Genomic DNA, 115,096 nt, shown 5'->3' with positions numbered 1-115,096 from the left:
GGCTCGCCGGGGTGACCTTCGGGCTGGCGCTGCTCGTCCTCGCCGAAGCCTTCGTCCTGCCCGAGCCGCGCGCCCCCGCCTACGGGGAACTGGCCGCTCGGGCCGCCGTGACCGCGGCCCGCTGCGCGGTCGAGCTGGGCCGCGAGCCGTACGGGCTGTCCCCCGCTGCGGCGCGGGCCGCCCTGGCCGCCGGGGAGTCCCTGCGGCCCTTCCGGGTCACGGAGGCCGAGCGTCCCGCGGGGCCGGGGCTGCGGGACCGCGCCCTCAGCCACGCTGGGCTGGCCGCCCGTACGCTGCTGAGTCGGCTGGTGAACCTCCCCGCGCCGCCGCCGGGCGAGCGGCCGCCGGACCTGGAACCCGAGCTGCTGCCCGCGCTGGCCCGGTCCGCGACCGGGACCGCGGCGCTGTTGCGCGACACCGCCGCCGCGATCGACCCGGCCCGCACGGCCGACTCCCGCGACCCGCTGCGGCGCGTACGGGCGCGGGCGACGGCCCGGAGCGCGGACGAGCGGCCCACGACCGCGGCCCGGGGCCTGCGCCGGGCCGCGGCGCTGGAGGCGGCCGACGCCGCGCTGGCCTTCTCCACGGCGGCCGAGCTGGCCGTTCGGGGCCGCCGGGCCGACCCGCCGGCCGAGACCGATCCCGGCCGTTTCTGGTACGCCGGGCAGCGCGCCCCCCGTCTGTGGTGGCACCGGCTGGCAGCGCACGCCGGGCCCCGGTCCGTCTACTTCCAGAACGCCGTCCGGATCAGCCTCGCCCTGGCGGCGGCCCGTACGGTCGCGGGCGTGGAGTCGCTGCCCCACGGCTTCTGGGCGATGCTCGCCGTGCTCAGCCTGACCCGGACCACGGCCGCGCAGACCCGGGCGACCGTACGGCTGGCCCTCACCGGCACGCTGGTCGGCGCCCTGGTGACCGCGGCGCTCCTGGCCCTGGTCGGCGGGCGGACCACCGTCTACGCCGTGGCCCTGCCCTTCGTCATGCTCGTCGCCTTCACGGTGGGGCCGGTGCGGGGCGTGGGCTGGTCCCAGGGCATGTTCACCCTCGTCGTGTCCTTCGTCTTCGCGCAGCTGGCTCCCGTGACCTGGCGGCTGGCCGAGGTCAGGATCATGGACGTGGTCATCGGCAGTCTGATCGGCACCGTCTTCGGACTGCTGGCCTGGCCGCGGGGCGCGCAGGAGGAACTCCACCGGGCGGTCGCCCTGATGCTGGCGCGGGCGGCCGATACGGTCGAGGCCGCCACCGCGGGGGTGGCCGCGGGCGGACCGGGGACCGTCCCCGACGACCATCCGCTCCAACTCGCCGTGTCGCTGGCCGAGTCGGCGTTCGCGCAGCACCAGAGCGAGCCCCGCCCCGCCGCCGGTACCGCCCCGGACTGGCAGGCCACGATCCTGACCGGCCATCACGTGCTCTGGGGATCACGGCGGTTGCTCGGCCGGGGCGGCCGGCCCCTGGACGGGGTCGAAGGCGGCTGGCTGTGCGAGCGCGCGGGCGCGGTGGCCTCCCTGTTGCGCGGGGCGCCGGACGCGACGCCCCCGGATGCGGTGCGTGCGGGGCCGACGCCCACGGACCTCGCGCCGCCCCGGTTCTTCGCCGCCCTCGCCTGGCTGGACTCGCTCACCAGGGACGTGGAGCGCTGGAGCGCCCCCGGCGCGCCGCGCTGACGGCCCCGCCCGGCCCGCTCGCGGCGCGGGTCCCGAGCAGCGGATCCCTACCAGGTGAGGGGCAGTTCGAGGGGGTGGCGCCACAGCGATCCGGTGTTCCAGCGCACCTCCTCGGCCGGCGTCGCGAGCCGGAGGCCGGGGAAGCGGTGCAGCAGCGCCGCGACGGAGACCTGGAGGACCATGCGGGCCAGGTGCGATCCCAGGCAGTGGTGACTGCCGTAACCGAAGGCCATGTGCGGGGCGGATTCGGTCCGTTCGAAGTCGATGCCGTCCGGCCGGTCGTACACCGAGCCGTCCCGGTTCGCCGTCAGATAGGAGACCTGGACGGTGTCGCCGGCCCGGATGAGCACCCCGCCGAGCTCGACGTCCTCCAGCGCGACCCGGGGGGTCCCCACCCCCTGCCGGAAGGGGATGAAGCGGAGCAGCTCCTCCAGCGCCTGCGGCAGCAGTCCGGGACGGGCCCGTAACTCGTCGAGCCGGTCGGGGTGGGTGAGCAGGGTGTAGACGATGTTGCTGATGGCGTGCGCCGTGGTGTCGTGCCCGGTGACCACCAACAGCATGGTCAGGACGGCGAGTTCGTCCTCCGTCAGGGTCTCGTCCCCGATCCGCGCGGTGGCGAGCGCGCTGATCAGATCGCTGCCGGGGCGCCGCCGGCGGGCGAGCGAGAGCGCACCGAAGTACGCGCGCAGTCGCGCCTCGGCCCCGACCGCCGCGGCCCGCCCGTCGGGGTGCATCGACGTCATGGCGGTGGCCCACGCGCGCAGCCGGGGCCGGTCCTCCTCGGGCACTTCCATCAACTGATAGATCGTCAGCAGGGGGATCTGGTGGGCGAGGTGGGACACGAGGTCCGCGCGCCCGCGTTCGGCCACGGCGTCCGCCATGGCGTCCAGCAGGCCGTCGACCGTCGTACGGACCCACGGCCGCACGGCCTCCACCGCGGGGATGGTGAAGGCGCCGATGACGAGGCGGCGGACCCGGTTCAGCACCGGCGGGTCCATGAGGTTGATCGACCCGTCCGCGACGACGGGCACCGGGGTGGTGCGCGGGAAGTCCTGTCCGACGAGTGCGGCCCGACTGAAGCGGCGGTCGGAGGTGACGGTGCGCACGTCGGCGTACCGGGTCACCAACCAGCAGTCGCCCTGCCCGTACGGCATGGCGATGCGTGTGATCGGCGCTTGCGTCCGCAGCCGTGCCATGGCGGGATCCGGCTCCAGCGCCACGTCGTGGCGGAAGGGGCAACTGCGTACGGTCTCGGGGCCGGTGGGGTCGGCGTCCGTGTCGGCGTGGGGGCGGGCGTGCGTCATCCGGGCACTCCTTGTCGGTGCGGCGGGTGCGGGCGGCGGCCCGGGGGCGGGGCCGGCGGTGCGGTGATGCGCGCGGTCACTCGCAGGGGTGACGGGCCGGGTGGCACGATGTCACTCCCCAGCCGCCCGGGGGCTCCGCGCCGCGGCGCGGAGCCCCCGGGCGCCACCAAGACCGTTTGTTCACAAGGTCGTTCGGGCGCCGCCGACCGGCAGGGCAGCACAGCGATGTGGAAGATCATGTGCCCGTTATAGCGTCACACGCGCCCCACTGGTACGACCCGTTCACACGGCACGAGCACCGGCACCGGCACGGTGGCGTACGTACGGCGGGTAGCGGAGTTCAGGACGCGGCGGCCCGTCCGGTGGGCCCGTGGACCGGTGGGCCGGTGGACCGCCGCGCCCCGCCGGGTCACTTCTGCGCCAGGACCCCCGCGGCGGTGTGCTCGGTGCCCGGAGCCGCCTTGATGGTCTGGCTGTACGGGTTGTCCTTCGAGGCGGGCCGGATCTTCTGCGCGGGGACGTGGTCGGTTCCCGGAGCGGCGTGGACCGTCCGCTGGTGCTGGGAGTCCTTGCCCGGGGCGCCGCCGTGGCCGTCCGCGGCGTGCGCGGCTCCACCGAAGGCGACGGTACCGAGCAGGACCGCGGCGGAGGTGGCGACGATGCGCTTGCTGATCTTCATGTGGGGCTCCTCGGAGTGGCTGTCCGTCGGGCTGTCCGACTGACACCACCGAACCTAGGAGAAAGGGACATTTCGTCGCTCTAACGGCTTCCGGGTCCCCCGGCCCCGCGGTCTTACGCCCCGCCGACCCGGCCCTCGGCCCGGCCCCTGCGGAGGGGGTGACTTGTCCGATTGAAGGGTCGCGGTGTCCGCGTGTCTGGTAGTTATCGACGCTCCGGATCGATGCTCCGGGGCGCAGCCGTGACGGCCCCGGCGGCGTAGTGATGAGCACGGGGGTGGGTACGGTGCGACGCGAACCGTTCGAGGACCTGGTGGTGGTGGTCCCGGGCATTCTGGGCAGCCGCCTGGCGGTGGACGGCCGGGAGGTGTGGGGCGCCTCGGCCGGCGCCCTCTGGCAGGGCATCAGGACCTTCGCCGGCTCCGTGAAGGACCTTCGCCTTCCGAAGGACCTCGGTGACGGGCATCCCGGGGACGGCGTCGTGCCGGTCGGGCTCGTGCCGTCCCTGCACGCGCTGCCCGGAGTGTGGCCGCTGGTCGACGGGTACAGCGGCCTGCTCGGCTGGCTGGAACGCACGTTCACGCTGCGCCGTGCGCTGCCGGGCGAGCGGGCGGACACGCCGGTGAACCTGGTCGGGTTCGCCTACGACTGGCGGCTGTCGTGCCGCTACAACGCCCGGTTGCTGGCCGCCCGGGTGGACGAGGCACTGGGGCGGTGGCGGGCGTCCGCGCCGCACCGCGCGGACGCCCGGGTGCGGCTGGTGTGCCACTCCATGGGCGGGCTCGTGGCCCGGTACTACGTGGAGTGCGCGGGCGGCGCCGAGGTCACCCGGCAGCTGATCACGCTGGGGACCCCGCACCGGGGGTCGATCGGGGCACTGGAGTCGCTGGTCAACGGGCACCGGATCGGCGGTGAACGGCTGGGGGTGGACCTGAGCGGTTTCGGGCGCAGCCTCCCGTCCACCCACCAGCTCACTCCCGACTACGCCTGCCTGGAGGGCCCGGACGGGCTGCGGTACCCGAAGGAGATCGCCGGCGGCCTGCGCGGCGTGGATCCGCTGCTCCTCGAAGACGCCGGGCGGTTCCACGCGGAGATCCGTGCGGCGGCCCTCTTACGCGTCCGGCGGGGTGGATCGGATCGGCTGTGCCTGCCGGTGGTCGGCGTACGGCAGCCCACCCCGACGACGGCCGCCGTCGAAGGCGAACGCCTGCGGCTGATCGAGACCATCGAGGGCCACGACGAGGGCGGGGACGGGCGGGTGCCGCGGTTCGCCGCCTACCCCGCCGAACTGCCCCTGGACGACCCGACCGTGCGGGCCTCCTTCGCCACGCACGGCGCGATCAAGGGCCACCCCGGCGTCCTGGAGGACCTGTTCGACTGGCTCGCCCCGGCGCCCCGCGTCTACCGCGGCGCGCAGGCCGGCTATCCACTGAGCGTGCGGGCCCCGGACTACCTGGCGACGGGCGAGCCGCTGCCGGTGGAGGTCAGGGTCGCCACCGAGCGCGCCGGGGCGGACGAGCTCTCCGTCCGGGCCACCGTGACCGGTGAGGGCGTCTGCGAGGAGCGCACGCTGCGCAACCTCGGCGGGGGCCGCTACGCGGGAGCGTTCCCCTGCCTCGGGCCGGGAGCGTACCGGGTCACCGTCCACGCCTCGCGCGACCACGAGGACACCGCGGTGACCGCACTGACCCTCATCGGAGGCGACGCATGACCCACAACAGCGAGGACCCCGACGCAACCGGCACGGCATCCGTCCCGGGCACCTTCCTGGCGACCGTGTACGACCGCTACGAGGATCCGGCCTTCCGTCCGCTGCCCGGCGCCGTCGAGCAGGTGGACGAACTCGCTGCTGCCCTCGCGCCGTTCGGCTATCGACCGACCGTCCTGACGAACCTCGGACAGGGCGGCCTCGTCGACGCTCTGAACGAGTGGCGCAAGCGCTGGCACGCCGACGGGAACCACGGCCCGGCCGTCGTCGCCTGGTCCGGACACGCGGAGATCGACGACAAGAGGAACTTGCAACTCATCACCCGGGCAACCGCGAAGGAGGAGCTCGGGACCCCCGACCTGTTCTATAACCCCGAACGCCTCGCAGGCCAGGTCCTGTCCAGCAGCGCGGACCAGATCCTGATCCTGCTCGACACCTGCCACTCCGGCGCCGGCGCCCTCGGCGCCGTCGACCACGCACTGACCGCCTGGAGCAACCGCACCCTGCCCGAACCCCGAACCTCCTGGCTCGGCGTGCTCGCCGCCTGCCAGGCCCACGAAAAGGCTGCGGGGAGCCGTGGCCTGCTCCTGGAGACCGTGCTGCGACTGCTGCGGGACGGCCCGAGCCGAACCGAGCCCGTGGCCCACACCCGCGCACGGGGGCACGAGAAGCCGGGCCGGTACCGGCACGAGTGGAGCGTGCGCAACGAAGGCATCACCGGGGACACCCTGGCCCAGGCCGCCATGGAGGACTGTCGCGACAGCGGGCAGGTCCCCGTCTGGGCGTCCACCGGCCGGCCCAAACCGATCTTCCGCAACCCGCTGTGGCGCCCGCGGGCCGGTGAAGCGCTGGTGGAACACCTGGTGCTCGCCGCCCGGGGAATCGACCCCACCGAGGAGGGCTGGTTCTTCACCGGGCGGCGCCGCGCCCTGGAGGAGATCACCGCCTGGCTCGCCGAGGGCGCGGCGGGGATGTTGCTGCTGACCGGCAGCGCCGGGGCCGGAAAGTCGGCGGTCGCGGGCCGCATCGCGGCGCTGGCCCACCCGGAGGAACGCGCCGCGATCATGGAGCACGCTCCCCTGACGAAGGACGACCCGGACCCGGGGCAGGACAGCGTGGACGCCGCCCTGCACCTGCGGGGCATGGGCGTACAGGACGTGGCCGCGGCGCTCGCCGACAAACTGGGCCTGCCCGAGCCGAAGACGCCCGCCGGCCTGATCGCCGACCTGGAAGGGCTCGAAGCCACCGGCGCGCGGCGCCACGTACTGGTACTGGACGGCTTGGACGAGGCCACGCCCGGCCAAGCAGGGCCGATCGCCGATCAACTACTGGTCCCCCTGAGCCGGTTGTGCACCGTACTGCTGGCCTCGCGGGACCGGCCGTTCCGGCCCCATCTCGAACCCGGCGAGACCCTGGATGCAGCGCTGACCCGCACGGTGGGCGCTGCCGTGAAAGTCCTCGACCTCGACCAACAACCCGACACCGCCGCCGACATCGCCGACTACGTCCGCAAGCGCCTGACGGTCGACGGGCTGCCCGGTGAGATGGCGGAAGAGGTGGCCCCGGTCCTGGCCGAACGGGCCACCGGCAGCCGAGGAGGCTTCCTGTTCGCCCGGATCGTCGCGTCCGCACTCGCACGCGACCTGGCCGCCTCCCCCGACCGGCCGTGGCGCGAGCAGATCCCGGCCACCATCTCCGAGGCCCTGACCCGCGACCTGGCCACCGGCACCGCCTTGCACCGCGACGGCCGCGACCTGCCGCACGCCGCGGACGACCTCCTCTCCGCGCTCGCCTGGGCCGCGGGCAACGGCATGCCCGCCCACGGCGTCTGGCAGACCGCCGCCCGGGCCGTCAGCCGGCACGGCACGGTGTACGGGCCCGCGGACATCGACTGGCTCCTGGCCCACTACGGCCGGTACATCGTCGAGGACAGCGACGGCCACCAGGCCGTCTACCGGCTGTACCACCGCGAACTCATCACCCACCTGCGGAAAGCACCCGCGACTCCCGCCGGTGACGGCCATCCGCCCGCCCTGGCCATCGTCCGCTCGTTCGTGGACCTGACACTGGAACAGACTGCCGAGGGCACCATGCCGGACCGGGCGAACCCCTACCTGCAGCGGCACCTGCCCGACCACGCCCTCGCCGCCGGCGGCCCCGGGGTCACGGCGCTGCGGCAACTTACCGAGGCGAACCCCGACGCTTACCTCTCCGACCTGGCCGGTTCGCTCAACAACCTCGCCAACCATCTCGGAGCGATCGGACGGCGCGCAGAAGCACTCGCCCCCGCCGAAGAAGCCGCCACCCTCTACCGCACCCTCGCCCACGACAACCCCAACGCCCACCTCCCCAACCTGGCAATGTCGCTCAACAACCTCGCCAACCATCTCGGAGCGATCGGACGGCGCGCAGAAGCACTCGCCCCCGCTGAGGAAGCCGCCACCCTCTACCGCACCCTCGCCCACGACAACCCCAACGCCTACCTCCCGACCCTGGCCGGTTCGCTCAACAACCTCGCCGTCCATCTTGGGGCGCTCGGACGGCGCACGGAGGCACTCGTCCAAGTCGAGGAAGCCGCCACCGTCTGCCGCGCACTCGCCCACGACAACCCCGACGCCTACCTCCCCAACCTGGCAACGTCGCTCAACAACCTCGCCGTCCAGCTCGGGGAGATCGGACGGCGCGCGGAGGCACTCGCCCCGGCCGAAGAAGCCGCCACCCTCTACCGTGCACTCGCCCACGACAACCCCGACGCCCACCTCCCCAACCTGGCAACGTCGCTCAACAACCTCGCCATCCAGCTCGGGGAGATCGGACGGCGCGCGGAGGCACTCGCCCCGGCCGAAGAAGCCGTCCAACTCCGCCGCACCCTCGCCCACGAAAACCCCGACGCCCACCTCCCCAACCTGGCAACGTCGCTCAACAACCTCGCCAACCGACTCGCGGAGATCGGACGGCGCGCGGAAGCACTCGCCCCCGCCGAAGAAGCCGCCACCCTCTACCGCACCCTCGCCCACGACAACCCCGACGCCCACCTCCCCGACCTGGCGATGTCGCTGACCAACCTCGCCAACCGACTCGCGGAGATCGGACGGCACGCGGAGGCACTCGCCCCCGCCGAAGAAGCCGTCCAACTCCGTCGCACCCTTGCCAACGACAACCCCGGCGCCTACCTCCCCAACCTGGCCGGTTCGCTCAACAACCTCGCCGCCTTGTTCGGAGAGATCGGACGGCGCGCGGAAGCACTCGCCCTGGCCGAAGAAGCCGCCACTCTCCACCGCACCCTCGCCCACCACAACCCCGACGCCCACCTCCCCAACCTGGCTCTGTCTTTGAACAACCTCGCCGTCGAGCTAGGGGGGGTTGGGCGGCGCGGGGAGGCGCTCGCCCAAGTCGAGGAAGCCGCCTCCATCTACCGCAGCCTCGCCCGAGCCAATCCCGACGCCTACCTCCCCAACCTGGCTGGTTCGCTCAACAACCTCGCCGCCTTGCTCGGAGAGATCGGACGGCACGAGGAGGCATTTACCCCCGCCGAAGAAGCCGTCCAACTCCGCCGCACCCTCGCCCGAGCCAACCCCGCCGCCTACCTCCCCGACCTGGCCGGTTCGCTCAACAACCTCGCCAACCATCTCGGAGCGATCGGACAGCACGAGGAGGCACTTACCCCCGCCGAAGAAGCCGCCACCCTCTACCGCACCCTCGCCCGCAACAACCCCGACGCCCACCTCCCCGACCTGGCGATGTCGCTGAACAACCTCGCCAACCGACTCGCGGGGATCGGACGGCACGAGGAGGCACTCGCCCCCGCCGAAGAAGCCGTCCAACTCCGCCGCACCCTCGCCCGAGCCAACCCCGGCGCCCACCTCCCCGACCTGGCAGTGTCGCTGAACAACCTCGCCAACCATCTCGGAGCGATCGGACAGCACGAGGAGGCACTTACCCCCGCCGAAGAAGCCGCCACCCTCTACCGCACCCTCGCCCACGAAAACCCCGACGCCCACCTCCCCAACCTGGCAACGTCGCTGAACAACCTCGCCAACCGACTCGCGGAGATCGGCCGCCGTGGCGACGCACTCAGGCTCTTCGAGGAAGTCATCGACTCGTGGCACGGACAGTCAACGGCCGTCGCGCAGCTCTCCTACTCGCGAGCCGTGTTCGTTCTGGAACATGGCGAGACGACCGAAGCGGTCGAGGGCTTGTGTGCACTGCTGACCTCGCCCGCCGGGCTTGATGGGCCGACCGCCTTCCAGGTCCGCCAGGTCCTGCGACGTATCGTCAAGAACAACCCCGCACAGCGCGAGGTAGTGATGCACTTCTGCGGGGAAGGCAACCGGGCTGTTGATCCATCGGCATGGCTGGACGTCAGCGAAACGGCCCTCAAGCTGACAGCGGACTGGATCAACACCGACACCTGGGCTGCCTCCCGCGCCTTCTTGGAAGGGCACACCGCTCTGCTCGATGCCGCATCCGGCGTGGCCTTGCGGGAATGGGCGCGACTGCACGATGCCGCGGCTGGGCATGTCGAACTGCTGGACCAAGTGGTGGCCGGCGTGCCGGGGGACGTGGTGTACCGGCCACTGCTGCTGACAGAAACCCTGATTGCGTGGATCCGGGCAAGCTCCGGGGACGGAGGCTGGGCGGGTTCGGCCGCGTTCCTGGCCGAGCACGTCGAGGACCTCCTCGCTCCCGACGCGGACGGGGCCCTGGCCGGTATGGACGAGGGGCCCCAGGGTGAGAGCCAAGTGATCGCCGTGCACCGCGCGGTCCTGGCGATGGCCGCCGCGGACGGCATCGAGGCCGCCTACGGCCTGTTGGAGGACCGGCAGGTACTGCACGCCCGTGTCCAGCAGGCCTTGGAGGCCGCGGACGGGCAGACGCTCGCGTGGCTCGCGGTGGTCGAGGGGAGCGTCTTCGACGCCTCCTGGACCGCAACGGTGCACTGGCTGGCCGCCCGCGCCCTGGACGACGCCCCGAACGGGGCGGTGGTGCGTGCGGCCCGGCAGGCCGCCGTACCCGACCCGGGAGACGTCCTGGCCGCCGCGGCGCACGAGGCCGCGCCCACCGCCGAGGAGCGGAACAGGGCCGTGGCCGAACTCGCATCCCTGCTGTCCGCCCGGCCCTCCCGGGCCGCCGCGCTCAGCGCGGTCCTGCAGGCGGTCCTGGCCGTCACCGCCCCGGAGCTCGAAGGGTGAGCGGCCCGCCGCCGGCATGCGTACTGATGCTGTCCGCGGTCGCCACCCGACTCGGCGGCCCCGACACCGGTGCGGAGCAGCGCGAGGTCACTCAGGTCGTCCGCTCGGCCCGCTACCGCGACGGGCTGACGGTGCACACCGCCCAGGCGGTGCGCGGCGAGGACATCCTGGAGCATCTGCTGGAGCGGGCACCGACGGTGGTCCACTTCTCCGGCCACGCGACCGACGGAGGGCTGCGGGTCCTGACCGAGGACGGCGGCGACGCCCCACTGGTCACCGCGGGGCTCGGCGACCTGCTGGCGGCGGCCGGCAAGGGCGTGCGGCTCGTGCTGCTCAATGCCTGTGCCACCGACGGTGCGGCCGAGGAGTTGGCGCAGACCGCAGGGTGTGCGATCGGCTATCCCGGGCGGGTGGAGGACGTGATGGCCAAGACCTTCGCCCGCGAGTTCTACCGGTGCGTCGGTGCGGGTCTGGCGGTGGGACCCGCCCATGGCGCAGCGGTGGCGGTGACCCGGATGTACGGGGCGGAGCCGGAGGAACTCGCGGTCCTGCACCACAGGCCGGGGGTCGACCCCGAGACCTGGCACCTGTTGCACACCGCCCACCTGGTCCCGCTGCCCGGCGCGGGGCACGTGCCGGATCCGACCGCCTTCCTCGCCCAGCGCGCCGGAGCGAAGCCCTACATCGCCTTGGTGACCGGCACGACGAACTCCGAGGCCGCCCTGCGCTCCACCCTCGCCTCCACCGGCGACCTGGAAGTCCAGTGGATACGGATCGACGACGACACGAGCACGGACCGGTCGTCCTGACGGGACGCCTCACCGCACCTCATCCGTGGAACCGCTCCCCAACCGGCCGCGGCGTGCGGCAGGATGAGGCCGCCGGTAGGCCAGGACGGGAGGGGGCCCGGGGTGTGGGAGAAAGTCGTAGGGGACGGCCGCTGGGCGCTGGAGCTGGTCTGCGCTTGCTATCTGGGGATCGTGTACATCACCAGTAGGGGGCTGATCGCGGCCCCCCGCTACCGGCTGCTCCAAGGACGCATCCGGGACTGCCGGGCCCGGGCGTCGGTACTGGCCGCCGTGGGCGCCGGCGACCCCGTCGCGACGGCGGCGCTGGCTGCCGTGACCGGGCGGCTGGACGACCTGGAGAAGAGCGGCCTGGTGGTGTGGCGGCTGCTGCCCACCTCATGGGTGATCGCGATCCCGCTGTCCAAACTCGCCGCTGCCTGGCGGATGCTGCACAGCGCCGAGCGGCAGCTCCTGCGCCTGGAGACGCCCGAGGAGATCGCCGCGCACGTCCGGTCGGTACGCCTTCGGCTCGCGGACTCCCCGCTTCCCGGTGACGCGGAACTCGCCGCCGAGCTGGCCGCGCAGCCCGCCACCGGGCCCGGGGCCGGCGCCCTCCTGTTCGCCACCGTCGAGCACCTCCACGACCGGGAGGACACCGAAGCCGAACGCGAGTACGAGCAGCAGCGCATCGCCCTGTGGCTCGCCACGACCGGGCTCGGCGCGGTCCTGCTGATCGGCGCCGTCATGGACCACCGGCTGACGATGGTCTTCGGCGCACTGGGGGGCTTCCTGTCCCCGCTCGTCGGGGTCATGCGCGCCCAGCGCCCCTCTTCCTGGGGGGTGCTGGTGCTGGCCCCGGTCGGCGGCGCCCTCGCTTCGGTCGGCGGCCTGCTCCTGGTCCGGATGCTCGCCGACCCGGAGCTCAACCTCCTCGGCCACGTGTTCCTCGACAACTCGTGGAACGCGCCCGCGGCGCCGATCGCCCTGGCCATCTCCCTGCTGTTCGGGTTCTCCGGCACCCTGTTCTCCCGGCTCGCCCTGACCGCCACCGGACAGCTCGTGGCCGCCCCGGGCGCCGGTGCACCGAGCGGCGGCAGCGGACGCCCCGTGTAGGTGGCGGCGCCATGTCCTGGACAATGGCACCGACGACCGTCCTACGGAACGAAGGATCCATGACCCTCCAAGAAGGCCAGCGGGTGAAGCTCGTGGCGGACACCAGACTCACCGACTGGGTCGCGGTGACGGGCGAGTCCCCGGACTCCCCCGGGACCGTCATCGGATCCCTGTCGCTGGCGGCGGGCGTCGAGGGGACCGTCGAGCAGGTGGTCGTCCACGACCGGCAGGGGCCGGAGGCGGCCGAGTACCTGCGGCTCTCGTCGCTCCTGGAGGACTTCGGTCCGCAGATGCCCCCGGCGAGCCGGCAGCAGTTGGTGGAGAAGGTCGCTGCCCTGGAGCCCCATTGGGTCGCCTACCAGGAGCAGCGGCTGCGCGCGACGGTCCGTGTCCGCCTCGACAACGGCTTCGTCCTCGACGACTCGCCCGAGGACGCCTTCACCCCCGCGTGAGCCCCCGCCCGAGCCCCTCGGCCGACGGCCGCCGCAGGTAGAAGTGGGCGAGGAGCGCGAGCCACGCGGTGGCGAAGAGCCAGCCGCCGAGCACGTCGGTGAACCAGTGGACGCCGAGGTACACGCGGCTGAGGCCGACCCCCGCGCCCCACAGGCCGATGAGCACCACGGCGGTGCGGGGCACCCGGGAGCCGCGCAGGAACAGCGCGGCGACCAGCAGCCCGGCGGTCATCGCGGCCGTGCTGGTGTGGCCGGAGGGGAAGGACCAGCCCGAGGCGTGCGCGGCCCAGTCACCGACCGCGGGGCGCGGGCGGGCGACCAGCGTCATGACCGCGTAGCGCACCACCTGTCCCGCACCGAGGCACAGCAGCAGCGCCGCGGCCGTCCGGGCCCCGCGCCGGGTGGTGCGCCCCGCGTACCACCCGGCCACGAGCAGCAGGACGTACGGGACGAAGCCGGTGCCGGTGTCGGTGAGCGCGCGCGACAGCGTCGCCGCGGGGGCGGGCCGGTGCGTCACGGACCAGCGGTGCAGTCCGGCGTCGGCGGGCAGCAGGTGGTCCGGGGCGCGCACGACCCACAGCGCCAGCAGCGCGAGGAGCGACGCGGCGGCCAGGGCCAGCCACCCCGCGCGGCGGGCGGCGCCGGTACGGGTCATGCGGCGGCCAGCAGTGGACGCAGCGGGCCCCGCTTCAGCCGCTCGGCCAGCGCGCCCTGGTGGCGCCGGACCGTTCTGGCCGCCGCGGCGGCGACCGCGGCGCCGACGAGGCAGCCGGCCAGCACGTCGTGCGGGTAGTGCACGCCCACCCACACCCGGGATGCGGCGATCAGCGCCGCAGCGACCAGGGCCACGGCGCCGAGCCGACGCGAGACGAAGAGCAGGGCGACGGCGGCCGCCGCCGCGAGGGCGGCGTGGTTGCTGGGGAAGGACCAGTCGCCGGGGGCGGGGCACGCCTCCAACGTCACGGTGCGCAGGGTCCGGCAGGGCCGGTCCTCGCGCACGGCGAGTTTCAGCAGGGAGTCGACGCCGAAGGCCAGGAGGGTGATCGGCGCGGCCGCGAGGGCGGTGACCGCCGCGGGGGCGCCCGCGCGCCGGGCCCGCCACCAGCCGACGGCCATCAGCACCGCGAACAGCGCCAGCCCGTAGGCCGACCAGGCCGAGACGAGGGTGTCGAGCCAGCCGGGGGCCCGGTGGGCGAACCCGGTCACATCGACGTACGCGGGGCCGTCGACGCCCGAACCGTCGTACGCCAGGGCGTGCGCGGGGACGTACGAGGGCAGCTGGACAAGGGCGGGGAGGTGCGCGGTGGTCATCCAGTGGATCCGTTCCGGTGCTTGACGGCCCGCCGGGAGCGGAGCAGTTCGATCGCCAGGGGAAGCAGGGACAGGGCGACGATGACGGCGACGATCGGCAGCAGGTACCGGTCGACGTCGGGAACCGAGGAGCCGAGCCCGTAGCCGGCGAGCACCAGGCCCAGCGTCCACACCAGCCCGCCGGCGACCTGCCAGAGGGTGAAGGCGCGGGCGGGGACCTTCAGGGCTCCGGCGAGCGGGTTCAGGACGGTGCGCACCACCGGTACGAAGCGGGCCAGCACGATCGCCCTGGCGTGGCCGTACCGCTCCAGCAACCGCTCGGCCCGTTCGGCCCCCTCGTGCAGCCGCGGGGACCGGCTGCGGGCGAGGAGGGTCGCGCCCGCCCGGCGCCCGATCAGGTAGCCGCACTGGGCCCCGGCCAGCGCGCCGGCCACGGCGGCGACCAGGACCAGCGGGAGCGAGAGCGTCGTGACCGCTTCGGCCGGACCCGCGCACAGCAGGCCGGCGGTGAAGAGCAGGGAGTCCCCGGGCAGGAAGAAGCCGATCAGCAGCCCGGTCTCGGCGAACATCACGACCCCGATGCCCACCACGCCGAAGGCGGCCAGGAGCGCGTGCGCGTCGAGCAGGTTGACCGCGAGGTCGGTCGCGGCGGTGACGGAATCGGCCATGGGCGGGCCTCTCGGGAAGTCGGGCGGCGGTCAGGGGTCGGCGACCCGTGGCGGTGGTGGTGCGGCCCCCATTCGAAGAGCCGATCGACTACAACCACGTAGACGGTCTACTGCACTGTAGACGATGGTCGGGCCGAGGACCGTGCAACGGCGCGCGGGGCCGGCCGCGCGGCGCGGCCGCCCACAGCCGCACAATGGGCACTAGCGCCGCGTCAGGCGACGTTCGCCCGTCGCGGCACTGGATAGCCGGCAGGAGGCACGCGGAACGTGAACGACCCCGCACTGGAGGGACCGGCCCGGCCCGAGGGCTGGGCGGAGCGCGTGGTGGCCCGGCTGACCGCCGTGGACGCGCTGGAACAGGACCTGATCGACGCGGTCCACGGGCAGCCGGACCTGACCGCGGAGACCGGTGCGCGCCGCGCCCGGGCCCTGCACGCGGCCGCCATGGGTCTGGGCCCCGCGGGGTGCGCGGCCGCCGCGGGCGTTTCGGAGGCGCTGCTGACCCGCTGGCGGCGGGACCCCGCCTTCGACGCGGCCCTGGTGGCGGCAACCGCCCTGGCCGCCTCCCTTCCGGTGGCACCGCACGGACGGCTCAACGGCTTCGCCCTCGGCATCCTGCTGCGGTCCCTGGCCCGGGACGCGCACCTCGGCACCGCCGCCCGCGCCGCGGGCCTCACCCGGGACCAGCTCACCCGGATCCGGCGGAGCAACGCCGCCGTCAACGACCTCGTCGAGGCCGCGCTCCGCGGGGCGCGGGTCCGCCACACCGAGAAGCGGGGCCGCAAGCGCCCGTACGGCTACCGCCTGGTCCACCGCGCCGGGACCACACCGCCCGAAGGACCGGGCACCGGCACCGGCACCGGCACCGGTCAAGGCTGAGCGCCGGACGGGGCCCGAGGACCGGGAACCGCCCCCGAGTGCCCGTGCGCACGGGCGCTAGTGTGCCTCCGTGAGCCATTACGTCGTCGTAGGATTCGGGCCCGCCGGGGCCGCCACCGCCCGCCTGCTGGCCGAGCGCGGGCACTCGGTGCGCGTCGTCACCCGCTCGGGCCGCAGCCCCGAACCCGACATCGAGCACGTCGCGTTGGACGCGGCGGACGGGGAGCGGCTGAGCGCGGCGGCGCGGGGCGCGGCCGCGGTCTTCAGTTGCGCCGCGCCGCCCTATCACCGCTGGACGAGTGCGTGGCCCCCGCTGGCCGCGGCCCTCTGCGCGACCGCCGAGGCGACCGGGGCGGTCCTGGTCATGCTGGGCAACCTCTACGGCTACGGGCCGGTCGACGGTCCCCTCACCGAGGAGCTGCCGCTCGCGGCGACCGGCCCCAAGGGGCGCGTGCGCGTGGCCGTTTGGGAACGGGCACTGGCGCTCCACGAGCAGGGTCGGATCAGGGCGGTCGAGGTCCGGGCCTCGGACTTCTTCGGCCCCGGCGTGACCGACGGCGGGCACCTGGCCGCCCGGGTCGTGCCGCGCGTGCTGCGCGGCAAGCCGGTCTCCGCCCTCGGGGACCCGGACGCCCCGCACAGCTGGAGCTACCTCCCGGACGTGGCCGGGGCCCTGGTCGAGGTCGCGGGCGACGAGCGGGCTTGGGGACGCGCCTGGCACGTCCCCACGGAACCGCCGCGGTCCACCCGCGAGATGGTCGACCTCCTCGCCGCCCGGGCGGCGACGGGGCCGGTCGCCGTGCGCCCGCTCCCGTCCGCCGTGCTCGGTGTCGCCTCGCTCTTCTCGCCGCTGATCCGCGAACTGAAGGAGGTCCGCTACCAGTTCGACCGGCCGTTCGTCATCGACGCGCGGGCCTACGAAGCGCGTTTCGCGCAGCGCGCCACCCCCCTCGACGAGCAGATCGGGGCGACGCTGGACTGGTGGCGCGCACGCCTGGCGGCGTGAGCGTCCACCCGTCCACCCGTCCACCCGTCCACCCGTCCACCCGTCCGCACGTCCGCACGTCCGCACGTCCGCAGGCGTGAGCGCCCACCCGTCCGAGCGCTCAGGAACGGGCGCTCAGGGGCGGATCCCGTCGCAGCCGATCCTCAGGTGCCGGGGGCCGCGCAGCACCGCGTTCTGCCGGTACGGCGGCGGGTCCTCCAGGAGCCTGGGGTTCTCCAACCGCCGGGCCAGTTCGCTCAGCGCGAGCTGCGCCTCCAGGCGCGCCAGCGGGGCGCCGAAGCAGCTGTGGATGCCGCTGCCGAGGCCCAGGTGCTGGATGTCCTTGCGGTACGGGTCGAACCGGTCGGGATGCTCGAAGCGGGCCGGGTCCCGGTTGCCGGAGGCCAGGATCAGCCACATCGAGGAGCCCTTGGGGATGGTGACCCCGCGGACCTCGATGTCGACGAGGGGCGTGCGCTGGGGCAGCAGTTGCACGGGCGGTTCGAACCGCAGCAGTTCCTCGACGAGCGGCACCGCCAGCCCCGGCTCCTTGCGGAGCTGCGCCAGGACGTCCGGATTGCGCAGCAGCGTCAGCATCCCGTTGGTGATCAGGTTGACCGTGGTCTCGTGCCCGGCGATGAGCAGCAGCGCGGCCGTGCTGAGCAGCTCCATGGTGGACAGCGTCTCGTCCGGGCCGTGTCCGACGGCCAGTTGGGAGAGCATGTCGTCGCCCGGGTTCTTGCGCCGTTCCTCGATCAACCCGGCCAGGTACATGCCGAGTTCCATCCGGGAGTCGTGGGTGCTGCGTTGGCGCTCCACCGGGTCGGAGTCCGGGTCGGGGTCCAGGCTCGCCGCCAGGGTGTCGGCCCATACGTGGAAGCGCGCCTCGTCCTCGCGGGGTACGCCCAGCAGTTGGCAGATCATCGTGACGGGGAACGGGTAGGCGAACTGGTCGACCAGGTCGATCTCCCCGGGGTCGCCGAGGTTGTCGATGAGCCCGGTGACGATCCCCCGCAGCCCGTCGCGCATCCCGTCGACGCGGTGCGGGGAGTGCGGCGGCCCGAAGGGCCTGTTGGTCATCCGGCGCAGCCGGTCGTGTTCCGGCGGGTCCAGTTTCAGGAAGCTCGGTGGCAGCGCGGTCTCCTCCTCTCCCCCGCCCTCGGCCAGCGGGTCGCCGGCCATGGCGGTCAGGTTGCGGGAGTCGGAGCTGAGCCGCGGGTCGTGCAGCAGGCTGTGGATGTCGTGGTAGGTGCTGATGACGTACGGTCCGGTCCCGTCGTGGAAGACGGGTGTCTTGCGCAGTTCCTCGTACAGCGGGTACGGGTCGGCGCGGTTGGCGTAGTCCAGGATCTGGCTCAGGATGCCGTCGTTCATGGCGGGTCCTCCGTGGGCGTGCGGGTCAGTGCCCGGCGGGGGTGAAGGTGATCCGGCGGTCGGCCGGTGAGTACCCGCTGAGGGTGATGGTCGGGCCGTGCGTGGGCACGGAGGGGTCGGGGAAGTCCGCGGGGATCGGCTTCTGGCCCTCCGGGCGGCGGTCCACGGTGGTGAACGGGAGCGGGAAGGGGGCGGTCGCCTCGATCTGCTGCTCGTAGAACTGCAGCCAGCGCGAGTTGTCGAAGGTGACCGCTCCGATCACCCGGCCCTGGTAGCCGTAGACGCCGGTGAAGCGGCGCTCGGCGCGCGAGCCCTGGGCGATCATGATCTCGGTGCCCATGGAGGGCACCCCGACGGACTTGATGTTCACCCCGAACTGGGAGGACCAGAAGGCGGGCACCCACAGGTGCGGTCGGCGCTCGGTGCTCTCGCTCATCATGTTGTGGGCGGCGGTCTCGGCCTGGGCCACGGCGTTGCCCCAGTGCTCCAGGGACAGGAACTGGTAGCCGAAGAGCGCGTGCGGGGAACGGGCCACGTCGCCCGCCACGTAGATGTCGTCGGTGACGATGCCCCGGATGTCGAAGGCCCGGCAGCCGGCGTCGCAGGCGATGCCGCGCGGGCCCGCCCCGAGCCCCGAGCCGGTCAGCCACTCGGTGTTGCGCTGGGCGCCGAGCGAGACGACCACGACGTCGCACTCCAGGGTGGTGCCGTCGGAGAAGTGCGCCGCCCGGACCCGGCCGGTCGAGTCCCCTTCCAGGCCCGTGACCATGACGCCGGTGCGCAGGTCCACGCCGTTCTCGCGCTGCATCTCGGCGGCGACGGCGCCGATCACGCCGCCCAGGGCGCCGACCAGGGGGCCGTCCCCGCGTTCGGCGACGGTCACCGCCAGGCCGCGTTCGCGGCAGGCGGAGGCGATCTCGGAGCCGGTGAACCCTGCGCCGATGACCAGGACCCGGCTCGGTCCGGCGGCGAGCGCCCGGGCCAGGGCCGCTCCGTCACCGCGGGTGCGCAGGGTGAAGACGTTGCCCAGTTCGCGCTCGGCCTCGTTCGGCCAGGGCCGGGCGCGCACTCCGGTGGCGATCAGCAGGCGGTCGTAGGGCACCTCGTCGCCGTCCGCCAGTTTGACCGTACGGGCCGCCATGTCGAGGCCGTCGGCCGGAACGCCCAGCCGCCACTCGGCGTCCAGGGCGCGGCGTCGGGGCAGCAGGGTGCGGTCCGCGTCGGCCCGGCCCAGCAACACCGACTTGGACAGGGGCGGGCGGTCGTACGGCTCGTGGGGCTCGTCGCCGATCAGGGTCAGCGAACCGGCGAAGCCCTTCTCCCGCATGGTTTCGGCGGCCCGCAGGCCGGCCAGCGAGGCACCGACGATGACGATCCGGCCGGACCGCTTGAGCTGTTCGAGGGCGGTGTCAGCCATCGGTGGCCTCCCCGGATCCGGTGGCCGCGCCGGCGCCGGTCGCGGCCAGGTCGAGTTCGTCCACGAGGATCGCCTGCACGGGGCACGCGGCGGCGGCCTGGAGCACGCGCTCGCGCTGGGCCGCCTGGGCCTGTGGGTCGTAGAGCAGCCCTTCGTCCCCGTGCATCGCGAAGACGTCGGGGGCGAGGAAGGCGCACTGCGCGTATCCCTGGCACCGGTTGAGATCGACGACGAGCCTCAGCAAGGTGTGGTCCTTTCGGTGACCCCCGCGGCTTCCCCGGACCAGCCTGCGGGTCGTGGCCGGGCGGGGCCCGTCCAATGCCTCCGTCGGAGTGAATCGCCGCAGGTGACGGCGGCCGGGGGCGGGTCAGGCCACGGGGCCGGGCGCGGGGCCGGCTGCCCGCGGGCCCGCCAGGCCCGACTTCAGGACGTACAGGCTGATCATCAGGGCCCAGGCCGGGAACACCAGCTCGGACCACGGCACCGAGGAACCGACCACCAGCAGCACCAGACCGGCGAGGGTCCCGAGGAGGACCAGCGGCCGCGGGAAGACCCCGAGCCTGCGTCCGATGGTCGAGGTCGCGAGGACGAAGACGGCGGCCATCCGCATCGCGTAGGTGGTGAGCAGGGTGTAGGAGAAGTGGCGGCCGAACTCCTGGGGCTGGTCGGCGTCGAGCACCGTGCCGGCGCCCGCGGCGGCGCCGAAGAGGCAGGCGACGAAGACCAGGCCGCTGCCGAGGAAGACCGTGGAGACGAAGCGGTCCTCGGCGTCACCGCCGTGCGCCCGTAGCGCCCCCATGAACCAGAGGAAGGCGATGCCCGCGAAGGGTACGAGTTCCACGGCGGCCGTCACCGCGTCCCGCTGGCCGGAGGTGATGGCGACGTGGGCCGCCCCGCCGCCTTCGGGCAGGGCGATCCGGGCCAGCACGATGGCTCCCGCGAGCAGGATCGCGAAGAGCACCCCCGCCAGTCCGGCCATGCGCGGGGTGCTCAGGCTCTGCCCCGAGGGCGTCGCCGGTCGTCCTGTCGGTCGTCCTTGTCTCATGCCTCCAGCAAGCCGGGGGCCGTGCGGGGCCGCCAGCGGGGCCGGCCCACCCGGGTGACGCGGCGTCACGCCGTCAGGGCGGGCCGGCGCGGCCCGCCGTCAGGTGCCGACGTAGGCCGCGAGGTGCTCGCCGGTGAGGGTGCTCCGGGCCGCGACGAGGTCGGCGGGGGTGCCCTCGAAGACGATCCGGCCGCCGTCGTGGCCGGCGCCCGGACCGAGGTCGATGATCCAGTCGGCGTGCGCCATGACGGCCTGGTGGTGCTCGACGACGATGACCGACTTGCCGGAGTCCACGAGCCGGTCCAGCAGGCCGAGCAGCTGCTCGACGTCGGCGAGGTGGAGGCCCGCGGTCGGCTCGTCGAGGACGTAGACCCCGCCCCTCTCCGCCATGTGCGTCGCCAGCTTGAGCCGCTGGCGCTCACCGCCGGACAGCGTGGTCAGCGGCTGACCGAGGCTGAGGTAACCGAGCCCGACGTCGGCGAGCCGGACCAGGACGGCGTGCGCGGCCGGCGTGCGCGCCTCGCCGTCGCCGAAGAACTCCCGCGCCTCGGTCACCGACATCGCGAGCACCTCGCTGATGTCGCGGCCCCCGAGGTGGTAGTCGAGGACGGACGCGTCGAACCGCTTGCCCTCGCACTCCTCGCAGACACTGGCGACCCCGGCCATCATCGCCAGGTCGGTGTAGATCACTCCGGCGCCGTTGCAGGCCGGGCACGCGCCTTCGGAGTTGGCGCTGAAGAGCGCCGGTTTGACCCCGTTGGCCTTGGCGAAGGCCTTGCGGATCGGATCGAGCAGGCCCGTGTACGTCGCCGGGTTGCTGCGCCGCGAGCCGCGGATCGCGCCCTGGTCGACGTGGACCACCGCGGCGCCGCGCGGGATCGAACCGTGGACGAGGGAGCTCTTGCCGGAACCCGCCACGCCGGTGACGACGGTCAGCACGCCGAGCGGGACGTCGACGTCGACGCCCTTGAGGTTGTGCGTGCGCGCGCCGCGGATCTCCAGGGTCCCGGTGCGCTCGCGCACCTCGGCCTTGACCGCGGCCCGGTCGTCGAAGTGGCGGCCGGTGACGGTACCGCCCGCCCGCAGACCCTCGACGGTGCCCTCGAAGCAGACGGTGCCCCCGCCCGCACCGGCGCCGGGGCCGAGGTCGACGACGTGGTCGGCGATCGCGATGGTCTCCGGCTTGTGCTCCACGACGAGCACGGTGTTGCCCTTGTCCCGCAGCCGCAGGAGCAGGTCGTTCATCCGCTGGATGTCGTGGGGGTGCAGGCCCGTGGTGGGCTCGTCGAAGACGTAGGTGACGTCGGTGAGGGGGGACCCGAGGTGGCGGACCATCTTGACGCGCTGCGCCTCGCCCCCCGAGAGCGTGCCCGACGGCCGGTCGAGGGAGAGGTAGCCCAACCCGATCTCCGTGAAGGAGTCCAGGGTCTGGCGCAGCGTGGCGAGCAGGGGTGCCACCGAGGGTTCGTCGAGGCCGTGCACCCATGCGGCGAGGTCGCTGATCTGCAGGGCGCAGGCGTCGGCGATGCTGATCTTCTCGATCTTCGACGAGCGGGCCTCGGCGCTGAGCCGGGTGCCGTCGCACTCGGGACAGGTGGTGAAGGTGACCGCGCGGTCCACGAACTCGCGGATGTGCGGCTGCATCGCCTCGCGGTCCTTGGACAGCATCGACTTCTGGATCTTGGGGATCAGCCCCTCGTAGGTGAGGTTGACGCCCTCGACCTTCACCTTGGTGGGCTCCCGGTAGAGGAAGTCCTGCATCTCCTTCTTCGTGAACTTCGCGATCGGCTTGTGGGGGTCGAGGAGGCCCGACTCGGCGTAGACGCGCACGGTCCAGAAGCTGTCCGACTTCCAGCCGGGGATGGTGAACGCCCCCTCGGCGAGCGACTTCGAGTCGTCGTAGAGCTGGGTCAGGTCGATGTCGGAGACCGCGCCCCGGCCCTCGCAGCGGACGCACATGCCGCCCGTGCGGTGGAAGGTGGCCTTCACCGTCTTCTTCGCGCCGCGCTCGACGGTGATGGCGCCGCTGGCCCGGACGGAGGGGACATTGAAGGCGTACGCGCCGGGCGGGCCGATGTGCGGCGTACCGAGGCGGCTGAAGAGGATGCGCAGCATGGCGTTCGCGTCGGTGGCGGTGCCGACCGTGGAGCGGGGGTCGGCCCCCATCCGCTGTTGGTCGACGATGATCGCGGTCGTCAGCCCGTGCAGGACGTCGACCTCCGGGCGGGCCGTCGTGGGCATGAAGCCCTGGACGAAGGCGCTGTAGGTCTCGTTGATCAGCCGCTGCGACTCCGCGGCGATCGTGCCGAAGACGAGCGAGCTCTTGCCCGAGCCGGAGACCCCCGTGAAGACCGTCAGACGGCGCTTGGGGATCTCGACGCTGATGTCCTTGAGGTTGTTCACGCGCGCGCCGTGCACGCGGATCAGGTCGTGGCTGTCGGCGCCGTGCGGCGCAGGCGACTGCGCGTCCGTCCTCGTGCGCTTGCTCATCGTCTCTCCATGTCTGCTGCTCTGCTGCGTCGGCGCGGTCGCGGCGCCGGTCCGCTCCCCTGCTCCACCCGATTCCCCCTGTCTACCCGATCGGCCGTGCGCCCGCCCCGGTCGGCGGGCACCGGCCGGGTCGGGGGCGCCCGTTCGCGGGTCGGGGGTCAGCGCCCCCGCGCCTGGCTGAAGCGCAGCATGTTGCCGGCCGGGTCGCGGAAGGCGCAGTCGCGGACGCCGTACGGCTGGTCGATCGGCTCCTGCACCACCTCGCCGCCCGCTGCGCGGATCCGCTCGAAGACGGCGTCGCAGTCGTCGGTGCGGAAGACGACCCCGCGCAGCAGGCCCTTGGCCAGCAGGTCGGCCACCGCCTCGCGGTCGGCGGCCGAGGCGTTCGGGTGCGCGAGCGGCGGTTCGAGGACGATGTCCACGTCGGGCTGCGACGGCGCGCCGACCGTCACCCACCGCATCCCGTGCGCCCCGACGTCGCCCCGCACCTCCAGGCCGAGGACGTCCCGGTAGAAGGGGATCGCCGCGTCGTGGTCGTCGACGGCGATGAAGCACTGCGAAAGGTTGATGTCCATGGCCTCCACGCTAGGTTCCGGGGGTCCGGTCCGGCTTCTCCGTTCCTGACCGATCGGGGCCCCGGGCGGCGAACAGGGCGTGGAGCAGGACGGCCGCGAGGGTGCCCGCGACCACGCCGGAGCCGAGGACGGTACGGACCCAGCCCGGGAAGGCTCCGTAGAGGTTCGGGGCGAGCACCGGGAGGAGGCCCACGGCGAGGGCGAGGGCGGCGACCATCGACCGGCTCCCCTCGGCCAGGTCGGCGCGCGCGAGCATCTGGACGCCCATGACGGCGATCACCGCGTAGACGACGAGGGCGGATCCGCCCACCACCGCCGGCGGCAGGCCCGCGACCGCGCGGGAGAGCGGGGAGAGCAGGCCCAGGGCGACGAGGAGGCCGCCGGCGGCGGCGGTGACGTACCGACTGCGGACGCCGGTCAGCCGGCCGATGCCGATGTTCTCCGAGCTGGTCACCATCAGGGACGTACCGAGCACGCCGGCGAAGAGCGAGGTCAGCGCGTCGGCGCGGGCGATCTTCGGGACGTCGCGGCCCGGGTCGGCCGCGCGGCCGACCGTCTCGCTGTTGAGGACGCTCTGGCCGGTGATCTCGGCCAGGGTGGTGAGGCTGAAGAGGAGCAGGGGCAGGGCCGCGAGGAGGTCGAACCGCGGCGTCCCGTAGGGGAAGGGGTGGGGCAGGGCGAAACCGCTGCCCGCGGCCGGGGCGAAGGTCCCGAGCCCCGTCGCCACCGCGATCAGGGTCCCGGCGGCCATGCCGATGAGGACCGCGCTCTGGCGCCAGACGCCGCGCAGGAGGAGGTACGCGGCCAGGGTCACCGCCACCGTGACGCCGGCCAGGACCACGGCCCGGGGCGGCGGGTTCCCGGTCGGCCCGGCGATGAGCTGGGCGGCGACGCGGATCATGGCGATCCCGATCAGCAGCACGGTGACCCCCATGACCAGGGGCGGGAAGAGCCGCACGATGCGGGCGTACAGCGGGACCACCGCCAAGAGCAGCGCGGCGGCCAGGAGCACCGAGCCGGAGGCGACGGCCGGGCCGTGGTCCTTGGCGGTCTGGATGAACAGCGCGGTGGCGGCGCCACCGGGGAGCATGACGAACGGCAGCCGCGCCCCGAACGTCCAGATGCCGAGGGACTGGAGCAGCGATCCGGCTCCGGACAACACGAGCACCGCGCTGAGCAGTGCGGCGCTCTGCGCACCGGTCAGCCGCAGGGCGCCCGCGGTGAGGAAGACGGTGGAGACGGGCGCGGCGGCCATGGCGAGGACGTGCTGGACGGCGAGCGGGGCGAGGCGCCGCAGGGGGATCCGCTCGTCGACGGGGTCGGGCGTCGTCGCGGAGCTCGGTGGGGTCGGCGGGGCCGCCGGGGGCGCGGCGGGGGACGCGGCGGGCGGGGGCGTCGTACTCATGATCCGGACTCCAGCCAGGGCAGTTCGTCGGCCGCGTAGCGGTAGGCGCGGAAGACCGCGTTCGGCTCGGCGGGGAAGAGGGTGCGGACCTCGGACTCCTCGTATCCGCCGAACTGCGGGACGATGAACTCCCAGACCAGCACGCCCTCGGCGGTGACCTCGAAGAGGCGCCCGGCCGGGGAGTCGGTGACCAGCGTGTTGCCGTTCGGGAGGCGTTGCGCGGCGCCCATGAAGGGGGCGAAGAAGGACTCCTTGGCGGGGTCGTGGTACTCCCACACCACCTTCCCGGAGCCGCGGTCGATCTCGATCACCCGTGAGTAGGGGACGTCGTGCCCTGGGCGGAACACCCCGTTGTCGAAGACCAGCAGGTTGCCGTCGGCCAGTTCGGTGGGGTGGTGCTGCTGGGAGACGGTGCCCGGCTCGGTGCGCCACAGGACCTCGCCGGTCTCCCGGCTGATGATCACGACGGCGGACGCGCTGCGGAGGCTGGCGAGGATGTTGCCGTCCGCGAGCGGGACCACGGAGTTGATCAGCGGCCAGTGCTCCCGGGCGTAGTCGGGGTGCAGCGGGTACGCGTCGCGGTCCAGGTGTTCGGCCGCGCGCCAGGACCACACCTCGTCGCCTTCGGCGTCGACCTGCTTGATCGTGTCGGCCCACACGGTGCCGTCCGCTTCGGAACCGGCGGCGCCGCCGCGGACGGCGGCCGCCTCGCGGCCGGTCAGGGGTTCGAGGGCGGTGTAGAGGATCCCGCCGTCGTCCAAGTGGTGGGCGTCGTGGTGCTGGAGCGGGTCGCGGTGTTCGCGCAGCACCGTCCCGTCGGGTGCGTGGACGCCCATGACGCCACCGCGGTACTTGTGCCACATCGGGAAGAGGGCGTCCTCGCCGGGCAGGACCCCGTTGTAGGCGAGGAGTCCGCCGGGCAGGATCCGGGCGTGGCGGCCGGGGCGGTGCGGCAGTTTCCAGGTGTGCACGGTCTCGCCGCGCAGGTTCACCAGGTACACCTCGCCGCCGCCGGTCAGCGGTGCGTAGAGGGTGTGGCCCTCGAACGCCGCGTCGGGATCCAGGGCGATGAGACCGGTGCCGCGGCGGCGGCGCTGGTTCTGGTCGACGGTGGGCACGACTACCCCTCCTCAAACTTTCTTTGATGAACTCGAACGAGTTCGAAGGTAGGGGCCCGTTGTGTCAGCTGTGTGACGGGCGTACGAAACATCGCCCGGCCGCACGTAAGGTGACCCGGGGAGGACGCGATCATGACGGAGAAACCCGCCGCGGGCGGTGCGGCGAGCCCTGGACTCGGTGGCGCCGTGCGCCGCCGCCGGCGGGCCCTGGACCTCACGCTGGCCGCGGTCGCGGAGCGCAGCGGCCTGTCCGTGCCCTTCCTCAGCCAGATCGAGAACGAGCGCGCCCGGCCCAGCATGCGCTCGCTCCAGCGGATCGCGGACGGCCTGCGCACCACCGCCGTGGAGCTCCTCGCCGCCGCCGACGCGGCGGACCGCTCCGTGGACGTGGTCCGGGCCCGGGAGGACGCGGGCCTGGCCTCCGACGGCGGGGTCCGCCCCCTGGTCCGCGGTCACCACCAGATGCACGCCCTGGAGTTCACGGGCGCACAGCAGGCCGACCGTGAATTCACGCACCGGGGCGACGAGTTGATGTACGTCGCGGACGGCGCGGCCGAGGTCGAGGCCGAGGGCCGCACGTACCGCCTCGGGCGGGGCGACACCCTCTACCTCACCGGCGGGGTGCGTCACCGCTGGCGCGCGACCAGCGCGGACACCCGCGTCCTGCTCGTCTCCGTCTCGGACCGCTCCCCCACCGACTGAGCCGCCGGGACCGGCGGCGTACGGTCCCGGCGGCGGCGCCCTCAGGTGGCCGGGGTCGCCCCCGCGGCGCGCCACAGCGTCGTACCGCCCTGGAGCAGGACCACGTCGCCCGTGGGGCGGACGAGGAGGCGGGCGCCCGGGTGACCGGCGGTCTTGGAGGACCAGCTCACCGCCCCGGCCTCGGTGCGCACGCTCAGCTCCCCGTCGGCCGAGAAGTGCGCCTCGGCGCCCGCTCCGGCGGTGCCCGCGCTCCACAGGCTCCGATCGTCGCGGCCCCACAGGACGAGGTCCCCGTTGGACTCCAGGGCCAGCCGGGCGGCGCCCGCGTCCAGGACGTCGCCGGGGCGCAGCACGGTGCCGGGGTGGACCTCGATGGCGGTGTCGAGCCGGCCCCCGGCGAGGGCGCGCAGGGTGGGCAGGGACGGGGTGAAGGCGTAGACCGTGCCCTCGGTGCGGACGTGCCGGCGGAAGGTGAGGGTGGTGGCGCGGCCACCGCTCGCCGAGGGGCACTCGAAGGTCGCGGCGGAGCCGGATCCGATGACCGGGTCGGCGCCGGGGAGCGGATGGCGGGCCGGGGGGAAGTCCGCGTTGTTGACCCAGCGCTTCGCGATGAACTCGAACTGCTCGACGAGGTCGGCCTGGTGGCTGATGAAGAGCAGTCCGCGCGCGGCGTCGTCGGGGGAACCGGCCCGGGCGCCGGCGCCCCCGTGCCCGCCGGGCCCGCCGCCCGGGCGCAGCGGCGGGCCGAAGGGGATGCCGCGCCGGATGATGCGGCGGTTGTCCAGGACGGAGGCGGCCAGCGGCGGCCGGCCGGGGACCGTGGTGAGGCCGGCGCGGGGGTTGCTCTTGCGGATGTGGGAGAACAGGGGCGTGGTCCAGCCCTGCAGGTCCTCGCGGAAGTCGAGCAGTCCGTCGATGTCCTCGCCGGGCAGCGGCACGCGTTCGGCGGCCGGGCAGGTGGCGACCGGCGCGCCGCCGGGCCAACGGCCGACCATCCGGGAAGCGAGCCAGGCCGCGGTCGCGTCGGCGGGCGCCGCTCCGGACCGCTTCAGCTCCGCCAGGCACTCCTCGGCCTGCTCCCACCAGCCCGCGACGTCCTGCGCGAGGCGCCGCACGACGGTGAACGAGCCGCCGGTGGCCCATGCGGGCAGTCCGGCGGGGCGGGCGCCGACGCGTTCCTGCCCGACCACGAACTCGCCGGCCGGGACCAGTCGGGAGCCGGGCTTGCCGCGCACGCCCGTGCCGTTGACGGGGTCGGGCGCGTCGAAGCCGCGTACGCCGGGCTGGCTGATGGCGTCGAGGAAGCCGAAGTGCTCGTGGCCGCGCAGCGCGCCGGGCAGGGTGGCGCCGTCCTGCCGGAAGAGGACCTCTGCTTCGACGCGGTCGAGCGCGAGACAGTGCCGGTGGACGGCGTCGCCCAGGCTCTTGGGATCGTCCGCGGCCAGGGTGAGGACTGCGTGCACCTCCTCGCCCCCGGCCCCGAAGAGCCACGCTTCGGGGGCGCTGTCCCCGGTGTCCCCCAGCTCCTCCGCGCGACCGGCGGCGCCCTCGCGGAAGGCCTCGGCGGTGCTGCCCGCCAGGACGGCGGGGAAGGGGTCCTTCTCCGCGAGCGCGCTCAGGCCGGGGTAGGTGAGGCTCACGCCGACCCACGAGGCCGACATCGCGGCCGGGTCGACGCCGTTGCGCAGGTGGCGCGCGGCGCTGAAGGCGGCGTTGAAGCGGGTGACCTTCTCCGTGGTGGACAGCTGGGGAACGAGCTTGCCGAGCCAGCCGCGAGCCTTGGCGGGCGCGTGGAAGTGGATGAGCAACAGGCAGACGTGGTCCTTGCGGAAGCCCGCGAGGACGTCGCCCTGGGTGGTGGTGTCGGCCCGCAGGGGCAGGTCCGGCGCCGCGTCCCGGGGGGCCGCCGGGGCGTCCGGCGCGGCGGGGGGCGCGGCCGTCGCCGGTGCGGGGCAGGCGCCCACGGCGAGCACGGCCGCGGCACCGGCCCCGGCCCGTACGACGTGGCGGCGGGAGGGGTGGTGCGGGGAGGGCGGGCTCTGCAAGGTGTCCTCCGGGCGGGGAAGGGTGGGTGCACCGCCGGATGACGCCGGGGAGGCGGGCCGGGCGGCCGATGATCATCACCCTGGCGGATCGGAGGGGCGCGCGCGAGGCGGGCACACCGATGGGGTGACGGAGTGTCGGCTGACGGTCCGCCAGTCGGGGGAGGCGCGGGCCCGCGGCCCACACGAACGGCCCCCGGTACGGGACCGGGGGCCGCTCTGCTCGATCGGGCGGGCGGGCGTCGCCGTACGGGGACCCGGCCCGCGCCCGGCTCAGCGCCGGTGCATGGTGTGCAGCGCTTCCATCAGCACCTTGGGGTCGTGGCCGCCCTTGTACACCGGCGGCGGCCGCCGGTCGAGGTGCAGCAGCTCCGCCACGGCGGTCCAGGCGGTGCGCACCGAGTACTCGACGGTGAACACCACGTCGTCGGGGACCTCGGCGTACTGCCCGATGAAGGCCAGGTTGGTGGAGCCCTCGGGGACGACCTGCGGCCGGTCACCGGCCTTGCGGACCAGGAACTGGCTGGTGATGTAGGGCATCAGCGCGGGCCGCACGACCGACGATTCGAGGATCTGCTCGCTCTGCGCGAGGCGCAGGTGCCCGAGCACCTCGGACAGGATCTCCCGGCCCGTGCACGCGGCCATCGTCTTGTGCACGTGGTCGCCGGGCTTGTCCGGGAAGAGGGCGTAGCCCCACCAGACGTAGGTGTCGTCGGGCTGCTCGTGGAAGTGCGGCTGGTGGTTGAGCACGATGGTCAGCAGCCAGCCCGAGTCCTTGAAGGTGATCAGCCCGCCCTTGCCGGCCTCGCTGCCGGAGAACTCCTCCATGGCCTTGAAGAACGTCGGGTCCTTGGTGGTGACGGTGAACGACCCCCAGGTGGAGTCCGCGACGGAGGTGTCGAAGACCGAGGGGTCGCCCAGGTGGGGACGTTTGGCCGCGAGGGTGTGCCACAGCCGCCACGAGGCGTCCGGCGCGGAGGTGTCCAGCACGGCGGGGGTGTCGGTGGTGCCCAGGGTCGAGTTCGCGGTCATCGAGCCGTTGGTGACCAGGACGAGGTCCTCGGGCGCGAGCGCGATCCGCTCGACGGCGCCGCCGGCCGCCACGAGGACCAGGGCGGTGGCGGTGATGCCGTCGCCGTCGGCCAGCTCGACGTCGGTGACGGTGGTGTCCATGGTGAAGCGGACGCCCTTCGTCCGCAGCCAGGCCTGGAGCGGGCGCACGATCGAGTCGTACTGGTTGAAGCGGGTGCGGTAGATGCCCGACATCGTGTCGAAGGTCTTGAAGAGGTGGACGAACCGGTTGAGGTAGCGCCGGAACTCGATCGCCGAGTGCCAGGGCTCGAAGGCGAAGGTCGTGCACCACATGTACCAGAAGTTCGTGGTGAAGAACTCCGGTGCGAAGCAGTCGGAGATGCGCTTGCCGTCGAGGCGCGACTCGGGGGTGCCCACGCAGGCGACCAGGTCGAGCCGGTCGCGCTCGGAGAAGCCCATGGAGCGGGTGGCGACCGGTCGACCGGTGCCGTCGACGAGGCGCGCCTTGTCGTTCCACGCGAAGTCCTCGTGGAAGGCGAAGGTGTCCTCGGTGACGGAGGTGCCGGGTGCGTCGAGCGAGGGGATGGAGGCGAGCAGGTCGTAGGTGCACTCGAAGTGCAGCTCGAACATCCGTCCGCCGCGCATGGTGTAGCCGGTGTCCGGGTCACCCGCCGCGTCGAGGCTCCCGCCGGTACGTCCCTGGGCCTCCAGGATCGTGATGTCCGCGCCCTCGAAGCCGCCGTCCCTGATCAACAGCGCCGCTGCTGACAGGGAAGCGATCCCCGCACCCACCAGATAGGCCTTGGCCACGACGTGTCTCCGCTCGCCCGGCCGCGCGGGCCCCGGTCGGCCGCGCGGTCTCCCTGCCAACCCAACAGCCCCCGGGGCGCCCCGCAACCCGGGTGGGCCGTTGGGCAGGCCCGCCCGACCCCGCGGCCGACCGGCGGCGCGCACCCCCGCGGTGCGCCGCCCCGCGTCGTCGGCGGGAGCCCGAGTCGTTGTCAGCGGGAGCCCGAGTTGTCGTCGGCGCGAGCCCGCGCCGTCGTCAGCGGGAGCCCGCGCCGTCGTCAGCGGGAGCCCGCGCCGTCAGCAGGAGCCCGAGTCGGCCGGGGGCTTGAAGACGGCGTCCAGCACCCGGTCCGCGGAGACGTCGGCCAGCGTCCAGTCCAGCGTGGAGTCCGTCTTCGGGAACTGCAGCTGGGACGGCAGCTCCCGGGGCGTCACCTCGTCCCCCAGGTACGAAACCGACAGCGTGCCGCCGCACTTCTCGGTGCCCGGGGGCTTGCTGCCCTCGGCGAAGCCGTCGCCCGGGCCGGCCGACACGGTGAGGGTTTCGAGGGGCGTGTACGTGAAGGCGAAGCCCCCCGTCGAGGATCCCGGCGTGGCCTTGGCGATGTGCACCCGGAAGTGGCTGAGCCGCACCCGGATCGGCTCGCACGGGCGCTGGGCGTCCTTCAGCCGCAGGTACACCCCGGTATCGACCATGAAGAGCGCCGAATAGGAGGACGTCGTGCGGTCGCTGGCCCGCAGGGCCTTGATGTAGGCGCCCAGGCCCGCCGCGTCCAGGGAGGCGATGGGCGTGCACGGTCGGGACGCCACGCCGGTGGGCACCGGCAGGGTGCCGGGGGCGGGACCGGAGGGAGAGGACGAGGGAGTGGGCGGAGCGGACGCGGAGGGCGACGCGGAGGCGGACGGGGTGGCACGGTCCGGCCCCAGGCCCAGGCCCAGTCCCGCGCCCGAATCGGAGCCCGAGCCGGAGCACGCCGTGAGGGCGAGCAGCGGAGCGGTCAGGAGCGGAACGGCGAACGCGCGTAATCGGGGCATGCGGACTCCTCGTCGGGCGCGGTGTCGGGTCGGGGCGCCGGTGCGTCATCGGGACCGCACTCGGTACGACACCGGGTGGGTCACCAGGTACGTCGTCGAATGGCGGCCGGGACCGTCCGGCCCCCACTCCGGCGTTCCCGGCCCCCTCGATGCTGACAGCGGCGCCCGCGTCGCGGCATCCGTAGGACCGCCTACGTATCCCCGGCCCCGAATGCGGGTAGCGGACAGCGGTGCGGGTAACGGACACCGGGGGGTGGGGCCATGACGCACGGGACCGTGTTGCTCGGCCGGGGGGCCGAGCTGGACCGGCTGGACCGGGTGCTCGACGGGCGCGCCGGCGTGCCGGCCGTCGTCGACCTCGTCGGCGCGGCCGGGATCGGCAAGAGCCGGCTGCTCACCGAGGTGTGCGCGCGGGCCCGCGGCCGCGGCCTGACCGTGCTGCGCGGTCGGGCCACCGAATACGAACAGCACATTCCCTTCCGCCTGTTCACCGACGCCTTCGCCGATCTGGATCCGGAGTCGCTGCGCGCGGTGGCGGCCGAGGCCGAGCCGGTGGGGCCCGTCCTGTACGGGGTCTCCGCGCCCGCGGAACACGGGCCGGGCGTGGGCGTGGGCACGGGCGCTGGTACGGGCTCGGGCTCGGGCCCGGGCAGTGACCACGAGCCGGGACCTGGTTCCGGCCCGGGCGCGCTCGCGGCGGCGGGAGCAGCGGCGGAGGGGGGCGCGGAACGTACGGGTCCGGGTGCTCGGGCCCGGCACCGGCGGGACACCTCGGCCCCGGCTGACCGGTTCTCCCTGCACCGCGCGGTGGCCAGGCTGCTCGGCGCCCTCGGCGCCCTCGGCGGCGAACACGGCGGCGGACGCGGCCTCCTCATCGCCCTCGACGACCTCCACTGGGCCGACCCGGCCTCCCTGGAGCTGCTGGACCACCTCGTGCGGCACCCGCTGCGCGCCCCCGTCACGATCGTCGTGGCCCGGCGCGACCGCCAGACCTCGCCCTCCCTCGCCGCCGCGCTCACCCGGGGCGCCGACACCGGCGCCGTACTGCGCCTGGACCTCGGCCCCCTCGACGAGCGCGTGTGCGTGGAGCACCTCGCACCGGGGCTGGCGCCGGCCCGCGCCGCCCGGCTGTACGCCGCGAGCGAGGGCAACCCGCTCTACTTCCTGGCCCTGCTCCAGCAGCAGCCCGGCCCGGCGCTGCCCACCGGCGACCTCGGCGCGCTGCTCCTCGACGAACTCACCCCGCTCACCGCCGCCCAGCGCCGCACGGCCGAGGCCGTCGCCGTGCTCGGGGACCGCGCCACGCCCGCGCTGCTGGCGGTCGTCGCCGAGGCTCCGGACGCCGCCGTGCTCGACGCGGACCTGGCCGTACTGGCCCGGCGGGACCTGCTGCGGCCCGCGCCCGGCGGCAGCTGGTCGCTGCGCCACCCGGTGCTGCGGACCGTGGTCCACGAGCACACCGAGCACCGGCGGCGCACCGGGATGCACCGGCGGGCCGCCGCCGCCCTGGCCCGGGCCGGCACCTCGGCCGCCGCGCGGGCCCCGCACGTCGAGCGGGCCCTGACCGGGTGGGACCCGGAACTGGCCGCGGTCCTGCTGGAGGCGGCGGGGCAGTCGGAGACCACCGCCCCGGCCAGCTGCGCGCACTGGCTGGAGGTGGTGCTGCGGGTGCTGCCGGACGCCCCCGGTCACACGGGGCGCCGGCTGGACCTGCTGTTGCGGCGGGCGCGGGCGCTGAGCGTCTGCGGCGAACTGCGCGAGAGCCGCGACCTGTTGCGAGAGCTGATCGCGCAGACGTCCGCCGGCGAGGACGACCGGGTGCGCGCCGATGCCGTGACCCTGTGCGCCTCGATGGAGCGCCACCTCGGCCACTACGGGGCCGCGGTCGCACTGCTGCGGCGCGAGCTGGACCGGGTGCCCGCGCCGCGGCCGGCCGCGGCGCTCGCCCTCGGACTCGAACTCAGTTCGTCGACGCCCCACTCCCTCGACTACGCGGAGGTCCGGAGCACCGTGGAGCGGACCTTCCACCTGGCGGAGCGGCTCGGTGACGCCCCGGCCGCCGCGGGCGCGCTGGCGATCTCGGCGCTCGGCGAGGCGTACGGCGGGAACGTGAGCACCGCTCTGGGCTTCATCGACCGCGCCGCCGACCGCGTGGACGCGCTGGCCGACCACGAACTCGCCGACATGTGCGAGCCGTTGTCCCGGCTGAGTCTGGCGGAGTTCTACCTGGAGCGGTTCGAGGACGCGGAGCGGCACGCCGATCGCGGACTGGCCGTCGCCCGCCGCAGCGGCCCCCTGCACATCATGGCGCACCTACTGCTGTGCAAGGCGGCCGTCCACATGAACACCTGTCGGCTCGACACCGCCCTGGACCAGACGGACGAGGCGGAGAGCATCGCCCGCGGCATCGGCAGCGACCAACTCCTCGCCCTGGTCCTGGCGAACAAGGCGCAGGTGCTGATCGCGTCCCTGCCGCCGGGCGACCGCACCTCCCTCACCGTCGCGGAGGAAGCGGTCGCCCTCGCCGGACCGTCGACCAGCTGGTGGAGCTCGCTGGTGTGGTACGTGATGAGCTACGCCGCCCTGCACAGCGGTGACCCGGTCCGGGCCCGGGCCGCGATGCTGCGGGCGGGCGGCGGGCCGGAACTGGCGGGCCTCCAACCCTCGATGCGGCCCCTGCTGCTGGAGGCCCTGGTCACCGCCGCGGTCACCACCGGGGACCTGGCCGCCGCCACCGGGTGGGCCGCGCTGGCCGGGCAGGACGCGGAACGCCTCGGGCTGCCCGGCCAGCGGGCCTCGGCCCTGCGCAGCGCCGGCCAGCTGCTGGCCGGCCGCGGAGAGCCCGCCGCCGCGGCGCGGCAGTACGCCCGGGCGGCCGAGGAGGCCGCGCGCGCGGGCGCGACCCTGTGGGAGGCCCAGGCGCTGCTGATCGGCGCGTCGTTGACGGCGCAGGCCGGCGATCCCGGCGCGGCGGCGGGCCCGTGGGAGCGGGGCCGCGGGATGGCCGAGGCGGGGGGCTCCCGCCTGCTGACGGGACTCGCGGACCTGTTCCCCCCGGCGCCCGCGGTCCCGCGGCCGCTCGCGACGCTCGCCCCGTCCGCCGCTCCCCCGCCCCGGCCCGCCGACGCCTCCGGCCCCGGACCCGACGCCTACACCGACTCCGCCCCCGCCGGGCCCTCCCGCCCCGCGCCCGCCCCGCCCGCTCCCGCCCTGCCCGGGCTGACCCCGCGCGAGCGGGAGATCGCGGCCCTGGTGACGGAGGGCCTCACCACCCCGGCGATCGCGGCCAGGCTCTACCTGAGCCCGCGCACGGTCGACACCCACCTCTCGCACATCTTCCGAAAGACGGGCGTCGCCAGCCGTTCGGCGCTGGCCGCCCTCGCGGCCCGCACCACCACCTGAGCCGCCAACACCCCGCCCACCGCGCGGACTTCGCCACCGGGCGGGAGGCGGGGAACAGCTGGGAACACCTTTACCTATCCCGGATGGCATGTCCTGGTCACGTCTGCCAGGCTTCCGCCTGCGTCCCCTGACCCAAGGGAACGCGCCAGACATCTCACCCCAGCGATCGCGCGAGCGATGCGCGCAGCCCGCGGCTGCCCGCCGGCCCACCCGAGCCGGTCGGGCCGCCACCGAGCAGGCCGTCATCCCGGCCGTCTCAAAGGAGTTCCGAGTGAGAACGACCCCCCACAAGACCCTTGCCGCGACGGCACTCGCCGTCGCGGCGCTGACCGCCGCCACGCTCTCCGGCAGCCCGGCGACGGCCGCACCCCGGCCCGCCCCGGTCGCCGCCGCCTGCACCCCGACCCAGGTCGTCGCCAACGGCGGTTTCGAGAGCGGCACTTCGCCCTGGACCCAGTCGCAGACCAGCATCATCACCAACCGCGCCGGGCAGAGCGCCCACGGCGGCACCCGGTTCGCCTGGCTGAACGGCGTCGGCAGCACCCACACCGACACCCTCTCCCAGAGCGTCACGATCCCCTCCGGGTGCAGCACCGCCACCCTCACCTTCTGGCTGCACATCGACACGGCCGAGACGACCACGTCCACGAAGTACGACAAGCTGACGGCGAAGATCGGCACCACGACGCTGGCGACGTACTCCAACCTCGACAAGAACACCGGCTACGTGCAGAAGTCGCTGGACGTATCGGCCTTCGCGGGCCAGACCGTGAGCCTCGCCTTCACCGGCACCGAGGACTCCAGCCTCCAGACCAGCTTCGTCGTCGACGACGTCGCCCTCGACACCTCCGGCGGCACCACCCCGCCCGGGGACTCCACGCGCACCCCGTCCGCGCCCGCCTACACGGTGAACCTCACCAGCAACGCGAGCGGCACCGGCTGGACCGGTCACGAGAGCGCGACCTTCACCAACGCCTCGGCGACCGCGCTCGGCGAGGTGTACCTGCGGCTGTGGGACAACTACCACGGCACCTGCGCCGCCATGCCGATCTCGGTCACCAACGTCACCGGCGGCACCGCGGGCGCCCTCTCGGTCGGCTGCACGGCCCTCCAGATCACCCTGCCCGCCCCGCTGGCCCAGGGCCAGAGCGCCACGATCGGCTTCGACCTGGGCATCACGGTCCCCAGCGGTGCGGACCGCTTCGGCTACGACGGCGCCTTCAGCATGGTCGGCAACGCCCTGCCCGTGCTCGCGGTCAAGGACGGGGCCGGCTGGCACCTGGACCCGTACACCAACAACGGCGAGTCCTTCTACGCGCTGGCCTCCGACTTCAAGGTGACCCTCGACCACCCGAGCAGCCTGCTCGTACCGGCCACGGGCGGCTCCGTCGACACGCCCGGGACCAGCGGCCGGACGGTCACCACCGCGACCGCCACCAAGGTCCGCGAGTTCGCCTGGGCGGCCGGCCCGTTCAGCAGGATCTCCGGCACCTCGGCGGCCGGCACCCCGGTCAACATCTACTCCGTCTCGGGCATCAGCTCGGCCGACGCGCAGTCGATGCTCAGCACCGCCAAGTCCGCCGTGGACGCGCACTCGGCCCGGTTCGGTGCCTACCCGTACGGCGAGTTGGACGCGGTGATCGACAACAACTACTGGTTCGGCGGCATGGAGTACCCCGGCTTCGTCCTCGACCTGGTCAGCACCACGGCGCTGACCCACGAGATCGCCCACCAGTGGTGGTACGGCATCGTCGGCGACGACGAGTACACCAGCCCGTGGCTCGACGAGTCGTTCACCGACTACGCCACCGACCTGGCGCAGAACAAGACCGGCGCGAGCTGCTGGAACAGCGTCTCCTGGTCCGGGACGGCCGAGAAGATCACCAACTCGATGGGCTACTGGGACGCCCACTCGTCCCGCTACTCCACCGTCGTCTACGGCTACGGCAAGTGCGCCCTGCACGACCTGCGCCGCGTCCTGGGCGACACCGTCATGGCCAAGCTGCTCAAGGACTACGCCGCGGCCCACTGGTACGGCGTCTCGACCACGGCCGAGTTCAAGGCGGCCGCCCAGGCCGCCACGACCACGGACCTGACCTCCTTCTGGACCCAGCACCGCATCGAAGGCTGATGCCGACCCGCTAGTGCTGTGGACTCACCGGTGCCCCGCCTACCACCAGTAGGCGGGGTACTTCGGCGCCTTGGGTCGTACGCGCGAGGCGGCGTACCCCGCGCCGACCACGAGCACGCTCGCACCCAGCAGCAGGGGCACGAAGCGGGTGGGAGCGGGGCTCTGGAGCACGACGATGACGGCGGTCGCACAGGCCGGCGAGTGCGGGGTCCGGGCCACCATCAGCACCGCGAGGGTGATGCCGGCCGCCACCGCGGCGGCCCACGCACTGCTGCCGGCCGCGGCGAGCACCCCGTACCCCACGACGGCGCCCAGCAGGTGTCCGACGACCACGCTGCGCGGCTGGGCCAGCGGCAGGGTCGGCACGCTGTTCACCAATGCCGCGCTCGCGGCCAGCGGCGGTATCAGCACCGGTTCGTGGATCATCGCGCCGATCGCGACCAGCCCGAGCAGCACGGCGGTCGCCGCGCTGGTGATGTGCAGCGCGGCGAGCGGCCCGGGCCGGGCCGGGGGCCGCGCCGGCAGCGGATGCGGGTGGGGGTGCTGGTGGGGGTGAGGGTGGGGCAGTGCGGTGGGCACGGCGGCGGGGGCGTCGGCACGCATCTGGACGATCTCCGGGAAAACGGCTGGCAGGCCGGGGACGGGCGGGCACGGGGTGGAAACGGTCTGTGCCGCGAGGGGCGAGCCTGTGATCGACAGCTGCTGTGACCCGGCACGCTCCCCGGTCGGGGCGGGTGCCGTCCGCCGGCGACTCTATCCGGCGGCCCGCGCGGGGCGGCGCGGAGGGTGTATGACATCCCCTGACCCCGTTTCCGACGCACCCCGTTTCCGACACACCCCGTTTCCGACACACCGGGAGACCGACCGCCATGGCGATGCAGCCGCCGCCCCCGACACCGCGACCCGATCCGGCGCCCGTCCCGCCCGGCGGGCCCGCGCGGGTGCTCGCCGAGCTGACGGCGGTGGTGGCCGCCGCGGGCCCGGATGCGGGCGGCGTGCTGTGGCGCATGACGCAGACCCCCCGCGGCCTGGACGCCAACATCGTCCGGCTCCGGTCGGGCGCGGTCATCGCGGAGCACACCGATCCGGCGCTCGACGTCCTGCTGATCGTCTTCGAGGGCGACGGCTTCCTCGGCACGCCCGGGGGCAGCACCGCGCTGGGCGCCCGTACGGTGCTCTGGCTCCCCCGGCACGCCCGGCGCTCGCTCGGAGCGGGTCCGACGGGGATGCTCTACGTGACCGTGCACGTCCGCCGTCCCGGCCTCGCCATCACCGCCGCGCCCGGCTCGGGGGTCCTCGGGAGCACGCGGGGCCTCGGGGAGAGCGAAGAAGGCGGAGAAGCGGCTTGCCTGCTGGACCGGGTCTGTGCCGACTGCGGCCGTCTCGCCGGCGAACGGGACGCCCTGTACTGCTCACGTTGCGGAGCGCGCCTGCCCCACTGACCCCGGGCACCCCGGGACCGCCCCCGCGGCCGGTCAATTCCCGTCCTTCGCGGAGGGAGATGGAGATCTGCCCTCCCACCCGACTAAGGTGGTCGTGAGAGCCCGGATACCGCACCCCCGTCGGTATCCGGGCTTTCGTCGTGCCCGAAGCCGGCTCCCGTCGCACCGAACCGTGCGGTCCGGCGGCCGGAGCACTGCGACCGGAGCCTCCCGGCTCCCCCAACACGCCGCTTTCGGACACCTGTTGGCCTGATCCGCTGCGCCGCGCCAGCCGGGGCTCAACTATAGTTTAGCCCGGTCGAGAGGAAGCAGCGCACCGTGGCACCAGCAGTCGAGGGTCCGGACGACGGGACCGCGGAGAGGTCCCCGGCACCCGTTCCGGGTGCGGGAGCGCCGTTCAGCGATCGACTGAACTACCTGTTCGACCGCGTACGTCCGCCTGGTGCGAAGGAGTTCAGCAACGCCCACGTGGCCCGGACCATCTCGTCGTACGGCAAGGAGAGTTGCACCGGTGCCTACGTCGGCATGCTCCGCAAGGGCGAACGGACCCCGACCATCACGCTCGTGCCCCTCTTCGCCCGGTTCTTCGGCGTGGAAGCGGGCTACTTCGTCGAGGACGAGGTCACCAGGAAGGTCACCGACCAGTTCGAACTCCTGCGCAAGCTCAGCGAAGCGGGCGTCAAGGAGATCGCCCTGAGGTCGATCGGCCTGTCCGCCAAGAGCCTCGGCAAGGTACTCGAAGCGATCGAGGTCGTGCGGGAACAGGAGGGGCTGCCCCCGCCCGGCGGGAAACACGCGCCGTGACGCGCAGCCGCAGCCGGACCCCCGTCCGCCCCTCCGTCCGCCCATCCGTCCGTCCGCCGATCCCGAGAGGAAGCCGCATGTGGCGACGCCGTCGCGACCGTCGATCCGACATCGGAGCCGCCGACGCCTTCGCGGCCGAGCGGCGCGGCAGGGCGTACCTCGACGCCTTGCGACTCCCGGCCGTCGCCAGCGTGTTGGACCTGGTGCCGTTCATGGAGGAGCGGTTGGAGCGTTCGATCCGGCTCGTGCCCTTCACTCCTGACGCCTCGGACCCGGACGCCCTCGACGCCTCGGCCCCCTGCGGGCTCTGGCTGGCCACCGAGTCCACGGACTACGTCTTCTACGACACCGGTATCAGCAGGCCGCACGCCGAGATCATCGTCGCGCACGAGTTCGCGCACATGCTCAGACAGCACCGCGGCACGGCGTCCTTCTCCACGGGGACCCTGGGCGGTCTGATCACCGACATCGATCCGAGCACCGTCCAGCTCGTCCTCGGCCGCACCCGCTACGACAACCCGGAAGAGTTCGAAGCCGAGATGCTCGGTTCGCTGCTGCAGGAGCACGTGAGCACGCCCCGCCGCGGCGACCAGACCACCGACCCCATAGCCCGTACGCTGCTGCGCTGACCCGGATACGAGCCCGTGAAAGACATACTGCACCCTTTGTGCCTGCTGATCGCCGGGACGGGATTCCTCTTCCTCCTGCGCGACCTCGGCAAGAGCCGCCGCGACCCCGCGCTGGTCGCCCTGGCGTTCACCTACGGCTTCTCCGCCCTCAGCTACGCCATCTCCCTCACCTGGGTGTGGGTGCGCATCGACGGCACGCTCGGCGTCACCAACATCGCCGTCCCGCTCGCGCAGAGCTGCGTGGTCCTCGTCCTCGCGCTCCAGGGCACGGTGCTGGCCCACTGGTCCAAGCCGCTCGCCGAGGCCCGGCGCCGCGGCCGCCTGCTGCTCACCGCGGCCGCCGTGGTCATCGTCTGCATGGGCGTGCTGTTCGTCCTCCTCACGCCCGCGACGCAGCGGCCCACCGACTTCTCGCTCTACTACGCCCACGACCCCTTCTTCCAGACCTACCTGACGCTGTACATCGGCACCTACACCGCCGCCGAGTTCTACCTCGCCCGGTCCTGCTGGAAGTACGCCCGTACCGCCTCCAGCCCCTCGATCGCCCGCGGCCTGCGCCTGACCAGCATCGGCGCCGTCATCACCCTGGGGTACAGCGCGATCCGGATCGGCGCCGTCCTCGGCGCGGTCTTCGACTTCAGCGTCCAGCGCCTCGACCCGTACGCCTGGCTGTGCGGCGACATCGGGGCCGCCCTCACCCAGGTCGGCTACTTCCTGCCCACCCTCACCCAGCGGACCACCGCGGTGCGCGGCTGGTGCACGGCGCACCTGCGCTACCGGCGGCTGCACCACCTGTGGTCGGCCATGGACCGGGCGGACCCGGGGATCGCCCTGCGCCGCCCGGCCCGCCAGCGCGACGAGCTGCTGCGCGGTCGCAGCGCCCACTTCCCGCTGCTGCGGCGGCGCGTGGAGATCCGCGGCGGCCAGACGCTGCTGCGCCGCTACCTGGACCCCGCCGTCCGGGCCGACTCCGAGGTCCGCCGCGGCGCGGCGGGCCTGACCGGTGCGATGCTCGCCGCGGCGGTCACCGCCGACCAGATACGCGCGGCCCTCGTCCGCCACCACGCGGGCGAACCGGTCGACGCTCCGACCGACTACGCGGACGCCGACCTTCCGCTCGCCACCCCGGAGGACGAACTGCTGCACCTCCAGCGGGTCGCCGCCCACTTCACCCCGCCGGGGCAGGGGACGCCCGCCCCCGGCGACCCGCACAGCGCCCCGTCAGGAGCCCGCACGTGATCTTCCGCCGCACCCTGCTCGTCGCGTCGACCGTCGTCGCCGCGGCGGCGGCCATGACCTCCTCGGCCGACGCCCGGCCGCGCGCCTCCGGCAAGCCCCCGCGCACACCGCTGCACCTGGCCCCCGCCCACGAGCAGCTCGCCGCGCTGCGCCGGGGCGAGATCACCAGCCGTGCGCTGCTCCAGCAGTACCTGGACCACCACGACGCGGTGAACCCCGGGCTCACGGCCGTGGTCACCCTCGACGTCGGCGCCGCCCGCGCCGCCGCCGACCGGGCCGACCGGCACCTCGCGCGGACCGGGAAGCCCCTCGGCGCCCTCCACGGCCTGCCCATGACGGTGAAGGACGCCCTGGAGACGCAGGGGCTGCGCACGACCTGCGGTGCGCCCGACCTCGCCGACCACGTGCCCGCCCGGGACGCCGACGCGGTGGCGCTGCTGCGGGCCGCGGGGGCCGTCGTCTTCGGCAAGACCAACGTGCCGGTGATGTGCCAGGACATCCAGACCGCCAATCCCCTCTTCGGGACCACGAGGAACCCCTTCGCCGCCGACCGTACGGCGGGGGGCTCCTCCGGCGGCCCGGCCGCGGCGGTGGCCGCCGGGCTCAGCGCCGTCGAGATCGGCTCCGACCTGGCCGGTTCGCTGCGGCTGCCCGCCGCCTACTGCGGGGTCTACGCGCTGCGCACCTCCCGCGGCGCCACCCCGATCGTGCCGACCCGCGGCCACATCCCGAGGCCCCCGGACTGGGCCACCAGCAGCGACATGCTCACCCTGGGGCCCGTCGCCCGTACGCCCGAGGACCTCGAACTGCTGCTGGACGTGCTCGCCGCGCCGGCCCCGGCCGACGGCGCCGCCTGGAGGATCGACCTCCCCGCCGCGCACAGGACCCGCCTCGGCCAGTACCGCGTCGGCATCTGGGCCGATGACGCGTACTGCCGCGTGGACGCCGACACCCGCGCGCTGCTGGGCCGGGTCACCGACCTCGTGCGCCGGGCCGGCGCGCAGGTCGACGACGCGGCCCGCCCGGTGGACTTCGCCGAGAGCGACCGGCTGTTCCAGCGGCTGCTGTACGCGACCTCGGCCGCCAGCGCGACGGACGCGGCGTACGCCGCCGAGGTCGCGGCGGCGGAGAAGGTCCCGGCCGATGATCCCGGCGGCCTCTACCTGCACGCGCGGACCATGCGGCACCGGGACTGGTGCGTGGCCGACGAGGCCCGGCAGCGGTTGCGCGCCGCGTGGGCCGCGTACTTCGCCCGGCACGACGTCCTGATCACCCCGGCCGCTCCGACGGCCGCCGTCCTCGACCAGACCTCCGTCCCCGTACCGGGGCGGTTCATCACGGTCGACGGGGTGCGGCGGCCGTACTTCGACCAGACGAGTTGGGTCAATCTGGCCGGGCCGGTCGGGCTGCCCGCGCTCGTCCTGCCCGCGGGCACGACCGCGGCCGGACTGCCCCTGGCCGTGCAGGTCATCGGGCCGTACCTGGCGGACCGGACGGTGATCTCGGTGGCGAAGCTGCTCGCGCGGGTCCTGCCCGCACCGCCACAGGCCCCGGCGCTCCGCGTCTGACGGGCCCCCAGAACCGGGGCCGTCTCGCCTGACACGGGGGTGCAGACGGGACGGCCCCGCACTACGTCCATGCTCGACCAACAGGGGGAAACACATGCGCAAGACCATGTCCGCGGCCGGGGCCGCGGTCATCACGGCCGGGCTGATCGCGGCGGCGGGACCGGCCGCCGCGTCCGGGGCGGCTGCGACGGCGGGTGCCGTGTGCAAGCCCGCCGTCAAGGCACTGGAGGAACTGGGCACCACCGGTCGGACCAGGCCCTACGCGCTGGGCACCTCGGACCGGACGGTGGGCACCTCGAACGACGTGCCCGCCTTCTGGGAGGGCGCCCGCGTCTTCCGGGTGCCGCTGCCGACCGGCTGGGCGAAGGGCAGCGTCCGCGCGATCAACGCCAAGGGCCTCATGGTCGGCGTCCTCGACCGGGCGAACGACCAGGAGCACGCGCTGTTCAGCTACCGCAAGGGGGACCGGCAGGTGACCCTGCTGACCGCTCCCGCGCAGGGCCCGTACGCCGGGATCGGCGTCAACGACGCGGGGCGGGTGGCCGGCTTCGACGGCCTGACCCCCCGGGAGTGGCAGGACGGCCGGCTGGTCCGCGAGCTCCCGGTGCCGCCGGGCGTCCACCCGGCCACCCGGATCCAGCAGGTCACCGGGATCAACAAGCGCGGCGATGTGCTCGGACTGGCGTACGCCTACTACAGCGACGACAGCGGCAACGAGATCTGGGAGACCTACCCGGTTCTCTGGCCCGCGGGCGGCGGCCCGGCCAAGGCCCTCGCGACGAGCGGCGTGCCGTACATCAGCCGCTCCAACACGCTCGCGGGCATCGACGACCGCGGTGTGGTCGCGGCCACCGACGTCGACTCCTACCACGGCGGGTCCCACGAGCGGGGCTTCGTCTGGAAGGCGCCCTACACCGCCGCGCCGACCGCGCTGGCGAAGCTCTCGGGACGCGACGAGCTGGAGGTGACGGGGATCAGCCCCACGACCAACAGGCTGGTGGGGACGGCCCGGACGTACCTCGACGTCAGCGAACCGCACGCCGCGGTGCCGACCTTCCAGGCGGGCGGCGGACCGGTGCAGGCGCTCCCCGTGCCCCGCCGGGACATCGACGAGGGCCAGGCCTTCGCCGTGTCCGACGACGACCGGGTCGCCGGAACCGTCTCCGGGAAGCCGGTGGTGTGGACCTGCGCGAGCAAGCAGGCCTACACGCCGTAGGAGCGGGCCGGGCGCCCGAGACGGCCTAGCCGCCGCAGGTCACGACCCCGCAGGAGGAGCCGCCGCCCCGGTCCATGGGTTCCCTCGGCGGCCGGGCGAGCAGGCCGCTCTCGTCGGTGAACCTCGGCAGCTGCTCGCGCAGCACCGGGGTGCCGAACAGTGCGACGTTCAACAGGAGTGCGGCGGGTGCGCGGACGGTCGCCCGCCGGACCCCGATCCGTTCACCGCGCAGTCGGCCCAGCAGCGCCGCGCCCTTGTGGGTGCGGCGCGGCAGGGCGCCCAGCACCAGGGCGAACGCGCCCGCGAGGAGGGCGAGCCAGTGCCACGGCGGGTCCGCCCCCTCGACCAGCGCCCCGACGACCGCCGCGCCGAGGGCGGGCAGCAGCACGACCCGTACGGCGACCACCCGGCGGCGGGTCAGGAGCAGTCCGGTCCGTTCCGCTTCCCGGGCCTCCGGTGCGACCGCCCGGCTCACCCGCTCGATGACCCAGAGGCGACGCGGGTGCATGTGCCCGAACAACACGTTGTACTGGGCCCGGGCGAGCCCGGAGCCGCCCCGGGGCGCCGCGGTGTCGACGCGCCGGACCGCCGCCGGCCACGCCGTCTCCACCGCGCCCACCAGGTGCAGCTCCACCAGCGCCGTCTGTAGGGCCGCCCGGCGGCCGCCGCGCAGCAGGGCGATCTCGACCGGGGTCAACGGCCGCTGCCGGGACGGGTCGGGCGCGGGCCGCGCGCCGAACCCGAACCGCATCAGGGCGGCGACCACCAGGAGCGACCAGGCCGCCCCCACGGCTACTTCGGCAATCATGGTCTGCGACCAACTCCCCCACGGCTGCGCCCACATGGTCCCGCCCTGGCGCCGAGGCTACTCCGGGGGCGGGGTCGCCGCACCGCCGGCCGGGGCGAGGAGCCGGGGGCCGTTGTTGCGGACGCTGTTGACCTCGGTGGACACCGCGCGCACCGCCAGGAACCCGTCGGCCGGGGTGTGCAGCAGGGCGCGCAGTTCGTGGGTGTCGTGGCGGGTGGGGTCGAGCCAGGCTCCGTAGTCGTCCCGGTGCAGGGCGAGGGGCATGCGCGGGTGCACGCGGCCCGCCGCGTCGGTGGCCTCGGTGGTGATGATCGTGCAGGTGGTGAGCCACGCGGTCGGATCGTCGGCGTCCGCGACGGCCGGATCGCGCCAGAACTCGTACAGCCCCGCCATCGCCATCGGCGCGCCGTCCTCGGGCGCGATGAAGTACGGCTGCTTGTAGGCCTTCGCCCGGTCCGTGGCGGGGACGGCCTCCCACTCGTAGAAGCCGTCGGCGGGCAGCAGGCACCGGCGTTTCGTGAACGCCTTGCGGTAGGCGGGCTTCTCGTGGACGGTCTCCACCCTCGCGTTGATCATGCGGGAGCCGACCCCCGGATCCTTCGCCCACGAGGGCACCAGGCCCCAGCGCACGGGCCGCAGCCGTCGCTGCACCGCGCCGCCGTCGCGGTCCGCGCGTTCGAGCACGGCCCACACGGGGTCGGTGGGCGCCACGTTCCAGCTCGCGGCGAGCGCCTCACCGGGATCCCAGTGGGCGTCGAAGAGTCCGGCCAGGTCGGCCGGGGCGCGGGTCGAGGCATAGCGGCCACACATGGTGTCCACTGTGCCACCCCGACACCCCGGCCGCCCGCAGTGCTAGGGCAGGGTCCGCGTGGAGCCGTGGGCGGCGGGCCGGGCCGAGTTCCGGAGGATCGCCAGCACCTCGTCGGCGATGGCCGTCTCGTTCTGCTCGAAGGTGGCGTCGCTCAGCCGGGCCGGGTCCGCGGGCAGCCCGTTCAGGACGGGGGTGTGCAGGTGGCCGCCGGGGAGCCGGGGGTTCAGTTCCGTACGGAGCCGGTTGGAGCGGTAGGCGACCTCGTTGGAGAGGTAGCCGCCGCCTCCGCCCGCGACGGCGCGGGAGCCGGGGGTGGGGCCGTCCTCGCGGTCCACGGGCCGCTGCTGACCGGCGGGTATCTCGGTGACGGTGGTGTTCAGTCGGACCGGGAAGGGGCTCTGGACGGCGGTCATGGCGTCGGTGGGCAAGGTGGTGCGCAGGAACTCCGCTCCCGGGCCCATGCCGGGCGCCGTGACGGGGTGGTCGTAGGTGCCTCCCGACAGGGCTGCGGCGTTGTCGGGGTAGGGGTCCGCCGACCGGGCGCGACCGGCCCAGGCCTCCAAGGTGAAGATCCCGGGATAGCCCTGGCTGATGCTGGTGATCATGTCGGCGGCCCGGGGCCCGGCCGCGAGGCGGGGTCCGTACGCTCGCTCCACGATCCCGGCGTCGAAGTCGGCGTAGCGCACGGGCAGGACGACGGCCCGGATCTCCACGGGGGTTCCGTCGGCGAGCGTCACGCGGCGGCCGTTGAGTCGCAGGACCGCGGAGCCGGAGGGGTTGGCCCGGCGCGGTTCGGCGTCCAGGCCGAAGGGGTCGAATCCGCTGACGAACAGGCGGCGCACCCCGGGGGCGCCGCGGAAGTCGTTGGCGGTGAGTCCCCGGGAGGCGTCCTCGAAGCGGCTCCGCAAGGCCGCCCGGTCCACCGGGAACCCCGGTCGCCAATCGGCCAGTTGGACGGTCATCCGCAAGCGGGTCCAGTACAGCGGGCGGTCGTCCCCGGCGGGCAGGTCCCCGCCGGGGCGCCGCCCCTGGGCCCGGTTCACGGAGGCCTGCCACAGCGCCTCGCCCCAGGCGTCGAGGAGCCGGCCGGCCTCGGCGGCGTCGCGCGCGCCGCAGAGCGCGGCCGGGAAGCGGCGTACGAAGTCACCGAAGGCGGCCCGCTCCGTGAAGGCGGCGGTCCGCGGGTCGGCGAGCCGGGCCTGTTCCGGGTCGCCGGTGGAAGCGGAGTCCGCGGTGGCGGACGCGGGGGCCGCTGCGGAGGCGGAGGCCGAGGAGCCGCAGCCGGACGGGGCCGCGGCGTGCGCGACGGCGGGCGGGAGGACCGCGGTCACGCCCAGCAGGGCAGCGGCGAGGGCCGTACTACGTAAGATCATCATGCCATGTGACATTACATAGCAGGGTGGTGGCGGGGTCAGTCGAATTCGGGGCAACCGCGGGACGCGACCGCAGGGCCCCCGCCCGAAGGCGGGAGCCCTGCCGTTCCCGAGGTTCGCGACATTCCCGAGGGGAACGTCGGCCGGCTAGCCGGCCGTCAGCACCCGCTCGCGCACCGTCGCCGGTACGGGGGCGTACCCCGTCGGCCGGGAGGTGAAGGTCCCCCGACCCTGGGTCCGGCTGCGCAGGCGCGACGCGTAGCCGAACAGTTCGGCCAGCGGCACGGCCGCCGTGACGGTCGTGGTCCCGGTCCGGGTGACCGAGCCGGAGACCCGGCCGCGCCGGGCCGCCAGGTCACCGAGCACGCTGCCGACCGCGTCCTCGGCCACGGTGACGACGACCTCGACCACCGGTTCCAGCAGCTCCATCTCGGCCGCGCGCAGCGCCTCGCGCAGCGCGAACCGCCCCGCCGCCCGGAACGCCATCTCCGAGGAGTCCTTGGAGTGCGTGGCCCCGTCGGTCAGCGTGACCCGCAGCCCGGTCACCGGATGACCGCCGAGGGGACCCTCGACGAGCGCGTCCCGGCACCCGGCCTCGACCGCGCGGACGTACTCCTGCGGAACCCGGCCGCCGACGACCGACGACCGGAAGACGAGTCCGCCGTCGCCGCGGACCGCTCCGTCCGGGGCCTCGACGCCCAGGGGCTCGACGTCGATCACCACGTGCGCGAACTGACCGGCGCCGCCGTCCTGCTTGACGTGCCGGTAGACCAGCCCGGACACCCCGCGCGCCACCGTCTCCCGGTAGGCCACGCGGGGCCTGCCGACGTCGACGAGCAGGCCGTGGCCGCGCCGGAGCTTCTCCACCGCGACCTCCAGGTGCAGCTCTCCGAGACCCGACAGCAGGGTCTGACCGGTCTCCCGGTCCGTCCGCACGACCAGCGAGGGGTCCTCCTCGACCAGGCGGCCCAGCGCCGTGGACAACCGTCCGGTGTCCGTGGCGCCGCGCGCCTCGACCGCCACGGACACCACGGGCGCCGCGACCGTGGGGGGTTCCAGGACCAGCGGTGCGCCCGGTGCGCACAGGGTGGCACCGGCACGGGTGGACTTGAGCCCGACCACGGCGACGATGTCCCCGGCCACGGCCCGGTCCACCTCGGCGTGCCGGTCGGCCTGCACCCGCAGGATCCGGCCGACGCGTTCGGTGCGGCCCGCCGTCGTGTCCAGCACGGTGTCCCCCTTCCTCATCGTTCCCGAATAGACGCGCAGGCAGGTCAGCCGCCCGGTCGCCGTCGCGTTCACCTTGAAGGCCAGCGCGGCGAACGGCGCCGAGGGATCGGCGGCGCGTTCCTGCTCCGCCCCGTCCAGGGTGCCCCGCACCGGCGGCACGTCCGTCGGTGCGGGCAGGTACGCCACCACGGCGTCGAGCAGCGGCTCGACGGCCCGGTCGCGGTACGCCGATCCGCACAGCACGACCACGCCCTCGCCCCCGTGGGTCAGCTCGCGCAGGGCGGTGACCAGCGTGGCCGGGGTGAGCGCCGCGGTGGCGCAGTACTCCTCCAGGGCGGCCGGGTGCAGCTCCGCCACCTGCTCCTCCAGCAGGCGTCGTCCGCGCAGCGCCTCCTCGCGCAGCTCCTCGGGCACGTCGAGCACCTCGAAGGACTGCGGACCGCTGCCGGTGGCCGCGGCGGTGGTGGCGCTCCAGACCAGCGCGCGCATCCGGACCAGGTCGACGACGCCGGTGAAGCCGTCCTCCCGCCCGATGGGCAGCTGGACCACCAGCGGGACGACGTGGAGTCGCTCGCGCAGCGAGGTGACGGCCGCGTCGAGGTCGGCGCCGACGCGGTCCATCTTGTTGACGAACGCGATGCGCGGCACCCGATGGCGGTCGGCCTGGCGCCACACGGACTCGCTCTGCGGTTCCACGCCCGCGACGGCGTCGAAGACCGCGACGGCCCCGTCGAGCACGCGCAGGGACCGCTCCACCTCGTCGGAGAAGTCGACGTGTCCCGGTGTGTCGATCAGGTTGATCCGGTGGCCGTCCCAGGTGCAGCTGACCGCCGCCGCGAAGATGGTGATCCCCCGGTCGCGCTCCTGCGGGTCGAAATCGGTGACGGTGGTGCCGTCGTGGACCTCGCCGCGTTTGTAGGTGGCGCCGGTGGCGTAGAGGACCCGTTCCGTGAGGGTGGTCTTCCCCGCGTCGACGTGCGCCAGGATGCCGAGGTTGCGGATCGCGGCGGCGCCGTTCGCCGTGGCCGCGGTGGTCGTGGTCGTGGTGGTCGTGGTGGTGGGTTCGGTGCGCATGGCCCGAGGCCTTTCCGAGGTGTGGGGCAAGAGGGCTGCGCGATGGCGGGCGGAACAGCGGTGGCGGCCCGCGGGCACGCCGCGGGACCGGAATCACCGGTCGGAGGGGAGGAAACCTTCACCCGTCGCCCGGACGTCCGGTGACGGCCGCGCAGCCGTCACCGGGAAACCGAGGACACCAAGATCACGTCGTACCGCGACCGGGGAACGAGGACGGTGGTGTGCTCACACACGGCCCTGCTCCCCTCGTTCGGTGGATCGACGACATGCGCACCGCGATCTCGTGGCGGCACGCAGTAGCGAGTGTAGGGAGCCCGTCCGGGCACGGCACCGGGTTTTTCCGGCCCGTCCGCATCACCGGACCGCGTGGGAAACGCCGTCAGCCGTACCCCGGGCGCCCGGCAGTGCTACAAAGGGTTGGTGACCCATCCTTGCAACCCGTACCGGGGACGTCGGTGCGGTCACTGAGCCGGAACCGCCCGCGCAGCGTCGCCCGACAGGTCTTCATCCTCCAGGTGGCGATCGTGGTGCTGCTCGCGGCAGGTGCGGTGCTGGCCCTGCTGCTCCAGTCCCGGCACGACGTCGACCGCGAGGCCCGCAACCGGTCGGTGGCGGTCGCCCAGACCTTCGCCCACTCCCCCGGTCTGCTCGCCGCGCTGCGCGCCCCCGATCCGTCGAAGATCCTCCAGCCGCTCACCGAGGTCGCCCGGAAGGACGCGGGGGTGGACTTCATCGTCGTGATGGACACCCACGGGATCCGCTACACCCACCCGCTGCCCGACCGGATCGGGAAACGGTTCGTCGGCACGATCGAGCCCTCCCTGGCGGGCCGGGTGCAGACCGAGAGCGTCCGGGGGCCCCTGGGCAAGGAGATCCAGGCCGTGGTGCCGGTCTTCGCCGAGGGCGACAGCGGGCCCGTCGTGGCCCTGGTCTCCGCCGGGCTCACGGTGAACAACGTCACCGGCGTCTTCGACCGCCAGCTCCCCGTCATCCTCGGGGCCAGCGCGGCCGGCCTCGCTCTGGCCACGGCCGGTGCGGCACTGATCAGCAGGCGCCTGCGCCGGCAGACGCACGGGCTCGGGCCGCTCGAAATGACCCGGATGTACGAGCACCACGACGCGGTGCTCCACGCCGTCCGCGAGGGCGTGCTGATCACCGACGGCACGGGACGGCTGCTGCTGGCCAACGACGAGGCGAAGCGGCTGCTGCGCTTGCCCTCCGACGCCGAGGGGCAGCTCGTCGGAGAGCTGCCGCTGGACGGGCACGTGGCGGACCTGCTGCTGTCCGGCCGGGTCGCCACCGACGAGGTGCACGAGGCCGGGGAGCGCCTGCTGGTGATCAACCAGCGGCCGACGCGTCCCGGCGGCGGGCCCGAGGGCGCGGCGGTCACCATCCGGGACTCGACCGAGATGCGCGTGCTGAGCACCCGCGCCGAGGCGGTCCGGCGACGGCTCAAGCTGCTCTACGACGCCGGTGTGGGCGTCGGCACGACCCTGGACGTGGAACAGACGGCCCAGGAGCTGGCCGACGTCTCCGTGCCGCGCTTCGCCGACTTCGCGACCGTGGAGCTCGCGGAGGCGGTACTGCACGGCGACGAGCCCACCAACGCGGCTCCGGACCTGCGCCGCACCGGGTTCAGCGGGATCCGGGACGACGTGCCGCTCTACCCGCGCGGCCGGCTGATCGTCTTCGCCCCCTCCACCCCGCAGGCAGGGGCCCTGGACACCGGGCGGGCCGAGCTCATCCCCCGGCTCGCCGACGCCGCGGGCTGGTACGCGCAGGAGCCGGCGCGGGCCCAGGCCATCCTCGACTACGGGGTGCACTCGCTCATCACCGCGCCGCTGAAGGCCGGGGGCGTGGTCCTCGGCCTGGTCAACTTCTGGCGTTCCGACAAGCCCGAGCCCTTCGACGAGGAGGACCTCTCCCTCGCCGAGGAACTCGTGGCCCGGGCGGGGATCACCATCGACAACGCACGGCGCTACACCCGGGAGCACGCCCTGGCCGTGACCCTCCAGCGCAGCCTGCTGCCGCGTGAGCTGCCCGAACAGAGCGCGGTGGAGGTGGCGCACTTCTACCTGCCCGCCCAGTCCGGCGTGGGGGGCGACTGGTTCGACGTGATCCCGCTGCCCGGCAGCCGGGTCGCGCTGGTGGTCGGCGACGTCGTCGGCCACGGACTGCACGCCGCGGCGGCCATGGGGCGGCTGCGCACCGCTGTGCTCAACTTCTCCTCCCTGGACCTTCCCCCCGACGAGCTGCTGTCCCGGCTGGACGACCTCGTGCAGTACATCGGCCAGGGCGGCGAGGGCGGGGCCGACACCGGCCTGCTGGGCGCGACCTGCCTCTACGCCGTGTACGACGCGGTGAACCAGAGCTGCACGGTGGCGCGGGCGGGGCACATGCCCCCGGTGCTGGTGCGGCCGGACGGCGCCGTGGAGATCCCGGAGCTGCCCGCGGGGGCGCCGCTGGGATTGGGCGGTTTCCCCTTCGAGTCCACGGAACTCCAGCTGGGCGAGGGCACCCAGCTGGTGCTGTACACCGACGGCCTGATCGAGGACCGGACCCGTGACATCGACGAGGGGCTCGACCTGCTGCGGACCGCCCTGGCCCACACCGATCCGCAGTCGAAGCCGCAGGACACCTGCCGGACGGTCCTCGCGGCGCTGCTGCCCGCGCGGCCCCGCGACGACGTGGCCCTGCTGGTCGCCCGCACGTCGGCCCTGGCCCCGGACCGCATCGCCGAGTGGGAGGTGCCGTTCCACGCGAGCGCCGTCGCGTCGATGCGGGCCCGCGCGGTGGCGAAGCTGGCGGACTGGGGCCTGTCGGAGCTCTCCTTCGCCACGGAACTGGTGCTGAGCGAGCTGATCACCAACGCCATCCGGCACGGCGCGGAACCGGTCCGCGTGCGGCTCCTCTTCGACCGCGTGCTGACCTGCGAGGTGTTCGACGCCAGCAGCAGCTCGCCCCGGCTCCACTACGCCACCACCACGGACGAGGGCGGTCGTGGACTGTTCCTCGTCGCCCAGCTCAGCCGCCGCTGGGGTGCCCGCTACACGCCCGAGGGCAAGGTCATCTGGTCGGAGCAGCCGCTGCCGGGTCCCCCGCAGGACGACTGAAGGCGGGTGGCGACCGGGGGTTCCCGGCCGCCACCCGGCCACGGGCCACAGCCCGTCGCATTCACCACCACCACGCATTCGGTAATTCAATACTGGATTACCGAAGGGGGGTTATTGCGGCTTGAAGGAGCGGATCTGATAACTCCCCTGGAGATTCCCGCTGCCACCGGAGGGCGTCGAGCCGACGCGGTTGTTGTAATTGGTTCCGGTGTAGTACTGCTTGCGCTGGCCCGTGCTGTTGGCGACGGACCGGACGTTCTGGCCGTTGCGGATGAAGCTGCAGTCGTCGGCCGTGTTCGCGCGCTGGGCGCTCTGCCACTGACAGCGCGTTCCGGTGCCGTCCCAGCCGCTGTAGATGCAGAACCAGCCGGTGGAACAGTTGTAGGCGGTCGGGCCGGGCGGAGCGGCCGGGGCCGCGAAGGCGACGGGGGCCGTGCCGAGGGCGGCGACCAGGGCCAGGGAAGCCATGACGAGGGGGCGGGCGATGCGCATGATGGAATCGATCCCTCTTCCATTTCGAAGCGAATGTTCCGTGGATCGTTCGCATCATGGAGGCGTCCGCGGCGCGCGCCCAGTGCCCCTTTCGTGAAAACGATGCATTCGCGCCGCACCCGGATCCTGGGAAATATCCCCGGACCTGCCGCGCAGGCGCGTCCGGGGATTTCCGTTCCGTCCGAAAAGCCATCCGCCATCCGGGTTCGCACCCCTGCGGGTGCGCCCCCTGGTCAGCTGGGCGTGCGCCGGGGCGCTCCCCGCCGGGACAGCGCCTGGGCGACGACCTTGCGCACGACCGACGGGTGGAAGAGCGCCGCGGGCGAGGCCACCATGTTGACGACCCCGACGAAACGGGTCCACACCCGCGGGTCCCGGGCCGACACCGCGAAGAGGTGCTTGTTGTACCAGTGGGCGATCCGGGCCGGGAGCGGCTGGCCGTCGCGGTTCCACATCAGGTCGGAGTTGCTCGACAGGGTCCAGGGGGCGACCAGCAGCCGGGCCACCCGCCCCTGGTACCGGCGACTGAGCCCGTCCAGTCCACGGCCCTTGACCCGCAGCTCGGTCAGCATGCCCTGGAGGAGCTCTGCCTCCATCGCGGCCACGGTGAGCCCCTGGCCGTAGACCGGGTTGAACACGCAGACCGAGTCCCCCACGGCGAGCAGGCGCTCGGGCCAGTTCTTGCTCTGGTGGAAGAGGTTCCACTGGTTGTTGACGTTGACGTAGCGGTGGACGGCCTCCGGGCGCTCCCGCTGTTCGAGCTGGCCCGCGAGGTGGGGGTTGCCCAGGCTCCGGGCGAAGCCGAGGTAGCCGTCGTCGTCGGTGGGCGGTGCCTCGTCCCCGAATCCGAACAGGGAGCACATCCAACGGTTGTTCTCGACGGCCAGGATGACGCCGCCGCGGGAGACCCGGGGCGCGAACGTCATCTGGTAGGCGATGTCGAAGTCCGGCGGGTTCTTCTCGGGCCGGTCGAAACTCATCGAGGTGTACGTGATCTTCGCCTTGACCACGCGTTTGTCGGGTACGGGCACCCCCAGGTCGGCGAGGCGGCGGTCCAGTCCGCCGGCGCGCCCCGAGGCGTCGACGACCAGGTCGGCCGCCAGCTCGACGCTCTCCCCCGCGCCCTCCGCGGCGGCCCCGGCGGCGGCGTCCGCACCGACCACCCGGTAGGTGACGCTGCCGACGCTGCCGGGGCGGCCCGTGACCAGGGCCTCGCAGCGGGCCGAGGGCACCAGCCGCACCCCGGGCAGTGCCATCACCCGCCGCCGGAGCCTGCGTTCGAGCTCGTCGCGGGTGAAGGACTGGACCCGGACCCCCGTCCGGCAGCGCGGCGCGAGTCCGGCGGGCAGCAGGAAGTCGATGCGCTCCCCGTAGTCGAAGACGGGCGCGCCCCGCTCCTCCATTTCGGCGCGCAGGCCCGGGAAGAGCGCCTCCAGGACCTGCGAGCCCTTGGCCAGTACGGCGTGGGCGTGGTATCCCTGCGGCGCGTGCGGATGGGTGCCGGTGTCCTCGTCGACCGCGTCCCGCTCCAGGATCACCACCTCGCGGAAGTGGTCCGCCAGGACGCGGGCCGTGACCAGCCCCGCGTGCCCGCCGCCCACCACCACGGCCGTGCCCCACCGGTCGCCCCGCGTGCGCATGCGTTTCCCCATGATCCCCTCCTTCTCCGACGACTTGTTACCCGACGACTACACCGGGCAACCCGCACGGAAGGAGGACGCGGGCGCTACTCCTTCGTCACGCGCCGCTGGTGCACGCGCAGGTGCAAGGTGGCCAGTTCCAGCAGCGGGACGGGGACGGACAGGGCGCGGGCGCGCGCGAGCAGGTCGCCGAAGACGTGCTCGACCTCGGTGGGGCGACCGCTCTGCAGGTCGCGGTACATCGAGGGGGTGAGGGGAGAGCCCGCGGCGGTGACCGTCGCGGCCGTCGCGGCGCGTTCGGCCTCGGGGACCGGGTACCCGGCGGCGGCCGAGACCGCGGCGGCCTCCGCGAGGACCGCCCGGCCCAGTTCCTCGCCCCCGGTGGCCGCGTTGACCTCGCCGACGGAGCCCCGCATCAGGCAGGTGACGGCGGCGAGGGTGGTGATGAAGACCCACTTGTGCCACATCGCGGCGACGATGTCCTCGACGTCGGGGCTCGTGATCCCGGCGCCGTTCAGCGCAGCGCGGATCTCCCGGACGCGGGCGGAGGGGTCCGCGGACGCGGGACCGGTCTCCCCGACGAGCAGGGCCCGGGGCGGGGCCATGCGGAGGATGTCGCCGTCGTCGTCGAGGGTGGTGACGACCTTCGCCACTCCGCCGAGCACGGCCCGCTCCCCGAACCGCGCGCCGAGGGAGTCGAGGTGGGCCATGCCGTTGAGCAGCGGGACGATGGTCGTGCCGGGGCCGACGGCCGGGGCGAGGTCGTGCGCCGCCGCTGCGAGCGCCGTCGACTTCACCGAGAGCAGGACCAGGTCGTAACCGCCCGAGAGCGTGTCGGCCGTGGTGAGACGGGGTTCGAGGACGAACTCCTCGCCCTGGCCGCTCACCCGCAGCCCGCGCGTGGACAGCGCCGCGGCGCGGCCGGGGCGCACGAGGAAGGTGACGTCCTGTCCGGCCCGGGCGAGGAGGGCGCCGAAGTAGCCGCCCGCGGCGCCCGCGCCGACTGTCAGGATTCTCATGTGGAAGGTCCTTTCGTGAGGGGCAGCGGCCGCAGCAGGCGGTGCGGCCGGTGGAGGGCGGCGGTGACCGGGTCGTCGTCCGGGGACGGCGGCGCCAGCCCGGGTCCCGGCACCAGCACCAGATCCGCCGCCTCGACGGGGGCTCCGCACCCGGTGCACCGGCCGTCGGGGGCGACGTACGCGTCGTCGTCGGCGTGCCGGAAGGCGCGGCGGGGGCCACCGGGCGCGGGGTGGTGTTCCTCGCCCCACAGCGTGAGGGCGCGGACGGCCGGCCAGAGCCCGACGCCCTTGTCGGTGAGCACGTAGACCTCGCGCTTGCCGCCGTCGGGCACCCGGGCGAGCACCCCGGCCCGGGTCAGGCCGGTGAGGCGGTCGGTGAGGACGGCGCGCGGGACGCCGAGGTGGGCGACGAAGTCCGCGAACCGGCGCACCCCGAGGAAGGCGTCGCGCACGATCAGCAGCGTCCAGCGCTCGCCGATCACCTCCAGCGAGCGGGAGAGCGCGCAGGCCTGGCCCTGGTAGTCGCGAGGGAGCGTCATGGCGCCACCCTACCCAAAGAGTTCGGTGACCGAACTGATTTTGCGTGCCGGGCTCAGGCCGTCGGCGCTCCGGGGGCCAGGTCGAGGGTGGCGACCGCGCCGCCGTCCGGAGCGTTCGCGAAGTCCAGCCGGGCGCCCAGCACTTCGGCCTGACCGGCCGCGACGGTCAGGCCCAGGCCTTGGCCGCTGCCCCGGTCCGCGGCCCCGGTCCGGAAGCGCTGCGGCCCCTCGGCGAGCAGGATCGCGGGGAAGCCGGGGCCGTGGTCCCGGACGACGATCCGCGCGCCGGTGACGGTGATCTCGACGGGGGCCGCGCCGTGCCGGTGCGCGTTGGTGACGAGGTTGACCACGATCCGTTCCACCCGCCGCGGGTCGGTCTGCACCACCCGCTCGTCCTGGACCAGCACGCGGTCGCCCGCGCCGCTGCGGCGCAGCACGTCGATCACGAACTCGCCGAGCGGCACCGCGTCGAGCCGGGCCCGTTCCGCCCCCGCGTCGAGCCGGGAGATCTCCAACAGGTCCTCGACCAGGGCGCCCAGCGTCCGCGCCCGGTCCCGGACCAGCCCGGCCGCCTCGTCGTCGTCGGGGAGCAGCCCGGCGGCGGTGACCAGGCCCATCAGCGGGGTGCGCAGTTCGTGCGCGACGTCGGCGGTGAACCGCCGCTCGGCCTCCAGCCTGCGTTGCAGGGCGGCGGCCATCTCGTCCATCGCGGCGGACATCTCGGCGATCTCGTCCCGGGCCCGCCCACGGACCCCGATCCGCGCGTCGAGGTCGCCGTCGGCGATCCGTCGGGCGACCCGGGCGCCGCCGCGCAGCCGCCGGTTCATCGGCTCGGTGGCGAGGGCCGCGAGCGGAACGACGACGGCGAGGGCCGCGAGTACGGACGTGACGATGCTGCGGTCGAGGAGCTGGAGGCCGCGCACCTCCATGCTCATGTCCGTCCGCAGGACGAGCACCCGCTCGCCCGCGACGGGCCTCGCCGCCCACAGCCAGTACCAGTTGGGGGCCTTCACGTCGTACCAGGTCGCGTAGAGGGCGCCCGGATCCTTGCGCGCGAGCTCGCGCGCGAGCGGGGCGTCGAGCTTCCCTGGTTCCGACACCTCGACGTCGAGCGGTGCCTTCCCGGTACGGTCGTACTCCCGCTCCGCCGCGGCCAGTCGAGTGGAGATCCGGTCGAGCCCGGCCTGCCGCCCGCGCCGCTCCATCGCGTCGTGCACGAGCACGCCGATGACGGCGGCGACCGCACAGCAGGCGGCGGCGGTCAGCGCGGCGACCTTCCAGCGCAGGGCGCGGGGGTTGAGGAACGCCATGGCAGCCGGCCCTCAGCCGCGGACGAGCTTGTAGCCGAAACCGCGGACGGTCTCGATCCGCTCCGCCCCGATCTTCTTGCGCAGCCGCAGCACGCAGAGGTCGACGACGCGGGTGTCGCCCTCCCAGCCGTAGTCCCAGACGTCGCGCAGCAGTCGCCGGCGGTCGAGCACGGCGCCGGGGGAGCCGGCGAACTCCAGCAGCAGGCGCAGCTCGGTGGGGGTGAGCGGGACGGGCCGGCCCGCCCGGTGGACGGCCATCCCGAGGGTGTCCACGGTGAGGTCGCCGAAGGTCAGTACGGCGGGCGGCGGCCCGTCGGGCGGGGGCGCGCCGCCCGCCTCCGCCGCCGACCGGGTCGGCACGAACGTCGCACGGCGCAGCAGGGTGCGGATGCGGGCGACCAGGACGGCGGTGTCCACGGGCTTGACGACGTAGTCGTCGGCGCCCGCCTCCAGTCCGGCGACCACGTCGAGCGCGTCACCGCGCGCGGACATCATCAGGACCGGTACGAGGCTCTCCTCGCGGATCCGGCGGCACAGCCCGATCCCGTCGAGCTGGGGCAACATCACGTCCAGGATCAGCAGGTCGTGCCCGCCCGCCCGGAACGCCTCCAGGCCGTCGAGTCCGTCGCCGGCGACCGCGACCCCGTATCCGTAGCGCTCCAGGGCCAGTTGGACGGCGCGCCTAATCGTGGCGTCGTCCTCGACGAGGAGGATGTTGACGGGGTCCGGGCCCCGGGATTCCGACATGTCTTCCACCTGCCGGTACGGGGACGTCGTCCCAGGCATCGTAGCCAGAGTTCCCACCGGTCAGAGCCTCAGCACGGCCGCGACCGGCAGGTGGTCGCTGCCGGTGGCGGGCAGGGTCCAGGAGGAGACGGGGGCCAGCCCCTTCGTCATGACCTGGTCGATGCGGACCACGGGGAAGGACGCGGGCCAGGTGAAACCGAAGCCGTCGCCCGCCTCCCGCTGCGCCGAGCGCAGGGGCGAGGTCAGCACGTCCAGGGCCGAGTCGTCGACCGAGCCGTTGAAGTCGCCGAGGACGATCACCCGGGGCAGCGGTTCCGCGCGCAGCGCCTCGGCCAGCTTCCCGGCGGCCTCGTTGCGTCGCTCCGTGGTGAAGCCCGCGGTGGGGAAGACCCGTACCGAGGCGAGGTGCGCCGCGTAGACGGCGACCGGGCCCTTCGGGGTGTCCACGGTGGCGCGCAGGGCGCGCGTCCACGGCATGATCGGCACCGGCTCCACGTCGGTCAGGGGGCGCTTGCTCCACAGGCCGACGCCTTCGCGCACCGCGTGGTAGGGGTAGGCGTCCGCCAGTTCGCGGGCGTAGGTCGGCGCGGACTTCGCGGAGAGTTCCTCCAGGGCCAGCAGGTCGGCGCCGGAGGCGGCCAGGGAGCGGGCGGTGCCCGCCGGGTCGGTGTTGCCCTCGTCGACGTTGTGGCTGACGACGGTGAAGTCGCCGCCCGCGGAGCGCTTGTCGATGAGCGCCGGACCGTGGACGCAGGCCCAGGCGACGGCGGGGACCAGGACGGCCACGGCCGCCGGCCGGGAGCGACGTACGGCCGCCGGCGCGAGCAGGAGGGGGACGGCGAGCCCCGTCCAGGGCAGCAGGGTCTGGAGCAGGCTGCCGAGGTTGCCGAAACCGTTCGGAACCCAGTCCGACAGGACCATCAGCAGGGCGCAGAAGAGCGCGGCGCCCACGATCGCCCGGCCCCGGCGGGGCGGGACGGCGCGCGGTCCGTCCGGGTCGGGGACGGTCGGGTCGGGTTCCGTCGGGGGCTTCGGTTCCGTCGGGGGGTTCGGGGAACTCGGTGGAGAACTCAGCACGGAAACAACCGCCTCCCGGTGTCGTGTACACCGGCCGCCGGGTACCCCCACAGCCTGGTGGAGGATCCCTTCTGGCTGGTCAGGGGCGTGCTTCGGGCACCGCACGACCGTGTTTCAGCCGGGTAACGGCGGCGGCGCGGGCAGACCGGAGATTGTGGCACTTACCGCCATTTGCTTATGTCTGACATTCTTGTTTGGATTTTGGCGGCGGGTCATAAGCGCGAGTTATGGACCCATAGGTCGCCACCGGCTACCGGGGACCCGTCGAGCGAGCTTGTCTCGAACCATCCGTCCCCGTTGCCTGGAGGAACGTCTCGCATGTCCCGCCCCATCCGTGTAGCGATCGTCGGCGCCGGTCCGGCCGGCATCTACGCCGCCGACGCCCTCCTGAAGTCCGACGCCGCCCAGGCCCCGGGGGTCTCCATCGACCTGTTCGAGCGGATGCCCGCCCCGTTCGGACTGATCCGCTACGGTGTGGCGCCGGACCACCCGCGGATCAAGGGCATCGTGACCGCGCTCCACCAGGTGCTCGACAAGCCCCAGATACGCCTGTTCGGCAATGTGGACTACCCGGGCGACATCGCCCTGGACGAGCTGCACCGCTTCTACGACGCCGTGGTCTTCTCCACCGGCGCCACGGCCGACCGGGCCCTGGACCTGGCCGGGTCCGACCTGGACGGGTCCTACGGCGCCGCGGACTTCGTCTCCTGGTACGACGGCCACCCGGACGTCCCGCGCACCTGGCCCCTGAAGGCCGAGAAGGTCGCCGTCCTCGGCGTGGGCAACGTGGCCCTGGACGTGGCCCGGATCCTGGCCAAGACCGCGGACGAGCTGCTGCCCACCGAGATCCCGCCGAACGTGCACGCCGGGCTGGGGCTGAACAAGGCCGTCGAGGTCCACGTCTTCGGCCGCCGCGGACCCGCGCAGGCCAAGTTCAGCCCGATGGAGCTGCGCGAGCTGGACCACTCCCCCACCATCGAGGTCATCGTCAACCCCGAGGACATCGACTACGACGAGGGCTCGATCGCCACCCGCCGCGCCAACAAGCAGGCCAACATGGTGGCCTCCACCTTGGAGAACTGGGCCATCCGCGACCCCGGCACCCGGCCCCACAAGCTGTTCCTGCACTTCTTCGAGTCCCCCGAGGAGATCCTCGGCGAGGACGGGCGCGTGGTGGGACTGCGCACCGAGCGCACCGAACTCGACGGCACCGGGAACGTCCGCGGCACCGGCCGCTTCACCGAGTGGGACGTCCAGGCCGTCTACCGGGCGATCGGCTACTACTCCGACGAGCTGCCCAAGCTGCCCTTCGACCCGCTCTCGGGCACCGTGCCGCACGAGGCGGGCCGGGTGATCGGCGCCGACGGGACCCATCAGAGCGCCGTCTACGTCACCGGCTGGATCAAGCGCGGTCCGGTCGGTCTCATCGGCCACACCAAGGGCGACGCCAATGAGACCGTCGCCTGCCTCCTCGACGACCACGCCGGCGGGCGCCTGCCCGGCGCGAGCGACCCGGAGCCGGACGCGGTGACGTCCTTCCTCGGCGAGCGCGGCGTGCGCTACACGACGTGGGACGGCTGGCACCTGCTCGACGCCCACGAGCGGGCACTGGGCGCCGCGGAGGGCCGCGAGCGCGTCAAGGTCGTCGAGCGCGACGACATGCTCCGCCACAGCGGCGCCTGATCGGGCCCGCCCGCAAGGGGCGGCCGGGCGGTACGGCGACGGCCACGGGTGCGGCCGCGCCGGTTCACGGCCGGCCGACGCCCGCGGTGGTGGGAGCGCGCCACAGCGTACGGTCCCCGTCCAGGAGGACCAGGTCCCCGGCGGGGCGCAGCAGCAGCCGCGCCCCCGGGTGCCGTGCGGTGCCGCTGCTCCAGCCCGGGCGGCCCGCCGCGGTGCGGACGGTGAGCTCGCCGTCGTGGCCGAAGAGGGCGTCGTGGCCGACGCCGCCGGTACCGGCGCTCCAGAGGCCGCGCCCCCGGCGGTCGAGGAGGGCGAGGTCTCCCGAGGCGTCGAGGACCAGCCGGACGGCGCCCGCGTCGAGCACGTCCCCGGGGCGCAGCACGGTGCCGGGGTGGATCTCGACCGCGTCGTCGAGGGCGCCGGACGCCAGCGCGCGCAGGACGGGGATCGCGGGGCTGAAGGCGTAGACGGCGCCCTCGGTCCGCACGAAACGGCCGAAGTAGAGCGGGGTCGCTCGGCTGCCGCTGGCCGCGGGGGTCTCGAAGGCGAGCGGTGCGTCGGGGCCGAGCACGGGGTCGGTACCGGTCCGGGGGTGCCTGCCGGGCGGGAAGTCCGCCTCGTTCAACCACCGCCGGGCCACGAACTCGAACTGCTGGACCAGATCGGCCTGGTGGCTGACGAACAGCAGACCGCGCGGGGTGTCCGGGCCGTGTCCGGCGCCCCCGTCCGGGCGGTGCACGGGCCCGTACGGGATGCCCCGCCGGATCATCCGGTGGCCGTCCAGCTCCGCGTCCGCCAGCGGCGGCCGGCCCGGGGTCAGGACCAGGCCGCCGCGCGGGTTCGCCTTGCGGATGTGCGCGAACAGCGGCATCCGCCAGCCGTGGGGGTCGGCCCCGAAGTCGAGCGCCGCGTCGGGGTCCTCGTCCGGCCCGGGCAACCGTTCGGCGGCCGGGCAGAGCGCGACCGGCATGCCGCCCGGCCAGCGACCCACCAGCCGGGCCGCCAGCCAGGGCGCGGTGGCGTCGGCGGGCGCCGCCCCGGACCGCTTCAACTCGGCCAGGCGCAGCCCGACCTGGGTCCACCAGGCCGGTACGTCCTGGGCCAGGCGGCGGACCACCTGGAAGGAGCCGCCGGTGGCCCAGGCCGGCAGCCCGGCCGGGCGCTGCCCGACCCGCTCGGGCCCGACCAGGAACTCGCCCGCCGGGAGCATCCGGGTGCCGGGCCTGCCGAGCGCCGTACGGCCGGTGGCCGGGTCGACCGGGTCGAAGCCGCGCACCCCGGGCTGGCTGACACAGTCGAGGAAGCCGAAGTGCTCGTGCCCGCGCAGCTCTCCGGGCAGGGTGGCACCGTCCTGCCGGAAGAGGACCAGGGCGTCGGCCCGTACGGCCGCGTCCCGGTGCCGCGCGATCGCGGTGGCCAGCCGTTCGGGGTCGTCGGCGGCGAGCGTGAGCACCGCGTGCACCGCCTGCTCGGGCCCTTCGGCGCCGAAGAGCCACGACCGCGGGGCGCTGGGGCCGGTGTCCCCGAGGGCGGGAGCGCGCGCCGCGGCGCCCTGGGCGAACGCCTCGGCGCAGCTGCCGGGCGGGGTGGCGGGAAAGGGCTCCTTGCCCGCGAGGAGGCGCAACCCGGGGTGGGTGAGGCCCAGTCCTGTCCACAGCGCCGACAGGGACACCGGGTCGCTGCCGCCGCCCCGGCGGGCCGCACTGAACGCCGCGTTGAAGCGCGCCACTTCCGCGGTGGTGGAGACCTCCGGCACCAGCGCGGCGAGCCAGCGACGGGCCCGGGAGACCTCCCGGAAGTGCAGGAACAGCAGGCAGACGTGGTCCTTGCGGAACCCGGCGAGGACATCTCCCTGGGTCCGCTCGTCCGCGCGCAGCGGCAGGTCCTCGGCGGGCAGCGGCAGCGGGGCGGCCGGCGCGGGGGCGGCTGCCGCCCGGGCGCGCCCGGTCACGGCGCTCGCGCCGGTCCCGGCGGCGGCGCAGGCCGTGGCCCGCAGCACGGTCCGGCGGTCCGGTCCGCTGCGGGGGCGGCCCGCGGCGGGCGGCACGGCGGGGGCCATCGGCGTGCTCCCGGCGGTCAGCGGAGCGGCGCGGCGGGCACCGCGGCGTCGAGGGTGACCCAGCGCGCGACGCTGGGCACGCCCTTGGCGTCCAGCAGGAAGAGCATGTAGTGCCCGGGCGGGGCGGCCGCCGCCCCGGGCGGGGCCTGGAGCGTCAGCGTGTCGCCGGCGCGCTGCTTGATCCGCAACTCGACGTGCCGCTGGCTGGTGTTGACCGCGTGGGTGGCGGTGGTGGGCGCCAGCAGGACGGCCCGGCTGACCTGGTCGGGCGTGCTGGTGCTCACCTCGAAGCGGCTGTTGTAACCGAGCGGTTCGCCCGGTACCCGCTCCAGCACGGGGCGCGCGCCCCGGTGCAGGTAGGCGGGCTCGTAGATCTCGATGGTGCCGTTCATGTCGTCGTGGATGTTGGCGTCGTTGGCGAGCTGCTGGAGTTCGTCTCCGGTGATCATGACGCGGCCGTCGGGCAGGACGAGGGCGTTGGAGTGGTAGCCGCGCGGCAGCCGCTGGACCGGGCCGAGCTTCCAGTCGCCCTGGGCATCGCGGGTCTCCAACTGCCGGTACTTCAGGTCGGCGTTGGGATTGTAGGTGCCGTTGCCGTAGTCGCGGATGTCGTACGCTCCGCTGGCCGTCAGGAGCGTGCCGTCGGGCATCACCAGGGTGTTGTCCTGGGTCCGGCCGAAGGCGCGGGACTTCTCGATGGTCCACTTCCCCCCGGCCAGCTTGTACGTCCGGGGGTCGGTCCGGTCGCCACCGATCACCAGGGCGCTGTCGGGGCCCTCGTACCCGCCGGGAAGGGGGACGGCGCCGCCGTACAGCCGGGAGCTGCCGTCGGGCCTGGCCGGCAGGTCCTTGCGGGACTCGTCGACGGGGTCGAAGGTCCACTGCTCGTCGTGGACGCGTCCGAGCCCGTACACGAGCCCGTCGCGCAGCGAGAAGAGCTGCGGATAGTCGCGGGTGAAGGGCGCGGTCGCCTTGAACAGGCCGACCGGGACGTCGCGCGGGACGTCCTTCTTCGTCCGCGGGACGGGGTGTCCGAGGGCGGGGAAGCGCTCGACGACCGGCGTCGGGGTGCCCCAGCCCAGCTCGGACTGGCCGGACATGATCAGCTGGCGGCCGTCGGCCGCGGTCACCACGGAGGGGTACCACCGGCCGGTGGACATGTCCTGGTTGCGGCTCCAGGTCTCGGCCCAGGGGTCGAAGACCAGGGAGAGCTTGGCTCCGCTGCCCCCGTTGCCCCCGAGGTTCCCGCCGAAGACGCCGAGCATGCCGTTGGGCAGGAAGGCGTGGCCCGAGCAGAAGAACGGCGCGGGGCGCGGGGACTGCGTGCCGTCGGGCATGTTCACGATGGGCGGGGTCACCTTGGTGAAGGCCGTGGGGCCGGTGCCCTTCGCGGGGTCCCACAGGAAGGCGCGGCCCGCGTTGGCGGCGCCGATCGTGTCGGTGGGGGCGGGCTCCTTCTGCGGATTGGTCTCGATCCGCTCGAAGGAGAAGAGGAGCACCTTCCCCGTGGGGAGCAGCGCGATGTGCGCGGCGAAGTCGGGCGAGTCGAAGTACTCCTTGAACGCCCCGTGTTCCGCGGTGTCGAAGCCCTCGTTCTCCTTGGCCTGCGACGCGGTGAGGGCCTGGAGCCGGGCCCGGCGGGTGCTGTCCGGATAGCCGCCGATGTCGCGCAGCGCGAGCCGGGTGCGGGCGTGTTCCTCGGCATGGTCGGGGCCGAGCGCCCGCCGTTCGGCCGGGCTGATCTCGCGCCGTACGCGCTCGGGCACCAGGAGCGGTGAGCGGAGGGCGGAACCCGGCTCGTGCGGTCCCTCGTGCGCGCCCGCGGCGGGCGCGCCGGGGCCCAGCAACAGGCCGGCGGGGACCACGGCGAGCAGGGCGGACGCGACCAGGGAGCGACCTGGGCGGCCGGATCGGGGGGCTCCGGAACGGGGCATGGGGGATCCCTTGTGTGGGGGTGCGGGGAGCTTGGGGGTGGGGGTGACGCAGGTGCCGGGCCGGTGGCGCGGCGGCGGCCTCGGAGCGGGAGCCCGGGCCTCAGATGCCGTGGGAGGTCACGAACGCCATCCGGGTCAGCGCCTCCCGGAACGCGTCGGGGTCGACGTGCACGCCCGACGCGTAGGCGTGGTTGAGCTGGAGCACCAGCCACACGCCGTAGCCGCAGATGCCGCCGAGGGCCGCGATGCCGATCATTCCGCGGACGCCCCGCGGCCAGCCGATCAACACGAGGAAGGCCACCGAGAGGACGGCCGCGCCGATCAGGGTGACCACCATGACCGGCGGCAGGCCGCCCTGGACGTCCGCCACTCGGGTCCGGCGCTGGGCGAACAGGCGGGTGATCGCGTCGCGCGACTCGTCGAGGGCTTTGGGGGGTGCGTCCGCCGGCGCCTTGGCGACCAGTTCGTAGAGGCCGTAGGCCATGGCCCAGGTCTCGTCGTCCGTGCCGCCCTCCAGCATCCGCGGCCATTCGCGTTCGATGACCATGTGCGCGTACCGCTCGGAGTGGCCCCGTATCTCGGCCTTGAGGGGGCCCGGCATCCGATCGGCCGCGAGGTAGAGGTCTATCAGTGCCCCGGCCTCGGCGTAGTTGCCCTTGCGGGCGACGGCCAGGTCCTGGGCCGAACTCACCATCAGGAAGGCCAGCGTCAGGATGAAGAAGGAGAAGACCACTCCGGCGGCGGTGCCGATGGCGGGGCCCACGTCCGGCAGGGCGCGGTGCCGGGCCAGGTGGTGACCCAGCCGGGCGACCGCCAGGGCGACGGTCGCGGCGAAGACGACGGCGAGTAAGGCGGCGACAGCCATCGGGGCGAGAGCTCCTCGGTGCGGGGCCGACGGCAGCACTCGCTGCCCGTGATCGACAGCTTCCGCGACGGGTGCGCCCGGCGCACGCCGAGCGCACCGATGGGGTGATCCACAGGTGGCGGGGAGAGCGGGGTCAGGGCCCGGCGCGACGTCAAGCGGAATCCGGGCAGCGGCCGGATCGGGCGGCTGCGCCGGGTGGCGGGCCGGGTGGCGGGCGAGCCGGGGCGGTCAGGCCCGTGCGCCCGCGCCCACCGCCGCGTTCCCGTCCCCGCCCAGCGCCTGCGCCCCGTCCTCACCCGACTCCACCACCCGGCCGTCGCGCATCTCCACGACCCGGTCCGCGAGGTCCATCAGGGCCGGGTCGTGGGTGGCGACCAGAACCGTCACGCCCTCGCTGCGCACCACGGCCCGCAGCAGCTCCATGATCGCGTGGCCGGTCTCGGAGTCGAGCTGGCCGGTGGGCTCATCGGCGATGATCAGGTCGGGGTCGTTGGCCAATGCGCGTGCCACGGCGACGCGTTGCTGCTGGCCGCCGGAGAGCTCGCCCGGCCGCTGCGCCGCGTGGTCGGCGAGGCCGACGAGCGCGAGGAGGGTGCGTACCCGCTCCTCGCGCTGCGCGGCCGCGACCTTGCGCAGCCGCATCGGCACCCCGACGTTCTCCGCGGCGGTCAGCACCGGTATCAGGCCGAAGGACTGGAAGACGAAACCGATGCGCTCGCGGCGCAGGGCGAGCAGCCCGCCCTCGTCGAGTCCGGTCAGGTCCGTGCCGTCGAGGTGAATGGCTCCGCTGGTCGGGGCGTCCAGGCCGCCGACCAGGTTCAGCAGAGTCGTCTTTCCGGAACCGGAACGTCCCTTCAGCGCCGTGAGTTCACCTCTTCGCAGCTCGAAGGAGACTCCGCGCAGGGCGTGCACGGCCTGTTCGCCGCTGCCGAAGCTGCGGTGCACGTCGTCGACGACCACCATGGGCGTCGCCGATTCGCTCCCGTGCTGCGTGGTCGTGGTCGTGGTCATGGAGCCCCCAATGTGGTTACCGATATCCGCATTTGCTCATCCCTTTCCCTCGGAAACAAGCCCTTCCCATGCCCGTTCGAATCTGACAAGATCCTCCGCTATCCGGTACCTATGGTCCGGTAGTAGGAGGAATATCACGCATGCTCGCCTTCGTCATGCGTCGTCAGCGCGGGCGTGTGTCCCTCGCTGCCGCCGTGTTGTTCACCGTTCTCATCACGACGACCGTGCTCACCGCGCTGTTCGCGTTCACCCGAGGCGTGGGTGAGGCGGGACTGCGCCAGTCCCTCCAGGGGCGGGACCACACCAGGTCCACGGTCGTCGTCACCGGCTACCACCCGGTGACCGACCGGCCCAAGGACGACGAGGCCCTACGGGGCTTCGCCCGCGGGCTGTTCGGCGAACTGCCGGTCGCCGTCGACAGCGTGGCCCGCAGCCACGCCTACGGCCTGCCCGGGAGTACGGCCGTCGCGCCCGATGCGCCCGTCCCCGAAGCGGACCTGACGCTGCTCGCCGCCTTCGACAGGAGCCGGACCCGGCTGATCGCCGGGCAGTGGCCGCAGCCCGTCGGCGCGGGCGCCGTCGCCTCCCGCGTGCCGGTGGCCGTGCCCGAGGCGGCGCTGAACCGGCTGGGGCTGACGGCGGCGAAGCTGCCCGCCGAAGTACACCTCGACGACCGGTTCCAGGGGCCTCGGCTCACCGTGCTGATCACGGGTGTGTACCGGGCCGCGGACCCCGCCGCCGCGTACTGGCAGCTGGACCCGGTCGGTGGCCGCGGCTTCCAGGTCAGCAGCTTCACCACCTACGGCCCGCTGCTCGTCGACGACTCCGCCTTCACCGTCGGCGGGATGGCGCAGGACAGCCGCGTCACCCTCCTCAGCCCCGACTTCGCGGGGGTCCACACCCCCGAGGCCGAGGCCATCGGGGAGCGGACCGCGGCCTTGACGGCGGCGCTCAAGACCTCCTCCTCTCTCAATGCGCGGACCGAACTGCCCAAGGTCATGGCGGAGTTGCGCTCGGCGCGCACCGTCGCCTGGTCCACCCTGTTGATCGGCGAGCTCCAGCTCGTCGTGCTGACCGCGGCCACCTTGCTGATCGTCGGGCACACCCTGATGAAGCACCAGGAGGGCGAGCGGACCCTGCTCCTGGCCCGCGGCGCCTCCCGGCGCAAGCTGGAACTGCTGACCGGGGTCGAGGCGCTGCTGCTGGCACTGCCCGCAGCCCTGCTCGCCCCCTTGCTCGCCCCCCTGTTGCTGCGCTTCCTCGACGGCGCGGGGGCCCGCGAACACGGGACCTCGGTCACCGCGAACGCCGGTGTGTGGGAGACGAGTTGGCCGCTGTGGCCGGTGGCCGCCGCGTGCGCGCTCGGCTGCGTACTGCTGAGCACGCTGCCCGCCCTGCTGCGGGGCGCCTCGGCCGTCGTACAACGGCACGGCGGCAAGCGGCAGGAGCTGGTGGCCGGCGCCGCGCGTTCGGGTGCGGACATCGCGCTGCTGGCGCTGGCCGCCCTCGCCTACCAGCAGTTGGACCGCTACGACGGGGCCGCGCCCGCCACCGACGGCAGCGGTTCCTCCGGCGTCGATCCGGTCCTCGTCGCCGCGCCGACCCTGGCGCTGTGCGCGGGGGCGGTGCTCGTGCTGCGGATCCTGCCGCTCGCCGCACGCCTCGGCGGCCGGCTGGCCGCGCGCGGATCGGGGCTCGGTCCGGCGCTCGTCGGCTGGCAGCTGGCCCGTCGGCCGCAACGGGCCACCGGCCCGGTGGTCCTGCTCGTGCTCGCCGTGTCCAGCGGTGGGGGGGGGCCCGGCCCCCCCCCCCCCGGGGGGGGCGCCCCCCCCCCCCCCCCCCCCGACACCCCCCCCCGGGGCCGCCGCAAAACCCACAACCACCTGTGGCCCCCCCGGGGCGCCGGCCCGGGGCGGGGGGGGGGGGGGGGGGGGGGGGGGGGGGGGGGGCGGGGGGGGGGGGCCCCCGCCCCCCCCCCACCGCGTGGTCGGACTCCCAGCACGACCAGGCCGACTACCGCACCGCCGGGGGCCTGCGCATCACCAACAGCCAGCTGTCCCCGCTCGGTCAGGCCGGCCGCTACGCGGAGCTGCCCGGCGGCGAGCGGGTGCTGCCGGTGATCCGCGCACAGCAGCCGCTGCCGGACGGACGGTCGGCGCAGCTGCTCGCGCTGGACGCGGCGGGCGCGGGCGACCGCGTCCCGCTGCGTTCCGACCTGCGTGACGGACAGTCGATGGACAAGGTCTTCTCCGGGCTCGCCGCGGCCGCCGGGCCCCCCTCCGAGGGCGCGTCCGCGGCCACCCCCGACGCCAAGCCCACCACCGGCATCCCGCTGCCCGCGGGGGCGCAGCGGCTCGACTTCGACCTGACCCTGCGCGCCACCGGCACGCCGACCGGCACCCCCAACCTGAAGCTGCTGCTGCGCGACCGGTTCGGGATGACCTACCGGACCCCCGTCTCGACGCTGCCCGTAGGGGGTGGGCGGGTCACCGTCCCGGTGGACCTGGCCGCACTGGCCGACGGCCCGGTCGGCAAGCCGGCGGGGCCGCTGACGCTGCTCTCGATGATCCTCTCCTACGGCGTGCTGGACCCCAAGGAGGACGCGCCGCCGCCCCTGGTGGGCGGCGAGCTGACGGTCCACCGGCTCGCGGTCGCCGAGGCGGCGGGCGGCCCGGCCGTCCCCGTCCAGCCGCCCGGGGCGGGTGCCTCGGGCTCCGCCGACTGGACCATGTCGGACCCGCCCAAGGGTGCGAGCGCCGCCCTCCTCGCCGAGGCCGCGCCGGGTGCCCCGACCGGGCCCGCGCTGCTGCGGATGCGCTACAACACCGTGCCCAAGCGGGAGGAGACCGCCCTGGTGCTGACCGCGGGCGCCACGGTCGCCCCCGCAGAGCTGCCCGGGGTCGCCACCCGCGGCTACCTCGCCGCCAGCGGCGCGAAGGTCGGTGACGTGCTGCCGGTCCCCTTCGCGCAGTCCACCGTCCGGGTGCGGATCATCCGCGTCGTGGGGGCGCTGCCCGTCGCCGGTGACACCGCGCTCGCCATCGACCTGTCCCTGCTCGGTCGGCTTCCGGCCGCGGACGGCGCCCGTGCGCTGCCCGCGGTCACCGAGTGGTGGCTGCCCGGTGCCTCCGCCGACGATCCGGTGCCCGCGCGCGCCGCCGCCGCTCTGCGGACCGGGGCGGGCGCCGGGGGCCAGGACGTGCTGCTGCGCGACGAGGTGGCCGCCGCGCTGCTCGACGACCCGCTCAGCACCGCCCCGCAGCGGGCGCTCGCCGTGCTGGCCGTGGCCTGCGCGGTGCTCGCCGCGATCGGATTCGCCGCGGCCGCCGCAGCGGGCGCCCGGGAACGCTCCCGTGAGTCCGCGGTGCTGCTGGCCCTCGGTACGCCGCGGCGCCTGCTGGCCCGTACGGCCGCGGCCGAGGGCCTGGTCCTGGCCGGGCTCGGCAGCGCCGCCGGGGTGGGCATCGGCGCCGCTCTCGTCCATCTCGTGGTGCCGCTGATGGTGCGGACACCCGCGGGCAGCCGCCCGTTCCCCGAACTACTGGTCGACCTGCCGGCTGGCCGGACACTGCTGCTGACCGTCGCGATCGCCGTCGTCCCCCTGCTGGCCGCCACCCTCGGTGGCCGCCGCAACCGGAACACGGCCGCTCGGCTGCGGCAGGTGGAGGAGTCATGATCCGCAACTCCCGTACGGCGTCCCGCGCCACCCGCCCCGCGTCCTGGGTGCGGACGCGGCTGCGCGCCATGCCGTCGGCCGCCGTCCTGGCCGCCGTACTCGCCTTCGCCGCCGTGTTCCTGAGCGCGGCCCTGCCCCGCGCCCTGGACCGGGGCGCGGACCAGGCCCTGCGCGGCTTCCTGGGCGGCAAGAGCCCGAGTCAGACCAGCGTCCTGGTCTCGGGCAACTCCTCGAACGGGGTGGGGGTCGCGGAGGACCTGGACCGGATCCTGCGCCTGCTGACGGCCCGGACCGGCGGGGACCTCGGGCTGGCCGCGAGCGGCCCGGTGCACGGCACGCTGGGCGACAAGCCCCGCACGCTGAGCACGCCCGGGCTGGCCGCGCCGGACGACGTGCCGCCCCAGTTGAGCCTGTTGCACCTGCGCGAGGGCGAGGGGCACATCAAGATGGTGGCGGGCCGCTGGCCCGGCGGCGCCGCCACCGAGGGGCCCGTGCCGATCGCCCTCTCCCAGCGGGCGTCGCAGGCCATGAACGCCCCGCTCGGCACGGTGCTCCAGACCGAGGCCGACGGCCCGCAGGCCCCGGACACCGACCGGGCCGTGGTGGTCGGCCTCTACACCGCCGACGACGAGGCCGATCCCGTCTGGACCGGCCTGCCCTGCATGACCCGCGCCTGCACCGGCTACACCGTCGGCAAGGAACCGCGCTCCTACTGGCACGCCGGCGCCCTCGTCGGCGCCCAGGACCTGGCGCGGGCCGCGGCCTGGGGCAAGGGCGGCACCGACTTCTGGCGGCTGCCGATCGACACCGGCCGGCTGCGCGCCGACCGGCTGTCCGACGCCACCCGCCAGATCACCTCGTACGTCTCCGGGTCCACCGCCGCCGAACTCCTCGGCGCGTCGGGACGGCTCGACCTGACGATCGTCTCCCCGCTGCCCGGCCTGCTGGGCGAGGCCGAGCAGCGGCAGCAGGCCGCCGCCCCGGTGGGGGTGAGCGGTCCCGCGGGGGTCGCCGGAGTCGTCTTCGTCGTCCTGTGCCTGGCCGCGGCGCTCGCCGGGGAGCGGCGGGAGTTCGAGCTGCGGCTGCTGCTGGCCCGCGGCGCCTCGCGCGCCGGGCTGGTGCGCAGGCTGCTCGCGGAGGGTGCGGTGACGGCCCTCCCGGCCGCCCTGGTCGCGATGACGCTCGCCTTCGCCCTGCTGCCCACGCCACGGCTGCTGCCCTCGCTGACCACCGCGCTGGCCGCCACCCTGCTGGCCTGGCTGGCCTTCCCGGTGCGGGCCCTGGTCCTGCTGGCGCCACCGCGGCCGCGCAACCGCTGGCGGCGCCCGGTGGGCGAGTTGCTGGTGCTCCTGGTGACCGGCGCCGCCATCTCGGAGGTCCGCGGGCGGGGCATCGCCCAGGCCGGCGCCGACGTCGACCCCCTGCTGGTCGCCGCGCCGTTGCTGATCGCGCTGTGCGGCGGGCTGTTGCTGGCCCGGCTGCTCCCCCTGCTGGTCGCGCTGCCGGCCAGGATGGCCGCGCGGGGCCGTGGGGTGATCGGCTTCCTCGGTCTGGCGCGCGCCTCGCGCGGCGACGGGGGCCGCAGCCGCACTCCCGTTCTGCCGCTGGTCGCGCTGCTGCTGGCCGTCACCACCGGCGGCTTCTGGACCACGGTGTTGAACGCGGCCGAGGACGCCCGGCTGTCCGCGACCCGGGTGAGCGTCGCGGCCGACGCCCAGATCGTCGCGCCGCCCGGCCAGACCCTGCCGACCGATCTGGTGAAGGCCGCGGACAAGGTGGCCGGCGTACGGTCCTCCGTCAGCCTGTGGACGAGCGACGACGCCTTCGTCGACGCCCCGGCCTCGCAGTTCACCACGCAGGTGAGCGTGGTCGTCGTCGAACCCAAGGCCTACGCCGCACTGTCCAAGGGCGCCAACATCGGGCCCTTCGACCCCGGCCTGCTCGCCGGGAAGGGCAACGGTACGGCCGACTCGCCCCTGCCCGTGCTGTTCAGCACCGGGCTGGCGAAGCTGGCGCCCGGCGGCACGCTGCGGCTGCGGCTCGGGGACGGCCAGCTCCAGGTCACCTCGCGCGGCACGGTCGACGGGACGCCGGTGCGGCCCGGCGCCGTCGGGGCCACGGTCATCGTGCCCGCGGGTCCGGCCACGGCCGCCATCGCGCTGACCCGGCAGCCCAACCACTGGTACGCGCTGGGCGATCCCCCCGAGGACAAGCTCAAGGTGCTGGTGCGCTCGCTCGTGCCGGCCGCCCACGCGAACGAGTTCCGGGTGCGCACCAGCGCCGGGATGGCGGACGAGTTGGCCGCCGACCCGCTCCAGGCGGCCGCGGTCCGGCTGTTCAAGACCTCGGTCATCGGGGCCGCGGGCTTCGCGCTGCTGGCCGTCCTGCTGTCGCTGGTACGGGCGGCCCCCGAGCGGGCCGCACTGCTGGCCCGGATGCGCACGATGGGCCTTCGACCCCGGCAGGGCATGCTGTTGATGCTGACCGAGTCGTTGCCACAGGCCGTGGCAGCGGCGCTCGGCGGAGCGCTGACCGCGACGGCCGCGGTGCTCCTGCTCGGCCCGGCGGTGGACCTGTCCACCCTGGTCGGGGCACCCGTGGCGGACGGCCTGCGGTTCAGCGCACAGCCCGTACTGGTCCAGGCGCTGGGCCTGGCCGCCCTGGTGGCGGTGGCCGTACTGGCCGAGGCCGCGGTGTCGGGACGACGCCAGATCACTACCGAGTTGAGAGCGGGAGACCAGCGATGAGCGGCGAGCGGACGGACGGGGCGGTCGCCCGGGCGGCGGGCGACCGGGGAGCGGACGGCCGGGCCGACGCGGCCGGGAGCGACGGGCCCAGCTACGAGGAGCTGCGCCAGCGCGCGCTCGCCGCGACCGCTCCCCCGCCTCCCGAGGCGGGCACGGCCATCGTGTGCGACCGGTTGGTGCGGGTGTTCAGCGGTGACGGGATCGAGGTACAGGCGCTCCAGGGGCTGGAGTTGACGGTGGCCCAGGGCGACCTGGTCGCCCTGGTCGGCGCCTCCGGCAGCGGCAAGTCGACGCTGCTGAACATCCTGGCGGGCCAGGACCGGCCCACGGCGGGCACGGCCCGGGTGGCCGGGTACGACCTGCTGGAGATGGACGCGCGGGACCGGCTGCGCTACCGGCGCGAGGCGGTCGGCTTCGTCTGGCAGCAGACGGCGCGCAATCTGTTGCCGTTCCTGACGACCACACAGAACATCGCCCTACCACTCCAGTTGACCAGTAGTGGACGCGGCGCCGCGAAGCGGCACGCGGCCCGGACGGCGGAGCTGATCGAGGCCCTGGACCTGGGCCCGCTCGCCGGCCGCCGCCCGTCGGAGCTCTCCGGCGGGCAGCAGCAGCGAGTGGCCGTCGCGGTGGCGATGGCGGGGGCCCCGAAGGTCCTCCTCGCCGACGAACCGACCGGCGAGCTGGACTCCGAGACCGGCGCCGCCGTCTTCGAGGCCTTCCGCACGGTCAACCGGGAGCTCGGGGCCACCGTGGTCATCGTCACCCACGACCCGATGGTCGCGGGCGAGGTGCGGCGCACGGTGGCCATCCGTGACGGCCGCACCAGCAGCGAGGTGCTGCGGCGCACCGTCACCGACGAGCACGGCGCGGAATCGGTCAGCGAGCGCGAGTACGTGATGCTGGACCGCAGCGGCCGGGTCCAACTCCCGCGCACCTTCCTGGAGGCGCTCGGGATGGAGGACCGGGTGGCGGTCGACCTGGGCCCGGACCACATCGCGGTCCGCCCGGACTCCGCGCAGTAGCGGAGCCCCGGGGCGCGCGCCCCGGGGCCGCCGGTTCAACGGGCCGCGGGTCGGCCCCGGGCGGCCGACCCCTCCTCGCCCACGAGGAGGGCCATCTCCTCCTGGGCCGCTCGGGCCTCCGCGCCCCGGTCCATCCGCTCCATCTGGAGCCGGTACACCGTCAGGCAGTCGGCGAGGAGCCCCACCCGTGCGGGCTCCCGTGCGTACGCCTCCCGCGCCGCGGCGACGGATTCGGCCAGCAGGGCCGCCACGACGGCGGGCTCGTGCGAGAACTCCCGGACCGCGTACTTGCCCAGCGCGACCGCCAGCAGCGGCAGGTAGGCCAGGGGGCTCACTCGCGCCAACACCCGGTAGGCGGCGACCCGCTCGCCGAGTTGCGGCTTGCCCGAGGTGAGGAGGGCCACTCGTGCTCGAAGGACTGCGTCGTGACTGATGTGCGCCGAGTAGGTCATGAGGGAGATTCTCAAAGCCGCACAGGCACCCGAACAAGGGCAATCCGCTGTGCCCTTGGTCCTACGAAAACGCCCTCTGACCTGTCATGATGGATACGTATTCACCCTCGGGCCGGTAGCTGACACATCATCAGATCCGCCGTCAGGGCGAGGCGCACCCCTCACGAACACCCTCACGCGCGGCTCTTCGCCCCGTCGCGCAGTCCGAGGCCGAGTGCGATGAGCGCCGCCACCACGAGCAGGATCGCCGCGTCGAGCGCCAGCACCGTGCGCACCCCGTCGAAGAGCGAGGTCCCCGTCGTCGCCAGCACGCCGAGCAGCGGGATGCCGATGGTGAGGCCGACCTGCTGGGTGGTGGTGACCAGACCGGTGGCCAGCCCCTGCTCCTCGTTCGGCACGCCGCTGGTCACGGTGACCCCGTACGAGATGATCGCGCCGAGGTGGCACATGCTGGCCAGCGAGACCGCGACGGTCGCCAGCAGCGCGCCCGCCCCCGGGCCCACGGCCAGCAGGGCCGCGGTGAACACGCCCTGGCCGAGCAGCGAGAGCGCCAGCGTGCGGCGCGCACCGATCCGGCCGATCACCCGGGACGCGTAGGAACCGGCGATGGCCGACATGACGCCCTGGACCCCGAAGACCAGGCCCGTCCGGAAGGACGACAGCCCCAGGGTCTCCTGGAGGTAGAGGGTCAGCACGAAGATGACGGTCGACATCATCGAGAAGGTCACCAGGCCGCCGATGTTGCCCCAGGCCACCGTGCGACGCCGCAGCATCGGCAGCGAGACCAACGGAGCCGGGGACTTCGTCTCCACCACGACGAACGCGGCGAGCAGGGCGGCGCCGGCCACCAGCGTGCCCCAGACGTCGGCGCCGCCGAAGCCCTCCTGTGCCGCCGTGGACAGGGAGTAGATCAGCGCGAGCAGACCACCGGTGACGGTGACGGCGCCCGGCACGTCCAGCCGCGGACGCTCGGGGGTCCTCGACTCGGGCAGCAGCCGCGGGGCCAGGCCGAGCACGATCAGCGCGGTGACCGTGAGGAGCCCCATCGTGGAGCGCCAGCCCAGCGCGTCGGTCATCACGCCGCCGAGCACCATGCCGACGGTGAAGCCGAGGGACAGCAGCGTGCCGGAGATGCCCAACGCCTTGGCGCGCAGCGGGCCTTCGGGGAAGGTGGTGGTCAGCAGGGACATGCCGGTGGGCACGATGAGCGCCGCGCCGAGGCCCTGGAGGGCGCGCCCGGCCAGGAAGGACGCCGGGTCCCAGGCGAGGGTGGCCAGCAGCGAGGCGAGGCCGAAGAGGACGAGGCCCGTCAGGAACAGCTTCTTGCGCCCGTACAGGTCGGCGATCCGGCCGAAGAGCAGCAGGAAGCCGCCGGAGGGCAGCGCGAAGGCGGTGACCGCCCACTGGAGCTGGGACCGTCCCAGGCCCAGGTCCTTGCCGAGCACCGGCAGGGCCACGTTCAGCACGGAGAAGTCCAGGGCCACCATGAACTGGGCGGCGCACAGGACGAAGAGGACCAGTGCGGCCCGTCCGGTGAGCCGGTCGCCGCCGGCCTCCGCGGCCGCCGCCGCGCCGGGGGGCGTCGTATGGGGGGCCGCGGCGGGGGCCATCGTATCGGGGGCCCGCCCGGGCCCGCTGTGGGAAGTGCGCGTGTCGGTCGTCATGACGCCACCCTCGCCGCCCGGGAATGCGCGTGCAGAGAGGGAACTTATGCTGGTGGTGGCACCACCAGGCAGCCAACAGGGGGAATTTCGTGGCCACACCGATCGACCAGCACCGGCGCTCCGAGCTGCGCGAGTTCCTGATGAACAGGCGGGCGCGGATCACCCCGACGGAGGCCGGACTGCCGGACGGCGGGGCCCGCCGCCGCACCCCGGGCCTGCGCCGGGAAGAGGTCGCCGTGCTCGCCGGGGTCGGCGTCTCCTGGTACCAGTGGCTGGAGCAGGGGCGGGACATCACGGTGTCCGCGCAGGTGCTGGACGCGGTGGGCCGGGTCCTCAAGCTGAGCAGCGCCGAACAGCGCCACCTCTACGTCCTGGCGGGGCTCAACCCGCCGGCCCTCCAAGTGGCGCCGTCCGCGAAGAACATGTGCGACGGGCTCCAGCGGCTGATCGACGCGTGGATGCCGTTCCCCGCGCACATCATGGACGTGTACTGGAACACGGTGATGTACAACGACGCCGCCTCCATCGTGCTCGGCATGCGACCCGAGATCGTGCAGAACTGTCTGATCGCCTTCTTCACCGACCCCCTCTACCAGGCGCGCAACAAGGACTGGGAGGAGATCGCGGCCCACGTGGTGGCCCAGTTCCGGGCGGCCTGCTCGGAGTCGCCCGACGACGACGGCTTCCGTGCGGTCGTCGAGGAGGCCAAGGAGGCCAGCCGGCTCTTCTCGGACCTGTGGGAGCGGCGGGACATCGAGCCGGGCGGGCAGATGCAGAAGGAGTTCCAACACCCCTTGGTGGGCACGCTGTTCGTCGAATCGACCTCGTTGCGCGTGCCGGCCCGCCCCGACCTCGCGATCGTGCTGCACACCCCTCTGCCGGGCACCGACACGGCCGAGAAGTTGGAGTGGTTGGCGTCCCCGGAGGGCCGCCGCGGGGCCATGTACCCGATCGCCGGCTGAACGCGTCGGGCGGGCCCTGCTCCCATCCCCGGCAGGGGAGCAGGGCGCCCGACGCCGCGCCACCCGACCCGCAGAGGGTCCCACCACCGGCCAACGTTGCCCTAACGGGGTGCTAACGGAGCATCACCGTATGATCACCGAACGCCGCGCCGGGGCGGTCGGTGGCCGGCGCCGCCGAGGCAAATGGCCGGGAACCCACTCATGTCCCGAAATGGGCCGACGTACGCTCGCCCAGGGGGCCGTGCCGCCTTGAACGGAGTGGGGATCACATGGAGTTCCGCGTACTGGGTCCCGTGGCCGTGGTGACGGGGCACGGGGAGCCGCTGCCCCTCGGCCCGGCCAAGCGCCGCAGCCTGCTGGCCATGCTGGTGCAGTGCCCCAACGCGGCCGTCGCCGTGGACCGGCTGACCGAGGCCATGTGGTTGGAGGACCCGCCCCGGCACTCCCGGACCGTGGTGCAGGGGCACGTGTCCCAACTGCGCGCGCTCCTGGCCGCGCACGACGCCCGGGCCCACGGCGTCGAACTGCGCACGCACGGGGCGGCGTACCTCCTGCGGGTGCCCGAAACCCTGGTCGACGCGCACCGTTTCGAGGAGTTGCTGCGGCGCGCCCGGGCACAGCGGACGCCGCGGGACTCGGTCCCGGTCTTCCAGGAGGCGCTCGCGCTGTGGAAGGGACCCGCGCTCGCCGGGACGGTGCACAGCCCGCTGCTGGAGCACGCCGCGCACGCGCTGGAGGAACTGCGGCTCACCGCAGTGGAGGAACTGGCCGACGCGCACGCGGTCCTCGGCGAGCACGCCACGGCGGCGGCCGTACTGCGCGCCGAGGCCGTCGCACACCCGATGCGGGAACCGCTGATCGCCGCGCTGATGCGGGCCCTGGGCGGGGCCGGACGGCAGGCGGACGCCCTGCACTGGTTCCACCGCACCCGCAGGCTGCTCGCCGATCAGCTCGGCGTCGACCCCGGAGCGGCGCTCGGCGACGCGTACACCGCCCTGCTGCGGACCACGCCCCCGTCGGCCGGCTCGGCGTCCGGCGCCGCGGGCCGGGGTGCGACTCCCCCGCGGCCCGCTTCCGCGAAGCCGCCGGCACGGACGCCGGCACGCGCACCCGCACCGACACCCGCACCGGCACCGCCCCTGACGCCCGTGTCCATCACGGCGGGGGCCGCCCCGCGCCCCCAACTGCTGCCGCGCCGTCCGCGGGCCTTCACCGGGCGCGAGGACGAACTGGAGGCGCTCGACCGGGCGGTGACCGCCGCGCCCGGCGCCGTCGCCCTCATCACCGGCAGCGCCGGCGTCGGAAAGACCGCGCTCGCCGTGCACTGGGCGCACCGGCGCGGTGCGGACTTCCCCGACGGGCGGCTCTTCGTCGACCTCCACGGCTACAGCACCGTCCCGACCCGCGGCGCCACCGCCGTGCTCCGCGAACTGCTGCTCGCCCTCGGCCTACCCGCCGAGCAGATGCCCGGCTCGCCCGATGCGCTCGGCGCCCGCTACCGCGAACTCACCTCCGCACGACGGATGTTGATCGTCCTGGACAATGCCCATGATTCCGGACAGATACGTCCGCTGCTGCCCGGCGGGGACCGCTGCGTCACCGTCGTCACCAGCCGGGACCGGCTCGGCGGCCTCGTGGCATCGGACGCCGCGTGTCCCGTGCCGCTCGCGCAGCTGCCCGCCGTCCAGTCCACCGCGCTCCTGGCGGCCGTCCTGGGCCCGGACGCGGTCGCGAACGAGCCGGAGGCCGCCGCCCAACTCGCGGCGCTGTGCGACGGCCTGCCGCTCGCCCTGCGGGTCGCCGCCGCCCGGCTCGCCACCCACCCGCACCACGGTCTGGCCGCTTTCGTGCGCGAACTCTCCGACGAACACCGCAGACTGGACCTGCTGAACGTCGATGACACCGGTGTCGGCGCCGCGCTCGGCCTCACCGTGCGCCAGCTGCCGGAACCGGCGCGGCGGATGTTCCACCGGCTGGGGCCGCACACCGGCGCCACCCTCGACATCTGTACGGCCGCGGCGCTCGCCGACTGTCCGGCGGGTCAAGCCGCTTTGGCGCTGGACCAGTTGGCCGCCGCCCAACTGGTCGTCGAGGCGGGTCCGCAGGCGTACGTACTGCACGACCTGGTCCGTCTCTACGCCCGCAGCCTGGACCCCGGGCACGATCCCGACGGTCTGCCCCGGCTGCTCGACCACTGGCTGCGCACGCTCCTCGCGGCGTGCGCCGCCGCGGAACCGGGCAGCGAACCCTGCTGCGCGCTGCCCGCCGCGGCCCGGCGGCCCGCCGCCGAGATCCGGACCTTCGCGGACCGGACGGGCGCGCTCGCCTGGTACTCCGCCGAACGGGACACCCTGCGCGGGGCGGTCGACGCGGCCGTCGCAGCGGGTCTGCACGACCGCGCCTGGCGCCTCGTGCTCCTGCAGTGGCCCCTCATCCTGTGGCAGGTCCGCGACGGCTGGGTGCCGCTCCTCGAACAGTGCCTGGCCTCCGCGGAACGGGCCGGCGACCACGGCGCGCAGTCACGGGCACGGGCCCTGCTCGGCTGGGTGCTGGCCGAAGAGGGCCGCTCCGAGGAGGCCCTCGGCCACCTGGAACGTGCCCCCGACCTCTCCGCCCTGGCGGGCGACCGGGCCGGGGAGGCCGTGGCCCGGATCAACCTGGCCATCGCGCTCACCCGGCGCGGCACGCCGGAACGGGCCCAGGAGCTGCTGGTGCGCGCCCTGGCCCTGGCCGAGGAGGCCGGACGCACCGAGACGGTCACCCTCGCCCACCAGCACCTCACCCAGTACCTCCTCGCCGTCGGCGCCCACGACGAGGCCGCCTGCCACGCCGCACGCGGACTGGCACTCGCCGCACCCCCGCTCGCCGCGCCCCGGCGCGTGGTGCTGCGCACCCTGTACGGAGAGGCCCTCGCCGCGGCGGGCCGCACCCCCGAAGCGGTGCGCCAACTGGACGACGCGATCAGCGAGGCCCGGGCGAGCTCCTACGAGGAGGGCGAGATCGCGGCCCGCGCCGTCCTGGCCGGGCTGGCGGGATCCTAGGGCATCTCTTTCGGAGATCGCCAGACGTAGCGGACGTCCGGCTCGCGCTCCTCGTTGCCCAGGCCGTCGGTGCGTTCCACCGCGACGAAGCCGTGGCGCTCGTAGAAGCGCCTGGCCGGTCCGTTGATCTGGAACGTCCACAGGGACAGTCCGGACGGCCGTTGCCGCTGGGCCAGTCGGACGAACCGGTCGCCCAACCCGCGGCCGCGCCAGGACGGTTCGAGGTAGAGCTGCGCCAGTTCCTCGCCGTCGAGCACCAGGACCCCGACCACGCTGCCTCCGGAGACCGCCACCCAGGTCTCGTACCGCGGCACGACCACGGCGGAGAACCAGTCCCGCACCTCGTCGTCGTCGTGCGCACGGCGCACGGTGGGCAGCGCGGCGGAGAAGGACCGCAGCCACACGTCGGCCGCCTGGAGCGCGTCGGAGTCGTGCGCACGTCGAAGGGCGAGCCCGTCACTGTTCACAGGGCGCGACTCTCGCAGACGGGCGGGCCCGCCGCATCCGAATTGGCCCCGGTCGGTCGCCGCACCGCACGCGCGTCGCGTTCGCCGGGGTGTCGGTGGCCGACCCTATCCTCGGGCACATGACCCTTCTGCGCATGGACAACGTCGCCATCGTCGTCGAGGACCTCGACGCCGCCGTCGCCTTCTTCACCGAGCTCGGCATGGAGCTGGAGGGCAGGATGCCGATCGAAGGGAGCTGGGCGGGAAGGATCGTCGGGCTCGGCGACATGCGGTCCGAGATCGCGATGATGCGGATCCCGGGCGCCCCGGGCCGGATCGAACTGACGAAGTACCACCGCCCGGAGGCGATCGCCCCCGAGCGGGAGGTCACCCCGGCGAACACGCTGGGCCTGCACCGCGTCATGTTCGCCGTCGACGACATCGAGGACACCCTGGCCCGCCTCCGGCCGCTCGGCGCCGAACTCGTCGGCGAGCTCACGCGCTTCGAGGACAGCTACCTGCTCTGCTACCTCCGTGGGCCGGGCGGAATCATCCTCGCGCTGGCCGAGCAGCTGAGCTGAGGAGGGGGCTCAGCGCCCCTCGCGCGCCTCCCGCACCGCCTCCCGGACCGCCGCTTCCGGGTCGTCGGCGAGGGCGTCCAGCAGCTCGGTGACCCCGGGCGTGGACCAGCGGGACACGGCCCACACCAACTCCTCACGCACCGTGGGATCGGGGTGCGCGGCCAGCCGGCCCACCTGGGCGAGCGGACCCCGCCGGCGCATCCCGAGCCACTCCAGGGCGTCCCGCAGCGCGGCCGGGTCCCCCGGGTCACCGGCCGCCGCGATCCGGGCGAGCAGGACCGGGGTGGGCGGCGGCGGAACGTCCGACGGGAGCGGGAGCCGCTCGCGCAGGCGCCGTGACCCGTACCGGCCCCGGCTCTGGCATCCGACGCAGGTGCAGGGGCGCACCCCGTGCGCGTCCGGCACGTACCGCCAGCCCGCCACCTGCGGCGCCGTGCGCACCCGGTGCACCGCGCCCGACCGGATCGCCCCGGGGACGAAGACCTCCCACCCGCGCGGGTCCTCCAGCGCCGCGATCCGCCGCACCGCCTCCGCCGCGGTGACCGCGGCCTGCGTCCCGCCCGCCCGGTCCCGGTAGTGCCCGACCAGCACGTCCTGGGCGTCGTCCAACCGCACGTGGACGGCCACGAGCCCGCCCCGGGTACCGAATCGGGCCAGTTCGCGCAGCCACTGGTGGGTGAGGGTGTACGACGGCAGGACCGGGAAGCAGAAGACGCCCCGCCGGCCGCCCTGTCCGTAGCTCACCGCCCGGACCCCGGAGCGCCGGATGCGCGGCGCGTTCGCCGCCGAGGTCAGGTGTACGAACATCGCCATGACCCGGGATCCTAGGCGTCCCCGTCCGCGCCCTCCCGCGCGGGGCCCGGCTCGGGTCAGCCGGTGGCGGGGTCCGTCGAGGGCATGATGCGGCCGACCGAGGTGACCAGCTGCCGTCGGGTCAGGAGGCGGCCGCCGAGGGCCATCAGCCGGTTGAGGCCACCGGGTATGACGCTGGGCGGCGGGTTGCGGCGGTCGAGGGTGCGCAGCGCCGTGCGGACGACCGCTCCGGCGCTCTGGACGCGGGTGCCGCCGCTCACCCCGTCCGTGCCGAGGACGTCGAAGAATTCGGTGCGGGTCGCTCCGGGGCACAGGGCCAGCACGCGCAGCCCGGTGCCCCGGGATTCGTGCCAGAGGGCCTCGGTGAAGCTCAGGACGAAGGCCTTGCTCGCGCCGTACGCCGCCATCCCGGGTACGGGCTGGTAGGCGGCCGTGCTCGCGACGTTGACGAGGACGCCCTTGCCGTGGGCGCGCAGCCGCTCGATGAAGGCCCCGCTGATGCCGACCACCGCGCCGACGTTCACCGCGATCTCCTGGCGCAGCCGCTCCGGGTCCCCGCGGTGGAGGGGGCCGAAGGTGCCGAAGCCGGCGTTGTTGATCACGCTGGTGATGGTGAGCCCGCGCCGGTCCAGCTCCTGCGAGAGCAGCTCTGCGGCCCGGTCCACGCCGAGGTCCATGGGGACGGGGACGACCGCGACGCCGTGCGCCGCCGACAGCTCCGCCGCCAGCCGCACCAGGCGGTCCTCCCGGCGGGCGACCAGCACGAGGTCGGAGCCGCGCTCGGCCAGGCGGCGGGCGAACTCCTCCCCCAGGCCCGAGCTCGCCCCGGTGATCAGCGTCGTCTGGCCCCGGTAGTCGACCGCGTTCATGGCGCTCCTCCTGGATGCGTGGTGGCGCTCACCGTACGGGGCGGGGCGCGGCGCCCGACGGCCGGCCCGACCCGGAGGGGAGCGCCCGTGCGTACGGCGGACTCACCCGACTGCGCCGCCCGGCGGGCGGCCCCCGGCCGTGCGGCCCACAGTGGACGGCACGCACCGCCCCGGGCACCGCCCCGGGCACGCGGCCGCGGCTCCGACGCGAGGGAGGCTGCATGGACGACACGTGCGAGGAGCCGGGCGGGGCCCGGGTCAAGGGGTTCGTCCAGTCCTTCAACCGCGACCGCGGCTACGGGTTCCTCGTCCCCTACGGGGCCCGGGACGCCGTGTACGTCGAGCGTGCGGACATCGAGTGCGGTGCCCCGACCCTGTCCGAGGAGCAACAGGTCAGCTTCACCATCGAGTTCGCCGCCGGGCGCTTCGTCGCCAAGCACGTCCAGCCCTGAGCCCGCGGCGCCGCGGCGGGCCACCGGCGTCGAAGGGGCTACCGACGCCGCAGCTCGTCCACGATGGTCAGGAAGACCAGCAGGTTGGGCACTTTGGGGGCCTTGGGGGCCGCCCACGCCTTGGTCAGGCCGGTCCGCCAGACGCAGACCATGCCGCCGCGGGCGGCGACCTCGCTGACCTCCGCCCAGGGCAACGTCCCGTGGGACTCGTGCGTGACGCCGGCGCGGGACAGCGCGAGCGGGCCGAATCGGACCGTCCCGCCCTCGCGCACCAGCTTCCACACCTTGTCGACCTGGGTGCGCGCGACGGCCTCCGCGAGCAACGGGGCCCAGGTGACCGAGCCCGCGTAGAGGTCCGTGATCCGCACCTGCTCGCCGCCCGGCGCGACCACCACGGAGGCGTGGGAGCGCCCGACCGGCGTCCGCGTGCCCTTGTAGTCGATCACCTCCTGGACGGTCTCCTGGTAGAGCACCGCCCGCTCCCAGCGGACCGCGAACAACCCGCCACCGGCCTTGTCGACGACCAGTCCGTGCTCGTAGAGGTGCAACCGCTTGGCGGCCAGGCCCCTGCGGAAGAGCGGGCTGCTGGCGACCGCCACCGCGGCCAGCACGCCGATCCACAGGGGGTACATCGCGACCTTCCAGTCCACTTCCAGCCAGAGGAGGACCCCGCCGCCGAAGAGCGCGGCGATGCCGACCAGCGAGCCGATGACGAACCAGATCCGGTACTTCTCCTGGACGCCGACCTCGCTCTCGGGCCGGAAGGTGTGCTCCAGGGCGCCCAACCGGTGGCGCACGGCGAGGGCCTCCGCTGCTCGGGAGGGCGACGTCGGGACGGTCATGCGCAGCCTCGGCTCCACGGTCACGGCGACCCCGCAAGACCACCTGGGCGGTGCGGAGTTGACCGGACGACACGGCGCCGCCGCCGCACGAACGACCCCAAGCCAACACCACGATCAGGGCCCGGGCAAGCCCTCCCGGCCCCCGGTCGCCGCGCCGCCGGTCAGCGCGCCCGGGCCGTGGTGACCACCAGCGGCGGCGCGGCCCGTTCCGCCGACCACGGACGGCTGCGGGCGAGGTCGGGGTCGGCGACGAGCAGCGCCTCGGCCACCGTCGGGTGGTGCTGCGCGATGCCCGTGAACCCGGCGCGTTCGAGCAGCGGCGGGAGCACGTCGACGGGCCATGCGTGGTTGGGCATCTCCTGCCAGGTGCCGTCCGTGCGCAGGAGCCGTACGGTCACCCGCTCGCCGGGGCCGTAGAGCGCGCCCGGCTCCCCGATGCGCAGCGAGGCGTACTCCGTGCCCGCGCACGCGGGGTCGGTCGCCAGCAGCACGAACAGGCCGCCCGGCCGCAGCAGCCGGCGGACCTCGCCGAACACCGAGAGCAGCGCCTCCTCGGTCGGCAGCGAGGCCAGCACGTGGTTGCACATCACCGCGTCGGCGCAGCCGTCCGCGAGGCCCACCGCCCGCCCGTCCTCGACCAGGTGGTACTCCGCGACCGCGCTCCCCGCGGCCCGGGCCAGCTCCAGCATCTGCGGGGAGGTGTCCACGCCGAGCACCCGGGCCCCGAGCACCCGGCCGGCGTGCGCGGCGACGGTGCCGGGCCCGCAGCCGTAGTCCACCAGGACGTGCCCGGCGCCGATCCGCTCGGCCAGGGCCCGCAGGACGAAGGGGTATCCCAGCAGCCAGTCCGTGGCCGCCACCACCGAGGCGAAGGCCTGCGCCCCCTCCGGCCCGGACCACGCGGCGCGTTCTCTGTCGCTCACAGCACCCACTATCGGGCCGCGACCACCGGGCGCAGGGGTTACGACACGGCGGGGCGGGCGCCGGGGTCGGGGACCGGGCGGGCGTTCGACGTCGTGCGCGATCGTGCGCGCAACCAGCCCACTTCGAGCACCTATTGACATGAACGCGGCACTGCGCTGCACTTTGCCCGCCACACGCACTCCCCTTCCCATCCACCGTTCGGGGACTTCCATGCGTCTGCTCAGACTCCTGATCGCCGCCGTGCTGGCCCTGGCCGCACTCGCCGTACCCGCGATCGCCGCCCCCGCGACCTCCGCTCCGGCCGCCCCGGCCGCCGCCGGGCCGCCCCAGACGATTCCGGCGCTGCGCCAGTGGACGGCCGGCTCCGGCGCCTACACCTTCACCGGCGCCAGCCGGATCGTCGTCGATCCCGCCTCCGCCGACCGGCTCCTCGACGAGGCGCAGACCCTGGCGGAGGATCTGGGGGCCCTCGCGGGGCGTCCGGTGGCCGTCGTCACGGGCACGGCCTCCACCGGTGACATCGCGCTCGCGCTCGGGGACGCCACGCTGCCCGCCGAGGGCTACCGGATGACCGTCGCGGCGACCCTCTCCCTGCGGGCCGGGACCGACGCCGGCGCCTTCTACGGCACGCGCAGCGTGCTCCAGTTGCTGCACCAGTCCTCCTCGATCCCCGCCGGAACCGCGGTGGACTGGCCGTCCAAGGCCGAGCGCGGCCTGATGATCGACCAGGGCCGGAAGTTCTTCACCGTGCAGTGGGTCGAGCAGCACATCAAGGAGCTGGCCTACCTCAAGCTCAACTACTTCCACTTCCACCTGTCGGACACCTTCGGCTTCCGGCTGGAGAGCGCCACGCACCCCGAGATCGTCTCCGCCGACCACTACTCCAAGCAGGACGTCGCCGACCTGATCGCGCTCGGGCAGAAGTACCACGTCACGATCGTGCCGGAGATCGACACCCCGGGGCACATGAACCCGATCCTGGCCGCCCACCCCGAGTTGAAGCTCAAGAGCAGCTCGGGCGCGGTCAGCGCCGACTTCATCGACCTGTCGCTGCCCGCCTCGTACGCCCTGATCAAGGACCTGGTCGACGAGTACCTGCCGCTCTTCCCGGCCGCCTACTGGCACATCGGCGCCGACGAGTACGTCACCGACTACGGCAAGTACCCCCAGCTGCTCAGCTACGCCCGCGCCCACTACGGCGCGGGCGCGACCGCGAAGGACACCTACTACGGGTTCGTGAACTGGGCCGACGACCTGGTGCGGGCCGGCGGCAAGACCACCCGGATGTGGAACGACGGCATCAAGTCCGGGGACGGCACGATCGCCCCGCACCCGGGCATCCTCGTCGAGTACTGGTACAGCTACGGGCTGACGCCCCAGCAGTTGGCCGCGGCCGGGCACCAGGTCGCCAACGAGTCCTGGACGCCGACCTACTACGTGCTCGGTGGCGCCAAGCCCGACACCAAGTGGATGTACGAGACCTGGACTCCCGACCGCTTCGAGGGCGGCGCCACCCTCACCGACCCCGCGAAGAACCCCGGTTCGCTGATCCACGTGTGGTGCGACAACCCGGGCGCCGAGACGGAGGCTCAGATCGCCGCGGGCATCGCCAACCCCCTGCGGGCCCTCGCCCAGCAGACCTGGGGGTCACCGAAGCCGGTGGGCGACTACGCCTCCTTCACCCCGATCATCGCGACGATCGGGCACAACCCCGCCTGGCCCGGGCTCGCCCAGCCGGGGAACCTCGCCCGCAACCGCCCCACCACCGCCTCCAGCACCGAGACGGCGAACTTCCCGGCGGCCACGGCGACCGACGGCGACCCCGCCACCCGCTGGTCGAGCGCCTACGCCGACCCGCAGTGGCTCCAGGTCGACCTGGGCTCCACCCAGGCCGTCGACCGGGTGGTGCTGCGCTGGGAGGCGGCGTACGGCAAGGCGTTCCAGATCCAGCTCTCCGACGACGGCGCGAACTGGCGCACCGCGTACACGACGACCAGCGGCGCCGGCGGGGTCCAGGACCTCGGCGGCCTCTCCGGGTCGGGCCGCTACATCCGGATGTACGGGACCCAGCGCGGCACCGCCTACGGCTACTCCCTGTACGAGTTCGAGGTGTACGGGGGCCGGCTGGGCGGGACCCGGACCCTGACCGCCGCCGGGCGGGCCCTCGACGACCCGGCGAGCTCCACCGCCTCCGGCACCCGGCTGATCACCTGGACCCCGCACGGCGGCCCCAACCAGCAGTGGCAACTGGCGCTGGGCGGCGACGGGACCTACACGTTGACCAACGTCCTCTCGCACCTCTGCGCGGACGTGGAGGGCGGATCCACCACCACCGGCGCGGCCGTCGTCCAGGCCACCTGCACGGGCGGCGACAGCCAGCGCTGGCTGTTCACCGCGCTCGGCGGCGGTGACTACTCGGTGGCCAACCGGAAGAGCGCGCTGCTCCTCACCACCGCTTCCACCGCGGACGGCTCCCCCGTCACCCAACAACCGTCCGGCGGGACCGGCATCCAGCGGTGGCAGCTCGCCTGACGGCAACCCTACCAACGATCGTTTCTCTGGACGAACCGATTAACCCCCGGTCCAGACCTTGGGGGAACCACCCCCTCCACTGGTCAAGTACCTGACCAGTGGGGGTTTTAGGGTCCCAAGGCACGACGAATCCGCCCGTGCCGGACGCGGAGAGTCCGAAAGGTCAAATTCAAGGATCGTTTCGCTTGCACAATCGATCATTGACATGTTCTAGTGGCCACGAAGCCCGGGGAGGAAGTTCTCGCCGGGTCGGAGACGGCTAGCGTTGCGGCACCGGTATATCGGGGGTGTGCCGCAGCGCAGCCGCTTCTCGGAAGGACCGGACCACGTCCGAGGACAGCGCGCGGGACATCCGCACCAGACCGGAGGGATCGTCGGGGGAGACCAGTACGGAGCGGTGGTTCTGCCGCAGCGGGTCCGACCCCTCGGGCAGCGGGACGCGACGGGCCCACACCACGACCGCGTCGGCGAGTGCGGCCGCGTCCGCGGTGGCCTCGGCCTCTTCGGCGCAGCCGGCCGTTTCGCGCGCGCGCAGCAGGGCGCGGGCGCGCAGTTCCGCGTCCAGGTAGGGGCTGACCGTGAGGATCCCGTCGTGGATGTCGGCTTCCAGCTGGGTGACGCGCAGTTCGATGGAGGCACGGGGGCCCTCGGCGAGCTCACGCGTGTGCTGGGTGGCCGCGCTCAGCTCCTTCCAGAGCGGCCGCAGCTGACGGAACCGGCGCCACTGGTCCCAGTGGGTCGAGCACCGCTGCGAGGCCAGCGGCAGCACGAACCCGCCGCCGATCAGGATCACGGACAGCGAGGCGACGACGGGGGCGACCCCGGCGCTGAGGTAGTCCCGGTCGTGACCGAGCCAGCGGGACACGATGGCGGTGAACTTCAGCCCGTCGTAGGCCAGGTTGAAGAGGTGCCCGATGCAGATGAGGATCAGTCCGGCGCGCAGCGCGCCGTGCACCTGCCGCGCCCACACCCAGCACAGGGCCGTCACGATGATGCCGTTCGCCGTGTGGGCCAGCAGGTAGAGCAGGAGCATCTCGCGGATGTAGGGCGTGGACGCGTAGTAGGTGTCCATGTCGGTGAGCCGCTCCACCGGAGCGTCGCCCAGCACGAACAGGACGTTGATCGCGACGACGACCACCGCGGTCACCCGGTAGCAGCGGCGCGTCCACCGGGCCGCCCAGGCGGCCTTCTCCGGCCCGGCGTTCCACCGGATGATCAAGACGATGCTCGCCCCGCAGAACGCGGTCAGCAGCGAGTAGACGAGCGGTGCGGCGGCGTTCGGCACCCCGGTGAAGCGGTTGATCGCCACGAGCGAGGGCAGGGCGGTGGCGAAGTCCACGCAGACCGCCAGGGCGAGCACCGCGCAGACGGACCGCAGCAGTTCGTTGCGCGGATCGCGCCACAGCGCGGGGAGCCGGAGCAGCAGGATGACGACCAGGAAGGCGCCCGGTATGTAGAAATCGAGGCCTTGCGAGCGCATCATCGTGCGACCTTCCGTGCGGGTGCGGGGGGCCGGACGGGCCCGGTGGTCACCGTCCGGCGGGAGAGCACCCCATAGTGCCGGGCCACCCGCGCGATTTCGTCGCCGCCCCCTCCCAGAAGGAGGGAGACCGCTTCGAACCCGGCGCCGCGGTCGGCCCCCTCGGCGGGGTCCGGTCCCTCCCGTTTGGCCGCGATGGCGGCGGCGATCATGGTAGCGGCTCCGGCGGCCCGGGCCGGCCCGGGCTCCTCCCCCGCGCGCAGGGCCGCCGCGCGCCCCGACGCCATGAGCCCCGGATCGCAGTACGGGGCGAGGGCGATCAGCTGGTCGTGGACGTCCGTCTCCCGGTACGCGAGCCGGTCGTCCAGCGACGGCCGGCGCAGCGTCAGCGTCAGGTCCGGCTCCCGGGCGACCTCGCGCAGGTCGCGCCAGAGCGGAGCCAACTCCCGGTAGCGCCTCCAGGTGTTCCGGAAGGCGTCGACCCGCTCGCCCTGCGGGAGGAGGAACCCGGCCGCGCAGAGCAGGGACCCGAGGCCCGCGGCGGGCGGGGCGAGGTCACTGCTCAGGTAGTCGAGGTCGACGCCCGACCACCGGGCACCGAGCGCCACGGCCTTGGCGATCCCGAAGGCGGCGCCGAGCCCGAAACCGGCGACCAGGCAGCTCAGCCCGGCCCGGAGCCAGCCCTCGGCCTCGCTCAGCCACCGGCGGCAGGTGCGGGTGAGCGTGGCGTAGATCGCGGTGTGCCAGAGCAGGTAGAGGACGATCATTTCGCGGATGCCCGGGGCGGAGGCGTAGTAGGTGTCCAGGTCGCGCACCCGCTCGCTCGGCGCGTCCCCGGAGGCGAACAGCGCCGAGATGCACACGATGACGAGCGCGCCGCCCCACAACCAACCGCGGACCTGGCGCCGGACCTCCTCGCCGAAGCCGCTGCGCCAGTAGGTCAGGAGCACCATCGCCATGGTGCTGCACGCGCTGAGGAGCGAGTAGACGAGCGGGGCCGAGACGTTGTCGACGCCCGTGGTCCGGTTGACGAAGCGGATGGTGGAGGGGGCCGCGAAGAAGAATCCGGCGCCGATCAGGAAGGTCAGCGCGGCGACTCCGCGCACCATGGGGTTGCGCCACCTGCGGGTCAGGTTCGGAAGTTTCGCGAGGAAGACCAGGGCGAGCACCACGGCCGGTATGTAGTAGTCCGCATTGGCCATCAGTCCTCAGAGCCTCCGAGGGAGGACTGGATCCGCTGCCCGGGGCCGTTGAGGGGGCGCTGGCCGGCATGGGGCTCCACGTGGCGGCGCAGCCGGCTGCCGAACCGGCGTCCGAACGCCTCCGCTTCGGCTTCGTCGCCGGGCACGGCGTGCGTGCGCGCGGCGACGCTGAGGATGGCCTGGTCGAGCGGGCCGGGGCCGAGGACGTCCACCAGCAGCCGGGTCGCGGCCTGCGAACCGTGTTCGTGGGTGCCGCAGTGCCCGCGCACCATGTGCCAGATCTCGTGTCCCAGGATGACCAGGGAGTGGAAGGGGCTGGTGCTGCGCACGACGACGATGACGTCCTCGTGCTCGCGGTCCAGCCACAGCCCGGACAGGCCGGGCGGGAAGTTGCGCCGCAGCACCCGCACGGGGCGGCCGCGCATCTCGGTGAGGTAGCCGGCCACCCTCTTGAACAGCTCGTCCACATCGGCCGGGGCCGGCCCGCGCAGCGCGGCGTCCAGCTCGCCGCACAGCTTCGCCATCTCCTCCTCGAGCTGGTGCTGCCGACGCCTGTTGCGCAAGATCCCCACCCGGAAAACCCCTCGAAAAGCACACCGCTCGGGCGCGGTGTGCGGTGCCCTCTCCCCGTGCCCGCGCCGAGTGGCGGAGCCGATCCCACGTACTGCCTCCGCGCGCGATACCCCGCGCGCAGCACCTCAGGCGTCCAGCTGGTCCTCTTCGATCGAGTCGATCAGCGCCTGCATCACGGCGCGCGTCTTGGGCGACGTGCCCCGCAGGGCGAATCCGTTGAGCTGGTTCTTGCGCTTGAAGTCCTGGAGCTCGGCCAGCTGGCGCGACTGCTCCTCCTCCAGCTTCTCCCGCAGGGCCCGGTCCAGGGCCTGGGAGGGGGTGGCGGTAAGGAAGCCGCGCGGCACCTGGAAGAAGTCCTCGATCCGGGCGGCGTGCTCCAGCGAGGGCGCCTTCTCCCCGCGCAGGAAACGGCCGAACCACTGCGGCGTCAGACCGGCCCCGTGCGCGATCTCGGCCTGCGTGTACGGCCGGCCCGCCGGGCCGAGCCGGGTCCGGCGCAGGAATTCGAGGCGCTGGGTGACCTGCTGGAGGAAGTCGCTCTCGGGCAGCGGGCGCCGGTGCAGGCCCGCCACCACCACGGACTCGGGCAAACCGGTGCTCCGGGCCAGTGGCTCCGGGTCGAGGGTCACGGCCCAGTCCAGCTCCGCTTCCTCGATCAGCCCCTCGAGAAGCGCCAGGCTCTTCAGGTGAGGGCTTTCCTCGTCGGTCACGTTCACTCCTGGCTGGCTTGCTTGTCCCGTACGCGTAGCGGCCGACGGGCAGCGCCCGTACCGCCTCGTCACTGAATCAGATCAGCGATCGGTTCTACAACCGAAACGATCGTTGAATTCACCGCCCCGCCCCTCCCCATCACTCCCTATCGTCACTCATCTTCCATAAATATGGTCGTTTACAGTATGATCCGGTTCCATGGAGAGTGCTGAACGCGAGCTGTATTCGGTGGGCGAGGTCGCCGAGCGCCTGGGGCTCCACGTGCGGACCGTCCGGAACTACGTGCGCGACGGACGGCTCAAAGCCGTCCGGATCGGCAAGCAGTACCGGATCAGCCGCGAGGACTTCGAGGCGCTGACCCGACTTCCGCTCACCGACTCGGATCCGGCACCGGCACCGAAGCCGGTCACGGCCCCGCGCGGGCACCTGGAGGTGTCCAGCATCGTGCTGGTCGAGCCGATCGGCCCGGAGGGGGCCGGCCGGCTGAGCACCCTGGTCACCGCCGCCGTGCAGGGACCGCGGGACACCCCGGAAGCACTGCGCGTCCAGACCGTCTACGACAAGGAGCGGGCCCGCATGAAGATCGTGATCCTCGGCAGTGCGGTCGACACCGCCGATCTGCTGCACCTGATCGACGGCGCCCTGGAACCGGACAACGGCCTGTTCCCCTCCGGCGCCCGGCAGGGGGCCCACCGTGACTGACCGCCTCGTGACCCACCACGGCGTACCGGTCCTCGTCTGCGCCGCCGACGGTCCCCCGATCGCCACCGAGCAGGATGCCCTCGACCACCTCATCGGCGCCGCCTACCACCACGCGCCGGACGTGGTCGCGGTCCCGGCGGAGCGGTTCGACGACGCCTTCTTCGACCTCAGCAGCGGGGTCGCGGGAGCGATCCTGCAGAAGTTCGTGAGCTACCGGCTCCGCCTGGTCGTCGTCGGGGACATCGCGCACCACCTGCGGGCGAGCAAGGCCCTGCCGGACCTGGTCCGCGAGTCGAACCGGGGCACCCACGCCTGGTTCGTCGACGACCTCGACGCGCTGGCGGACCGACTCGCGTGAGTCACCTCCCCCGGTGTATGCAGGAGCCATGGGTCATCGGCTGCGCCACCCGGGGCGGGGCGGGGACCGGGAACCGCGCCCGGCGCTGCTGCCGGTTCCCTTCGTCCTGATCGCCCTCGTCACCGTGGTCGACATCCTGGCTCCGCCGGGCGTCCACCTCGGTCCGTTCCTGGTCGCCGCACCCGCTCTGGCCGCTTCCTTCACCGGGCCCCGGATGACCGGGTTCGTCGGCGCCGTGGCGGTGCTGGCCCAGGCCGTGGTGGCCGTCGTACGGACCAACCTGACCGATCTCAACCACACCATCCAGATCATCGCGCTGGTGTTGATCTCGGTGTTCGTCACCCTCTTCGCCCATCTGCGCGAGGTCCGCGAGCGGCAGCTCACCCAGCTGCGCTCGGTGGCCGAGGCAGCACAGCAGGTCGTCCTGCGGCCCCTGCGCGAACGGATGGGCCCGCTCCGGCTCGCCTCCGTGTACCTCGCCGCCGAGGCCGAGGCGCAGATCGGCGGGGACCTGTACGCCGCCACGCGCACCCCCGACGGCACCCGGCTGATCATCGGTGACGTCCGCGGCAAGGGGTTGGCGGCCGTCGGGGACGCCGCCCTGGTCCTCGGCGCCTTCCGGGCCGCCGCCCACCAGGAGGCCGACCTGCCGGGTCTGGTCGCCCATTTGGAGGCCGCGGTCGCCCCGGACCCGTACGACGACAACGGCAACGGCGGCGACGCGCACGGGGAGCCCCCCGAGCACGACGGGCACCGCGAGCAGTTCACCACGGCCGCCGTGCTCGACATCCCGGACCGGGAGACGACCCTGCACCTCGTCAGCTGCGGGCACCCGCCGCCCCTGCTGCTGCGCGGCGGGAAGGTCCTCCCCCTGGAGGTGGACCACCCCGCGCCGCCCCTGGGCCTCACCGAGTTCGCGGACGGCGGCTTCGTCGTGCAGTCGTTCCCCTTCGAGCCCGGGGACGTCGTGCTCCTCTACACCGACGGGGTCATCGAGGCCCGGGACGCGCGGGGCGCCTTCTACCCGCTGGCGGAACGGGTCGCCGACCGGGTCGGCGACGGCCCGGAAGCCCTGCTGCGCCACCTGTGCGCGGACCTGCTCGCCCACTCCCCCGGCGGGCACCTGGGCGACGACGCGGCGATGGTGGCCATCGAGCGGCTCGGCTGACTTTTCCGGCCATTTCGGCGCCGCCGCGGAACCCGGCCGCCGGTTCCCCCATCCTCCTGCACGACATCGACGCCGCGCGGCCCCGGGGCCGCGCACCGCGCCCCCGGGGGGATCACATGCTCAGGTTCAACAGGCGTACCGCAGCGGCCGCGTTCACCGCTTCCGTACTCGCCGCGGCCGGACTCGCGGCCACCGCGACTCCGGCCGCGGCCGTCCACGGCGGGCAGAACGCGACGGTGACGGACCACCCGTACGCCATGCTCATCGAGACCGCGGACGGGCAGCCGTTCTGCGGCGGCACGCTCGTGGCCCCCACCAAGGTGCTGACGGCGGCGCACTGCATCAAGGACGCCCCCGCACCGCTCGACCTGCTGGTCGTCGGCGGGCGCACGACGGTCGCGAGCACCAAGGGCACGGTCCGTCACGTCGCCTCGGTCAAGGTCCACCCGAAGTTCGAACAGGGCACGCTGACCTACGACGCGGCGGTCATCACCCTCGCCGCACCCATGCCGTACGCCGCCCTGCCGGTGGCGGGCCCGAAGGACTCCGCCCTCTACGCCTTCGGCACGAGCGCGAAGACGGCGGGCTGGGGCCGCACCGCCACCAACACCCCCGCCACGCGGCTGAAGTCGGCCACCTTGACCCTGGCTCCGCTCACCGGCTGCGCGCCCTTCGCCGAACCCGGCGAGTCCGACGCCCTCAAGGTGTGCGGGCTGCCCCGCGCCGGTACGCACGACAGCATCTGCCGCGGCGATTCCGGCGGCCCCCTCGTCGCCGGAGGGAAGGTCATCGGCATCGTCTCCACCGGGAACAAGTACTGCGACGACCAGTACCCGGTGTCCGTCTACACCAAGGTCAGCGCGATCGCGGCGGGCCTGGGCCTGCCCAGCTGAGCGGGAACGGCCCGACGGACCGCCCCATGGACAGGCGCTCCCGCGGCGCGGCGCGGCGGATACCCTTGCCCGCATGACGATGCCCAAGACCGTCCCCGTGAGCGTCGACGCCATGCTCGAAGACCTTCGGACACTCGTCGAGACCGAATCCCCGTCGCGCGATCGCGACGCACTGAGCAGCTCCGCCAAGGTCGTCGCCGCCGTCATCGAGAGCCGCCTCGGCGGGCAGGCCGTCCTCCTCGAGAGCGAGGCCGGGCCGCACGTCCACTGGTCCGCGGGCGGCGATCCCAAGGTGCTGGTCCTCGGCCACCACGACACGGTGTTCCCGCTCGGCACCCTGGAGCGCCGCCCGTTCGCGGTCGCCGACGGCCGCGCGACCGGCCCCGGGGTCTTCGACATGCTCGGCGGACTGGTGCAGGCCGTCCACGGCCTGGCGGCCCTCGACGACCGGTCGGGCGTCGAGATCCTGGTGACCGCGGACGAGGAGGTCGGCTCCCACACCTCCCGGTCCCTCATCGAGGAGCGCGCCCTCGCCTGCGGCGCCGTCCTCGTCTTCGAGGGCGCCGCCGACGGCGGGGCCCTCAAGACCGGGCGCAAGGGGTGCGGCACCTTCCAGGTGGCGATCACGGGCCGCGCCTCGCACGCGGGCCTGGAGCCCGAGGCCGGCGTGAACGCCCTCGTCGAAGCCTCGTACCAGGTCCTGGACATCGCGGCGCTCGGCCGCCCCGAGCTCGGCACCACCGTCACGCCGACCGTCGCGTCCGCGGGCACCTTGGACAACGTCGTCCCCGCCGGGGCGACCGTGATCGTCGACGTCCGCGTCGAGTCCGCCGAGGAGACCGAGCGCGTGGAGTCCGCCTTCGCGGCGCTGTCCCCGCACCTCGCCGGGGCGCGGATCGAGGTGCAGGGGTCCATCGGCCGTCCCCCGATGCCCGAATCGGCGTCGACGTCCCTGTTCGCGCTGGCCCGGCGTCTCCGGCCCCACCTGGAGGGCAAGGCGGTCGGCGGCGGCAGCGACGGCAACTTCACGGCCGCGCTCGGGGTGCCCACCCTCGACGGACTCGGCGCCGTAGGCGGCGGCGCCCACGCCGACCACGAGTACCTGTTGGTCGACGCCATGACCGAGCGGGCGAACCTCGTCACCGAACTGGTGCGGGCGATCCAGCGCGCGCACTGAACCTGAAAGCGTGATGTCGGTCAGGGCGAGGCGGCCGTCCTCCCAGCGGAGGAGTCGATGCCCCTCGCATGGGTGAGCATCGGACACTGCTTCAGGCCGATCCCCCGGCACCGGCCGGGGAAGGAAGATCGGCCCATGCGATTCAAGACGCTTCATCCGTCCCCGACGGTCGGTGACACCGCGCGGCCGGTCCCCCGGTGGGCCATCCGCTCCGCCCAGGTCATACCCCTGGTCGTCCTGCCGTCGTGCCTCTGGCGCCTGCCGTTCGCATTCGACTACGAGATGGGCCAGGTCTACGCCGTCCACGAGCCGTGGCACTGGTGGGTGATCCTCTACGTCTTCGGGCTCAGCCTTCTCTCCGAGGGGCTCGCCTACCTTTCCTTCGGCCTGGTGGCCGGATGGGGCGAAGTCGCTCCCTCATGGATCCCGATCATCGGCGGTCGACGTATTCCACCGCTCGCGGCGATCGTCCCGGCCACCTTGGGCGCTCTGGGGCTGATCGCGCTGTGGGACCCGCTGCCGCTCGCCTTTCTCCACATCGGCGGGGTCCCCCTCGTCGAGTACTCCAACGGCTGGTGGAAGGCCCTCTCGGCAGCGGCCACTCTCCCGCTGATCCTGTGGGGCCCGCTTCTCCTCGCTCTGACGTACGCGTACCACAAGCGCCGTCGTGAGGAGTGACATGTCGTCGACTTGATCGGGGCGAAGCTGTCCGAGGCACAAGTCAAACATCCGGAGCCCGAGTTGGAGCGCGGCCCGCTGGCTCACGGCCGGGAGGACCGGCGGGCAGCCCGTAACCCCCTCGCGATCCGTTCGTTGAACGGGCAGGTCAAGTGAAGAGCACGGAGTCCCGGCCCCCAGGGTCCGGGACTTCGTGCTGTCCCGGCTCAGGCGGGCGCGTCGGCGGGGGCCGCGGCGGCGCAGTCCGCGTGACCCCAGCGCGCCCCGAGCTTGGCGATCATTTCGCCGGCCGCGTAGGGCTTGCCGCACGGGCAGCTGCCGGGGAACTTCGCCTTGATGGCGCGGCCGCCCTTGCCCGACGCAGCACCCGACGCAGCACCCGACGCCGCGGTCCGCTTCGCCGGTGCGGCCGACTTCTGCCGCGCCGGTCCGCTGCGGGTCGGCGCCGGCACCGGGACGGTCTCGCTGCCGAGGGCCGTCCCGGCCGCCTGCTGCGTCACGGCGGCGTCACTGGCGGCCTGGTCGGCGATCGCGTTGAGGTGATCGCCGTCCTCGCGGTGGGCGGGGACGTAGCGGAACTCCACGTCCCGGTCCGTCAGCAGCAGGTCGATGCTCTCGACCAGTTCGCGGTTGGCCACCGGCTTCCCCGCCGCCGTCTTCCAGCCGTTGCGCTTCCAGGCGGGCAGCCATTGCGTCACGGCCTTCATCGCGTACTGCGAGTCCATCCGTACCTCGATGGACGTGCCCGGCGCCACGGCCTCCAGGAGCCGCTGGAGGGCGGTGAGTTCACCGACGTTGTTGGTGGCGCGGCCGAGCGCGCCGGACTCCCAGCGCTCCGGACGGCCCGCGGAGTCCGCGATGACCCAGGCCCACCCGGCAGGCCCGGGATTCCCCTTCGCCGCCCCGTCGCAGGCGGCAATGATGCGATCTGACATCCCCCGATCATGCCCCACCGGTCCCGGTATCCGGGCATCGGCGGACGGCCCGGGCGGCCCGGCCCCGGCCTCGGGGTGGCACTACTGCCACCTCCAACCCTGGCAGCAGTGGTATCGAAGCCGGGGCGGCCCGCGGGCGAGGATCGGAAGCGACCGAGAACGTCCGACGGGGAGTACCACATGCACCTGTTCAGCAGGAAGAGGAAGACCGCACGCCGGGCCGGAGCGGCCGCCGCCTGCGCACTGCTCGCCGCCGCCGCGCTGCCCGCGGCGGCCGCGAGCGCGGCCGCCCCAGCGGGCCCGTCCGCCTGGCCCGGCGCCACGGCCCCGCCCGTGCCGGAGCGCTACCGCGCCCAGCGCCTCGACTGGCACCCCTGCGCCTCGGGTCCGCTGGAGTGCGCCACGATGGCCGTGCCGCGGGACTGGTACCACCCGGACGCCGGGCCGAACCTGAGCATCGAGGTGTCCCGGCACCGCGCAACGGACCCCGCGAAGCGCCGCGGGGTCCTGATGATGGCGGCGGGCGGGCCGGGTTCCTCCGGGCTGGGACGCCCGGCGGGGCTGGCCGCGTACGGGCCGAAGCTGGCGGCGGCGTACGACATCGTCGGCTTCGACCAGCGGGGCGTGGGCGCCAGTACCCGGGTGGTCTGCTCCGACCAGGACGGGGTGGACGCGCTCTTCGCCGGCGGCGACCTGCGCGACCGGTCCCCGCGGGCCCTCGCCCGCACCGTGGAACGCGCCCGCGCCTTCGTCCGGGACTGCGAGCGCAACTCGGGCGGGCTGTTGCCGTACATCACCACCGACCAGGCCGTGCACGACATGGACCTGTACCGGGCGCTGCTGGGCGAGGACCGGATCTCCTACTTCGGGCCGTCGTACGCGACCGTCCTCGGGGCGTACTACGCGACCGAGTTCCCCCGCCGGGTGGACCGGGTCGTGCTCGACAGCAACGTCGACTTCACCAGCACCTGGCAGGCCTTCCAGCTGGGCCAGCCGGCGAGCTTCCAGCGCCGCTACGAGCAGGACTTCCTCCCCTGGCTGGCGGCGAACGACGCCACCTACCACCAGGGGAGCACCCCGGCCGCCGCGCAGGCCTCCTACGAACGGCTGCGGGCCGCCCTGAGCGAGCACCCGCTCGACATCGAGGGGACGGTGGTCACCGCCAACCACCTCGACGTGGCGGCGAGCGACGCGATGTACAACGCCGGCGGCCGCTTCGCGTCCTTCGCCTCGCTGCTCGGCGTCCTCGAACACCCGGAGCAGGCTCCGGCGCCGGCGCGGACCGCGGTGGCCGCCCGGCTGAAGCACCTCATGGGGGCCCCGTTCGTGGCCGACTACTTCGCCGTGACCTGCGCGGACACCCCGTGGAACCGGGACGGGCGGTTCTGGCTGGCGCAGAGCGGCGCGGCGACCCGCGACGCCCCGCTGGTCGGGGCCCGCGCGCTGACCTTCGCCTCGATCTGTGCGAACTGGCCCCGGACCGCGACGCCGCGGGTCAAGGTGACCGGCGCGGGGCTGCCGCCGGTGTTGATGCTCAACTCGACGAACGACCCGGCGACCTACTACGAGGCGGCCGTGCGCGCCCATCGCGGGCTGGCCGGTTCCCGGCTGGTGACGGTCGACGGGGGTGACCACGGCCAGTACCAGAGCGGCAACGCCTGTGTCGACGCGCACGTCGAGGCGTACCTGTTGGACGGCGCCCTGCCGGCCGAGGACACCCGCTGCGCGGGCACCCCGCTCCCGACGCCCGCGGCCCCCGGCCCGTCCGCCGCGCGCGACTGAACTGAATCGCCCCGACCGCCCGGCCGCCCCTCTCAGCGGGTGGCCGGGGCGCTCGGTGCGCTCAGTCGCGCCACCAGTCGTCGAGCGGGGTGACCGGGACGGTCCGCTTGTGCCGGGTCGCGAGGAAGATCGACTCCAGCTTCGCCGCCACCTCCGGCGCGACGTGCGCGCCCTCCAGGTAGTCGTCGATCTGGGCGTACGTGAGGCCGAGCGCGACCTCGTCGGGCAGCGCGGGCCGGTCGTCCTCCAGGTCGGCGGTCGGCACCTTCTCCCAGGAGCTGGGCGGTGCGCCCAATTCCTGGAGCAGGGCCGCTCCCTGACGCTTGGTCAGTCCGGTCAGCGGGGTCACGTCGACACCGCCGTCGCCGAACTTGGTGAAGAAACCGGTGAGCGCCTCGGCCGCGTGGTCGGTGCCCACCACGAGCATGCCCAGCTGTCCGGCGATCGAGTACTGGATCACCATGCGCTCGCGGGCCTTGATGTTGCCGCGCACGAAGTCCCGCAGCACGGTCTCCTCGCCCAACAGCTCGCGCAGGCCGGTGGCCGCCTCGACGGCGACGGCGTCCGCGCTCGGCTTGACGTTCACGGCGATCGACCGGTCGGGCCGGATGAATCCGAGCGCGATCTGCGCGTCGTGCTCGTCCGCCTGGACGCCGTAGGGCAGCCGCACCGCGACGAAGGTGGCCTCGCGCCCCTCCGCGCGCAGCTCCTCGGCCGCCAGCTGGCAGAGCCGACCGGCGAGCGTACTGTCCTGGCCGCCGCTGATCCCGAGGACGAAGCCCTTGGCCGGGGTCGACCTCAGGTAGTCCTTGAGGAAGTCGACCCGCTGCCGGATTTCGACTTTCGGCACGACGGCCGCCTTGACACCGAGCTCGACGCGGATCTGCTCCCGTAGGTTCACCATCCACGTACTGTACTGGCCGGAATCGAGCCGGAGAAAACCGGTCGCCCCGCCCCCCGCGGCCACCCGGCGCCCGGCCCGCCCGGGAGGCGGAGGCAGAGGCCGCGTGCAGCGCCGCTGGAGCCGGCGGCCGCGCGGCCCGGACCTGTCGGCGTGTCGGCCAACTCCGTTGATTTCCGGTGGAGTTACACCGGAAGAGCGCAAATCGCCCGCTGCGCGCCGAACACCCCGGAGCTACGGTTGCGCTCGCTCGTCCCCCACCAACGGGACAGGCGATTACCAGCCACCCCCACCACCCTGGGAGTTCTCATGGCAGACATCAACGCGGCCACCACCTTCGAGGCCACCGACCTGGACCTCGGCGGTATCACCGTCACCACGATGCGCGACACGGCGGGCGTCTCGGCCTTCTCGGCCAACACGTCCACCTCCGGCTGCGGGTTCCCCGGAGCCTCCTCCTGCGCGTGCGTCCAGCATCCGCAGGTGCTCCCCAGCGTCGCCTGAGGCCGTTCCGCCGGCGTCCGACCCGACCCCCGCGCGCACTGCGGGGGCCGGGTCGGACCCACCCGCCGAGCCGAAAGGGAATCCGGACCACATGCCGCCCTCCGCGCCCTTCCCGCGCACCGCCCCCTATCTACAGGTGCGCGCGACCGTACTGCACCACCCCGCGCAGTCCCCGGACGCCGCCGCCTTCCGCGCCGGGACGCACGCGCTGGCGGAGCTCGAAGGCGTGCTCGCGGAACTCCTCCCCCGACTCACCGACGCCCTCTACCGCAGCCGCGACGGCCACCCCGGGGCGTTCCACCGGGACGTGGTGCTGCCCCTGCGCCGGGCGCTGCACAACCGGCGCGCGCCGCGGACCGCGCTCCTCGAACGCCTCGGCGCACTGCCCGAGCGGGTACCCGAGCTGCGGGCCTGGCTGGAGCTGCGGGGCCGGCTGGATGCGGCGCGCGCCCAGGTCGCCGCCACCGCGGCCGCCGCGCTCGCCGCGGAGCGGGAGGCGCTGGGCGCCCAGTGCCGGGAGCCCGCCTTCGCCCTCGCCGCCTCCTACAGCGGCGCCGATCTACTGGCCGCGGTGGAGCGCGCCGGCGCGGGGACCAGCGGTCGGCGGGCGCGCAAGGAGGAGGCCGGGGTACTGCGTCACGCCCTGCGCGCCGGGACCAGGACCAGCCCGCTGTCGTGGTTCACCGCGGTCGGCTGGGGCCCGCTGCACGACGGGACGCCCGCCCCGCGCTCGCCCGGGGCCGAGTGGGGAGAGCGGGACCTGCTCGGCGCCACCGTCACCTCCGTACGGACCAGCCGGACCCTGGTGGCCGCGCTGTGCGAAGCGCTGCTGTCCGATCCGCGCCGGCGCGCCCGGCTCCCCCACCGGATGGCCGGCCCGGCCCGCTTCGATGGCGGCCGGGCCGTGTTCGCGCGCACCCACGCCGCCTCCTCCTTCGGCCGCTTCGTCCTCACCGACGAGGACGAGGTGGCGGTCGCGGCGAGCGGCCCGCTGGAGCGGGTGACGGAGCTGTGCCGTGCGCCCCGCACCCCCGCCCGGCTCGCGGCCGCGCTGGCCCGGCCGCAGGACCTCGCGGCCGCGTCGGCGTACGTGGAGCAGCTGGTCGCGGCCGGGCTCCTCGTCCCCGTGCCCCCCGTGGGCCCGCACGAGTCCGATCCGCTGGCGCGGCTCGCCGCCTGGCTGCGCGACGGGACGGACGGGTCGGACGGGTCGGACGCGTCGGATGTCGTCCTGGCCGAGCTCGTCGACGAAGTGGCCGACGCCACCGCGAAGTTCGGTGCGGCCGGCCCCGGCGAGCGCGCCCGGCTGCTGACGGTACTGCGGGAGCGGTGGACCACCTTGTTGGAGGCGGCGGGCGGGGTCCTGCCCGGGGGCGGCCGGACCCCCACCCTGCTGACGGAGGACGTGGTGGCCGCCCGCCCGGTGCCCACGGACGGCCTCCTCGACGACCACGACCACGCGACCCTGCGCGAAGTGGCTGCGCTGGCCGAGCTGTTCGACCTCGGGCACGTGATGCGCCGCGCACTGCGCGACCGCTTCGTCGCCCGCTTCGGCCCCGGCGGGGTCTGCCACCCGGTCTGGGACTTCGGTACGGAGTCGGTCGCGGCCTGGGACGACACCGCCCGCGCGGCGCTCCTGGGCACGGACGACGACTCCGTCGAGCTTCCGTCGGGAGCGGCCGAACTGACCCGCCTGCGGCGGGCGTTCACCGAGGCGGTGCGCCGACACGCCGCGGGCGCGGCGGACCCGGACGCCGATGTCGTCCTGCCGCCGGGGCTGGTGGCGGACTTCGGCGGCCGGTTGCCCGGCTCAGCGGCGGTGCGCCCCGTGTCCTACGCGCACTTCCTCCAGTACGACGCCCGGACGCGACTGCTCTGCCTCAACCACGTGTACGGCGGCTGGGGCCGGATCGGCAGCCGCTTCCTGGACCTGGTCGACCCCCGCGCCGGCGAGCTGGTCGCGCGGGAGGCGGACCGCGTCACGGCCCCGGACGCCCGGCTCGCGCAGTTCCGACCCGTCCGCGGCTTCAACGCCAATCTGCACCCGCTGTTCCTGCCCGACGAGATCGTCTCGGAGGAGTACGGTCCCCAGCACACGCAGCGCTCGCGGAGTCCGATCGACGAGGCCGACGTCGAACTCTTCCACGACCCGGCGACCGACCAGGTCCGGCTCCGGATGCGGTCCACCGGCGAGCTGCTGGAGGTCTTCTACCCGGGCCTGCTGGTGCCCAGCCTGCTCACCACGCGCAGCGCACCCCTGGTCCACGACCACCCCGAAGGCGTCGTCTCCTTCGACGCGCTGGTGCCCGAGGTGGTGACCGAGGTACCGGGTGGTCCCTTGGTACGCACTCCCCGGCTGCGGCACCGCGACATCGTGCTGCGGCGGCGCCGCTGGACGCTGACCGGCGGTACGGTCGCCGCCCTGCGGGCCGCCCTGGCCGCCGACGGGGAGGTGCCCTTCGGCGCCGCGGCCCGCTGGCGCGCCCTGCTCGGCGTCCCGGACCAGTTGTTCCTGCACCCGGCGAAGGGCTCCGCGGGCGGGGGCGGGGCCGGGGACGCCGGGGCGTTGCGGCGCACGATGAGCCGACTGGCCGTTCCCAAACCACAGTTCGTCGACCTCGGCAACGCCCTGCACCTGCGCTGCCTCGACCGGTGGCTGGCCCGGCATCCCGACGGGGTGGTGCTGGAGGAGGCCCTCCCGCGGCCGGGCGGTCAGGACCGGCCCGTGCGCGCCGTCGAAGTCGTGGTGGAGACCTACCGGGCGGGGTGCGACGCGTGAGCGCCGCGCCGCCCGACGCCTTGGACTCGGTGCGCCGACGTCGCCTGCGGCCGGGCGTCACGGCCACCGCGCTCGCACGGGGCCTGCACCTGCGCGGGTGGTCCGCCAGCGTCACCCTGGAGGGCAGCCCCGCGCTCCCCGGGTTGTGGCGGATGCTGGAGCAGGCCCTGCGCGAGGGCGGCGGCGCGGACCTCGCCGACCGCACCCCGGTCGGCACACCGCTGCGCACCGCGCTGTGCACGCTGATCCGGCAACTGGACCTGCACGGGATGCTGGTCGAGGAGACGGCGCCGCCCACCGGCGGCGCCGCGGACCGCTGGCTGCGGACCGTCGCCGACCGGCCCGCCGCGGCCTCCGCCGCCTTGCGCGACGCCCTCGTCGAGGTCCACGCCGTCGATCCGGGCGCCCCCGTGGCCGCTGCCGCCCTGCGGGCCCTGGCACGGACCGGGGTCACCGCCAGGGCGGTCCCCCGGGCGGCCGGCGGCCCGGACCGGGTGCTGCTCTCGGCCGCCCGCGCGGACGGGAGCGTGCAGGCGGTCGGGGCGTCACTGCGCCCGGGCGCCACTTTCGTCACGCCGGTCGGTGGGCTCGGGGCGGCGCGCGCGGACGCCGAGGCGATCGCCGACCGGCTGGGGCGGGACCGTGACGGGGGCCCTGACCCGGACTCCGGGACCGGGGCACTGCCGCTGCCGCTGCCCGAGGACGAGCTCGCCGCGCTCGTGGCCGGGGCCGCCGTGCAACGGCTGCTGGCGGCCGTGGCCGGCCTGCCCGACCCCGGGGAGGAGGACACCGGGATCGAAGCCGCGGCCGAAGGCGGTTCCGGGGCCGACGGCGGCGCCGGGCGGGCGCGGCGGGCCCGGATCCCCGTCGCCCTGGTCGTCGGGGAGCGCCCCGCCCGCTCGGCCCACCACCCCTGGCTGGGCCCGGGCCGCGCCGCCGCCCCGGCGCCGGAGACGCTGGCGGAGGCGCTGGTGGCCGTGGCCGCGCTCGGCGACGTACGGCTCGGCCCGCTGCCGGCGCCCGAGGCGGGTTCCCTGCCCCAGCTGCCGGTGGCGCTGGTCCACTGTGCGGCGCCGGGCGGCGGAGGGATCACGTCCGGGGGCGTACGGGCGGACCTCGCCCGGATCGACGCCCTGTGCCGCACGGCCGAGCTGCGGGCGGTGGTCCCGGGGGCGGCGTCGGGAGGCTCCGCTCCGGTGGTGGGGGCGGGTCCCGAGCACGCGCTGGGCCGGGCGCTGCGCCGGGCGGCGCTGGCCCCGCGGCTCGCGGCAGCCCCGCCCGCGCCCTGGGACCCGTACGGCTCGGACCATCCGCAGGCCCGCCACTGGTGGCGCACACTGACCGAGCGGCTCGGCGTTCGGGCGGAGCTGACCGTGACCCCGCTCGTCGCGGGTGGGGGTGCCCACCGGGCCGACGTGCACGGGCACGTCGGCGGGAGGAACGGGCCGCTGCTCGGGCAGGCCGTCGAAGCCACCGCGGGGGACGCCGCGACCTTCGCGGTGCTGGCCGCGCTGACCCGCGTACAAGCCGGGCCAGCGGATGCGACGGGCCGTCATATCAGCTCGCACGGCGGGGAATTGTGCGTGCTGGCAACGGCTGGTGTCATCCCGGCGCCCTGGGAGGACGAGCGGTGGACGACGGGCTGGTGGAGCCGGGTGGCCGGCCGCGAACGGGCCCTGCGCGCCGTCCTCACCGAGGCCACCGGACTGCGCACCCGTCCTTGGATCCCCGTCGGGCCCGGCGGTCGGGCCCTGCTCACCGCCCTGCGCGGATGCGGATTCACCGCCCTCGACACCGCCCTCGACACCGGCATCCACGCCGACGACCCGGAAGGCGGACGGTGATGGCCACGACCACCGCGCACCCGACCACCGCGCACGCGAACGCGGGCCTCGCGGCGGCCCTGGACGCCCTCGACGTGACCGTGCTCGACGTCCGCGGCGCGCTGGCGCGCACGGCGGGCCGGGCCGTCGTCGTGCTGGACGACTGGACGCTGGAGAGCGCCGCCGAGCTGTCCCGGCACGCCCTCGCCCACCCCGTCACGCTGGTCCCGGTCCGCTGCGACGGCGCGGTCACCGTGGTGGGGCCCGTGCTGCGGCCCGGCGCGGTGGGCTGCCTCTCCTGCACGGAGTACCGCAGGCTGGCCACCATCGGCGGACGGGTGCCCTGGCACGGCACCGGCCTGCGGCTGGCCGGGGGCCCCTCCCCCGCGATGGCCGACGCGGTCGCCATGTCGGCGGCCGGGATGCTGGACGCGGACCCACGGCGTCCGGGCCCACGGGCCCCGGACCCGCGGCGCCCGGACGCCGAACCGGACGCCGGATGGGGGGCGCTCGTGCGGATCGTGCACAGCGGTCGCACCACCTGGTCGGACCACGTCTTCCGCCCGGTCGGGGGCTGCCCGGTGTGCCTGCCGCTACCGCCGGACGACGCGAACGCCGCCCGTCCGCCCCGCGCACCGCGGCCGCTGTCGGACCCGACCGTGCTGCGCGGCCCCAACGACCGTACGGGACGGGAGGATCTGCGGGCCGCGCTGTACGACGAGCGCTTCGGCCCCGTCCACCGGGTGACCCGGACCGAGGACTCGGTGCACAGCCTGACCAGTGCGTACGTCACCTACGGGCGCGATCTCAGCGACGGCGGCTACGGCCGGGCCGGCGACTGGGAGACGAGCGAGCGGGTGGCCCTCTTCGAGGCCGTCGAACGCCTCACCGGGATGAGCCCGCAGGGGCGGCGTACCGTACTGCGGGCGTCCTACGCCGAGTTGGGGCCGGAGCGGGCGGTGGATCCGGAGCGGCTGGGGCTGCCCGATCCCTCCCACCACGGCCATCCGGCGTCGGGGAGCGTCGCCTACGACCCGGAGCTCGCGCTGGACTGGGTCCACGGCTGGTCGCTCACCCGCGACCGGGTGACCGCCGTGCCCGAGCACGTCGCCTACTGGGACCCGAGCCCGGGGCGACCACGGGTGGTCTACGAGTGCTCCAGCGGCTGCGGGCTCGGCAACAGCCCCCAAGAGGCGGCGCTCTACGGCCTGTTCGAGGTCGCCGAGCGGGACGCCTTCCTGATGGCCTGGTACGGGGCCACCCCGCTGCGTCGGATCGCACTGCCCGGTGACGACCTGGAGGTGGTGCACCTGGCGGACCGCGCGGAGTCGGCCGGCTACCGGCTCGACCTGTTCGACGCGACGAACGACTTCGGCATTCCGGCCGTCATCGCCGTCGCCGCCTACGGGGATCCACGGGCGGCCGCCCCCCAGGTGTTCGTGGCGGCGGGAGCACACCACGATCCACGGGTGGCCGTGCGCGGGGCGGTCGTGGAGACGGTGACGAACGTCTTCAACGCCCCGCAACGGATGCGGGCGGAGCCCGAGGAGTTCAGCCCGGCCCGGCTGTTGCCGATGCTGGAACGGCCCGAGCTGGTGCGGACCCTGGCCGACCACACCGCGCTGTACACCCTGCCCGAGGCCCGACCGCGCCTGGGCTTCCTGCTGGACTCCGTCGACGGCGGCGACCGTCCGCTGCCGTGGCGCGATGCCTGGCCGGATGCCCCGGAGCCGGTCGCGGACCTGGCGGAGTTGCTCGATACGACCGTACGGCGGCTGGCCGGGGCCGGGTTGGAGGTGATCGTGGTCGGCCAGGACGAAGCGGGCGTGCGCGAGCGCCTCGGGCTGTACGGCGCCAAGGCGGTGGTGCCCGGCGCGCTGCCCATGACCTTCGGACACGTGAACCGGCGCACCCGGGGGCTGCCCCGGCTGCTGGAGGTGCCGTACCGGCTGGGCAGGGCCCCCGCTCCCCTGCGCCACGAGGACCTGGCCCTGCACCCGCACCCCTTCCCCTGACACCACGACTCCCCGCACCCCTGACCCCCGCCCGCCCCACCCCCGCTTCGTCGCCGAGCATCGAGCACCGAGGAGAACCGCCGTGCCGTCGTCCACCTCCGGTCCCGGACAGCCCTGGTCGACCCTGCACTTCTCCTTGCGGACCGCACCGGGAGCCGTCGACGAATTCCTCGTGCGGGAGGTCGCGCCGCTGTTGGACGGCCTCGTCCGTACGGGAGCGGCCACGGCCTGGTCCTTCGTCCGCGCGGACGTCGACGGCGGCCCGCACCTGCGGGTACGGCTGCGCGGCGCCGAGCCGGGCGCGGCGGCGGCGTTGGCCGGGTCCCCGAAGGTCGCGGAGGCAACGGAGGTGCTGGAGGTCACGGAGGTCACGGCAGCGGCCGACGAGGCGCCGGGAGAGGCGCTGGCGGCGTGCGCCTCCCGGATCGCGGTCGAGGTGGTCTCCGTGACCGGGCGCGGTAGCGGACGGCTGGCGGCGGCCGTCGATCTGGCGCACGCGACGGCCTGGGCCCTGGGAATGGATCGCTCCGAGAGCGCGCGGTGGCTGCGCGGGCAGGCAGGACGGCCCCCCGGGCCCGCGGCGGACGCGGCGGCCGGCGACACACCGGCCGACCAGGTGACCCGGCTGCCCGGGTCGGTCGTGCACGCGCAGGTGAACGCGGTCCACGCCGCGCAGCGCGAGGGCCTCGCCGGGCGGGCCGCGGCCCTGCGCGAGGACCTGGGGCGCGGCGTCGCCGCGGGCCCGGTGGCGCGGTGGGCGGCGGCGGTGCGGGAGGCGGACGAGCAGGAGGGCGGCGGGGGCGGCGCGCGGGCGCGGGAGGCGGTGTGGGCGGCGCGGCTGCACGACCTCTTCAGCCGGCTGGGCACGGCCCCCGACGAGGAGCGGGCCGTCTGCCTGCTCGCCGCCCACGCGCTCCTCGACGCGGGGCAACCGGCCTCGCACTTCCCCACGGGCCATCTGGCTCCCGACCGCCAGTACCTGGAGCGGAGCAAGTTCCGGATCGGCCGGGAGCACGAGATCGTCCCCCGCCAGGCCCCGCCGGAGGAGCTGCCCGCCGGACCCGAAGTGGCTCTCCCGGCCGGGCCGGTGCCCGACGTCTCGCTGTGGGCCGCCGTCACGGGGCGGCGTACGGTGCGGGGCTCGCTCACGGGGCCGCTGACGGCCACCGGGCTCGGCACGCTGCTGTGGGGCGCCCACGCCGTCAGCCACACGACGGGCGCCGACCCTCTGGTCCCGCACCGTCCCTACCCGAGCGCGGGGGCCCTCTACACGGCGGGCCTGCGGCTCTTCGCCCTCCGGGTGGAAGGACTGGCTCCGGGCACCTACCACTGCGTGCCCGACCGGCGTGCGTTGCGGCGCGTGGCGGACGCGCCGTCCCTCGACGAGGTCGAAGCACTGTCGGCGTACACCTCCGCGCCGCCGGACGACCCGCGCGCCGTGGTCGTGGACGAGGTACCGGCGGTACTGGGGCTCTACGTGGACCTGGGCCGCCTGCGCCGGCGGTACGGCCTGCGGGCGCTGCGGATGGGCCTGTTGGAGGCCGGGCACCTCGCGCAGTCCCTGCTGTTGACGGCATCGGCACTGGGGCTGGCGACGACCCCGCTGGGCGGCTTCCGCGACGACCTGGCGCACGAGCTGTTCGGCCTGGACGGCCTGGACCAGCCCCTCCAGTACCTCCTCCCGATCGGCCGCCCCCCGGCATGAGCCGTGGTCCACATGAGCCGAGGACCACGGGGACGCTCGTCGCTCCCGCGGTCGGACGCGCCGGATACCCGCTCGCGCCGCGCGCCCCGCGGTGGGTACCGTACGCGGGCCCGCGGGGGGACCGCGTGGAGCACGTCGTCATGTACCGGGGGGACACGCGATGAGCACGGAGAGCAGCGGGACACCGGAGCCGGTGTGGCTCGTGTCGGCGAACGTCGTGTGGTGGCGGCGGTACGGGGCCGGCGGTCAACAACTGCGGAGCGGGACCAAGTCGTTCAGAGGCGGAGCGAAGGTGTACGTGAGCGCCGTGCACTGGGGGCCCGGCGCTGACAAGATCACCGTCATCGGACGCGAGCGGCACACCGGACGGTGGATCGTCATCGACATGGCCACCCGGAACCTGCACAGCTTCCGACCCCGGTTCGTGCACACGCCCAGGGTGTTGGAGCGCTTCCACGCCTCGACGCGCCGGCCCGCATGGGACGCCGAGTTCGCGGCCGGGGCGGCCACCTCGCTGGAAAGGGTCGCGCGCGAGTACCGCGCCGAGGGGTGGCGGGGCTCCGAGCACCCTCCGCGCTGCCTGTGCCACGCCTGCCTGACCGGCGAGCCGAAGGCTTAGGTCAACGGGCGGAACCGGCCACGCCGGGCTTCTTGAGTGGTCCACGAGCGGCCGCCGGTACAAAGAGCGCTGTACCTCCCCTTCAGGGCTGGGCCGCACCACGCCGGATGCACCGCAGGACCACATCCCAGAACGGAAGCCCCATGGCCACTGACCACATCACCACCGGTTCTGCGCCATCGCGGACGAGAGCGGCGGCTCCCCGCGAGCGCGCCGCACCGACCGCCACGGAGGCCGTCGCACCGGAGCGGCCCCGCACTCCCCGGCTGGACTCCCTCACCGGTCTGCGGTTCCCCGCCGCGCTGGCCGTCTTCGCCCACCACGCCTTCCTCCCCATCCCCCCGCTGCGGTTGCTGGGCGACGACGCCACCGAGGAGCGGCTGGCCGGCTGGTTCGCGCAGGCGGGCGGGCTGGGCGTGTCCTTCTTCTTCGTGCTCAGCGGCTTCGTGCTGACCTGGTCGGCCCGGGACAGGGACACCACGACGGCGTTCTGGCGGCGCCGGTTCGTCAAGATCTACCCGACCTACCTCGTCACCTGGGCGCTCGCGCTCTCCCTGTTCGCGATGTACTACACCTCCGCGGGCGTCGCCGTCGCCAACCTGTTCATGGTCCAGGTGTGGTGGCCCCAGTACATGACCAACTTCAGTGTGGACGCCCCGAGTTGGTCACTCGCCGTGGAAGCGGTCTTCTACCTCTGCTTCCCGATGCTACTGCGCGCCTTCCGACGCATCGACCCCGCCCACCTGAAGTACTGGATCACCGGGGCGATCGCCGCGGTGGTGGCCACCCCCGCGCTCGCGTACGCCCTCTTCCCGAGCGACCCGCGGATCCCCAGCGGTCACGAGAGCTCGGTCTCCCAGTACTGGTTCAGTTACGTGCTGCCCCCGGTCCGGATGGTCGACTTCGCGCTCGGCATCCTGGTGGCGCTCGCCGTGAAGCACGGGCGTTGGCGCAACATCGGCATGATCTGGTCGAGCGTGCTGCTGGCCGGCGGGTACTGGCTGACCTTCCACGTGCCGTACCTCTACGGCCAGCGCGCCGCGATGATCCTGCCGATCGTGCTGCTGATCGCGGCCACGGCGACCGCGGACATCGAGGGCCGCACCAGCCTGTTCCGGGGCCGCACGATGGTCTGGCTGGGCGAGATCTCCTTCGCCTTCTACCTGCTGCACTACATCACGATGTGTTCGCTGCGCTGGGCGCTCGGCGAGGACCGGATGTACTCCCTGCCGATCACCCTCGCGATGCTGGCGGGCGTGGGCGTGGTGACGGTCCTGATGTCCTGGGGGCTCTTCGCCTGGGTCGAGAACCCGCTCGTACGGCGCTTCGGCCGCTCGCGCCCCGCGAAGACCTGAGGGCGACCTCCCGGCCGGCGCAGCGGCCGGCCGGGACGTCCCGGGGAGGCCCGCGGCCCGCCTCCGCACCGCCGCACCGCACCGCGTCAGGGCATCTCGTCCGGGTCGCAGCTCGCCCGGCGCAGCCCGATCGTCCGCAGGGCGCGCATCAGTCCGTCGGTGTCCCCCTCGCGGACCACGTGTACGGCGCCCTCCTCGGCCCGCGCGGCCAGCGCCCCGAGGACCGCGCCCGCCGAGGTGCGCAGGACCACTCCGCTCGGCGGGTCCAGGGCGCGCACCCCGTGGAAGACGTCGAGCACGTCGGGGTCGCCCCCGGGACCCGCGGGCAGCGCCAGGACCGTGATGTCGGGGAGCAGGACGCGGGCGTGCGCGAGCGCGACAGCGGGTGCCTGGGCATGGGAGATGACCTGGAAGTGCGGATTGCTCTGGATCCGCGACCGCAGCCGCTCCAGTTCCGCCCCCTCCGGTACGCCCACCACCAGGACCGTCATCACAGTCCCCATCCTCCGTCCGGTCAGCGCATGGCGCGCGGCAGGCGCAGGCTCAGCAGGCCCGTCAGCGCGACCAGACCCAGCTGCACGAGCAGGGTGACGGCGAGGGCGTCGCGCATCCCCATGGAGGGGGTCAGCGCGAGGAAGAGGCTGCCGAGGGTGGCCACGCCCAGGGCCAGGGCCGACTGCTGGGTGGTGACCATGACGCCACCGCCCACCCCGGCCCGGTCGGCGGGTACGTCCGAGAGCATCAGCCGCATCAGCACCGGCAGCTGGAGGCCCTGACCGAGGCCCGCGAGGGCGACGCCGGGGGCGAGTCCGACGATGCCGAGGTCGGGCCAGTCGCGCAGCACGGCCAGGAGCAGCAGGCCGAGGCCGACGGCCTGGAGCACGCCTCCCGCGGTGACCACGCGCGTGCCGAACCGGGCGACCAGGCGCGGGCCCGCGAGCGAGGCCGCGAAGAACGAGAGCGCCATCGGCACCAGGGCCAGTCCGGCAGCCACCGGCCCCATCCGCAGGCCCTGCTGGAGGACCACGGCGATCACGAACATGAATCCGCTGAAGCCGATCGAGAAGGGGACGACCATCACCAGCCCCCGGCGCAGCGAGTCCAGCCGCAGCAGGCTCGGCGGCACCAGCGGGACCCGGCCGAGCCGGTCCAGTCGGCGCTCGGTGAGGTAGAAGGCGGCGGACGCGAAGGGGAACACCCCGAGCGAGACCCAGGTCCACAGCGGCCAGCCGGTCGCCCGGCCCTCGGTCAGCGGCAGCAGCAGCGACACCAGGGACAGCGCGAGCAGCAGGGTGCCGGACACGTCGACGGAGGCGGGGCGCTCCGAGCGGGTCTCGGGCACCGCGCGGGCCGCGAGCACCAGGCCGAGGAGCACGACCGGCACGTTCACCAGGAACACCGAGCGCCATCCGGAGCCCGCCACGTCGGCGGCGACCAGGACGCCGCCGAGGATCTGCCCGGCGACCATGGACAGCCCGGCGGTCGCCCCGTACAGGCTCATCGCCCGGGCCCGGCGGGGTCCCTGGGTGGTGGCCTGGATGGTGGCGAGCACCTGCGGCAGCATCAGCGCGGCCGCGGCGCCCTGGGCCACGCGCGCCCCGACCAGGGTCCAGGCGGTGGGCGCCAGGCCGCAGGCGAGCGAGGTGAGGCCGAAGGCCGCCATGCCGATCAGGAAGAGCCTGCGCCGACCGGCCATGTCGCCCAAACGACCGCCGAGGACGAGGAGGACGGCGTAGGCGACGCCGTAGCCGCCGACGACCAGCTCCAGCACGGCGGGACCGGCCGCGAGGTCGGTGTCGATGGCGGGCAGGGCCACATTGACGATGAAGAAGTCGATCAGGGGCAGGGCGGCGCCCAACAGCACCGTGAACAGCCCGAGCGGGGTCATCGCCGCGGGCCCCGAGGGGTCCGGCGCGGTGGCTCGGGGGGAGGGGTGGGTCGTCGTACGTACCGTCGTGTCGCTCACGACGGAGACGATCCTCCTGTCGGAAGCCTGGTACCAGAGTCTCTTTATCCTGGTACCAGGAGCACCTGGAAACGGGATGGGGGATGCGGCACCCTGGGACCATGACCACTGTGGCTCCCGATACGGACGTGCGCCGGCACGAGCTGGCCGAATTCCTGCGCAGCCGGCGGGAGCGGATCGCCCCGGAGCAGGTGGGGCTGCCGCGCGGCCGTCGTCGGCGCACGCCGGGGCTGCGCCGCGAGGAGGTCGCCCAGCTCTCCGCCGTGGGCGTCACCTGGTACACCTGGCTGGAGCAGGCCCGTGAGATCCAGGTCTCCCAGCAGGTGCTGGACTCCCTGGCCCGGGCCCTGCTGCTGGACGCCAGCGAGCGGACGCACCTGTTCGCGCTGGCCGGGAGCCCGGACCCGACGCCGCATGCAGCCTGCCCGATCGTCACGCCCGCGCTGCGGGCACTGCTCGACCAGCTGGGCCCGGTGCCCGCGGTGGTGCAGAACAGCCGCTACGACATCCTGGCGTACAACGCGACGTACGGGCGACTGCTGTGCGACATGGACCGGGTGCGGCCGGAGGACCGCAACTGCATGTGGCTGGCCTTCACGAACGAGGAGTGGCGGGCGGCGGTGGTCGACCGCGCGGAGGTGAACCGGGTGATGGCGGCCAAGTTCCGGGCGTCGATGGCGGAGCATCTGGCCGAGCCCGCCTGGAAGACGCTGCTGGGGCGGCTGGAGGCCGCCTCGGCGGAGTTCCGCGAGGTGTGGGCGCGGCACGAGGTGGTCGGCCAGGGTGGCAGGGTGAAGCACATCCGCAATCCGCTGGTGGGACTGCTCAGCCTCGAACACACCAACTTGTGGCTCGGGCCGGCGACCGGTGCGCGACTGATCACCTACACGCCATTGGACGAGGAGACCCGCGGGCGCCTGGAACTCCTGGAGCGCCTCGCGCCCGCCGGGGCCACCGCGGCAGCCGTGCCCGCCCTCGCGGGGCGGGGCTGACCGGGCCGGTCCGCGGTGGGCGGCCCGGACCCGGTAGCCGCGCCGGCGCTCAGCGCTCCTTCGGGTCGTCGGCGTTGCGCCAGACCGTCAGGTCGACGGTGATGTACTTGCTCGGGTCGTTCGGGCCCGACTTGCCCTGGTAGGTGGCCACCGCGATGTGCCCGGCCTTGCTCAGCACGCAGATCTGCGTCCCCTTGCCGAGCTGGTCGAGCCCGACCTTCTCGGTGTAGCGGGTCTCGCTGCGGCAGGTCTCCAACGAGCCCTTCTGCGAGTTGTTCAGCACGACCAGCTTCCCGTTGGCGCTGCCGAGCTTGTCGTCCCCGAACATGCTGTCGCTGTAGTAGTAGAGGTCGCCCTTGCCGTACATCACGCCGCCGCTGTGGTCCTCGGCCGGGGTCGGCGGGTTGTCGCCGAGCATCACCGCGTAGTTCCCCGTCACGTCGATGCCCTCGTACGTGGCGGGTTGCGGGTCGGTCCGCTTCTTCGGCGAGGCCGAGGAGCCGCTCGTGCCGGCGGCGCCGCCGGACTTCGTGCCGTCGGACTTCGCGTCGCCGCCCTTGCCGCCGGTGTCCGGCAGCAGGTAGCCGATGAATGCGAGCCCGACGATCGCGCCCACGACGGACCCGGCGACGATCAGCCCGGTCCGTCGGGGGCGGGGCGCGACCGGCGGGTAACCGGTCGGGTGGGTGGGCGGCGGGGTGGGGTAACCCGGCCGGTACGCCTGCGGGTTGTGGTAGCCCGGCGGCGGGGTCTGGTAGCCCGGCGGCGGCCGGT

91 protein-coding genes (2 of these 91 cut by a window edge) are annotated in these 115,096 nt (G+C 74.1%); 43 read left to right on the top strand and 48 right to left on the bottom strand.

Features of this window, described 5'->3' with window-relative positions; all coding sequences use genetic code 11:
- A protein-coding gene (locus ACIBEA_RS03895) for an FUSC family protein (protein WP_399257595.1) crosses the window boundary here: on the top strand, positions 1-1,661 show its 3' portion. 409 nt of this gene lie to the left of the window's left edge; the window shows 1,661 of its 2,070 coding nt (coding positions 410-2,070); its start codon lies beyond the left edge, outside the window; it ends in the stop codon at positions 1,659-1,661.
- A gap of 47 nt (positions 1,662-1,708) precedes the next feature.
- On the opposite strand, the gene ACIBEA_RS03890 is transcribed toward ACIBEA_RS03895, so the two are convergent.
- Positions 1,709-2,965 (bottom strand): cytochrome P450, encoded by a 1,257-nt coding sequence (locus tag ACIBEA_RS03890; protein WP_399257593.1) that lies wholly within the window; start codon positions 2,963-2,965, stop codon positions 1,709-1,711.
- A 409-nt stretch (positions 2,966-3,374) separates the two neighbouring features.
- Positions 3,375-3,644, bottom strand: a complete 270-nt coding sequence (locus ACIBEA_RS03885) for a hypothetical protein (RefSeq protein ID WP_399257591.1) — start codon at positions 3,642-3,644, stop codon at positions 3,375-3,377.
- 284 nt (positions 3,645-3,928) lie between these two features.
- On the opposite strand from ACIBEA_RS03885, the gene ACIBEA_RS03880 reads away from it, so the two are divergent.
- The 5 genes from ACIBEA_RS03880 to ACIBEA_RS03860 all read left to right on the top strand — a co-directional run bounded on the left by ACIBEA_RS03880 (position 3,929) and on the right by ACIBEA_RS03860 (position 12,895).
- Positions 3,929-5,353: an esterase/lipase family protein gene (locus ACIBEA_RS03880; protein WP_399257589.1), complete on the top strand. Its 1,425-nt coding sequence runs from the start codon at positions 3,929-3,931 to the stop codon at positions 5,351-5,353.
- Positions 5,350-10,542 (top strand): tetratricopeptide repeat protein, encoded by a 5,193-nt coding sequence (locus ACIBEA_RS03875; RefSeq protein WP_399257587.1) that lies wholly within the window; start codon positions 5,350-5,352, stop codon positions 10,540-10,542. The genes ACIBEA_RS03880 and ACIBEA_RS03875 overlap by 4 nt, the downstream gene beginning before the upstream one ends.
- Positions 10,539-11,351: a CHAT domain-containing protein gene (locus ACIBEA_RS03870; protein ID WP_399257585.1), complete on the top strand. Its 813-nt coding sequence runs from the start codon at positions 10,539-10,541 to the stop codon at positions 11,349-11,351. Before ACIBEA_RS03875 ends, ACIBEA_RS03870 begins: the two co-directional genes overlap by 4 nt.
- A gap of 102 nt (positions 11,352-11,453) precedes the next feature.
- The gene (locus ACIBEA_RS03865) at positions 11,454-12,443 is read left to right on the top strand and encodes a hypothetical protein (RefSeq protein WP_399257583.1); all 990 of its coding nucleotides are present in this window, start codon (positions 11,454-11,456) and stop codon (positions 12,441-12,443) included.
- Positions 12,444-12,502: 59 nt separating this feature from the next.
- Complete coding sequence (locus ACIBEA_RS03860; protein WP_399257581.1) at positions 12,503-12,895, top strand: hypothetical protein; 393 nt, start codon at positions 12,503-12,505, stop codon at positions 12,893-12,895.
- Here ACIBEA_RS03860 and ACIBEA_RS03855 read toward each other — a convergent pair.
- Genes ACIBEA_RS03855 through ACIBEA_RS03845 form a run of 3 tightly spaced genes read right to left on the bottom strand, consistent with a single transcriptional unit; the run spans position 12,882 to position 14,874 of the window.
- Positions 12,882-13,550: a phosphatase PAP2 family protein gene (locus ACIBEA_RS03855; RefSeq protein WP_399257579.1), complete on the bottom strand. Its 669-nt coding sequence runs from the start codon at positions 13,548-13,550 to the stop codon at positions 12,882-12,884. The genes ACIBEA_RS03860 and ACIBEA_RS03855 overlap by 14 nt on opposite strands.
- Complete coding sequence (locus tag ACIBEA_RS03850) at positions 13,547-14,206, bottom strand: phosphatase PAP2 family protein (protein WP_399257577.1); 660 nt, start codon at positions 14,204-14,206, stop codon at positions 13,547-13,549. The genes ACIBEA_RS03855 and ACIBEA_RS03850 overlap by 4 nt, the downstream gene beginning before the upstream one ends.
- Positions 14,203-14,874, bottom strand: a complete 672-nt coding sequence (locus ACIBEA_RS03845) for a DedA family protein (protein ID WP_399257575.1) — start codon at positions 14,872-14,874, stop codon at positions 14,203-14,205. The genes ACIBEA_RS03850 and ACIBEA_RS03845 overlap by 4 nt, the downstream gene beginning before the upstream one ends.
- Before the next feature lie 267 nt (positions 14,875-15,141).
- Here ACIBEA_RS03845 and ACIBEA_RS03840 point away from each other — a divergent pair, with 267 nt between their 5' ends.
- Together ACIBEA_RS03840 and ACIBEA_RS03835 are read left to right on the top strand one after the other, a co-directional pair.
- Positions 15,142-15,753 carry a hypothetical protein gene (locus ACIBEA_RS03840; protein WP_399257573.1) on the top strand — a complete coding sequence of 204 codons (612 nt, stop codon included), beginning with the start codon at positions 15,142-15,144 and terminating at the stop codon, positions 15,751-15,753.
- 70 nt (positions 15,754-15,823) lie between these two features.
- Entirely contained in the window at positions 15,824-16,759 is a 936-nt protein-coding gene (locus tag ACIBEA_RS03835) for an NAD-dependent epimerase/dehydratase family protein (protein ID WP_399257571.1), read from the top strand.
- A 114-nt stretch (positions 16,760-16,873) separates the two neighbouring features.
- Here ACIBEA_RS03835 and ACIBEA_RS03830 read toward each other — a convergent pair whose 3' ends face one another.
- The 8 genes from ACIBEA_RS03830 to ACIBEA_RS03795 all read right to left on the bottom strand — a co-directional run bounded on the left by ACIBEA_RS03830 (position 16,874) and on the right by ACIBEA_RS03795 (position 26,162).
- A complete protein-coding gene (locus ACIBEA_RS03830; protein WP_399257569.1) occupies positions 16,874-18,112 on the bottom strand; it encodes a cytochrome P450 in 1,239 nt (412 codons plus the stop codon).
- Between the two features lie 25 nt (positions 18,113-18,137).
- Positions 18,138-19,529: an NAD(P)/FAD-dependent oxidoreductase gene (locus ACIBEA_RS03825; protein WP_399257567.1), complete on the bottom strand. Its 1,392-nt coding sequence runs from the start codon at positions 19,527-19,529 to the stop codon at positions 18,138-18,140.
- On the bottom strand, positions 19,522-19,770 hold the full coding sequence (locus ACIBEA_RS03820; RefSeq protein ID WP_399257931.1) for a ferredoxin: 249 nt from the start codon (positions 19,768-19,770) through the stop codon (positions 19,522-19,524). The genes ACIBEA_RS03825 and ACIBEA_RS03820 overlap by 8 nt, the downstream gene beginning before the upstream one ends.
- Positions 19,771-19,896: 126 nt before the next feature.
- A complete protein-coding gene (locus tag ACIBEA_RS03815; protein WP_399257565.1) occupies positions 19,897-20,508 on the bottom strand; it encodes a hypothetical protein in 612 nt (203 codons plus the stop codon).
- Positions 20,509-20,673: 165 nt separating this feature from the next.
- The gene (locus ACIBEA_RS03810) at positions 20,674-23,064 is read right to left on the bottom strand and encodes an ATP-binding cassette domain-containing protein (RefSeq protein ID WP_399257563.1); all 2,391 of its coding nucleotides are present in this window, start codon (positions 23,062-23,064) and stop codon (positions 20,674-20,676) included.
- 158 nt (positions 23,065-23,222) lie between these two features.
- Entirely contained in the window at positions 23,223-23,639 is a 417-nt protein-coding gene (locus tag ACIBEA_RS03805; protein WP_399257561.1) for a VOC family protein, read from the bottom strand.
- Positions 23,640-23,649: 10 nt separating this feature from the next.
- Positions 23,650-25,044 (bottom strand): uracil-xanthine permease family protein, encoded by a 1,395-nt coding sequence (locus tag ACIBEA_RS03800; protein WP_399257559.1) that lies wholly within the window; start codon positions 25,042-25,044, stop codon positions 23,650-23,652.
- The gene (locus ACIBEA_RS03795) at positions 25,041-26,162 is read right to left on the bottom strand and encodes an aryl-sulfate sulfotransferase (RefSeq protein WP_399257557.1); all 1,122 of its coding nucleotides are present in this window, start codon (positions 26,160-26,162) and stop codon (positions 25,041-25,043) included. Before ACIBEA_RS03795 ends, ACIBEA_RS03800 begins: the two co-directional genes overlap by 4 nt.
- A gap of 132 nt (positions 26,163-26,294) precedes the next feature.
- On the opposite strand from ACIBEA_RS03795, the gene ACIBEA_RS03790 reads away from it, so the two are divergent.
- A complete protein-coding gene (locus ACIBEA_RS03790; protein ID WP_399257555.1) occupies positions 26,295-26,864 on the top strand; it encodes a helix-turn-helix domain-containing protein in 570 nt (189 codons plus the stop codon).
- Positions 26,865-26,905: 41 nt separating this feature from the next.
- Here the strand turns inward: ACIBEA_RS03790 and ACIBEA_RS03785 are convergent, their stop codons facing one another.
- The 3 genes from ACIBEA_RS03785 to ACIBEA_RS03775 all read right to left on the bottom strand — a co-directional run bounded on the left by ACIBEA_RS03785 (position 26,906) and on the right by ACIBEA_RS03775 (position 31,762).
- Positions 26,906-28,909 (bottom strand): Dyp-type peroxidase, encoded by a 2,004-nt coding sequence (locus ACIBEA_RS03785; RefSeq protein WP_399257553.1) that lies wholly within the window; start codon positions 28,907-28,909, stop codon positions 26,906-26,908.
- Positions 28,910-29,179: 270 nt separating this feature from the next.
- Positions 29,180-30,748 carry an oleate hydratase gene (locus ACIBEA_RS03780; protein ID WP_399257551.1) on the bottom strand — a complete coding sequence of 523 codons (1,569 nt, stop codon included), beginning with the start codon at positions 30,746-30,748 and terminating at the stop codon, positions 29,180-29,182.
- Between the two features lie 276 nt (positions 30,749-31,024).
- On the bottom strand, positions 31,025-31,762 hold the full coding sequence (locus ACIBEA_RS03775; RefSeq protein ID WP_399257549.1) for a hypothetical protein: 738 nt from the start codon (positions 31,760-31,762) through the stop codon (positions 31,025-31,027).
- Positions 31,763-32,023: 261 nt separating this feature from the next.
- On the opposite strand from ACIBEA_RS03775, the gene ACIBEA_RS03770 reads away from it, so the two are divergent.
- Together ACIBEA_RS03770 and ACIBEA_RS03765 are read left to right on the top strand one after the other, a co-directional pair.
- On the top strand, positions 32,024-35,164 hold the full coding sequence (locus tag ACIBEA_RS03770; protein WP_399257547.1) for an AAA family ATPase: 3,141 nt from the start codon (positions 32,024-32,026) through the stop codon (positions 35,162-35,164).
- 271 nt (positions 35,165-35,435) lie between these two features.
- A complete protein-coding gene (locus ACIBEA_RS03765) occupies positions 35,436-37,295 on the top strand; it encodes a M1 family aminopeptidase (RefSeq protein ID WP_399257545.1) in 1,860 nt (619 codons plus the stop codon).
- Between the two features lie 39 nt (positions 37,296-37,334).
- On the opposite strand, the gene ACIBEA_RS03760 is transcribed toward ACIBEA_RS03765, so the two are convergent.
- Positions 37,335-37,898 carry an HPP family protein gene (locus ACIBEA_RS03760; protein WP_399257543.1) on the bottom strand — a complete coding sequence of 188 codons (564 nt, stop codon included), beginning with the start codon at positions 37,896-37,898 and terminating at the stop codon, positions 37,335-37,337.
- Positions 37,899-38,164: 266 nt separating this feature from the next.
- Here ACIBEA_RS03760 and ACIBEA_RS03755 point away from each other — a divergent pair, with 266 nt between their 5' ends.
- The 6 genes from ACIBEA_RS03755 (at position 38,165) to ACIBEA_RS03730 (ending at position 44,193) form a co-directional block, all read left to right on the top strand.
- A complete protein-coding gene (locus tag ACIBEA_RS03755; protein WP_399257541.1) occupies positions 38,165-38,737 on the top strand; it encodes a hypothetical protein in 573 nt (190 codons plus the stop codon).
- Positions 38,738-39,055: 318 nt separating this feature from the next.
- Positions 39,056-39,541: a hypothetical protein gene (locus ACIBEA_RS03750; RefSeq protein WP_385777334.1), complete on the top strand. Its 486-nt coding sequence runs from the start codon at positions 39,056-39,058 to the stop codon at positions 39,539-39,541.
- A 77-nt stretch (positions 39,542-39,618) separates the two neighbouring features.
- Complete coding sequence (locus tag ACIBEA_RS03745) at positions 39,619-40,170, top strand: hypothetical protein (protein ID WP_399257539.1); 552 nt, start codon at positions 39,619-39,621, stop codon at positions 40,168-40,170.
- A gap of 15 nt (positions 40,171-40,185) precedes the next feature.
- A complete protein-coding gene (locus tag ACIBEA_RS03740; RefSeq protein WP_399257537.1) occupies positions 40,186-41,409 on the top strand; it encodes an MAB_1171c family putative transporter in 1,224 nt (407 codons plus the stop codon).
- Positions 41,406-42,977 (top strand): amidase family protein, encoded by a 1,572-nt coding sequence (locus ACIBEA_RS03735; RefSeq protein ID WP_399257535.1) that lies wholly within the window; start codon positions 41,406-41,408, stop codon positions 42,975-42,977. Before ACIBEA_RS03740 ends, ACIBEA_RS03735 begins: the two co-directional genes overlap by 4 nt.
- Before the next feature lie 94 nt (positions 42,978-43,071).
- Positions 43,072-44,193 (top strand): hypothetical protein, encoded by a 1,122-nt coding sequence (locus ACIBEA_RS03730; protein WP_399257533.1) that lies wholly within the window; start codon positions 43,072-43,074, stop codon positions 44,191-44,193.
- Between the two features lie 25 nt (positions 44,194-44,218).
- On the opposite strand, the gene ACIBEA_RS03725 is transcribed toward ACIBEA_RS03730, so the two are convergent.
- From ACIBEA_RS03725 to fusA, 4 genes are all read right to left on the bottom strand, one after another.
- Positions 44,219-45,001, bottom strand: coding sequence for a TIGR04222 domain-containing membrane protein (locus tag ACIBEA_RS03725; protein ID WP_399257531.1), 783 nt, complete (start codon positions 44,999-45,001; stop codon positions 44,219-44,221).
- 57 nt (positions 45,002-45,058) lie between these two features.
- Positions 45,059-45,811: an SOS response-associated peptidase gene (locus ACIBEA_RS03720; protein WP_399257528.1), complete on the bottom strand. Its 753-nt coding sequence runs from the start codon at positions 45,809-45,811 to the stop codon at positions 45,059-45,061.
- Between the two features lie 42 nt (positions 45,812-45,853).
- Positions 45,854-47,188: a pyroglutamyl peptidase gene (locus tag ACIBEA_RS03715; RefSeq protein WP_399257526.1), complete on the bottom strand. Its 1,335-nt coding sequence runs from the start codon at positions 47,186-47,188 to the stop codon at positions 45,854-45,856.
- A 144-nt stretch (positions 47,189-47,332) separates the two neighbouring features.
- Positions 47,333-49,489, bottom strand: coding sequence for an elongation factor G (fusA, locus tag ACIBEA_RS03710; RefSeq protein ID WP_399257524.1), 2,157 nt, complete (start codon positions 49,487-49,489; stop codon positions 47,333-47,335).
- A gap of 455 nt (positions 49,490-49,944) precedes the next feature.
- Between fusA and ACIBEA_RS03705 the strand changes: the two genes are divergently transcribed.
- Complete coding sequence (locus ACIBEA_RS03705) at positions 49,945-52,602, top strand: SpoIIE family protein phosphatase (RefSeq protein ID WP_399257522.1); 2,658 nt, start codon at positions 49,945-49,947, stop codon at positions 52,600-52,602.
- A gap of 111 nt (positions 52,603-52,713) precedes the next feature.
- On the opposite strand, the gene ACIBEA_RS03700 is transcribed toward ACIBEA_RS03705, so the two are convergent.
- From ACIBEA_RS03700 to ACIBEA_RS03670, 7 genes are all read right to left on the bottom strand, one after another.
- Positions 52,714-53,094, bottom strand: coding sequence for a peptidase inhibitor family I36 protein (locus tag ACIBEA_RS03700; protein WP_399257520.1), 381 nt, complete (start codon positions 53,092-53,094; stop codon positions 52,714-52,716).
- Positions 53,095-53,327: 233 nt separating this feature from the next.
- The gene (locus ACIBEA_RS03695) at positions 53,328-54,746 is read right to left on the bottom strand and encodes an FAD-dependent oxidoreductase (protein WP_399257517.1); all 1,419 of its coding nucleotides are present in this window, start codon (positions 54,744-54,746) and stop codon (positions 53,328-53,330) included.
- Positions 54,747-54,820: 74 nt separating this feature from the next.
- Positions 54,821-55,753 carry a 2-dehydropantoate 2-reductase gene (locus tag ACIBEA_RS03690; protein WP_399257515.1) on the bottom strand — a complete coding sequence of 311 codons (933 nt, stop codon included), beginning with the start codon at positions 55,751-55,753 and terminating at the stop codon, positions 54,821-54,823.
- Positions 55,750-56,292 (bottom strand): winged helix-turn-helix transcriptional regulator, encoded by a 543-nt coding sequence (locus ACIBEA_RS03685; RefSeq protein WP_399257513.1) that lies wholly within the window; start codon positions 56,290-56,292, stop codon positions 55,750-55,752. The genes ACIBEA_RS03690 and ACIBEA_RS03685 overlap by 4 nt, the downstream gene beginning before the upstream one ends.
- A gap of 53 nt (positions 56,293-56,345) precedes the next feature.
- Positions 56,346-57,602 (bottom strand): ATP-binding protein, encoded by a 1,257-nt coding sequence (locus ACIBEA_RS03680; protein WP_399257511.1) that lies wholly within the window; start codon positions 57,600-57,602, stop codon positions 56,346-56,348.
- Positions 57,603-57,614: 12 nt separating this feature from the next.
- Positions 57,615-58,349 (bottom strand): two-component system response regulator CseB, encoded by a 735-nt coding sequence (gene cseB, locus ACIBEA_RS03675; protein ID WP_399257509.1) that lies wholly within the window; start codon positions 58,347-58,349, stop codon positions 57,615-57,617.
- Positions 58,350-58,409: 60 nt separating this feature from the next.
- Positions 58,410-59,303: an endonuclease/exonuclease/phosphatase family protein gene (locus ACIBEA_RS03670; protein ID WP_399257929.1), complete on the bottom strand. Its 894-nt coding sequence runs from the start codon at positions 59,301-59,303 to the stop codon at positions 58,410-58,412.
- Positions 59,304-59,744: 441 nt separating this feature from the next.
- On the opposite strand from ACIBEA_RS03670, the gene ACIBEA_RS03665 reads away from it, so the two are divergent.
- A complete protein-coding gene (locus ACIBEA_RS03665; protein WP_399257507.1) occupies positions 59,745-61,109 on the top strand; it encodes an FAD-dependent oxidoreductase in 1,365 nt (454 codons plus the stop codon).
- 64 nt (positions 61,110-61,173) lie between these two features.
- Here the strand turns inward: ACIBEA_RS03665 and ACIBEA_RS03660 are convergent, their stop codons facing one another.
- From ACIBEA_RS03660 to ACIBEA_RS03645, 4 genes are all read right to left on the bottom strand, one after another.
- Positions 61,174-63,168: a peroxidase gene (locus tag ACIBEA_RS03660; protein WP_399257505.1), complete on the bottom strand. Its 1,995-nt coding sequence runs from the start codon at positions 63,166-63,168 to the stop codon at positions 61,174-61,176.
- A 17-nt stretch (positions 63,169-63,185) separates the two neighbouring features.
- A complete protein-coding gene (locus tag ACIBEA_RS03655) occupies positions 63,186-65,102 on the bottom strand; it encodes a galactose oxidase-like domain-containing protein (protein WP_399257503.1) in 1,917 nt (638 codons plus the stop codon).
- Between the two features lie 100 nt (positions 65,103-65,202).
- Positions 65,203-65,967, bottom strand: a complete 765-nt coding sequence (locus ACIBEA_RS03650; RefSeq protein WP_399257501.1) for a hypothetical protein — start codon at positions 65,965-65,967, stop codon at positions 65,203-65,205.
- 228 nt (positions 65,968-66,195) lie between these two features.
- Positions 66,196-66,978: an ABC transporter ATP-binding protein gene (locus tag ACIBEA_RS03645; RefSeq protein WP_399257499.1), complete on the bottom strand. Its 783-nt coding sequence runs from the start codon at positions 66,976-66,978 to the stop codon at positions 66,196-66,198.
- Positions 66,979-67,118: 140 nt separating this feature from the next.
- Between ACIBEA_RS03645 and ACIBEA_RS03640 the strand changes: the two genes are divergently transcribed.
- The 4 genes from ACIBEA_RS03640 to ACIBEA_RS03625 are packed head-to-tail and all read left to right on the top strand — an operon-like array spanning position 67,119 to position 74,426.
- Positions 67,119-69,098 carry a hypothetical protein gene (locus ACIBEA_RS03640; RefSeq protein WP_399257497.1) on the top strand — a complete coding sequence of 660 codons (1,980 nt, stop codon included), beginning with the start codon at positions 67,119-67,121 and terminating at the stop codon, positions 69,096-69,098.
- Positions 69,095-70,654 carry an FtsX-like permease family protein gene (locus tag ACIBEA_RS03635; RefSeq protein ID WP_399257495.1) on the top strand — a complete coding sequence of 520 codons (1,560 nt, stop codon included), beginning with the start codon at positions 69,095-69,097 and terminating at the stop codon, positions 70,652-70,654. The genes ACIBEA_RS03640 and ACIBEA_RS03635 overlap by 4 nt, the downstream gene beginning before the upstream one ends.
- Positions 70,651-73,401: a hypothetical protein gene (locus tag ACIBEA_RS03630; RefSeq protein ID WP_399257493.1), complete on the top strand. Its 2,751-nt coding sequence runs from the start codon at positions 70,651-70,653 to the stop codon at positions 73,399-73,401. The genes ACIBEA_RS03635 and ACIBEA_RS03630 overlap by 4 nt, the downstream gene beginning before the upstream one ends.
- Positions 73,398-74,426: an ATP-binding cassette domain-containing protein gene (locus ACIBEA_RS03625; protein WP_399257491.1), complete on the top strand. Its 1,029-nt coding sequence runs from the start codon at positions 73,398-73,400 to the stop codon at positions 74,424-74,426. Before ACIBEA_RS03630 ends, ACIBEA_RS03625 begins: the two co-directional genes overlap by 4 nt.
- Positions 74,427-74,461: 35 nt before the next feature.
- On the opposite strand, the gene ACIBEA_RS03620 is transcribed toward ACIBEA_RS03625, so the two are convergent.
- Both ACIBEA_RS03620 and ACIBEA_RS03615 read right to left on the bottom strand, forming a co-directional pair.
- A complete protein-coding gene (locus ACIBEA_RS03620; RefSeq protein WP_399257489.1) occupies positions 74,462-74,878 on the bottom strand; it encodes a hypothetical protein in 417 nt (138 codons plus the stop codon).
- Positions 74,879-75,051: 173 nt separating this feature from the next.
- A complete protein-coding gene (locus tag ACIBEA_RS03615; RefSeq protein WP_399257487.1) occupies positions 75,052-76,542 on the bottom strand; it encodes an MFS transporter in 1,491 nt (496 codons plus the stop codon).
- A 140-nt stretch (positions 76,543-76,682) separates the two neighbouring features.
- Between ACIBEA_RS03615 and ACIBEA_RS03610 the strand changes: the two genes are divergently transcribed.
- Positions 76,683-77,504 carry a helix-turn-helix transcriptional regulator gene (locus ACIBEA_RS03610; protein ID WP_399257927.1) on the top strand — a complete coding sequence of 274 codons (822 nt, stop codon included), beginning with the start codon at positions 76,683-76,685 and terminating at the stop codon, positions 77,502-77,504.
- A 269-nt stretch (positions 77,505-77,773) separates the two neighbouring features.
- On the top strand, positions 77,774-80,545 hold the full coding sequence (locus ACIBEA_RS03605) for a BTAD domain-containing putative transcriptional regulator (RefSeq protein ID WP_399257485.1): 2,772 nt from the start codon (positions 77,774-77,776) through the stop codon (positions 80,543-80,545).
- On the opposite strand, the gene ACIBEA_RS03600 is transcribed toward ACIBEA_RS03605, so the two are convergent.
- Positions 80,542-81,012, bottom strand: a complete 471-nt coding sequence (locus ACIBEA_RS03600) for a GNAT family N-acetyltransferase (protein ID WP_399257483.1) — start codon at positions 81,010-81,012, stop codon at positions 80,542-80,544. The two genes, ACIBEA_RS03605 and ACIBEA_RS03600, sit on opposite strands and share 4 nt — an antisense overlap.
- 119 nt (positions 81,013-81,131) lie before the next feature.
- Here ACIBEA_RS03600 and ACIBEA_RS03595 point away from each other — a divergent pair, with 119 nt between their 5' ends.
- Entirely contained in the window at positions 81,132-81,572 is a 441-nt protein-coding gene (locus ACIBEA_RS03595) for a VOC family protein (protein ID WP_399257481.1), read from the top strand.
- A 9-nt stretch (positions 81,573-81,581) separates the two neighbouring features.
- On the opposite strand, the gene ACIBEA_RS03590 is transcribed toward ACIBEA_RS03595, so the two are convergent.
- Positions 81,582-82,385, bottom strand: coding sequence for a HEAT repeat domain-containing protein (locus ACIBEA_RS03590; protein WP_399257479.1), 804 nt, complete (start codon positions 82,383-82,385; stop codon positions 81,582-81,584).
- Positions 82,386-82,441: 56 nt separating this feature from the next.
- Positions 82,442-83,254, bottom strand: a complete 813-nt coding sequence (locus tag ACIBEA_RS03585) for an SDR family NAD(P)-dependent oxidoreductase (RefSeq protein WP_399257477.1) — start codon at positions 83,252-83,254, stop codon at positions 82,442-82,444.
- Between the two features lie 221 nt (positions 83,255-83,475).
- Between ACIBEA_RS03585 and ACIBEA_RS03580 the strand changes: the two genes are divergently transcribed.
- Positions 83,476-83,706, top strand: coding sequence for a cold shock domain-containing protein (locus ACIBEA_RS03580; RefSeq protein WP_399257475.1), 231 nt, complete (start codon positions 83,476-83,478; stop codon positions 83,704-83,706).
- Between the two features lie 38 nt (positions 83,707-83,744).
- Here the strand turns inward: ACIBEA_RS03580 and ACIBEA_RS03575 are convergent, their stop codons facing one another.
- The gene (locus tag ACIBEA_RS03575) at positions 83,745-84,548 is read right to left on the bottom strand and encodes a DUF6585 family protein (RefSeq protein WP_399257473.1); all 804 of its coding nucleotides are present in this window, start codon (positions 84,546-84,548) and stop codon (positions 83,745-83,747) included.
- A gap of 161 nt (positions 84,549-84,709) precedes the next feature.
- Positions 84,710-85,471 (bottom strand): class I SAM-dependent methyltransferase, encoded by a 762-nt coding sequence (locus ACIBEA_RS03570; RefSeq protein WP_399257471.1) that lies wholly within the window; start codon positions 85,469-85,471, stop codon positions 84,710-84,712.
- Positions 85,472-85,682: 211 nt separating this feature from the next.
- On the opposite strand from ACIBEA_RS03570, the gene ACIBEA_RS03565 reads away from it, so the two are divergent.
- A complete protein-coding gene (locus tag ACIBEA_RS03565; RefSeq protein WP_399257469.1) occupies positions 85,683-88,004 on the top strand; it encodes a family 20 glycosylhydrolase in 2,322 nt (773 codons plus the stop codon).
- Positions 88,005-88,263: 259 nt separating this feature from the next.
- Here ACIBEA_RS03565 and ACIBEA_RS03560 read toward each other — a convergent pair whose 3' ends face one another.
- The 4 genes from ACIBEA_RS03560 to ACIBEA_RS03545 all read right to left on the bottom strand — a co-directional run bounded on the left by ACIBEA_RS03560 (position 88,264) and on the right by ACIBEA_RS03545 (position 91,969).
- Positions 88,264-89,487, bottom strand: a complete 1,224-nt coding sequence (locus ACIBEA_RS03560) for an MAB_1171c family putative transporter (RefSeq protein WP_399257467.1) — start codon at positions 89,485-89,487, stop codon at positions 88,264-88,266.
- Positions 89,484-90,686, bottom strand: coding sequence for an MAB_1171c family putative transporter (locus tag ACIBEA_RS03555; RefSeq protein ID WP_399257465.1), 1,203 nt, complete (start codon positions 90,684-90,686; stop codon positions 89,484-89,486). Before ACIBEA_RS03555 ends, ACIBEA_RS03560 begins: the two co-directional genes overlap by 4 nt.
- On the bottom strand, positions 90,686-91,249 hold the full coding sequence (locus ACIBEA_RS03550; RefSeq protein WP_399257462.1) for a toxin-antitoxin system, toxin component: 564 nt from the start codon (positions 91,247-91,249) through the stop codon (positions 90,686-90,688). The genes ACIBEA_RS03555 and ACIBEA_RS03550 overlap by 1 nt, the downstream gene beginning before the upstream one ends.
- A 135-nt stretch (positions 91,250-91,384) precedes the next feature.
- On the bottom strand, positions 91,385-91,969 hold the full coding sequence (locus ACIBEA_RS03545) for a helix-turn-helix domain-containing protein (RefSeq protein WP_399257460.1): 585 nt from the start codon (positions 91,967-91,969) through the stop codon (positions 91,385-91,387).
- A 199-nt stretch (positions 91,970-92,168) separates the two neighbouring features.
- On the opposite strand from ACIBEA_RS03545, the gene ACIBEA_RS03540 reads away from it, so the two are divergent.
- From ACIBEA_RS03540 to ACIBEA_RS03515, 6 genes are all read left to right on the top strand, one after another.
- Positions 92,169-92,672, top strand: a complete 504-nt coding sequence (locus ACIBEA_RS03540) for a helix-turn-helix domain-containing protein (RefSeq protein ID WP_399257458.1) — start codon at positions 92,169-92,171, stop codon at positions 92,670-92,672.
- Complete coding sequence (locus tag ACIBEA_RS03535) at positions 92,665-93,030, top strand: DUF4180 domain-containing protein (protein ID WP_399257456.1); 366 nt, start codon at positions 92,665-92,667, stop codon at positions 93,028-93,030. The genes ACIBEA_RS03540 and ACIBEA_RS03535 overlap by 8 nt, the downstream gene beginning before the upstream one ends.
- 28 nt (positions 93,031-93,058) lie before the next feature.
- Positions 93,059-94,198: a PP2C family protein-serine/threonine phosphatase gene (locus ACIBEA_RS03530; RefSeq protein WP_399257454.1), complete on the top strand. Its 1,140-nt coding sequence runs from the start codon at positions 93,059-93,061 to the stop codon at positions 94,196-94,198.
- 116 nt (positions 94,199-94,314) lie between these two features.
- Positions 94,315-95,091, top strand: a complete 777-nt coding sequence (locus tag ACIBEA_RS03525) for a S1 family peptidase (RefSeq protein ID WP_399257452.1) — start codon at positions 94,315-94,317, stop codon at positions 95,089-95,091.
- Between the two features lie 73 nt (positions 95,092-95,164).
- Positions 95,165-96,268 (top strand): M20 family metallopeptidase, encoded by a 1,104-nt coding sequence (locus ACIBEA_RS03520; protein ID WP_399257450.1) that lies wholly within the window; start codon positions 95,165-95,167, stop codon positions 96,266-96,268.
- Positions 96,269-96,403: 135 nt separating this feature from the next.
- Positions 96,404-96,946 carry a hypothetical protein gene (locus ACIBEA_RS03515; protein WP_399257448.1) on the top strand — a complete coding sequence of 181 codons (543 nt, stop codon included), beginning with the start codon at positions 96,404-96,406 and terminating at the stop codon, positions 96,944-96,946.
- A 206-nt stretch (positions 96,947-97,152) separates the two neighbouring features.
- On the opposite strand, the gene ACIBEA_RS03510 is transcribed toward ACIBEA_RS03515, so the two are convergent.
- A complete protein-coding gene (locus ACIBEA_RS03510) occupies positions 97,153-97,881 on the bottom strand; it encodes a ribonuclease H (protein ID WP_399257447.1) in 729 nt (242 codons plus the stop codon).
- Positions 97,882-98,061: 180 nt separating this feature from the next.
- On the opposite strand from ACIBEA_RS03510, the gene ACIBEA_RS03505 reads away from it, so the two are divergent.
- On the top strand, positions 98,062-99,663 hold the full coding sequence (locus ACIBEA_RS03505; protein WP_399257445.1) for an alpha/beta hydrolase: 1,602 nt from the start codon (positions 98,062-98,064) through the stop codon (positions 99,661-99,663).
- A 61-nt stretch (positions 99,664-99,724) separates the two neighbouring features.
- Here the strand turns inward: ACIBEA_RS03505 and nadE are convergent, their stop codons facing one another.
- Entirely contained in the window at positions 99,725-100,567 is an 843-nt protein-coding gene (nadE, locus tag ACIBEA_RS03500; RefSeq protein ID WP_399257443.1) for an ammonia-dependent NAD(+) synthetase, read from the bottom strand.
- A gap of 306 nt (positions 100,568-100,873) precedes the next feature.
- Here nadE and ACIBEA_RS03495 point away from each other — a divergent pair, with 306 nt between their 5' ends.
- From ACIBEA_RS03495 to ACIBEA_RS03465, 7 genes are all read left to right on the top strand, one after another.
- Positions 100,874-101,068: a thiazolylpeptide-type bacteriocin gene (locus ACIBEA_RS03495; protein ID WP_399257441.1), complete on the top strand. Its 195-nt coding sequence runs from the start codon at positions 100,874-100,876 to the stop codon at positions 101,066-101,068.
- Positions 101,069-101,159: 91 nt separating this feature from the next.
- Entirely contained in the window at positions 101,160-103,847 is a 2,688-nt protein-coding gene (locus ACIBEA_RS03490; protein WP_399257439.1) for a lantibiotic dehydratase, read from the top strand.
- Positions 103,844-105,691, top strand: coding sequence for a hypothetical protein (locus ACIBEA_RS03485; protein ID WP_399257437.1), 1,848 nt, complete (start codon positions 103,844-103,846; stop codon positions 105,689-105,691). The genes ACIBEA_RS03490 and ACIBEA_RS03485 overlap by 4 nt, the downstream gene beginning before the upstream one ends.
- Complete coding sequence (locus ACIBEA_RS03480) at positions 105,691-107,685, top strand: TOMM precursor leader peptide-binding protein (protein WP_399257435.1); 1,995 nt, start codon at positions 105,691-105,693, stop codon at positions 107,683-107,685. The genes ACIBEA_RS03485 and ACIBEA_RS03480 overlap by 1 nt, the downstream gene beginning before the upstream one ends.
- Positions 107,686-107,767: 82 nt before the next feature.
- Complete coding sequence (locus ACIBEA_RS03475) at positions 107,768-109,390, top strand: lantibiotic dehydratase C-terminal domain-containing protein (protein WP_399257433.1); 1,623 nt, start codon at positions 107,768-107,770, stop codon at positions 109,388-109,390.
- Positions 109,391-109,550: 160 nt separating this feature from the next.
- Positions 109,551-110,009 (top strand): hypothetical protein, encoded by a 459-nt coding sequence (locus ACIBEA_RS03470; protein ID WP_399257431.1) that lies wholly within the window; start codon positions 109,551-109,553, stop codon positions 110,007-110,009.
- Between the two features lie 143 nt (positions 110,010-110,152).
- Positions 110,153-111,364, top strand: coding sequence for an acyltransferase family protein (locus tag ACIBEA_RS03465; protein ID WP_399257429.1), 1,212 nt, complete (start codon positions 110,153-110,155; stop codon positions 111,362-111,364).
- Between the two features lie 86 nt (positions 111,365-111,450).
- Here ACIBEA_RS03465 and ACIBEA_RS03460 read toward each other — a convergent pair whose 3' ends face one another.
- Both ACIBEA_RS03460 and ACIBEA_RS03455 read right to left on the bottom strand, forming a co-directional pair.
- Positions 111,451-111,855 carry a hypothetical protein gene (locus ACIBEA_RS03460; protein WP_399257427.1) on the bottom strand — a complete coding sequence of 135 codons (405 nt, stop codon included), beginning with the start codon at positions 111,853-111,855 and terminating at the stop codon, positions 111,451-111,453.
- A gap of 23 nt (positions 111,856-111,878) precedes the next feature.
- Positions 111,879-113,252, bottom strand: coding sequence for an MFS transporter (locus ACIBEA_RS03455; RefSeq protein WP_399257925.1), 1,374 nt, complete (start codon positions 113,250-113,252; stop codon positions 111,879-111,881).
- A 179-nt stretch (positions 113,253-113,431) separates the two neighbouring features.
- Between ACIBEA_RS03455 and ACIBEA_RS03450 the strand changes: the two genes are divergently transcribed.
- Positions 113,432-114,322 (top strand): helix-turn-helix transcriptional regulator, encoded by an 891-nt coding sequence (locus ACIBEA_RS03450; protein ID WP_399257425.1) that lies wholly within the window; start codon positions 113,432-113,434, stop codon positions 114,320-114,322.
- A gap of 49 nt (positions 114,323-114,371) precedes the next feature.
- On the opposite strand, the gene ACIBEA_RS03445 is transcribed toward ACIBEA_RS03450, so the two are convergent.
- A protein-coding gene (locus ACIBEA_RS03445; RefSeq protein WP_399257423.1) for a serine/threonine-protein kinase crosses the window boundary here: on the bottom strand, positions 114,372-115,096 show its 3' end. It continues 1,087 nt past the right edge of the window; the window shows 725 of its 1,812 coding nt (coding positions 1,088-1,812); the start codon falls outside the window, past its right edge; it ends in the stop codon at positions 114,372-114,374.

It is taken from the genome of Streptomyces sp. NPDC051555 (assembly GCF_044454405.1).
Taxonomy (GTDB): domain Bacteria; phylum Actinomycetota; class Actinomycetes; order Streptomycetales; family Streptomycetaceae; genus Streptomyces.
The sequence above is the reverse complement of the archived record's forward strand: the minus strand, read 5'-3'. Positions and strand labels throughout refer to the sequence as shown.

What these genes read in the sequence shown, in the direction of transcription:
- ACIBEA_RS03640 (WP_399257497.1), top strand. Translation starts at nt 67,119, where the DNA reads ATGCTCGCCTTCGTCATGCGTCGTCAGCGCGGGCGTGTGTCCCTCGCT.
- ACIBEA_RS03595 (WP_399257481.1), top strand. Translation starts at nt 81,132, where the DNA reads ATGACCCTTCTGCGCATGGACAACGTCGCCATCGTCGTCGAGGACCTC.
- ACIBEA_RS03885 (WP_399257591.1), bottom strand. Translation starts at nt 3,644, where the DNA reads ATGAAGATCAGCAAGCGCATCGTCGCCACCTCCGCCGCGGTCCTGCTC.
- ACIBEA_RS03560 (WP_399257467.1), bottom strand. Translation starts at nt 89,487, where the DNA reads ATGATGCGCTCGCAAGGCCTCGATTTCTACATACCGGGCGCCTTCCTG.
- ACIBEA_RS03700 (WP_399257520.1), bottom strand. Translation starts at nt 53,094, where the DNA reads ATGCGCATCGCCCGCCCCCTCGTCATGGCTTCCCTGGCCCTGGTCGCC.
- ACIBEA_RS03460 (WP_399257427.1), bottom strand. Translation starts at nt 111,855, where the DNA reads ATGACGGTCCTGGTGGTGGGCGTACCGGAGGGGGCGGAACTGGAGCGG.
- ACIBEA_RS03490 (WP_399257439.1), top strand. Translation starts at nt 101,160, where the DNA reads ATGCCGCCCTCCGCGCCCTTCCCGCGCACCGCCCCCTATCTACAGGTG.
- ACIBEA_RS03585 (WP_399257477.1), bottom strand. Translation starts at nt 83,254, where the DNA reads ATGAACGCGGTCGACTACCGGGGCCAGACGACGCTGATCACCGGGGCG.
- ACIBEA_RS03860 (WP_399257581.1), top strand. Translation starts at nt 12,503, where the DNA reads ATGACCCTCCAAGAAGGCCAGCGGGTGAAGCTCGTGGCGGACACCAGA.
- ACIBEA_RS03615 (WP_399257487.1), bottom strand. Translation starts at nt 76,542, where the DNA reads ATGACGACCGACACGCGCACTTCCCACAGCGGGCCCGGGCGGGCCCCC.
- ACIBEA_RS03540 (WP_399257458.1), top strand. Translation starts at nt 92,169, where the DNA reads ATGGAGAGTGCTGAACGCGAGCTGTATTCGGTGGGCGAGGTCGCCGAG.
- ACIBEA_RS03575 (WP_399257473.1), bottom strand. Translation starts at nt 84,548, where the DNA reads ATGACCGTCCCGACGTCGCCCTCCCGAGCAGCGGAGGCCCTCGCCGTG.
- ACIBEA_RS03605 (WP_399257485.1), top strand. Translation starts at nt 77,774, where the DNA reads ATGGAGTTCCGCGTACTGGGTCCCGTGGCCGTGGTGACGGGGCACGGG.
- ACIBEA_RS03565 (WP_399257469.1), top strand. Translation starts at nt 85,683, where the DNA reads ATGCGTCTGCTCAGACTCCTGATCGCCGCCGTGCTGGCCCTGGCCGCA.
- ACIBEA_RS03685 (WP_399257513.1), bottom strand. Translation starts at nt 56,292, where the DNA reads ATGACGCTCCCTCGCGACTACCAGGGCCAGGCCTGCGCGCTCTCCCGC.
- ACIBEA_RS03680 (WP_399257511.1), bottom strand. Translation starts at nt 57,602, where the DNA reads ATGGCGTTCCTCAACCCCCGCGCCCTGCGCTGGAAGGTCGCCGCGCTG.
- ACIBEA_RS03755 (WP_399257541.1), top strand. Translation starts at nt 38,165, where the DNA reads ATGGCGATGCAGCCGCCGCCCCCGACACCGCGACCCGATCCGGCGCCC.
- nadE (WP_399257443.1), bottom strand. Translation starts at nt 100,567, where the DNA reads ATGGTGAACCTACGGGAGCAGATCCGCGTCGAGCTCGGTGTCAAGGCG.
- ACIBEA_RS03890 (WP_399257593.1), bottom strand. Translation starts at nt 2,965, where the DNA reads ATGACGCACGCCCGCCCCCACGCCGACACGGACGCCGACCCCACCGGC.
- ACIBEA_RS03875 (WP_399257587.1), top strand. Translation starts at nt 5,350, where the DNA reads ATGACCCACAACAGCGAGGACCCCGACGCAACCGGCACGGCATCCGTC.
- ACIBEA_RS03655 (WP_399257503.1), bottom strand. Translation starts at nt 65,102, where the DNA reads ATGCCCCGTTCCGGAGCCCCCCGATCCGGCCGCCCAGGTCGCTCCCTG.
- ACIBEA_RS03515 (WP_399257448.1), top strand. Translation starts at nt 96,404, where the DNA reads ATGCGATTCAAGACGCTTCATCCGTCCCCGACGGTCGGTGACACCGCG.
- ACIBEA_RS03450 (WP_399257425.1), top strand. Translation starts at nt 113,432, where the DNA reads ATGACCACTGTGGCTCCCGATACGGACGTGCGCCGGCACGAGCTGGCC.
- ACIBEA_RS03480 (WP_399257435.1), top strand. Translation starts at nt 105,691, where the DNA reads ATGGCCACGACCACCGCGCACCCGACCACCGCGCACGCGAACGCGGGC.
- ACIBEA_RS03495 (WP_399257441.1), top strand. Translation starts at nt 100,874, where the DNA reads ATGGCAGACATCAACGCGGCCACCACCTTCGAGGCCACCGACCTGGAC.
- ACIBEA_RS03525 (WP_399257452.1), top strand. Translation starts at nt 94,315, where the DNA reads ATGCTCAGGTTCAACAGGCGTACCGCAGCGGCCGCGTTCACCGCTTCC.
- ACIBEA_RS03775 (WP_399257549.1), bottom strand. Translation starts at nt 31,762, where the DNA reads ATGCCCCGATTACGCGCGTTCGCCGTTCCGCTCCTGACCGCTCCGCTG.
- ACIBEA_RS03520 (WP_399257450.1), top strand. Translation starts at nt 95,165, where the DNA reads ATGACGATGCCCAAGACCGTCCCCGTGAGCGTCGACGCCATGCTCGAA.
- ACIBEA_RS03620 (WP_399257489.1), bottom strand. Translation starts at nt 74,878, where the DNA reads ATGACCTACTCGGCGCACATCAGTCACGACGCAGTCCTTCGAGCACGA.
- ACIBEA_RS03725 (WP_399257531.1), bottom strand. Translation starts at nt 45,001, where the DNA reads ATGATTGCCGAAGTAGCCGTGGGGGCGGCCTGGTCGCTCCTGGTGGTC.
- ACIBEA_RS03580 (WP_399257475.1), top strand. Translation starts at nt 83,476, where the DNA reads ATGGACGACACGTGCGAGGAGCCGGGCGGGGCCCGGGTCAAGGGGTTC.
- ACIBEA_RS03455 (WP_399257925.1), bottom strand. Translation starts at nt 113,252, where the DNA reads ATGACCCCGCTCGGGCTGTTCACGGTGCTGTTGGGCGCCGCCCTGCCC.
- fusA (WP_399257524.1), bottom strand. Translation starts at nt 49,489, where the DNA reads ATGCGCACCGAACCCACCACCACGACCACCACGACCACGACCACCGCG.
- ACIBEA_RS03695 (WP_399257517.1), bottom strand. Translation starts at nt 54,746, where the DNA reads ATGGGGAAACGCATGCGCACGCGGGGCGACCGGTGGGGCACGGCCGTG.
- ACIBEA_RS03850 (WP_399257577.1), bottom strand. Translation starts at nt 14,206, where the DNA reads ATGACCACCGCGCACCTCCCCGCCCTTGTCCAGCTGCCCTCGTACGTC.
- ACIBEA_RS03530 (WP_399257454.1), top strand. Translation starts at nt 93,059, where the DNA reads ATGGGTCATCGGCTGCGCCACCCGGGGCGGGGCGGGGACCGGGAACCG.
- ACIBEA_RS03810 (WP_399257563.1), bottom strand. Translation starts at nt 23,064, where the DNA reads ATGAGCAAGCGCACGAGGACGGACGCGCAGTCGCCTGCGCCGCACGGC.
- ACIBEA_RS03815 (WP_399257565.1), bottom strand. Translation starts at nt 20,508, where the DNA reads ATGGCCGGACTGGCGGGGGTGCTCTTCGCGATCCTGCTCGCGGGAGCC.
- ACIBEA_RS03720 (WP_399257528.1), bottom strand. Translation starts at nt 45,811, where the DNA reads ATGTGTGGCCGCTATGCCTCGACCCGCGCCCCGGCCGACCTGGCCGGA.
- ACIBEA_RS03805 (WP_399257561.1), bottom strand. Translation starts at nt 23,639, where the DNA reads ATGGACATCAACCTTTCGCAGTGCTTCATCGCCGTCGACGACCACGAC.
- ACIBEA_RS03800 (WP_399257559.1), bottom strand. Translation starts at nt 25,044, where the DNA reads ATGAGTACGACGCCCCCGCCCGCCGCGTCCCCCGCCGCGCCCCCGGCG.
- ACIBEA_RS03510 (WP_399257447.1), bottom strand. Translation starts at nt 97,881, where the DNA reads ATGTCAGATCGCATCATTGCCGCCTGCGACGGGGCGGCGAAGGGGAAT.
- ACIBEA_RS03665 (WP_399257507.1), top strand. Translation starts at nt 59,745, where the DNA reads ATGTCCCGCCCCATCCGTGTAGCGATCGTCGGCGCCGGTCCGGCCGGC.
- ACIBEA_RS03465 (WP_399257429.1), top strand. Translation starts at nt 110,153, where the DNA reads ATGGCCACTGACCACATCACCACCGGTTCTGCGCCATCGCGGACGAGA.
- ACIBEA_RS03825 (WP_399257567.1), bottom strand. Translation starts at nt 19,529, where the DNA reads ATGGCTGACACCGCCCTCGAACAGCTCAAGCGGTCCGGCCGGATCGTC.
- ACIBEA_RS03730 (WP_399257533.1), top strand. Translation starts at nt 43,072, where the DNA reads ATGCGCAAGACCATGTCCGCGGCCGGGGCCGCGGTCATCACGGCCGGG.
- ACIBEA_RS03715 (WP_399257526.1), bottom strand. Translation starts at nt 47,188, where the DNA reads ATGATGATCTTACGTAGTACGGCCCTCGCCGCTGCCCTGCTGGGCGTG.
- ACIBEA_RS03645 (WP_399257499.1), bottom strand. Translation starts at nt 66,978, where the DNA reads ATGACCACGACCACGACCACGCAGCACGGGAGCGAATCGGCGACGCCC.
- ACIBEA_RS03630 (WP_399257493.1), top strand. Translation starts at nt 70,651, where the DNA reads ATGATCCGCAACTCCCGTACGGCGTCCCGCGCCACCCGCCCCGCGTCC.
- ACIBEA_RS03760 (WP_399257543.1), bottom strand. Translation starts at nt 37,898, where the DNA reads ATGCGTGCCGACGCCCCCGCCGCCGTGCCCACCGCACTGCCCCACCCT.
- ACIBEA_RS03470 (WP_399257431.1), top strand. Translation starts at nt 109,551, where the DNA reads ATGAGCACGGAGAGCAGCGGGACACCGGAGCCGGTGTGGCTCGTGTCG.
- ACIBEA_RS03690 (WP_399257515.1), bottom strand. Translation starts at nt 55,753, where the DNA reads ATGAGAATCCTGACAGTCGGCGCGGGCGCCGCGGGCGGCTACTTCGGC.
- ACIBEA_RS03555 (WP_399257465.1), bottom strand. Translation starts at nt 90,686, where the DNA reads ATGGCCAATGCGGACTACTACATACCGGCCGTGGTGCTCGCCCTGGTC.
- ACIBEA_RS03505 (WP_399257445.1), top strand. Translation starts at nt 98,062, where the DNA reads ATGCACCTGTTCAGCAGGAAGAGGAAGACCGCACGCCGGGCCGGAGCG.
- cseB (WP_399257509.1), bottom strand. Translation starts at nt 58,349, where the DNA reads ATGTCGGAATCCCGGGGCCCGGACCCCGTCAACATCCTCCTCGTCGAG.
- ACIBEA_RS03745 (WP_399257539.1), top strand. Translation starts at nt 39,619, where the DNA reads ATGTGGCGACGCCGTCGCGACCGTCGATCCGACATCGGAGCCGCCGAC.
- ACIBEA_RS03830 (WP_399257569.1), bottom strand. Translation starts at nt 18,112, where the DNA reads ATGAACGACGGCATCCTGAGCCAGATCCTGGACTACGCCAACCGCGCC.
- ACIBEA_RS03625 (WP_399257491.1), top strand. Translation starts at nt 73,398, where the DNA reads ATGAGCGGCGAGCGGACGGACGGGGCGGTCGCCCGGGCGGCGGGCGAC.
- ACIBEA_RS03590 (WP_399257479.1), bottom strand. Translation starts at nt 82,385, where the DNA reads ATGGCGATGTTCGTACACCTGACCTCGGCGGCGAACGCGCCGCGCATC.
- ACIBEA_RS03610 (WP_399257927.1), top strand. Translation starts at nt 76,683, where the DNA reads ATGAACAGGCGGGCGCGGATCACCCCGACGGAGGCCGGACTGCCGGAC.
- ACIBEA_RS03770 (WP_399257547.1), top strand. Translation starts at nt 32,024, where the DNA reads ATGACGCACGGGACCGTGTTGCTCGGCCGGGGGGCCGAGCTGGACCGG.
- ACIBEA_RS03650 (WP_399257501.1), bottom strand. Translation starts at nt 65,967, where the DNA reads ATGGCTGTCGCCGCCTTACTCGCCGTCGTCTTCGCCGCGACCGTCGCC.
- ACIBEA_RS03845 (WP_399257575.1), bottom strand. Translation starts at nt 14,874, where the DNA reads ATGGCCGATTCCGTCACCGCCGCGACCGACCTCGCGGTCAACCTGCTC.
- ACIBEA_RS03790 (WP_399257555.1), top strand. Translation starts at nt 26,295, where the DNA reads ATGACGGAGAAACCCGCCGCGGGCGGTGCGGCGAGCCCTGGACTCGGT.
- ACIBEA_RS03660 (WP_399257505.1), bottom strand. Translation starts at nt 63,168, where the DNA reads ATGGCCCCCGCCGTGCCGCCCGCCGCGGGCCGCCCCCGCAGCGGACCG.
- ACIBEA_RS03855 (WP_399257579.1), bottom strand. Translation starts at nt 13,550, where the DNA reads ATGACCCGTACCGGCGCCGCCCGCCGCGCGGGGTGGCTGGCCCTGGCC.